Genomic DNA, 115,343 nt, shown 5'->3' with positions numbered 1-115,343 from the left:
TTATATAATGTACTTCGTAAATCTTTGAAACAATCCGGTTTGGAGAATGTATTCAAGGATATCGATTTACCTTTGATTCCGGTTTTAACTCAAATGGAGAAAGCCGGGATCTCAGTAGATTCGAAATATTTTGCAGAACTTTCCAAAGATTTTCAAAGAGAAGTAAAGGATCTGGAAAAAGGGATCTACAGAGCTGCGGGAAAAGAATTCAATATTGCTTCTACAAAAGAACTCCAAAAAATCCTATTCGATGAATTACAGCTTAGGGTTGTTAAAAAGACCCAGACAGGTTACTCCACTGACCACGAAGTTTTGGAAGAATTATTAGGAGAACATCCGATCATTGAAAAACTTTTGGATTATAGAAAATATACAAAATTGATCTCTACTTATGTGGATACACTTCCTAGTATGGCTTCTCCTAAAGACGGAAGAATTCACACCAGCTATAATATGACTATAGCTGCGACTGGAAGACTTTCTTCTACGGATCCGAACTTACAAAATATTCCGATCCGTGAGAAAGAAGGAAGATTGATACGAAAAGGTTTTATCTCAGGTCATAAGGATTTTGAGATCTTAAGTTTGGACTATTCCCAGATAGAACTTAGGATCATGGCACATATCTCAAAAGATCCTGCAATGATGGACGCCTACAAAAAAGGCATCGATATCCATAAAAGAACTGCCGCTGCCATCTACGGAGTTTCCGAAGATCTGGTTAGTCCCGAGATGAGGGATAAGGCAAAAGTAGTTAACTTTTCTGTAATATATGGAGTCACTCCTTATGGGCTTAGTCGTAATCTTAGAATTCCGAGAGACGAAGCAAAAAGTTTTATAGATAGATATCTAACCCAGTATCCTGGTGTCCAAAAGTATATGGACGATACAGTCGCCTTCTGCGAAGAGAAAGGTTATGTAGAAACCATGAAAGGAAGAAGAAGACCTGTTCCGGATATCAATTCCACGCATCGCCAGGCAAAAGAAGGAGCCAAAAGGGTAGCAATCAACACTCCTATCCAAGGAACCTGCGCCGACATGATCAAGATCGCGATGATCCAGATCCAAGACGAGATAGAAAAAAGAAAATGGAAATCCAAACTTCTACTCCAAGTACATGACGAATTGGTATTCGAAGTATATAAATCGGAGAAGGATGAGTTCCTAAAAGTTTGCAAAAGACTGATGGAAGATGCCCTTCCTCTTGATGTTCCAATCAAGGTAGAAGGAAAATTCGGACAAAACTGGGACGAGGCGCATTAAAATACTAAATATTTATATAGTTTTTCTGCTAGATTTTGCACATAAGGGTTGTCATATATCGCATAATTTAATAAAATGCGATATATGCTTCCATTCGACCCGGAAACTCCCTACGATTTGCAGAATTTGCCTCCCGTATTGGATTTTGAATCTAAGGGGTTTTTGAAGCTTATCGCAAAAGCCAGGACGGAACTAGGAGAACTAAAAGGGTTCGCCTCTGCTTTGCCGAACCCGATGTTACTACTTTCTCCTGCTATTATCAAAGAGTCGGTAGCTAGTTCGAATATTGAAAATATCAATACCACTGTATCGAATGTACTGCAGCAGTCCTTATTTCCAGAATATGAAAGAGATGATTATGACAAGGAAGTATTAAGATATAGAAGTGCGGTAGAATTAGGCTTTCATGAATTGAAACGTTTTCCGATCTCAAATAGACTGATTGAAAGAGTTCATAAAGAATTGATGTTCGGAAAGGAATCCGGATTTAGAAAGCTGCAAAATAAAATCATAAATTCGAATACAGGAGAGCCCATATATACTCCTCCGATCGCTTCCAAAATTCCCGACTTAATTTCGAATTTGGAAAAATTTCTAAACGAAGAAAATGACGGGATAGATCCCCTTCTGAAATGTGCGATTTCTCATTACCAGTTCGAAGCGATCCATCCATTTTTAGATGGGAATGGTCGGACAGGACGAATCCTAATGGTTTTGTACTTAATACAGGCAAAGATGCTCTCTCTCCCGATCCTGTATGTAAGCGGTTATATAAATAGTAATAGATCCAGATATTATGAATTACTTGCTGGTGTTTCCTCACAAGGAAATTGGGAGCCATTCTTAGAATTCATGTTAAACGCTTTCTATTTACAGGCTAAGTCTACTAAAGATTTGCTTTTTAAGATAATCGAACTCTATCAAACGTATAAAAAGGAACTCTCTATCGATCGCCCTAAACTGGCAAAAACAGGAATCGTAGAAGCGATGTTTGCTTCTCCTGTACTTTCTCCTGTTAGTTTAGGAGAACGTATAGATGTTCATTATACTACCGCTACTAGATATTTAGAAGAATTGAAGGATGCAAACTATCTAGTAGATATGAATTACGGAAAATACCATTTATTCATTAATAAAGTTTTGTTGGATCTGCTCCAGGAATAAAGCGGATCCGATTTAAGCTGTAAATGGATTTTAATACTAATTTTTGATTGAGTCTGCCCAGGATTTCCCTTTAAAATTCGGCTACTTAAGGGGATATCATGAAGCCTATCTATTCTAGGAAGAATTTCCTAAAGTTGTTAAGTGCTTCCGCTGCTACTTTGAGTCTTTCTCAAGCGGGGGTCTCTTCCTTATTCTCCCAAACGGCCGGAGCTTCTAAAATGTTAAAACGTAAGATCCCAAAAACTGGAGAAGAAATTCCTGCAATCGGTCTAGGTACTTGGCAGACTTTAGATGTGGACCCGGATCCTTCTTCTTTGGCTCCTTTAAAAGAAGTTTTGTCGGAGTTCCTACATACCGGCGGAGGTGTGATAGATTCTTCTCCCATGTATGGTCGTTCCGAGGAAATTTTCGGGATCTTGTCCAAGGATTTTTCCGACATGGAGAAAAAGAAATTTTTCTTAGCCACAAAGGTTTGGATCAGGGGAGAAGCCGCCGGAAAATCACAGATCGAGGCTTCTTTCAAAAAGATGAAAGCGGAGAAGATCGATCTATTCCAAATCCATAATTTACTAGATACTCAGACTCATCTCAAAACATTAAGAGGTCTGAAAGAAAAAGGGAAGATCCGTTATATCGGCCTGACACATTTTACTACGTCCGCATTCGCTGAAATGGAACGTATTTCCGAAAAAGAAAAACCTGATTTCTTGCAGATACCTTATTCTATCCAAACGCGTGAAGCGGAGAATAGAATTTTACCTTTTGCTCAGGAGCATGGGATCGCAGTCCTGATCAATCGTCCTTTCGAAGAAGGTGGGCTTTTTAGAAATACAAAAGGTAAAACATTGCCTGAATATTTTAAAGAATGGGATTGTAATTCTTTTGCGCAAGTCTTCTTAAAATATATTCTTTCTCATCCGGCAGTGACTTGTGCGATCCCTGCTACTTCTAAACTTTCTCATCTCAAAGATAATATGGGCGCTGGGCTGGGTAGATTTCCGGAAGGCAAAGAAAGAAAAGTTTTTCTGTCCAACCTTCTAGACGCAATGGACTGAAATTTCTTTCACATTATAGATTTTACACTTCCCATTCCGAAACCAGGAGGTACAATATTGCCTCTTCTGGAGGAATCTATGTCGGAGCCGCTTTGGAGAACCCACCCTTTGGCCTGGAAGGCATCGGGAGCTTTCTTTGAATGGAAAAAAAGAAAACTATTCTATCGGATAGGTGGAGAAGGAGAAGCGCTTCTTCTTTTACATGGATTTCCCACTTCTTCTTGGGATTGGAAGGATGTATGGGAAACCCTTACTCATCAATACAAAGTTCTGACCTTAGATTATCTGGGCTTCGGCTTTTCCGAAAAACCTAAAGACGGGCATTATTCTATTTTTCAATATGCGGACCAGGCCGAGTTCTTCCTACAAGAACAAGGGATTAAAAAAGTACATATTCTCGCTCATGATCTGGGCGATACGGTCGCACAAGAATTGGTCGCAAGATTTAGGGAAAAGTTATCAGGGCAGAGGATCGGTGGTCCCGACTTAGAGTCTGTATTCTTCCTAAATGGCGGGATCTTTCCGGAAACTCATCGACCAAGAGCAGTGCAGAAATTATTAAACGGTCCCTTGGGATTTTTATTCTCCCGTTTAGTAAACAAGACCTCTTTCCAAAAAAGTTTTTCAGAAGTATTCGGGCCGAATACAAAACCTGTTCAAGAGGAGTTGGATGGATTTTGGGAATGTGTGAACAACGGAGGAGGAAAATTGATCTATCACAAGTTGATAAGATATATGAGAGAAAGAAAAATTTTCAGAGATAGATGGGTGGGAGCCATACTAGATAGTCCGATCCCGTACGCGTTGGCGGATGGTCTGGAAGACCCGGTTAGCGGTAAACATGTAGTAGAACGACTCAGAGAGATGAGACCGGACGCGAAAGTATACGAGCTCCCAGGTATAGGACATTATCCTCAAACAGAAGCTGCAGACCAGGTTTTGAAAGCGTACTCAAACTTCAGATCTAAACTTTGATAATTCTCAGATAGTTTGGTGACCGGATTTATTTCCTTGAAAAAAGGAAATAAACCTGCCAGACTGTAAGAAAGCGAAAGATTAGATGGGTAAGGTTGCATACAATAATCCGCGTTTTTTCGATTTTGTATACGACGACTTTTTATGTGCGGCGGTGGACTCTCATGTCGCACAATCCGGAGTTCTATTCCACTCTTTGACCAAAGAAAGTGTTTGGGAACTTTTTGAGATCACCGGAGTTCTGGCAGAACTCAAAAAAAGAGGATATGATTCCTTCGAATTAGATCTTTCCGGTAGCGATGATACCTACCAAAAACTAATTCTCACACACCAAAACGAAATTTTAGTCCATCTACGTTTGAGCATCCAAGAGTATAGGATACGACTCAACGATTACTTCTTCAAAGAAAAATATTTGGTCGTGAATTGGCTCCAGACACGTCATCCGAAACAGGTCGGAAGGGATTCTGCTCGTTTATATCCAGGACAAGATGTTCCAGGCCTCGGGATTTTTACCGAGATGGCGGATCTGATCGGATTTTTGATCATCTCACTTAGATTGAATGGAGCAGTAATACGTCCTGAATATTTTCATGATGCCGTACTCTTCTCACGTAAATTCCATTTTTTAGAAGCTGACTCTAAGGCTCTTTATCAGGCGCTGAGAACAACATTTCCGAAACATTCTATCCGAGCCATCTCCACTCTTTTACAACATGGAAAGATCGTAGATGCAAAACGAGGAGTGATCGAATGGAAGCCTATAGAGATGATTTTCTTTTTGGAAAAATCTTTGAACTTCTTCGTATTCAATCGTAAGTTTGAGAAGAAGGTTTCTAAGATACTCTCTACTTACAAACTCTCTCTGATCGAAGGTGCAGAGGCAGAATTAGGACTAAATACTTAGCACTATTTTGAACGAGTGTTACGTGATTATTTTTCGTAAGAAAACCGTTTTCTTCTCCCGTCTTATCCATTTATAATATAGGTTTGGCCATTATTCTAGTATCCGGAGGGTCCTCGGATGGAGAAAAGAAAACAGGTAAGGGTAGTCCCTTTCCCTAAACAACCAGTTCAACTCCAATTGATGGGAAACGGTTTTTTAGATATTCTTGTCGCCCAGGACGTAAGTGAAGGAGGGATAGCGGTTCGTGTTCCTCATAAATTTGATGGATGCGATATTCACTCTAGCGTGGAAATTGTGGTTTCTCTTCCCGGATACAAACCATTTAAAGCATTAGGTAAAATCAAACACTTGAGCGCTTCCAAGGAAGCACAGGGGCTTTTCGGGCTCCAATTCACCCAAATCGACGTAAAAGGTAAGGGATTTCTACTCGATTATGTCAAAAAGCTGACCTCACTCCGCAGAATGGCAGGATAATCAGCCAGTCCAGTCACCGGAATTTCTTTCCAGCGTAATCCGACTGTAACCATTTAGGAGGATAGATAGAAGCATCCTAACAAGGAAAAGAAGGACGACAATGGGATCAGGAATAGTCCAAAAAAAGCAAAAATTAGAACGCAAGCTTGAAGTAAGGATCGCAGAGAACCAACTCGAGATCGAAAGAACTTTAGCTCTTCGTTATGATGTATTCAATCTAGAGTTGGGAGAAGGTTTACCTCAATCCGCAGCTACACGTAAAGACAGAGATGAATACGATTTATTTTGCGACCACCTTATCGTAGTAGATAAGAACAGAGATGATATGATCGTCGGAACTTATCGTATCTTGCGTAGAAGTGTCGCGAAGGCAAACCTAGGATTTTACTCGGACAACGAATTCGATATTACTAAAATTTACGAATTAGAAAGAGAACCTGCAGAGATCGGACGTAGCTGCGTTCATCCTGAATACAGAGACGGATCTGTAATTTCTCTTCTTTGGGGCGGACTCGCTCAATACATGAAGAAGAATAATATCGGATACCTTTTCGGTTGTGGTTCAGTTCATAGCACTGATGCTCTATCCGCAAACGAAGTTTACGCGTTTTTGAAAGATAAACAAGCTCTTGCTGGAGAAGCTTTCGATGTAAAACCGCTTCCTGGATTTGAAATGCCAGGTTTCGATCAGAATTATTCTCCTGAAGACATCAAAGAAGTTTCTAAAAGAATCCCTGCATTGATTAAGGGGTATATTAGAGCCGGATCAACAATTTGCGGAATTCCAGCATTGGACTCCGTTTTCAAGACTACCGACTTCTTTATCATCTTCGATATCAAAGACATCGAAGCAAGATACAGCAAACATTACCTAGAGTAGAACTAAGGGGGTTCCCCTTAAGTTTTTTCGTAAGGACGGGTCTCGTACGAGGCCCGTTTTTGTTTTTAAGCCCCTTTCGTGCGCCTAAATATGGGCCGATACACCTTGACCGTTTGGGCTTCTCTTTTTTTTCTATACTTAATTAATTCCAACAAGCGAAAACCCATTTGGGTGACTCATGAATCAAATCGATTTCCAACATCCCTCTTTTAAGGACCAGATCCGATTTTATGTACTGGTGTTTCTGTCCTTTTTGGTAATGAGCCTCGGTTATTATCTAGGGATCTCTTCCTACATTCTTGGCTGGCTCGCATTCTGTATCTCAGCCTTTTCTGTAGCTGGTAACGATGCTGTCCAAACTGTAGGGACATTTATAGAAAGTAAAAAGTCTGTACATTGGTTCCCTAAACTTGCTGCCTTGGGTGGACTTCTTGCTCTAGTATTCGGATACGCCTGGTGGTCCGCTAATGGAGAAGTCCATTTTCACAGATTGGATAATTTTACTCCTCCTGCAGAATATAATTTTCTACAATTGATTGCGCCTATCGTTCTAGTCATCATTACTCGGATGAAATCTCCGATCTCTACTACATTTTTGATCTTAGGTTTATTCGGCGGACAGAATATAGAGAAAATGCTGACCAAGTCCTTTTTGGGATATATGATCGCATTTATCACTGCGTTGGTAGTTTGGGGAATATTAGTAAAAGTTGATCCGAAAGAATATTATGACGATCATATGCCCGATCCAAGAACGGAGAGAAAATGGGCAATCTTACAGTGGTTCTCCACTTTATTTTTATGGGCGGCTTGGCTTGCTCAGGACGCCGCTAATATAGTTGTATATCTGCCTAGACAACTGAATTGGATGGAGCTTACTGGCGCGGTTTCTATCCTGATAGGAGCTCTTGGTATCATATTGTATACCAACGGTGGAACTATCCAAGAGATAGTTACAGAGAAGTCCGACATCCAATGGTCTAAGGCGGCTACAATCGTAGACCTAGTATATGCTAGTATTTTAATATTTTTTCAGAAGATCAGTAATATGCCCATGTCCACCACCTGGGTTTTCTTGGGCATGCTTGCAGGAAGAGAGATCGTGTTAAATTTCCTTACCTACAGGGACGCTCCTTATTTGGAGACATTCCGCAAAGTAGGTAAGGATGTACTTCTTGCGTCTATAGGAATTGCAGTAAGTATTTTTATCTTCTTACTCGCTTCTCAGTTTTATCCCGAAAAAACTTCCTTTATTCCTAAATTTCTAAAGTAATCTTTAGTTTATACTGCATTTTCTATTCTATAGATACATGCTTTTGAAATTGCCGTACTGTCGATTAGATATGCTCTACAATCTTTTGCCCAACGATTGAATTGGTCGTTTTGTTTCAGCTTAGCTACAGCTTTTTCATACAACATGCTACATAGATATCTCGAAGTAATGATCATTAGATTTTCTGCTACCCTTTCTTTAGCTTGATCGTCTTCGATTGATTTGAATTTAGCAATTGCCTCTTCGAATATTTGGGATTGTTCATTTAGATATTTAGAAGGTGATTCCACTTCTGCTTTGATCGATTCCAGATATTTTTTGAAATTTCCTTCTCCGCTCATTCCAGCTACAATCGCGCCAACTGCAATTCGAACATGGATCTGGCTTGTTCCCTCATAGATCGTATTGATCCTAGAGTCTCTATATATTCGAGCTACATCATAATCTTCAGTATAACCGGCTCCACCGTGGATTTGGATGGCAAGGCCCGCGCATTTATGTCCTTCTTCCGAACAATAGTATTTAGAGATCGGTGTAAGTACTGTAGCAAGGTTTCCCCATTTTTTTACCCTTTCGTCCTTTCGGATCTCTCTATCTTCTTTATTCGCTTTTTCCAAACGGATCTGATGGTTTTGATACATATCTACAACACGAGCAGTTTCGAATGTCAGAAGTCTAGACGCGTTCATTTCTCTTTTAATTTTATGAAGCATCTCTGCAACGGCTGGGATCTCTGCGATAGGTTTTCCGAACTGTTGTCTTTCTTCCGCGTACTTTTGGGATTCATAATATGCCCCGGCAGCACTTCCTGGACCGCAAGCTGCACTTCCTAGTCTCATGAAGTTTGTCATACCGGTAGTGTAACGAGTAAGACCTAATCCTTCTTGTCCTAAGAGTTCGCCATAACTGTTTTCATAAACGATCTCACAGGTAGGTGATGCGTGAATTCCCATTTTGGTTTCAATTCCCGCAACAGTTACATCTTCACTTTTTACTAGGAATACGGACAATCCGCGAGCTCCTCCATTTCCTGTTCGTGCAAGGGTTAATAAACTAGATGGATAAGGGCCGAGTCCACAACCTTGGGATATAAAACGTTTCGTTCCGTTTAGGCGATAATGTCCATCTTCCATTTTTGCTGCGGTGGTTCTGACATTATTTAGATCTGATCCGAAATCCGGCTCAGTAAGAGACATCGCAAAAAGAGTCTCGCCAGTTGCTGCTTTTGCAGCAAAATTCTCTATTTGTTCTTCTGTTCCGTATCTAGAAACGATTTGAGCTAGATTTAATAGGGCAACAGTCATACAAAAGGAAACATCCGCCCTTGCCATTACCATTCCGTAAAATGCACTGATAGTTCCTGGTAGTCCGAGTCCTCCGGCTTCTCTTGAAATGGAGAATGGCATGAGACCAGTATCTCGGAATTTTTCGTAGATTAATGTAGTTTCCTCCGGAAAGATCACTTTTCCATTTTCGTAGCGTAGATGTTTCTTATCCATCACGCTAGAAAGTTGAGAGACATCTTTTCCAAAAAATTCACCCAATGATTCGAGACTTGATCTGTATAATTCTACAGCTTCTTCGACGCTAGAAGGAGCCATTTCGTATCTTGGATTATTTGTTTTCTTATAAAGTTCGTGTTCGAAAAATTCTTCGCCTTCGGTTGACTTTACGATCGAAGCCCAATCGATTAAATGTTCGAAAATTAGTTTTAAATCTTCGTCGTCTGTAAAATAATTATTAGCTATCATATATTCCCTTATTTATACTTTCGCAGTAATATTCTCTTCTTTTCCAATACTGTAAGCAGCATTCAAACCTTCTAAGAACGCTCTCTCTGCATCAATTCCTTTAGAATTTTTTGCTCCCCCAATAATGAATATCTGCTTTTGAGGGTGTAAAGATTTGTAGGTTTCATAAAGAGAACTTTCTTTTTCCTGTCCAACACAAAGAACCAGTGAATCGCATGGATAAAGAACCTCTTCTCCATTTTTCAAGGTTATCTTTAAACCTTCTTTAGTGATTTCCTTATAGTTGAGTCCCTGGAAGAATTCTACACCGGATGCTTCTAGTTCTTGTTTGAGAGCCCAAAAAGTAGTAGGCCCCAAGCCGGCACCATGTTTTCCACTTCTTCTAAAAATCGCAACATCTCTTTCCGCTTTATGAGGCTGGATAACAGCATTCGTATACGAATCGATATTATATTTTTTTGAATAAGATTCTAGATTAGGATCGTTTTCTTCGGTAAGTTTATGGGCCACATCAACACCGATCCCGCCTCCTCCGATCACAGCCACTTTTTTCCCAGCTTTGAATTTTCCGGTCAGATAATCTGTATAATTTCCGGCAGGAAGATTATGAATACCAGGTAGTGTAAATTCTCTTGGTTTAACACCGGTAGCAAATATAATCGCATCTGGATCCAATTCTTCAAGTAAGTTTAGATCACAATTTGTATTTAAACGGATATCAACTCCAAGTGCCGGAAGTTCATTTTTAAAATAGCGGATCGTTTCTTTGAATTCGGATTTGCCTGGGATATTGGAAGCGAGTTGGAACTGTCCACCCAACTGGTCCGCCTTTTCTAATAATATAACTTCGTGGCCAAGAGAAGCACTTGCTCTTGCTGCCTCAAGCCCTCCTGGTCCAGATCCGATTACCACAACTTTCTGCGGTTTCACATCGGAATCTATTTTGTATTCTAATTCGTTAACTGCTTGTGGATTGACTAGACAGGAAACCGATTTATCTATAAAAGCGTGGTCCAAACAGGATTGGTTACATGCAATACAAGTATTGATCCGATTTGACATACCTGTTTGGATTTTTTTTACGATAAACGCATCTGCCAGAAATGGTCTCGCCATAGAAATTATATCAGCCTGATTCGTATCAAAAATCCTTTGTACTGTACTCGGATCGTTTACTCTGTTAGAAGCGATGATAGGAATACCTGGAGTTTTTTCTTTGATCCTTGCTGCAATGTTTGCCCAGGCTCCTCTTGGAACTAATTGGCTTATGGTTGGGATTCTTGATTCATGCCATCCGATCCCAATATTTAAAGCGGATACACCTTCTTGCTTTAGTGTTTGAGCTAGATCGCATACTTCTTTGAAAGTTGGATTTCCTGGAATAAGATCAATACCAGACATTCTGAAAATTATAGGGAAACCTTCCGGAAGATTTTTTACGACTGCTCTCAGAACTTCGACAGCCATGTTCATTCTTCTTTTAGAATCTCCTCCAAAATGATCGTCCCTATGATTTGTTACTGGAGAGAAGAACTGGTTAATAAGATAACCTTCACTTCCCATAATTTCTACTGCTCCAAATCCTGTTTCTTTTGCGAGCTTAGCTGCGATCCCGAAATCTTCTACCGTCTTCCAACATTCTTCTTCTGTGAGAGCCCTAGGAATATATCTATTGATTGGAGCGCGGAGCGCAGAAGGACCTACGCAGTTTCTATCAAACGCATAACGTCCTGCATGGAAAAGTTGAGCGCACATGGTCCCGTTTCCATTCAGAAGATCATTCATCTGCTTTAATTCGGATGCGTGCTCTTCATTTTGTATATTGAAGAAGTGTTTGGATCCTCTTCCTTCTTCGTTCACGCTGATTCCACCGGTGACTATAAGGCCGACGCCACCTTCAAAACGTTTTCCGTAGAATGCGGCCATTCTTTCCGCAGTTCCAGTTTTGCCCTCGAGTCCGAGGTGCATGGATCCCATTACAAACCTGTTTGGAAGTGTAAACTTTCCTATATTTATGGGTTCAAAGGCTTTTTCCATATACAATTCTCCGCTGAAATTCCGTATCGAGGCTATTATTTACCAATGGTAATATAAATGGTATGGGATTCAATAGATAAATTACCAATGGTAAATATATTCTTGCAAAGAATTGGAAATAATAAGAATCGTTAGTATGCCCGTAAATAAGAAACGCCGCCAGCAACAGGGTCCGGGAAGGCCGTTTAAAAATGACAAGATAACTGTCAGGGAAGATCTTATATCTGCTGGTACCGAATTATTGAAGACCACTCCTCTCGAAGAGATCTCTTTGAGAAAAGTTGCGTCTCTTGCTGGAGTGAGTCATGCGGCATCTTATCATCATTTCGAAAACAAAAACGCTTTGCTCGCCGCAATTTCTGAAAGGGGATTTCAGAAATATTTTTCCGAATACCAGAAGGAACTCGAAAGAACGGAAAACGATTTTTTAGGGCGTTTTCGCGCTCTCGGTTGGACCTATATCCAGTTTATTTTGAACAATCAACAATTTGCAAGGATCATGTTCGGCGGTATCGATATAAATTTACATCCTACGTTGTCCGCAGTTTCTAGAAGAACATATAGGCAGCTGCATGAGATTATACGCATGGGGCAAAGGCTTGGGGCGATCAAGCCAGGACAAACGCGTGAGAAAACTGTAGCCTCCTGGTCTATGATTCACGGAATCGCAATGCTCTTTTTGGAAGGTAGGATAAAACCTCAAAAGAACAAAGAGGAAATGAAAAAGTTTATTTTGTCCGTAATAGAGTGTGCTTATACCGGAATGACTCTGCCTATAGCTATGGCAGAATAACGAGTAAGATTGGGAGAATATTCTTTGTAGGTAAATTTATGAAACATATCGGAAAAACAATTTTAAGTATTAGCATTTTTTTATTTTTACATTCAGGAGAAATGAAGGCTGAAAAAACTTCCAAGGTTCCGGAATTCGGAACTTCTCAGCTTTATATACAGATAGACGGCAAAAAGATTACTTCGTCCGATGTGGAAAGCGAAATGGGTAATGAATATGAAAAAATAGTCACGGACGCAAATGATAAATTATTCAAACTTCTGGAAAAATTAGGAATTCGTAAAATGATTCAGATGGAAGCTACAGAAAAGAAAATTTCCGTCAAAGAATACACGGATCGCATCAATGATTCGATCCAAAACCCATCGGAAGCTGAATTATTGACCAAGTATCAGCAGCTAAAAGACGAGGGTAGCGAGGAACACTATGATGATCTTCGCAACTCACTTATCGTTTTTTTGATCTCAGAACGCCGAGAAAAAGCGATGAGGGAAGAGATCTCAAGATTAAAGAAAAAATATAATTATATCGCGAAACTTCATCATGTCCCGAAAGAAGTAGATCTAAAAGGAGAGCCTACTCAAGGGAATAAGGATGCCCCAATCACTATCGTAGAGTTTACAGATTTTGAATGTCCCTTTTGTCAAAGGTTCCAATCTGTAGGTAAGAGACTTAGAAAAAAATATGGAGATCGAATTAAGTGGGTGGTTAAGGATTTTCCTTTGCAGTTCCATCCAAAAGCGTTAGGAGCACATATTGCGGCAAATTGTGTTTTGAAGCAAAGCCAAGATAAATATTGGGATTATTTTGAATCTCTTTTTACTGAAAATAGAACAGAAGAAACCTTAAGCCCCGCCTGGTTAAAACAAAAGGCAAAGGACTTAAAGATAGACATGAAGGCTTTTAATGCCTGTTTGACCGATGAGTCTATTAAAAAAGAAATTGCGGAAGATGTTAACGAAGCCGTTCGTTTGGGAATGGAAGGTACACCTACTTTTTTAATCAACGGAAGAATGATTGCCGGATCATTGAATCAAGAAGCCTATGAGGAATTGATAGAATTCTTTCGTTAATTAGATAGAATTTCATATTCGGATAGATCAATCTTTCTAGTTTTATAAGAATATTCGTAAGTATGACCGGGCCAATTATTCGTGTTCTTTCCGGAAGCGTTGATATACCAATTCGTACATCCAGTATCCCAAACGAATTTATCGAATTTTTTATTTAAAGATGTATTGTAATTTTGCATACTTCGTGTTTTAGGGATCAATGCTTGGATCCCTTTTTTATTCATTTCATTCAAAGCAGATATGAGATAACGCACCTGGGATTCGATCATATATACGATAGAATTATGAGCCAGGTTCGTATTTGGTCCGTATAAAATATAAAAATTAGGGAAGCCGGCAACAGTTACACCTAGATAAGCCTCTGCACCATTTTTCCAAACCTCATTCAGATCTTGATTTTTGGTTCCTTTTACTTTCATCGGAGAAAGAAACTCCGTAGCCTTAAATCCAGTTCCAAAAACGATTGCATCAAATTTTTTGTGACCTTCTTTTGTTACGATCCCATCTGCATTTGCTTCTTGGATGGATTCAGAAAGAACTTTTGTATTCGGTTTTGCTAATGCTTCGTAATAATCATTGGAAAGAAGGATACGTTTACATCCTGCAGGATAATCAGGAGTAAGGATTTTGCGTAATTCCGGATCTTTTACGAACTTTTTCATATGAGAAAGACTCATCCATTTTACGATCTTGTTTGCATGATTATTTTTTTGGAATGCGATCATTCTGATCTCATTCCACATATAGATTTGAAGCCTATGTAATAGTCTATAGCCGGGGAGATATTTAAATAAGAACTTTTCGAAACTCCAATATCTACGATCCGGTTTAGGAACCACCCAAGGTGCAGTTCTTTGGAATACTGTCACTTCTGCTCCTTGGTTTACGATCTGTGGAATGAATTGGATTGCACTCGCGCCTGTTCCGATTGCAGCAACTTTCTTTCCTGAAAAACTATAAGAAGGATCCCAATTTGCAGAATGAAATATCCTACCTTTAAAACTTTCTAAACCCTTGATAGAAGGTAGAGCAGGGCGATTCAATTGTCCTACAGCAGAAATAAAAACATCATGTTCTAATGTTTCATTTTGAGAAGTTTTGATTTTCCAAATTCTGGAAGAATCATCCCAATCCGCAGATTTGATCTCGATCCCAAAACGAATATGAGGAAGTATCCCGTATTTTTTTGCACAATGTTCTAAATAAGAAAGTATCTCTGGCTGAGCAGAATATTTTCTAGGCCAGTTTGAATTTGGTTCAAAAGAAAAAGAATAAAGATGAGAAGGAACATCGCATGCTGCTCCGGGATAAGTATTTTCCCTCCAAGTGCCTCCTACTGAATTTGATTTTTCGTAAATTACGAAATTATGGAATCCGTTTTTCTTAAGTTGTATTGCAGCACATAAACCTCCAAAACCTGTACCAACAATTGCGATAGAGATCGATTTTTCTTTTTTATTTTGTGACTGCATGTTTTCCAGGCTCCGGATAGATTATATGAACAAATGTTCACAATGTTTTATTTTTTAAGTTTCGGCTTAAGCGCATCATTGAAATGAAAATCATTATAGCAAGTCGATTTTTGGAATTAGATTTTCTATCGAACCTTGTTAAATATCAATTCAGGTTTTTTATTTAGGGGGAAGGTAGAAAGATCCGGATCATCGCTTCTTTTGAACTAGGAAATTCTAATGTCAAAGAACCGCGGAAAATTCTCAATAATGCACTATGTATTTTTAATCCTTGGCCAGAAGAACGCATCGACATAGGATCTTTTCCTATTTCGTTTCTAATTTGGATAACAAGGCCATTCTCATATTGAATGGAGATCAAAATTTGTGATTTTAATTCTCCGGAATATTTCACCGCATTGCGTAAGGATTCTCTGAATACATAATACAAAACTTCCTGCACTTCTGGAGGATAATTTTCGGCTTGAGAATTGACTTCTGGATCTATTTCCCAAATTAAATTGGAGTCTTTTGCGTCTGAGTTTTGTAGTTTTTGAAACATCGGAACTAGGCCCAGCCTGGAAATTTCCAAACCTGTATCTGACATCTCTCTTAATAAAGAAGAGATCCTTTTATGAAGTTCCGTAAGTGAATTTGCATATTGATAATTGAGGTTTCCGGATTTATCATTTGAGATCTCTAAAATAATAGAATGGATTTCTGGAAGTATCTCATCGTGAAGGATTTGCCTGGTTTTTTGGTCGGAAAGTCTTTGTTCCTGAATTTTCTTTCTTTGTAATTCTTCTAGAATATTCCCCGTTTCTTCTAAAAATAAGGAATGAACTAACCAGGTTCCTGTGATCCTTGCGATCTCGATTTCTTCTTCTGCAAATAATCCTCCGTTTTCTTTTTGCCCTAAGATCAGGTATGCGTCACCAGAAAGGACATTTTCGATTTTTACTCGGATCACAAATCCGGAGAATTGATCTTTATCTAAATATTGAATATTTGGATTTTCCGGATTGGGATGTACTTTAGAAAAATCAAATGTTTCGGAAGGACTGCTTTCTGGATAATAGATATTCGTGTCGGAAATATAGGGGATTTTGCCTTGGAATATGAGGGCAGCTTTTTGGGTTTCCAGTACGTCGTGGCATAAATATCCGAAAGAAAGTTTGACGGAACCGGAAGATAAGATCTTTTTTAATACTTCGTTTTGGTTGGAGCTGATCAGTTTGTTTTTTCGAACCGTAAAAAATCGGGATATAAAAAAGGAATAAGAGAATACGATAAAAATTTCCGCTTTAGGGTATCCAGTTTTTGCAAAAAGAAAATATAGAACGGAAAGTGTAAAAGCTGTATAGACAGAATTTTTCCATTCTTGTTTTAAACTGATCTTAGGTAAAATCCTTCCTGTAAGTATTTCATAAGATGTTAAAGCCCAACCTAAAACTAAAATAGAAATACAAATCAGTAATTGTATACATAGAACAAAACCATAAAAGTATTTGGGTTCCTTTTCCGCTTTTATGATAAAATTTTCTATAATTCCTAATTCATCTCCAACGAAAAGAACGGAAACCAGTAAGACTACTCCAAACAGTGAAAATCCGATTCCTTTTAAAAAAGGAACTGCCTTTTGTCTTCCTAACTCGGATAGGCTATTGTCCGAAATTTTGAATAAGAATAAACAAAGTAAAGAAAGGGAAATGCATGTGAAAATATAGATTAAGTAAGCTGATTTGAAGGAGAATGGAACCAATTTCCAATATTCGAATAAACTGATATTCCATGTTCTCGCAGGATTATAGGCAAGTAGAATCGATACAGCGACTAATTGGCAAAAGGATAACATATAAAATAAAAAAAGAAAGATCCCTTTCTTTTTTAAAAAACCGAAAAACCAAACGATAACGACAAACCATCCGAACGGAATGAGTATTAATAAGATCAACCCAGGAAAAAAATATAAGATTGGATAGGAGGATACTACTAAAAACCCGTTTTGGCCTAGGATTGCAAAAAAAGAGAATAATAGAGAGGATACGATTAGGGTAAAAATACTGAAATATGCAGCAGCATTTTTCTTTTCTAAATTTGTTCCGGTTGTTGATCCTAACCAAAACAAATTTGTGGAAAGAAAGATGAAAACGGAGCAAATTATTATTTCAAGATCTATAGTCAATATTAGGCGTCCATAGGATCCTTTCTCCAGAGGAATTCCTATAAAAAATTTTTTCGTCTTCTTCCCATTCTAAAAAACGATTGGATAAAACGATGAGTGCCGCTCTTGTTCGAGCAACTTTTTCGTCGGAGTTTGTTTCGTTTAATCCCCAGGCAGAATAGATCTGTCCGTTTATCCTGCTGATCGTTCTTTTGTCTTTGAATCCGAAATGTTGTGCAATCTGTTCATTGCTAAATCCTTTGGCTAACATTTCTGCTACGGATTTTTCGTTAGGTTCTAAAACTGAAAGTGGAGAGTTTTCGTCCTTCTCCCTGACTTCAGTGACTCTGGATTCGATTTCAGGGTCTATAAAACTTTTTCCGTCATAAGCCAATCGAATGAGAGGGACCACCATTTGTGGAAGAAGATAATTCGATTTTCGAACGTAAGCATAATGACTTAAGATCCCTGAACTTCTGAAAGTCCTGAAGTATTCGTCGCTATCTTGTATAGAATAGATGACTACAGGTTTACGTGGGAATTCTTTGCGGATAGAGATAATGGTTTCGATCCCGTTTAATTTACCTGCGAGTCGTACATCCAAAAGAAGAACGTCTGTGTCTCCTTCCAAGCAGTAACGGATTGCATCTTCTCCCGAGTCGCAATCGAAAACTGATTTGATTTTTCCGGATTCTTCTAAGCCGGAGACCATCGCTTTTCTGAGTTTCAGATTATCTTCGGCAATCAGTATCTTGAGTGGCTCGACTTTCATGTGTTCTCGGAATTTTAGGATACTAAGAACTATCAGGTCAAGCACTTGAGTGCTTATATATCCGCACTCGGAAGGTGGGTTTGTTTTTGAAAATTCGATATTCTTTGGTCCATGAAACGAATTTTAGAATTTTCTTTGGCTTTGATCGCGCTCGCTGTATTTTCCCCGGTTTTACTCGGGATTTTTTTACTAATCTCTGTTTTGGATCCGGGACCGATCTTTTTCTTACAAGAAAGGATAGGTTTAGGAAAGAAGGTCTTTCGGATCTGGAAATTCAGAACCTTGAAGGATGGAATTCCTACAAAGATTGGTTCTTTTTTGAGAAGTACCGGTTTAGACGAACTTCCTCAGATTTGGAATATTATAAAAGGCGATATGAGTATCGTTGGTCCGAGGCCTCTGACCGAGCAAGACATTCGTAGATTAGGTTGGGGAGTAGAAAGTTTAGATCGAAGATGGTCGATTCGTCCTGGGATCACAGGACTATCTCAATTATATTCAGGAAGAGGATCCAAATACTCACTTTGTTTCGATCTTTCTTATCTTAAAAGAAGAAGTTTTAGTTTAGATCAGCAAATAGTGATTTTAACCTTGGTAATGAATCTTTTCGGTAAGAAAAGAATTAGAAATTTATTATGGACCCGTCTTCAAAAACGGGATCGAGGTTATTTTTGGGGAAATTGGGCCAAACATTTTAGAAAGAATGCGGATCGTCCTTATCCTATTGTCCAAGAGCAGGTTATAGGATTTATTCCCCAAAAACGTCTCCCAGTTGCTAAGTCTCTTGCGATCTTTCAGTTAGGAGAAGCTGGAGAAGGTAGGATCGCAAGAGATATAGACCACATAAATATCTACGGAGTAGATCCAAATTACAGAGAAGCCTTGAAACTTTTTGTAAAAGAAGAAGGCAGACATGCGCGCATTTTAGGGGACTGTGTTCGTGCATTAAGAGGAGAACTGATCCAATCAAACTGGACCGAAAAACTTTTTCATTTTGGCAGAAGGCTTTTAGGAACCAGGCTTAAGCTGATGGTCTTATTGGTCGCAGAAGTGATCGGGATTTGTTTTTACAAAAAGATCGCGGAGAAAATTCCATTCGGTTCCGTAAAGAACGCACTTCTTCATATCGCGGAAGATGAAGAAAAACATCTGATCTTTCATTGTACATTTTTTAAGATACGGCTTAAAAATCCGATCACTCGATTTCTTTTTAAGACCATGTGGAGATTTCTTTCTTTTGCCGCTTGCGTTTCCGTTTTGATGGACCATCGCAAAACATTCAAGGCGTTAGAAATTCCAATCAAAGACTGTTACCTGCAGTTTAAGAATATTTCCCGAAATACGGAGAGAGAAATCCTCCAGACATTTTTCGTTTGAGGATATTCTTCTATGAATATAGTTTTAGTATTTAGAAGAAAAATTCTAGGTTATGGATTCGCATGTGAAGAAGGAGAATTGAGTTATGAATCAAATCGTATCCGAGATCGTTTGGACCGATATTTGTTAGAAAATCATATTCCGAAAAGATGTATCGCTGAAAAATTTGAAAACTTCGGCAAAGTTTTCAAAGGATTTATTGGCTTTTTTGAGGAGGATATTCCTGGCTTTTCAAAAAATTTGGAAGAAGTTGAGATTGAAACCGGGAAATATTTGAAGTTCGGAAACTTGTCTAGCGAAGATGATTTAGGTGCGAGATTTTGTATTAATAAAAAAGTTCAAACTTACTTGGAAGAAAATAATATCAGAACTGATTGGATGAGATTTTCTTCCGGTAAGAATTCGTATCTTAGGATTATTAATTAGATAATTATAATATATTTTGGATTAGTAAAGCGCAACGGATCGTAGCGGAAATCCCGCGGAGCGGATTGGAGCGTAGAGCCGGGTGCTCGCCGTAACGGCGAGCATGCGCCCTTATTATTAATTCCAGCTAAAAGAGCCGGATTTGTCGAATTTGAATGGAACTGGACCTGTTCCGATTTCCGGAGCTTCGGTTGTTGCTTTTCCGTTTAATCGGAATGCCGCGGACCTTTTGGAGATTGCGTTTGCGATCCCTTGTGTGACTGTCCCGAGAGGGAAGGAGGTGCGGACGCTTAGGATGGATTCTTGTCCTTGGTTTTCGATCCTTACAGGTTGGCCAGTTAGGAATTTTTCTTTTTCCAATGTGAGTTCAAATTCAAATTCAGAAAATTGTAATCTAGATGTAGCTCTGTTTTTTAATACAATTTGGAATTCTGTATCTACTTTTAAGTCGAGTGAAGATAACCCTGCGGCGACCGCTGAACCTGGAGATTTTTTTTGAGGGCTGAGTAATGTATCTAAGAATGATGTGGCTTTTTTTGCCAGATCGTCCGTGCCTGCGGAACTTAAGATGGTGGAAGGATCCGGTTTGATAATTTTGAAATTTCGGATCTCTATATCCGGAAGAACTGCTGGGATTTTTCTTTCTTCTTCGAATGGGAAGTCGAGTGAGTCAGCACCTGCGATGGATCTATATTTCTCAGGGATCGGAAGTGAAACGACTCCTTGTACTTTTACTACTAAGTCTATTTTTCCAGGAACTTTTTTATAAAGTGCTGCGAGATCATTATAAGCGAATGTTAAATCCACTGGGACCGGTTTGTTGGAATTCCCGCCTACACTAGGGATTTTGGTTTTTGCCTTTGTGAATTGTTGTCCTTCGATCAAGATATTGATTTCCAGGTTGGTCGCAGGTAAAGCGATCGGATATGGATTTTTTACTTTCGAATCCACTCTAAGTTTGATCTCGGATAGATTGATCTCAGCAATGGAAACTTTTTCTAAGATGAAGGAAGGTTTATCCAGTTCCTCGATCTTTTCTTTTACTTTTTTTAAATCAACTTTTTGTAATTGAGCACAACCGAATAGAAGATTTGTTACTAGAGTAATTCCAATATAGACATGTAAGGAAGTTTTTTGGATCATAAACTCCTCCCTGAAAGTGAAGTCTTTATTTAGGATTTATCGTTTATTGGGAACTAAGTTTTAGAGGTTTGGAAATAAAAAATGGAGTTTTGAGACCGGGAATTGTTCATAACAAGCGTATTTTGATCCGAGAGAGCGATGTTGGAATTCCAACATCGCAAAAGGTGAGAAAATTGTTTAAAATTGGCACTGAGAATTCGGCGGATAGCTAGGATTCTTAGTGTAACACTGAGTGCTTTGGGTAGATGGGTCTATCAAAGATAATAGTTTTAAAACGCCTACAGGATAGCTTGCATTTTGGTTATAACCATTGCTCCAATCGATTTTGTAATTTCCGTAGGAATCAGCTGGTCTTATCGTTCCCTTCAAAGTTGTGTACGTTCCGGTTCCGGCTTGTTGCATGCAGGACCGGATTGTGTTTGATTGGATCTCTAACCAAGCTGTGGCATTCGGTCCTCCGTCGATACAACTTGCAACCAATACCCATTTTCCATCCAAAATTATTCGAGAATCTTTTAGATCTTCGGTTTTCTCCTTACAACCGACGAATATTAAAATTACAAAGATCCCTGTAAATATCCCTAAACGTTTCATTTATACTTAATTTTCCTTTGTTTTTCCGTTTGATTCATGAAAAAACAGAGCAATAAATTTGGCAAAATTAAGGAAAAGTCAATAAATTATTGCTTATTATAATATTAAAAAATTCTATTTTTTAATATTATATAAATTTGAATTTTAAAATAAAAAAGGGCCGTTAGGCCCTCTTTTGATGGTCACTTTTTCTTCTTCGAATTAGCCCCTTTCTTAGGCTTGGACTCCACCTCTTGTGCCCATTCGCTCAAGGAAGATTGGTTATGATTCGTGGACACTGCGGCACTTCCGGAATGACCACCACCTTCGCTGTGTATAGTAGCGGTCATATCAGGACGGAACTTGCCTTCTATCCATTCTCTGAATTTATCGATACCACCGAAAATGGAAGGGACCACGATCAATGTAACTAACGTGGATAAGATTAGACCTCCGATAATCGCTATACCCATTGCAGTCCTGGATTTTGCGGCTTCTCCGAGACCCAGCGCGATCGGAACAGTTCCCATGATCATCGCGATGGATGTCATTAAGATAGGACGTAATCTCACAAGTCCTGCTTCAAAGATCGCTTCGTCTCTTGTGATCCCTCTTTCTCTCACTGCTTGCATTGCATAGTCCACGAGAAGGATGGAGTTTTTAGCAACAAGTCCCATGAGTAGGATGAGTCCGATCATAGAGAATATATTCAACATCTCTCCCGTTAAGAACAGAGCGAAGAATGCTCCGGAAATCGCAGGCGGAATCGCAAATAAGATCGTGATCGGAGTAATGAAGGATTCATAAAGAGAAGCAAGAACCAAGTAGATGAATATCAACGCAAGGCCGAATGCTACGATGATATTCAAGAATAGTTCTTTTAAGTCTTCCGACTGACCTTGGAAATTAAAACGAACTCCCGGTGGAGGAGGGATTTCCTTGGTAATAATCTTAGTAGCTTCTTCCATTGCGGTTCCGATCGCACCACCTGGTGCAAGGTTTGCGTTTACCACAACGGCTCTTGCTCTATCAATACGATTGATTCGAGAAGGCCCTAAGTTTTCTTTTCCGGTACTGATCGCTGCCAGAGGGATCAATCTATTTGCAATATTCGGGACTTTGGTTTGGCCATAAGCAGCTCTCAAGTTCCTTTGGTCGGGCTTAAGCCTCATCCGGACCTCATACTCAATACCTTTATCGTAAAACTTACTTACTTGGTCTCCAGCAATTTGGTATCTCAATTCTGAACCAGCAACACCCGGAAGAACTCCTACTAATTGCATTCTGGAATTATCCAGAACGATTTGGTATTCAGGTTTTCCACTTCTATAATCGGAGTCGATGTCCGCGAGGTCTTTGATACCTTTTAGTCTTTCTATTACTTTTTTAGAATATGCTTCTACTTCTTCCAAGTTGTTTCCTTTAAGGACCAACTGGAATGGATACTGCACCCCGCCTCCTACTGCGGAATAATCCGAAACTGCAGGCCTTGCATAATCATAAGCTTTAAGCATTTTACGGATCTCTTCTTTAACGCTCGTAGTATCCCTGGATCTTTTTTTGGAAGAAACAAGTGCGATTGCAAGGATCGCAGTGTTTGGTTCTCCACCATCCGGTTTGCCCACAGTGATCGCGATCTTATCCATTTCAGGGAATTTTTGGAGTTCCGCCAAAACTTTATCCGCGACTTCTTTAGTTCCTTGTAAGCTAGTACCTGGAGGAAGGTCCAAGGTTACCATAAATTCACCCTGATCGTTCGCAGGTAAGAATGTCTTTTTCACAAAAGCACAACTCACGAAGGAAAGGATAAATATTAAGAAAGTGAGAAGTATGATCTTTCCAGGATGCGCCAATGCATAATGCATTGTGCTCTTATAAACTTTCTCTAACCAGTTTTGGAAACGGTCGAATGCTTCTACGGCAGCGTTCTTTTTATCGTGGGTAAGTTTTCCTGCGAAGTATGCGGATAACATAGGAGCCACAAAAAGACCATCGAAGAGTGAAATGATCATGGCGAAAACCACAGTCAATCCGAACTGTTTGAAGAACTGACCAACTATCCCTGATAAGAATCCAACGGGGAAGAATACCGCGATGACAGTTAAGGAAGTTCCAATCACCGCAAGAGCCACTTCCATGGTTCCTTTTTCTGCGGCTTCCATAACGGTTGCACCTTCTTCTAATTTACGGAAGATGTTTTCCCGGACCACGATCGCGTCGTCGACCAAAAGACCCACCGCAAGGGACAAAGCCAATAAGGTCATAACGTTTATCGTGAATCCCATGATCCACATAATGATGAATGCGCCTAACAAAGAGTTAGGCAACGCAAGACCTGTGATGATCGTAGATCTTAAGTTTCCTAAAAAGAAATAAACTGTGATTACCGCGAGTAAGATCCCGAGCACGATCGCTTCAGTAACGTCTTCTACGTTGTAGCGGATCCATCTGGAACCGTCTCGGATCAATCTGATCTTAGGTTTTCCTTCTAAAGGTTGGATATCCGCATTTAACTTATCGATCCTTTTTAAGACCTCGTCCGCAACGGATACAGTGTTCGCTCCGGATTGTTTATATACGTCGATGAATAATGCTGGCTTTAATTCTTTTTCGATTACTTCAGTTTTCTTTCCGCCGAAAACTCTTTTGACCCTTTTAGGGATTTGCGTCAACCAAGTGATAGGATGAGTCAAAAGACCTACATCTTCTTCTTCCACTTCATCACTTTTAGAAGCCCAAAGATAACCTAAGGTTTCTTCGTCTTCTGTTCCATCTCTTACGGTTCCGAGTTGCTTAATGAGTACCGAATTACCAACATCTCCTCCGAAGGAAACGATTGTATTTTCGATCTGGGAAAGAGTTTCATATCTTCCTAATGTTCTATAGGAAGTTTCTTTAGCGCCGGAATCAAATTTACCAACTGGAACGTTCAAACCTGCAGTTTTTAATCTGTTGGCGATGACCACCATAGGCATTTGATAAGAAACTAATTTATTTCTATCTAATTCGATTTGGATTTCTCTTCTTGTTCCACCGACTAACTTAACGGAACCTACACCTGCGATCTGTTCCAATTTCGCCTTAACGGTTTCTTTGGCTAAATCATACATTTTTGCCTGATTTAGATCGGCAAATACCGCCAAACGAATGATCGGTTGGTCCGCTGGGTCGAAACGAACTACTTTAGGTTCTTTGATCCCGTCCGGAAGTTTAGGACGAACCGATGCAGTCTTATCTCGAAACTGTTGTTCTGCATATTTGATATCAGTAGAAAGAGTGAATTCGCCTAAAACAACGGAAACACCTTCCTGGTTACGAGAAGTGATCTTTTTCAGACCTGCAATAGAAGAAAGTTCTTCTTCCAAAGGTTTAGAGATCAATTCCTCGATCTCTTCCGGACCTGCTCCCGGATAGATCGTAGTTACGGTCACTACTGGGATATTAACATCCGGAAAAAGATCCACTCCCATCTTGCTGAGAGAGAAGATACCGGTGATCAACATCAGGATCACAAGACTAGTGATAAATATGGGACGTTTAATAGAGAGGAGCGCGATATTCAAGTTGCCTCCGGAGTATCCTGATATTTCGAAAATCGAAAAGAAGGATCAGCTCAGAGGTCCATTGCGATTGATTCCTGAATTTTAGAAAACAAATTCGCGGACCGCGGTTCGGAAATTTGGAAAGAAAGGTTTTGGAATCGGACTAAGTTTTGGAAATTGAAAGCAAAGGAGACTAAATCAGGAGTTTTCCGGAACGAACGTCATACGGCGTCGTTCGAATGGTTCTAAAATTTCCTAGACGAGAGTCGGCCGACCCAGCTTCGCTGGCCGGGCTGTTACGGGTTCGCGTAGCCACGCTCATCCCTTCGGGACTTCGCCCTCCGCATCCCTGTCGGGAGAGAGAAAATTTCCTTAATTTAGGGTTATTAAGATTTAAAGTCGGAGGAAAAAGTAATCGCTGAACTTACTGCGAGATACAAGAGAAACGGAAAAACAATTACTCATTTTTTATCCGATAACGATCCTCTTTTCGGGAAAAGATTTACGCGTTATCTAAACCGGATCGGGATCGCACATAAGAAAACGGCAAGATTTTCTCCTTGGCAAAACGGTTATGCAGAACGATGGATCAAAACTTGCGCTCCGGCTTTGCTAAATTCAATTCCGTCTGGAAGATTCGTACTTTATTTTAGCAAGTAGCTAGCATACAAAAGCCCACCAGCTAAAAGGAGAACGAGGACACTAAGAACGGTTTTCATCTAGTGAAAATTATCCCTTACTTATCTTTGCCCCAATTATTCTCCGGACCTGGATCAGGTGGTGTGTTTAGTTCTTCTCTTTTTGCTATAGTGCAATCGTCCAGCGACGGAATCCTGAATGATCTTGTCATCATTGAATAGTCCTCAGTTTCCTTTTCTAAAGGTTTATTATTTTTAAGGCTTAACAAAAATGACATTTGAGGGTGCTTAGTATTCTTATATACACTATAATCATAAAAATAAGCGACTTTATCTTTATTACTAATTTTATATTTTCCTACTTCTACTTTCGCCCATTTCATAGATAGATCTGTCTCTTGCTTTAGATCCAAATAGCGGATTATGAGAACATCTGGCTTTTGGATTTCAATACAAACAGATTGAGATTTAAAAGGGACGCCCTCGCCCGCAAGCTGATTTACTAAAGCATTTTCACTTACAACGTAGATCCCTTCTAAGTCAAAAGAAACTTCCGATTCCTCTTTTGCCGAATTGCATTCCTTACAAGAACTCAGAAATGCTAATAATAAAAAACTGAATATAATCTTCTTCATTCGTTACCTTGTTTTAGGGTTAAAATATGTGATCTTACGGAATTTGCTAAAGTCTTTTGGGCTCAAAGGCATATCATGATAACTACCATCGTTATTATTATGGTCCATCATAATATAATTGTTCCTTGATTCATCCCAGATCACTAAGAAATAGTGCTGTCCGCTGCGATCCCAATTTGCACTAGCAGCGTCTTTTTTGTCTATCCAAACTTTGAAAGCTTTTACCCCTTCGTCCTTGAGCTTCTGCACTGTTTCGTCATACGGCGTCGTTCGAATGATTCTAAAGTATTTTAGACGAGAGTCGGTTAGATTGGCCGATCCAGCTTCGCTGGCCGGGCTGCTCCGGGTTCGCTCGCGCTCATCCTTTCAGGACTTACGCCCTACGCATCCCTATCGGTAATCCCAATGAGAAATTATATCCTAAATCAGGATAATGGAATCGGCTTTCATTTTTCTTACTTATAATTTTTTCGTTTAGCTAAAAAAAAGAAGGTCAGAAAACCTCTGAATCCAAATTCAGAAAATTATTTTCGAAAAGATTTGATGAATATCAATTCGGAATCAATTTTCTAGCATCATAAAAACAGAATGTATATTTTTCATTGACGACCACCTGCGTTTGTTAGCTTCCTCGTATGAAATAAAACAAATGGATGTATAACGTTATGCGAAAAATATTTTTCATCTTTTTATTTTTCCCTTCTATGCTACTTGGGAGTTCTCTACAAACAGAAACGGACAGTAATGGTTCTTCTATAATTTCAAGTTTTTTGAATCTATTTGGGGCAAGTTTTTCTTCCTCCAACTTTCCTTATTCTTCGGAACCCGGACCGGAATATAATGGAACAGAAGCAAATAAAAATGTGAAAAAATATTGGAACCTTAGGAATAAGCTCCGAAACAATTTTATAAAACTTTCCACTGACAAGGGTGGATGTCTTCCAATGGAAGAAGTTAAAAGTTTGCCTGAAGGACGTTATGGAAAATGGGGAGATTCTACAATTAAACTAGGCTGGTATTTAGGGCTACTCGGTTCTGAATTACATATGCTTTCTCGTCCAGACAGTTATCCAGGATATGGAGATGTGAATGATATCCAAAATACGATACGAGAACTCTTTTGTGCATTTATAGCTTTAGAACGTCTGGATCGTTTCGGAGAGCAAAGTATCTGGGAAGTGCATCCGATAAATGTAGCAAATTATCCTGGAACGGAATGGTACCAATGGCCTGATACTCCTGGTTTTTTTGTAAGAGATGATGTTCCTTTCAATGTGATGCAAGATCTAGGCTTATCTGGAGCTGAAGGAGATTACCAAACATGGATTGGAGGGCGGGCTCTCTCTACACCTCCTTATAATCGAGAAATGAGCCAAGACCAAGTGGTTCATTTATTATTGGGTTTAGCGATCGTAAAACATTTGGTTCCGTTTACATATTCTTACCAAGGAATGAATTTTCGACACCAAGCCCAAATCTATGCACGTAGACTAGTAGATTATGTATATGCAGGCCAAGACCAAACCTATGAAATTTTAGGAATTCCAGTTGGTGAAATGAATGTTTCATGGTTAATCGTAAATCCAGTCTCACCTAAAGTAAATTGGTTCGGATCTTGTCCGCTTTGTGTGGGTTGGTTCGATCCGTTTCATCCGGTCGATCCGGATCATATGGGGCAAGTGACCAGAGGAGCGGATGCTCGATTTTTTTCGGCAGGTTTTAATTTTGCAGGATATTGGATATCGGGTAAAAGTTGGAATGTCAATCCGCAGTATTTATTAGCATGGGGAGGACTATCTCAATCAGCCGTTTTTACCACACCTGACAACGCACATATGGTTATGGCTTTAGCTTCCATCGGAAATAGTTGGGGTGAACCAACACAAGACCTTCTAATCGCACAAGCAGCCCAACATGATTTCTATCTTTATCCTCTTTTACATTCCGTTTTGCATTCCGGCGGAAGTATTTCCGCATTTTTAGAGAGCAAAACCTTATCTTTTTTAAACTCAGCTCCATGGAGTGGGACAGGAACAGAGTTCGGATCGGATAGCGGCTGGGCTTCGGACAATCGATTCATTCGAAAAAAAGAGATTCATAATAGAACTTCGTTATTTCCATTAGAAAGTCATGGATTAGATTATTTACTTTTACATAATCTTTTCTTTATTGCAAAGCCGAATCAATATTACAGGGTAATTCCGAATGGGCAGCAGAATTCTGTTCCAGATTTTACTGTCCCAAATTGGCCTGTTCCACCTAGTTATAAACTTCCCCCTATCGGATATGCGGTAGCCGGAACACCTAACTACTTAAATACTTGCACTGCTTCCACTAAGGTTGATATTCCGATTACGATAGAATGGGATGATCCTCATGGAAACAGAGACTCCGTAGCCATACTACTAGATGCACAACCAAGCTCAGGCAATGGGATCGTAACTTCTACCGGAGCGAAAAATCGATTTGTTTACCATGGCAAATTCTGGAGCCAATGGTGGTGGGAAGATGTGGTTCGATTTAGACTTTTGGACGAAGACGGGAATTCTACCTTCTTAACGGTCTTAATTGGATATCCTGGGGCAGTTGCATCGCCTCCGAATATCGGAGCAGTAGGATCCCCTACAAGAGTTGTGGTCAACGGATGGTTTGGAGGAATTCCATTATATGGAACTATTGAAATGGAATTCCAGGTTTATGCGATCGATCCGAATTGCACTCCGCCGAAACCTACGGCCTGGATTATTTCCGGAATGAGAAATACGGTGGCCTATCCGATTTCTCCCCTTAGATTTAGGGCGATTGTGGGTTGGACCATTTTTACTCTCCATGGAAATGCAGGGGTTAGTCTACAGGCAGCGACAAGTGTAGGAACAACCGGAACTTATGAGGTTCCAATCAATTGGTAAAGGAAATCATAATGCGAAGTTTTATAAAAAAATCCATATTCATTAGCTTGGTATACTTCTTTCTATTAAATTGTGGAGAAAGGGATAATCAAAGGGGCGCGCGTGATGAATGTAAAGAACAAAGCGCTACTATAAATTTCGTCTATGTGTCCTGTATAGAAAAACACCCGGCAGAGGAATGTGAAACCTATCTCGCCAATGCATTGTATCAGGCTCATCTATGTAGTGGAATGAAAGTAACTGCTCCTTTTTAACTATACTGTCCGGCAAAGGGGATTATAAAATGAAACGATGTTTTTATCTCTTAATTTTTGGAGCTTTATTCGGTTTGAATTGCTCCTTATTAAAGGCTCCCAGATTTTCAAAAGAAAAATTAGATTCTTATATTTCCACTTTTCGAGAATTAAAAGAATCTAATTCTTCTTTTGGAGAGTTGATATCTAAACCAAATCCAGCATTAATTTTCACACCTCCTTCGGAGGTAGATTCAGTACAAGCAGAAACAATCGCGAAAAAAAACGGATTTAACTCTTATAGAGATTTTGCCCTTTTGCATTTTCAGATCAAAGAATTTTATGATCTTTATAATTCCGAAAAATTTATCGGAGATATGAAAGAAGCTCAGGATCAATACACCGAAAGTTTTCAAACTTTCTTAAATGATCCGAATATGTCGGATTCTGCAAAGGATCAAATCAGAGAATCTATCCGAAAGGCAAAAGAACTCCAGGAAGAAAACCTAACTCGGTCTAAAAATCAGTTCAAAACCTTACGGTCGTCCCAAGATCCTGCCTATATTTTCGTAAAAGAAAAGAATAAAGAATTAAAGGAATTGTATACGATCCCAACTCTGGAAGAAAAGAAAGGAAACGATAAGATCAGTATAAAATGAAGAACAAGGATTTTCCTGTTCGGAACTTTTACATGTTTAGATCTTAGTAAATTCTACGAATCGCTTGAGAGATCCTTTGCACATTATCCTTAGTTAAGTTAGGATAAATCGGAATACAATGTCCTCTTTGGTACAATCTTTCCCCGTTCGGGAAATCAGAATTAGAAAGTTCAAGAATATGATGGATCGGTTCCGCAACAGTTCTGCGTGTTCCAATTTGTAAAGAACGGAAGTATCTTTCTACTTGCTCGTAATTACCCGGGGCAATGATCACAAAACGATTGAAAGTTTCAGAATTCGGATCGTTAAAATGAGAGCCTACTTGGGAACCTTGGATGGATTGCAGATACACCTGAGCGATCTTTCTTTTTCTTTCTAAGATCACACCAAGGTTGGATAATTGTTCGATCCCTAAGGCAGCTTGGTAATCGATCATATCATAATCTAATCTAGGCTGGCCTTCTTTCCGTGGATAAGGATCTTTTCCTTCTTTTCTAGCTCTGATCTTTTTCGCTAAAGAATCATCATCGGTGCAGATCAAAGCCCCATTTCCGGTGGTGATCAGATATTCGATAGAAAGACCACAGATAGAAATTTTCCCTTGTTTCCCTGGAGTAAAAGTTTCAGTTCTTGCTCCAACTGTTTCTGAAAAATCTTCGATTACAGGGCGATTTTTAAAATCATATTTAGAGAAGTCCGCTAAAGATCCGAAAGTGTGATCTAAAACCACAGCTTTAACTGATTCATCTTCTAGTGCGGAGGATAATCTTTCAGGACAGATATGGAAAGAATGTTTTCCCATATCCACAACCAAAGGTTGCGCTTGCATTAAAAAAATTGCATCTAGAGCTGCAAGAGGAGCGAATGTGGAGATAACAATTTTATCTCCAGGTTGGATCTCCAATGCCAATAAAGACAGGTGGTATGCAGCAGTTAAACTGTTTGCAGAAACTACTTGTTTTGTCCTAAAAGTAGAAGAAAATGCCTTCTCAAACTTATGGGTCACAGAACCGGAAGAAAGATGGTCTTCTACCAAAGCCTCTAAAACTGTTTTCAGGTCTTCCCGAGAAAGGGTAGGCTTATGGAATTCGATATCGGTTTTTTTCCGGCTTGGTTTCTCTAAAACTTCGGTTTCCGCGCTCATCTTCCCTTCTCAGGTTCCAGTAATTTTATTATGTCGCATTGTAACCCATGTACTTGGCTCGTAAAGATTTTTTTCAAAATCTCCGAGCCCAGGACGAACTGGGACACTCAATACAAATAATCAGAATACCAGCGGAAATGTCTAGACGTTTTCGTACAAGAAAAAAAGGGGGGATCAATCTCCGAAAATTTTCTTACGGATCCCAATCCAGATTTCCGGCAAATAAGCCCCAATAATGATCAGGATGAGGCCGGTATAGGTCCATTTATTAAAATAAGACTCACCAGCGAAACGAAGTGTGGCCACATTGATGATAGTTGTCCACCATCCGAGTAAAATAAGAATAAGACCTACAAAATTCGGGAAAAGAAAACCTAGTATTTTGCCCATAAAAACCTCTGAGGATAAGCGACTGAAACGAGAGAATTATCGAGATCCGATCTTACTCATCAAGTTGTTTTTTGGGACTTTCTCCGAATTCAAAAACAGGGCAGAGATTTTTCCTTGCCCAGGGACTTTATAAAAATCAAAATTTAGAAACGAGCCATGAAAGAAGAACTAGACAAAGATATAGATCAGGAAATCGAGCCTAGGGAGATGAATCCCACAGAATACAGGCTTCTCACATTATTATTCAATTTTTTCAGATTTCCGGAAGGGATTACTTTAAGCTCCTTAAGAAAGATCATGGAAGGATTTTACGATAACGAAAACAGAGACTCAGACAGAAGAAAACTATCTAGAGATATTGAAGAGTTAGGCGCACTCGGATTTCATATCAAATATTATCCCCAAAAGAACGGAAAAGATTTTGTATACGTGCTCGTGAAAGATCCACTTTCTAAAACTCTTGAATTTAATGAGGAAGAACTGAGAGAGATTTCTGCACTTCTATTAAGGGGATATTCAGAAGCTCCAAAATACGAACTCTATACCGCCGCCAGAAAAATATTCGCTGGCGATCTGGAATACTTTCCTGAAATGACTGAAAATTCGGAGGATAATTCGGAAGAGTTAGGAGAAACCGCATTTCAAATTTTAGAAGCGCTCAAGAACCATACTCCGATCCGGATCAAATATTATAAAACTTTCCCCGAAGATTCATATTCGAAAGAAGCGGATCCTATCCGATTGATCCGAAAAGGTGGTCAGGATCATTATCTATTAGCTTACGATAGAGAAGAAAAGACCAAAAAAAGATTCGTTCTTCCAAAGATCCTATCTGTGGAACTCCTACAAGGAGATCCGCTCTATCAGGCGAGAGGAGCCAAAAAAGAAACGGAAGAAGATCTGATTATACATGCAGGATTATTCCCAGTCCACGAACCTAAAAATGTGGAGTGGGTTTGCAAAGAAGAAGGTCTCGTAAAAGCTAAACTATTCCTAACAGGGATCAAATATGCCGAAGAGAAAAATAAACTCAGTTTCCAATCCACCAACCTGGAAGGGTTATTACCATTCTTATGGAGATGGCCGGATGCAATTGAAACGGTTCTTCCCGAAGAATTGAATAACGTGTTCAGAAATTCAGTAAAACAGATCTCGGAACTCTACGAAAAAGTATAAAATTTGGCCGCCTCTTCGCTTCGCGAAGACCGGGCTGCTCCGAATTCGCTACCGCTCATCCCAAAGCGAAGCTTTGGGACTGACGTTCTGCGCATCCCTGGCGGATCCTGGTTTAGGAATTAAACCTTGACCTGGAAAAACTTTTCCAAGTCCCATTCTAGAAAGGTCAAAACTTAACGCATGAAACTAAGAAATATCCTAATTGCATTATTCTCTTTTCAGATTGTATTTACTCTCTTATTAAAATACTTTTCCTACCAAGGAGACCTTTCTCCGGAACTACATGAAAAAATTCTAAAATACTTCACGGAAGCAGATATTCAAGCAGGGATAGATTATAGTCGGAGAGGATTTTTCGTTTCAATTATTGCTTCTTTATTGGATTTTGCATTGGCTGGAGCATTCGTATTTACTCCACTATCTTCCAAACTAGAAGATTTTTTTCAAAAAAAGACGAGTGGAAATTTTTACACAGTCGTATTCTTATACTTCCTTTCCTTTTATCTCATCGAATTTTTCATCTCTTTACCTTTCAGCTATTATTTCGGATTCGTGATCGAGCATGAATTCCAGTTTTCGAATATGACATTTCTGGATTGGGTCATCTTTAAATCCAAATCATTCGGACTAGGATTATTCTTCGGAACGATCATTATGTTGGTCGTAGCCTTTGTATTAAAAAATCTCCCCAGAGCTTGGAAATACATTCTTCCTATCCTATCCTTGGGCTTTGGGCTTCTAACTTCCGTACTTTTTCCGATCATCATCACTCCTATCTTTTACGATTTTGGGCCCATTGAAGAAGGGAGTCTGAAAAATAAGATCGTAGCATTGAGCGAAAAGGCAAATATCCGGATCGAAAATATCTATGTAATCAAGGAGAGCCAATACTCCGGACATACGAATGCATACTTTACGGGCTGGGGAGAGAGTAAAAAGATTTTCTTATACGATACTCTTATCAATAACCATACGGAAGAAGAAGTGGTAAGTGTGCTCGGACACGAGATCGGGCATTGGGTGCATAACCACCAAAGTTTGGAAATCGTCTTAAATACGATCCAAACCTTTCTATTTTGTTTTCTATTAGGGTACGTATTCAAAAAAGTAAAAGAAGAGGATCTTGTTCCTCTCAAAGAATTTTACTCACCATCCACTTTACCATTCTTGTTTTTGATCTTATCTCTGGTCGGAACGATCATAGAACCTTTTTTTGCGGGATTGTCTAGGTTTTTGGAAACCCAAGCTGATAGAGAGGCCTTGATTTTAACGAATGATAAAAAATCATTCATAAATACCGAGATCAAACTTGCAAAAGATAATAAATCCAGGCTGAATCCTCATAAACTAGAAGTGATCTTTGAACATTCTCATCCAACAACGATCGAAAGGATTGAGTTTGCAGAAGGTTGGAAGTAGATTTTCTCCTACTTCTTCCAAGGATATTCCATCTGCAGTGCCACAAAAGCCGCGGTGTTTGTTCCGTATTTGGATTCAATCTCCGCCAGATTTTTATCGTAAGCAGTCATTGCCGCCATTCCATTCAGATTTTCTAAAATAGAATCTAAGTAAGCAGCATCTGCTTGCGTTTTATCTACATGTAATAATAAACCGGATTTGGTCCGGATTTGCTTTTGACCGGAAACGGAAAATACTTCCGATCTATAGGTTCTGGAAAAAGAATCTGCTTGCAGAGCTAATACAACTTCATCAATCCCATCGGAAACTTGAACTCCTAAATTCTCATAATTCCAAAAACCCAGATAGTTTTTCGCAGCAATATACATATCTTTACCGCTTAAATAAAAATCAGAACTTCTATGAGTTGGCTTCCAGTCTTTCGCTCCTAAACCGGCTGCAATTTCTAGCGCTTTGTCTTTTCCGGAAATTGCCTCGATTAAAGCCAAGGAAACGGGAATGGAGGCAGTGATCCCTGTAGTAGTGATGATCTTTCGATCCGCAATGTACCTTCTATCCTTAATCCATCTAGTCTCAGGAAACTCTTTCTCTAAATTGGAAAAAGAAAACCAATGGCCGGTTGCCATATAATCTTTTAGTACACCTGCATTTGCAAGCACCCAAACTCCATCGCATACACCTACAATCGTAGAACCTTTAGCTGATTGTTTTCGTATGAATGATAGAAGAGTAGCATCATCCGAATAATGGACGGCAGGTACGATCACATAATCCGCACCTTCCGGATATTCCGAGTTAAAAAGATCAAAGGACTTCTCCGCTTCTATTTTTAATGCCGGAAACATTTGGACTGGCCCAGTTTTAGGAAAAACAGAAATCACTTTTGCAATATTTGCGGAAGTTAAAACTCCATAAGGGATCATAAAATCCGTCAGCTCTGTCATTCGATTTTCACCGATCACTGCAATGATTGGCTGCTTTCTACCGAATCTGGATTGATAGGTTGGGATTTTGGAAACTTCTTCTTGGCTCTGGACTTTTGAAATTTCGGAAGATATTCCGTATTCTACAAATCCTAATAAAAATAAGAGAGCTAAACTCCAGCGGAAGAATTTCACAAAACGATTTGGTTGGGGGCTAAGATGTTTCATCCTTTCAGGATACGATCTTTTCCGAAAGAGGTCGTCCTTCCGTATCCGGATGGACTAAAAAAAGAAAAATCCTGAAAAAATCTGGACATCCAACTCTTTTAGGACTCTTTCATTTTATGGATACGTTTCTGGCATTTGGAGCAGGGCTTTCATTATTATTGGCCATTTCTGAATTCATTCAAAGGGAGAAGGGGGAGAAAACCCAGGACTTCAATCTCGGATCCAAAACCAAGTCCACTTTTCAAAAACCTATCGGTTTCTTTTTCCTATCCCTTTCTATAGTACAATTCCATTTGTATTTGGAATTATCCGGCCAACTAAAGGAGCAGTTATGGTTTGCAGAGATCCATATCCCTTTTCTATTTTTTACAGGGCCTTTGGCGTATTTGTATTTTAGAAGATTAGGAGGATTACCGGCAAAATTACTCAACTTGGTACATTTTGTTCCCGGCCTCGTTACCTTTTTGTTACTTCTACCCTTCGTTCTATCTGATCCGAATTCCAAATTGGAATATGTAAGTGTATTTCCTCCCAGAAATATTTATTTCCAGTTCTTGTTTGGACTTTTGATTTTAGGAACAATCTCCAATTTAGTGTATCCTCTTTTGTTGATCGGAAAGATCCGCAAATGGAAAACATTCATCCAAAAAAAAGAAGGTAGAGCATTCTCCCCTTTTCTTGCACTATTCTACGCGAGTATATTTGTGATCTTCTTGTTTGTGATCGCTCAAATTTTCTTTATGCCTTTGTTCACTGTTGCGGCCGCAGGTCTGACGCTGCTCGTATGTTGTGTTTTTTTGAGCGCTTCTATATCTCCTGAATTGATAGTTACTTTTGAAAAAACGGCTAAGGAAGCAGGGTATAACGAGACTAGACTCCATGGTCTGGATGTGGATTCGGTCATTCAGAAGATGGAAGAACTTATGAGGGATAAAAAACTTTTTCTGGACGAAGAGCTTACTCTTCCGATCCTTTCGGAAGAATTAAAGATCAAGACACATCAATTATCTGAGATATTAAATGATAAGATGAAAATTGGTTTTAGAGAGTATATAACCGGATTTCGTTTGGAAGAAGCTTCTAAAATGTTAAAAGAAGAGCCTCAAAGATCGGTACTTGCAGTGATTTATTCGGCAGGATTCAAATCCAAATCCGCGTTCCATAAATTATTCCAGGAGAAATATGGATGTTCTCCTGGAGAATATCGTTTATCTTTTTCTAAAAAATCCTAATTAATCCTACCATTCTCCAGTATTGCTCATACTTTTCCAAGGTTCTGCGATCTCTAAAGATTTTCCTTTTTGTAATAACTCAATAGAAATTAAATCAGGTGATCTAATAAAAGCCATCCTGCCATCTCTAGGCGGGCGATTGATAATCACTCCTTTTGCCTGAAGATTCGCACAGGTTTCGTAAATATTATCTACTTCGAAAGCTAGGTGACCGAAATTCCTTCCGCTTGTATAAGCGGAAGGTTGGTCCCAATTATATGTTAGCTCTATTTCAGGAGAATTTGCATCTAACTCTGATAAGAACACAAGAGTGTATCTTCCTTCCGGATGATCATGTCTTCTTGTTTCTTTTAATCCTAGCTTATTACAGAAAAAATCCAATGCTTGATCCAGATCTTTTACTCGAATCATAGCGTGTAAATATTTCATTTTGTGTCCCTTGGGAGAAATCTTCTCTAAAAAAGAAGACCATTTCCTTCTTTATGTGAAGAAACTTGTGGATTTTGCTTATGACAAGCCCAAAGCGAAGGCTGAAAAATTGAACAAATTAGAAAATTCTGTCATATTGGATTTTTCCGATTTACCCCTAAAAACACCATTTTTGCCCCTATTTTTGCTCACTAGATGGGCGAAATGCTTAGTTTATGTGCTCAAAAAATAAGCATTTTTTGAATTTCTAATAAAGAATCGGCTTGAAAAAAACACCCTTCGGGTCGATACTTGTACTATATTCAAGCAGCGGTTTGAGAAATCATCCGATTCCGCTTCTTTTTTATTCAATATGAATGAATAGAAGCTAGTTGAAACAAGGTGCTTAGAAAATTAGATAATTCTAATAAATGTAAATGTGATAAATGGTTCTTCGAGTTCGTTTAACAAAAGTTTTTAATTTTTTCTTTGTATAAATTTTTTTTTGTTCCATTCGCCTATGTAGGTAGGTCATATGGATATAAAGCGAAAACAAGAACAGAAAATATAAATAATAACTTGAGGTTTCAATTTTATGAAAATCAACAAACTCACTTCTCTTCTATTGGTAGTAGGCTTCTTAGCAGGATCTTCCGTTTTTGCAGTTTCTCAAGATACTGAAGATCGTCTTTTAGAGCAAGCTTTGGTATCCGCAGCGGTTACTAAAGAGCAAAAAGTTGCAGTAGCTACTTACTTGAAAGCAATCGCTCAACAAAAGAACGAAAGAGCTGAAGAGTTAAGAGCATTGGCTAAACGTTCTACTGGTGGAAAATTCCTCGCTAGCAACGCTCAGTCTGAGAAATTCTTAAGACAAGCAAAAGCTCTTGAAGCAGAAGCTGCAAGAACTCAAGAATTTCTAAACAATCTTTAATTAGTAGTCACAAATCCTAAAAATCCATCGACTGCAAGGCGCCGTAAGGCGCCTTTTTTTGTTACTTAGAGGTTTTCTTATCCTTAGGAAAACAACTCATACTGAAACCTTCTATCATATAACAAATAGCGTCTTTGGTTTCACATCTCAATGCGTCGTTGTAAGTAGTACTTTGTATTTCCAGGTCCATACGTTCACAGACCATTTTTTCTCTGGTAGAAGTTTGGGTGCTCGTGTCTTGGCCGAGTAAACTTCCGGCGAATAAGAAACAAATTGTGAATAATAACGCTTTTTTCATCATACTCTCCGGAGAATTCTATGATTCTATGACCCTTTCAGGTTTCCTCCCTAGAGTCAATCGATTTGGGGAGGTGTAGATCTCTGAAAAAGGATTGTGAGACGGTTTGAACCTTCTAATTTGCCCTGATGGGTTTTCTGAGCGGAAAGTTTCACTCTAAATGGACAAGGCTCACGTTTTGTTTTTTGTTCCTTCTTCCTTTATTATATCCGTTCTTATTGAAGCCTGGTGAACAATTATACTCCGATCATTTAGGTAAATTTATATTGGGGGAATCTGTAGGAAGAAACGGATTCCTTTCAGGCAACCTGGTGCTGCCTTCTCGAAGTTTGGATCCGGAAGGAAATTATTGCCCAACTGAATGTATCCGTATCGGCGAAGAATTAATCAGTCCATTTCCTGTCGCATTGGGTTATATATACGCGATATTCCTTCCTTGGAGCGGGATAGTCGGTGTATATATTGTAACTGCTATCTTAATACTTTTATCTTTTCTATTTCTTTCTATTTTATGGGATTGGGATCCGATCTATTTGGGAGTTTTGGTCCTAGCCTCTCCGTTTTTGGTGAATGGATATTTTTTCCCTGACGTAGGTATTGCTTCCTTTTTGTTTATATGGGGAAGTTTTCTATTTTTCAGGTCAGGCCATTCTTCTTCCTGGCTTAGATTTGTGAGTTCAGGTTTTATCTCTGCTTTTTCCGCTTGGTTCAGGATCGAGAGTATTGTATTTCCATTGTTCTTTATATTTTTCTTAAGCACATACAAGTTTTCTAATGTAGAAGAAAGAAGGAAAATTTTAGGATATTCGGTCGGCTTTTTTGTAGGAGTAATACTTCTACTTGGAATTCAATATCTTCTATATGGACATCCTTTGGGTCCAAGATTTTCCTTTAATCAGCCTACAATGTTTTTGCCTCCTTGGAAGAAGTGGGACATTTACACCGGGTTATTGATCGCAAACCCAAATCGGTTAGGATTTTTCGGATATACCCCGGGATTTTTGATCGTTCTATTTTTCTTTCTATATTATGTTTTATTTAAGAAGAATCCTTTAAAAAGAAATATAGCGATCGAGATCTCGAATCGAGATTTGTTCGTTTTTTCGGGCCTTGCGGCATTTATAGCGTTGGTATTATCTGCGCCGAATGATGGGATCATAGATTTTGGCTCTAGATATCTTCATTTGAGTTTGCCTGTGTTTGCGGGAATGTTTTTGATCTTGTTCGAGAATATAGGGGAGAAGTTTCGTAAGGTCGCAAAAATTGTTTTGTATTCGGTCCTTCTTTATTCTGTTTACATCAGTTATTCTTATACACAAATCCTGGGAAAATATGGAAGAAAGACCACTAAACTGAATGCCATCTATTTGGAGCAAAAGCCTGACTTGGTTGTGGTTCAGATCAGAACATACTCCCAAATTTTGGGCAAATATTTCTTCCAAACACCTTCCGTATGGCTCATGAGAGAAGCTGATATTAGAAATTTTTTCTCCAAGAATGATCCTAAACAATTTAAAAAAATATTATTCGTTCAAACAAAAGCTTCTATCTTGGAGAGTTTGAACGATGCGGATCCTTTTTTAAAAAATAAATATTATGCGAGTATTTCTCAGGCATTGGGTCCTGATTTTAAAAAAATTTGGTCGGAAAATAAGGAAGATGTTCTGATCTTTTCTATGGAAAAAGAAAAGTAAAATTTGGGCCGGCGTGATCGGCAGATTTTGCTCTACTTCCGCCGGCTAAAAGAAGCAATCGAAGTGCGCCTTGTTTAAATCTTATTCGTTCAAAAAGAAGAAGAAAAAGAATCCTGCTGCTTGCGCTCTTGGAATTCCCACTGCACTTCCGATCAAGGAACCATTTTTTCGTACGTCGCCATTGCTATCAATGCGTCCGATAAGACTTCCGTTCTTGCGTACATCTCCGCTGGAATCGATCGAACCCACTAGTGAACCGTTCATTCGAATGTCTCCATTAGAGTCGATTCTGCCGATCAGGCTACCATTTTTCCGAACATCTCCGCCGGATTCAAATCTTCCTACTAGTGATCCGTTCAACCTTACATCTCCGCTGGAGTCGATACTCCCAATAAGAGATCCGTTTTTTCTTAGATCGCCCGCTTGCAGGGAGCCCATACTCGCGCTTAAAAAGAGGACCGCAGCTATGAGTTTCAAAATAGGTTTCATTCATGTATCTCCGTTCTTATATTCATAAGTTCCGCTTTAAGGTAACAAGGATGGAAATATTTTCTTGCGTAGATTATTCCTCCCTCTACTAGCGATTCATTGATCAAAATGTATTGTTCATTTCCTTTTTCGAGGCGGAGTCATTTTGGATCGCAAAAGAAGTGCAGATTATTATTCGATATCCTCATCGGATTCTATTTCTAGTTCGCAAAATTTAGAATGGTATTTGGTTTGTATCTCTCTTCTTTCTTTTACGATACCGGAGATGGGGATATAAAATTTGGATTTAAATCCGTACAATCTTCCGTAAACTCCATCTCCTTTTTTATAAGAAACTCTGGAATCTATACGAAATTGTAAGATCCTCTTTCCTATAATCTGTGCAGCTGCTAAAAACACTTGGTCTGAATCGAATAGCTCCAGATAAAATTTAGGAAGAAGTTTAAATGTATTTTTTAAAAAAGACGTTTGGGCCATATAAGCGCATTCTATTGGAAAGACCGGACAAATAGGTATCATCCGTCTTAAAATCCCATGTTTTCGATTACGATTCTGTAAAAAGAAGGGCCCGAAAAAATCCTTCTCAAATGATACGTATTTTTGATTGTCTCGGAATTTCCCGAAAGAAAGAATGTCCGACATGAATCCAAGTACGAAAAAACTCCAAACCAAATTAGCGGTGATTCATCTTTTGCAGGAAAACAAAAGAATGAGTTTGGAGGATCTTTCCAAATATTCAGGTATTGATGATATAAAAGATCTTAAAAAAGAACTCGGAAAATTGTACATGGTGGGTTCTTATCCATATACTCCGGATCAATTTGTGGAATTGGATTATGACGGAGAGACGATCGGTATTCGTATGCCTATAAGTTTGGAGCAAGGTTTGGTCCTAAGCGTCAAAGAATGGGCCATGATCCGAAAATTATTTTTGGAAGAAGGTGAAAAAGAAACAATTCCTTCCAGAAAAAAAATACTAAAATCTATATTAGATAAGATTCATACTATTCTTCCTTCAGCAGGGATACCTAGCGAGAATGAATTAAAGAAGAATATAGAGGACTCTATTTCCGAAGGTCAATCTTTACAGATTAAATACCGTGCCCAGGGGGAGGCGGAACCGGAATCCAGAAAAGTTGATCCTTGGGCGCTATTAAGTTTCCGGGAAGAATATTTGATTGGATATTGCCATTCCAGAAAGGCACCTAGAACATTTAGATTGGATTCCATTCTGCAATTGAATAGAACTCAGGAGAATGTTGCCGAGATCCCAGATGAAGAAAGAAAGAACGCAATCTCCAAATTAAAAAATTTTCTCCAAGGAGGAGAAGGGGATTCGAATTTTGCGGAGATCTATCATACTGCTGAGGTATATTTTAATCTGCATTCTCGTTTGCATCTGGAAAGGACTTCTACTAAAAAGCAGATCGGTTACACCATATATTATCTTTCTAAAGCAAGGATCAGAAATCAGGATTGGTTTTTGTCTGTTCTGAAAGGTTTTGGTCCGAATGTAATTCTTCATAATCCACCTGTGTTAAAGGAAAGAATGACTGCGTATTGGGAGACCATTTCTTCCGGTTCGTCCAATTAGGAATCGATTGACTCTTCTCCATTTACCATTGATTCAGGATATACCTTGCTTTCTCCCGCTAAGATCAACTTAGGATTAGAGATCCCTTACAAAAGACCGGACGGATTTCATGAGATCCGCAGTGTATTCTTACGTTTGAATTGGGGAGATGATATCCAGATTGAGCCGATTACTCCCGGATCTTTCGAATTGATCTCTAATAATCAGATCATTTTAGAAAAGAGACGTTTGTACGATGAGGTTTCTGAGAAAGGAGACCTCCGTAAAAATATTCTTTTCAAAACATTCTCCAAGATCAGAGCTCATTTTAGAGAACTTCCTGGTGTGAGGATCCATCTTACTAAAAAAATTCCTCCCGCTGCAGGCCTGGGAGGAGGATCAACAAACGCTGCATCACTTTTCTCTTTTTATTTTGGCCTGAGCCCGGAGTTTAATTCGGACCATATTTTTAAACTGGCGGCTGAGATCGGAGCCGACGTTCCCTTCTTCTTATCCGAAAATCATAGTTTGGTGTCCGGAAAAGGTGAGATCTTAAGGGAAATACAAGTGCATCCTGGCCAGGGAATTCTAGCATTAACTCCTCAGGTGCTCTCGACCGCTGAAATGTACGCAGGTCTCAAAAAGCCTTTACAAGCCGACCCTCCCTCGAAAAGATGGATTTCTCTAGGCAATGACGTCGAGTTTTCTTTAAAAGAAGGAAATTGGGCGGCTTTGAGAGAAAAGCTCGTAAACGACTTCGAGCCTCTTGCCTTCCGAAAGTTTCCCCAGCTGGGGAAATTAAAGGAAAGCTTTTTGGCGAATGGAGCTAGTTACTCCTCCTTAACTGGATCAGGATCTTGTATCTATGGTTTGGTGCAGGGATTGGAGATACGGGAAGAGCTGTTAGCCAAAATGCAAACGGAATTTCCCGACCTTACGTTTGTAAGCTTTAATTATTAAAGAATGAAACTGGGCCGTCGCCAAGTGGTAAGGCAGCGGTTTTTGGTACCGCCATTTCATAGGTTCGAATCCTATCGGCCCAGCCACTGTTTGATTTCACCGGATTACTGAATGGACGCCAAAAAGGAAGCAGTCGCCGTAGTTTTAGCTGCGGGAAAGGGAACCCGCATGAAGACGGAGCTCCCAAAGGTGGCTGTTCCTTTAAATGGAAAGCCCCTTTTAAACCATGTTATTGATCACCTCAAAGAAGCAGGTATCAATGACATAGTCATAGTTGTAGGCTATAAAAAAGAAGAAGTCCAAGCACTTTGCGAAGGAATTCCAGGAATTCGTTTTGCCGAACAAAAAGAGCAATTAGGCACAGCTCACGCAGTATTAAGCGCCGAAGAATTTGTTAAGTCCCATAAAGGCCCTATCCTTGTAGCTTGTGGTGATGTTCCAATGATCACAGGGGATACCTTCGGTTCTCTCCTTTCCACACATGTCCAAAATGGATTCTCCGCTACTCTACTTTCCGCAAAGGTGGATATTCCTACCGGTTACGGAAGGATAGTTCGTAATTCTTCCGGAGAAGTAACCGCAATCGTTGAAGAAAAAGATGCAGATGCGGAACAGAAAAAAATAAACGAGATCAACACTGGAACTTATGTTTTCAGTTCCGAAATTCTTTTCGAATCTCTTAGAAAAATCGGAAATAGCAATGCTCAGGGAGAATATTATCTTCCTGATCTAGTAGAGTTGTACAAAAAAGAAGGAAAAAAGTTGGGCGCAGTAATTCTTAAAAACAGCGGAGAAAGCCAAGGTGTGAATTCTCCTGCAGACTTGGAAAACTTAGCGGCAGTTTTAAATGGAGCGGTGGCACAATGAGCGGCTCTAATATCGCAGTTTTTTCAGGATCTTCCAATCGTACGATCGCAAATGAAATTTGCCAAGAGTTAGGAATAGCTCCTGGTAAGATCAATCTTCGCAAATTTTCCGACGGAGAGATTGCGGTTAAGATAGAAGAGAACGTAAGAGGAAGAGACGTATTCATTATCCAATCTACTTCTGCGCCTGCAAACGACAACCTGATGGAACTACTTTTGATCATGGACGCGTTAAGACGCGCTTCTGCAAAAAGTATTTCGGTAGTTGTTCCTTATTACGGTTATGGACGCCAGGATAGAAAAGCGGAACCGAGAGTTCCAATCTCCGCAAGAGTTGTAGCTGATCTAATCGAAGTTTTAGGTCCTACAAGAGTGATCGTAATGGATCTTCATGCGGATCAAATCCAAGGTTTTTTCAAAGTTCCTGTCGATAATCTTCATTTTAGTCCAGTACTAGTAGAATATATTCTTAGCAAAAAGTTCGAAGATCTAGTCATCGTTTCTCCTGACTCAGGTGGAGCGGAAAGAGCAAGATCTTTCGGTAAAAAAGTAAACGCGACTTTAGCGATCATAGACAAGAGAAGACCGAAAGCAAATGTTTCCGAAGTGATGAACGTGATCGGTGAGATAGAAGGTAAGAATTGTATCCTTCTGGATGATATGATCGATACTGCGGGCACAATCTGTAAAGCTGCCGACGCTCTTTTGAAAAATGGAGCTAAGTCAGTGTATTGTGCGGCTACTCATGGAGTTCTTTCCGGAGAAGCTATCGATCGTTTGAACTCTACTCCTTTTACAGAGGTTGTATTGTCGAATACGATCGAGATCCCAGAATCCAAAAAAATCACTAAGTTAAAAACTCTCTCAGTAGCTCCGTTATTTGCTGCTGCGATCCAGAGAATATCGACCAATCAATCGGTCAGCGACCTATTTATATAAGAACAAGGGTAAAGACAATGAGCCACAAATTAGCTGTTAAAAAAAGAACTGAAACCGGCAAGAACGTAAACAATCGTCTTCGTGAAGCTGGACAAGTTCCTATTAACATTATCGGAGGCGGAAATGCCGCATCCGGTTCTGTAAACGAGAAAGAACTTGAAAAACTAGTTCATTCCGGAATCCGTCAGTCCACTCTAATCGAGTTGGAAGTAGAGGGAGAAGGGATCCAAAAAGTTTTCGTTAAAGAAGTGCAACGTTTTCCTGAAATCGACAGAATTCGCCACGTAGACTTCTACAAAGTTGAGCCTGGTAAGAAGATCGTTACTAAGATCGGAATTCGCACCGAGGGAACTGCAAAAGGTTCTAAGATGGGTGGTCAGTTCGACCATTTGATCCATGAGATCCGTGTGAAAACTGTTCCTGAGGATCTACTCGAAACTCTGGTTCTAGATGTAACCGATCTAGATGTAGGCGATTTTATCAAAGTTAGTAACTTAAAAGTTCCTGCAAGTTGGGAAATTTTAGTGAACGGAGATCCGATCGTTGCAGCAGTTCTAAAAACCAAAGCTTTACTTGCTCAAGAAAGAGCAGAAGCTAAGGAAGCAGCTGGAGCGAAGCCGGGAGCAAAAGCCGGAGCTAAAAAAGGGAAATAATTTCCCCGTCCCGAGATCTAAAAAATTGGAGTACGTTATTGTATGAAGCTAATCGTCGGACTGGGTAATCCCGGAGACAAATACAATAATAACCGAGCTAATATCGGCTTCAAAATTTTAGATGTGATCGCCAATAATATAAACGTTGAGATCAAGACTAAAAAGAAAAAGTCTTTGATCGGGCGAGGCGATTTCGAAGGAGAAGAGGTTGTATTATTAAAACCTCAGACCTTCAGTGATCTATCGGGAGAGTCCGTTCTGTACATAGCTTCCTTCCTGAAAATTCAGGTACAGGATATTCTTGTAATCCACGAAGATTTAACCTTACCCTTGGGTAAAATTGTAGTGGATAAGGGAGCTAACGGGAATGAAAATCCCGGGATCAAATCAGTGATCCAATCCTTACGTTCTCCAAACTTTATCCGCATCCGTATCGGGATCGGTAACGACCAATTTGACGGCACAAATCTGGACGGATTTTTGAAGGAAGATTTCCAACCTTTAGAAAACTTAAGTTTGATCCAGATTATCAACGACGCGGAAGCTGCAATTCGTTCCATCAGTTTGGGCGATATTGAAGACGTGATCGAAAAATACAGATTGTAAAAATCCTTTACTTTTCCGGAAAAAAAGGGACTCTGATTAATGGGGAACCTTTTCATTAGAAACGGTTTCCAAATAGTATCCGGTTTACGATTCCGGCAGGTCCAATGCCTGTTTCCTTTAGTCTAACTACGGGAATAATGTGGCTCCGAAGAGATGGCGGAGCTTGGGAGTTACACATGAATAACAATAATAAAGGTCTTAGATTACTTATACTTTTTATCTTAGTAATCTTAGGATTAGCACTTCTCGTTCCGCAGATCCAAACTGCTCTGGGCAAACCTAGAATATTACCGTTCTCTCAATTTATGAACATGGTAGAACCGGATGCTTCTTCCAAACCGAAAGGCAAACTGGTTAAGACCACAGACTCCAATTTCCCCGGCTGTGACAAGTTAGTCATGGAAGGTGATATGATCAAGGGTTGTTACGAACCATTTGAAGAAGGAGCAGCAAAAGCCCCTGTTCGTTTCGAGACCAGGATCGCTCCTATCGACAAAGAATTCCTTTCTTCTTTAAGAAAAACGAATATTGATCTGGAAGTAGTTCCTTCTGAGAACGGACACGGATTCGGAATGTTGAGTTCCTTCCTTCTGATCGCAGTAATTGGTATTTTCGTATTTTACTTTTTTATTATGCGCCAAGTTCAGTCTACCGGCAACAAGGCTTTCTCTTTCGGAAAATCTAAAGCTAAGATGACTGTGGATCCAAAGGTTAAGGTAAGTTTTGCGGACGTTGCAGGATGTGAAGAAGCCAAAACCGAATTGGTCGAAATTATAGAATTCTTAAAAGACCCTAAAAAATTCCAAGCAATGGGTGCAAGGATCCCAACCGGAGTTCTTTTAGTAGGTCCTCCGGGAACTGGTAAAACTTTACTCGCTAGAGCGGTTGCGGGAGAAGCTGGAGTACCATTCTTCAGTATCTCCGGTTCCGACTTCGTAGAGATGTTCGTGGGTGTGGGAGCTTCTCGTGTTCGCGACTTGTTCGAACAAGGTAAGAAAAATTCTCCATGTATCATCTTTATAGATGAGATCGATGCAGTGGGAAGATTGAGAGGAGCCGGATGGGGCGGTGGTCATGACGAAAGAGAGCAGACCCTGAACCAAATGCTCGTTGAGATGGATGGTTTCGAGAAGAACGAAGGTGTGATCGTAATGGCAGCTACTAACCGTGCTGACGTTTTAGATCCTGCGTTACTTAGACCGGGACGTTTCGACCGCCAAGTGATGGTAGATCTTCCTGACTTAGTAGGAAGAGAACAGATCCTAAAAGTGCATTCCAGAAAAGTTCCTTTAACAAGTGATATTTCTTTGAATTCAATCGCAAGAGGAACCCCTGGATTTACAGGTGCGGATCTTTCTAACTTGATCAATGAGGCTGCTTTACTTGCAGCACGTAAGAATAAAAAACGTGTAACTCAAGAAGAATTAGAAGAGGCACGCGACAAAGTGATGATGGGCCCTGAGCGTAGATCCTTCTTCATTTCCGAAAAGGAAAAAGAAGTGATTGCATATCACGAAGCAGGCCACGCGATCTTAGGAACACTTCTCGCTTATACAGAACCTGTTCATAAGGTAACCATCATTCCGAGAGGAAGAGCATTAGGTCTTACTCAATCTCTTCCTACAGAAGATAAACATATTCATACTAAAGCGTATTGGCTGGATCAAATTGTAGTTTGCATGGGCGGGTTCATCGCAGAAGAATTTAAGTTCAAAATGACTTCTACTGGCTCCAGCAATGATATCCAACAAGCTACCAATATCGCAAGAAGAATGGTCTGTGATTGGGGAATGTCCGAAAAACTGGGTACAATCAATTACGGAAGCGGCCATGAGAGTCCTTTCTTAGGAAGGGATATGGGCCAGAGCAATAAGGCTTATAGCGAAGAATTTGCAGCAATGATCGACAAAGAGATCAGAGGGATTGTTCAGACCTGCCTGGATAAGGGAAGGGAACTAGTCCGTAAGAACTCCACCAAGTTCGAAAATCTTGCGAAGGCTCTTCTTGCAAAAGAAACAGTTTCTCACGACGAGTTGATGGCGATCGTTCATCCTTCTCATGAAGAAACTAAAAAGAAAACTGAACGTTCTAACAAAAAGGAAAAGTCAGGAGAAATTCCTAACAAACCAGCTTATTCTGCCGGCATTGAATGAAATTCTGGCTTTTTAAAACCGAGCCTGACGTTTTTTCCATAGATACTTTGGCTTCTTCTCCCGGCAAAACAGCGCCTTGGGAGGGAGTCAGAGGTTACGGAGCGAGAAATTACCTAAGGGATGAGATCAAAAAAAAGGATCTTATCCTATTCTACCATAGCAGTTGTAAACCTCCTCATGTGGCAGGGCTTGCGGAAGTAGTCAAAGAAGGTTACCCGGATCATTTCGCTTTTGATAAGAAACATAAGTATTATGATCCAAAAAGTGATCCACAAAAACCGACCTGGTTCATGGTGGATGTGAAATTTAAGGAAAAATTTTCTCGCCCAATTTCGCTAGAAGAATTAAGATCCCACGGGCAACTAAAAGGGATGGTCCTTTTGCAGCCGGGTGGTAGACTTTCCATCCAGCCGGTTAGCGAAGAACAGTTTCATTATATTTGTAAATTGGCCGGGGCGAAAAGTCTTCCCGGTTAGGGAGATTTTTGGTGAATATTTTCCGAAAAATTCGGAATATCAGCTTCATTCTGCTGATCCTCATCCTAGGTATAGGTTCCCTATACTCTCAGGAAGATGTTCCTGTTTTTCCGATCTCCGGTTCCATGTCTGGAACTCCCATAAACAAATTTACATTTATCCGAAAGATCCGTCCTGGAGAAGTGAAAACTCCTACTGACTTAGAAATTGGTGACTGGACCAGAATGGATAAGGACAGTTTATCTTACAGTTTCACTGATGATCAGTTTTTAATAAAGTTCAAGATACAAGCTCCTCCTAAAGAAGGAACGATCTCCTGGTATTTAGTTTTGAATAACCCGGGAATGGAAAACCTTACTGTTTTTAAAAGAGTACGGGGACCCCAAGGATTAGTATGGTCTGAACTTTCCAGGGACATGAGGATGTCCTATATCCAACCTGCATTCTTAATTGAAACTCCTCCAAATAAGCAGGAAGAATTTTTAATCCACGCTTCTACCAGAAGATCCCTAGTTTTGAATTTTCAAGCCTGGGCACCTAAAGAATTCGCTGCCCATATCCAAATGGAGAATCTATTCTTGGGGATTTTTTTCGGGGCGATTGGGATCATGTTGGTGTATAACGGATTTCTTGCCTTTGTGGTGAAGGATTCCAGTTATTTCTTCTACGTTCTATACTTATTGTTCTATGGACTTTGGCAGATGGCAGTGACAGGAGTCGGCGCACAGTATCTGATCCCTGCTCCGGCTACTTCTTGGAACGATTATCTGACAGGGTTTGCTTTCTTATCCGTTGCATTTTCTCTTTTATTTACTCGCTCCTTCTTGCATATGGAAAGAGAGACCGGTTGGAAGAATTATGCTTTCTTAATATTATCGGCGATTGCTATTTTTGGATTTATTGCCTCATTATTCTCCAGCATCTACGGGCCGATGATTTGGGCAGTTTCCTGGTATCCTTTCCTGGCTGCAGTTTTAGTGATCTATTCTGCTGCGATCCGTCTGAGAAGGGGATATCGTCCTGCACGTTATTTCCTATTGGCATGGTCCGTCCTGATCCTTTTTGTTTTGATCACTGCTCTTAGGAACCTGTCCATTATTCAGGATACCGAACTCACTCATTGGTCCGCTCAATTCGGTTCTTTGGTGGAGATGACTCTACTTTCTTTTGCTTTGGCGGATAGGATCAAAACATTAGAGAAAGATTCTTTGCAGGCTCGATTGGAAAATTACGAAAGCCAATTAAAGTTAACCGAAATAGAACAAGAACTTAAGATTGCGAGAGAGCTACAAGAGTCCATTCTTCCTGATCGTTTACCTGAAGTGAAAAATCTGAAACTTTCCGTAAGGGGAGAATTTGCAAGTTCCGTGGGAGGTGACTTCTACGATTTCCAATATTTGGAATCTGGCAAGTTGGGTATCTTTTTATCCGATGTTTCAGGCCATGGTGTACCTGCTGCGATCATTTCTTCGATGGTGAAGTTGGCATTCTCGATTGAATCTAGAAAGAATGAAGATCCTGCAGAAGTTTTAAGAAGTATTAATAGATCCTTAAGCGGTAAGTACGGAAAACATTTTATCACCGCAGCTTATCTTATAATCGATCCTGCGAACGGAAAAGTGACTTATTCAAATGCGGGGCATCCTCCTATTGTTGCTATAGATAAAGAATCCGGAGAGACCAAGGAAATATTTTTACCTGGCTGGATCATGGGAATGGACCCGAATCTAAAAAACTCCGTTGTGGAGTTCCAGATGAAACCTGGAGATCGTTTGATCGTATATACCGACGGGATCACGGAAGCCAGAAGTAAAAGTGGGGAAATTTTCGGATTCCAGAGATTTTATAAATTGTTAAGCGATCATATGCAATCGCCTGGAGAGAAACTTGGTGAGGATTTGTTTGCAACCGTAAGAAATTTTACGGGAAACAGAAAACATTTCGAAGACGATTTAACATTTCTCGTCTTAGATTATTTGCCGATCCCCGATGAGAGTGGAATTAAGGAAATTACTTCGAGTTTTTCAAAAAGCTGATTAGCTCGTTAGAAACTTGGATCGGGCGTTTTCTATAGCTCTTCTTATATTCTTTTTTGTATTCTTTATGACAGTTTTTGCAGGATGATTCCAAATCTCCTGATGCAAGAGCTTGGTCAGTGATCTCTTTCCATTTTGTCTTTTGTTCGTCTAAGGCCCAGTTTGGAACCTCTTTTAAGATCTTTTCGAGAGCTGCCTTATCACCTTTCTTAGCTTTTTTAGAAGCTGGTTTAGTGTAATCTTCCATGAAATCGTGTAACGTGGTTTCTGTGGTTCCGGATTGTGCGTAGGAAGCAGAAACACCTAGTAAGAATAATAAAACGATGCAGATATTTTTAAGTTTACGGTTCATCTAAGAAAGTCCTCTTTTCCTATACTTTTAAGTCTTTATAAGTTTAGGGAAGTCCTTTCCTTTTTTAAAGAAAGAATCCTGGTTTATAAAAATCATTACTACTTTGAAATTTTGGGAACCTAAAAGAAGGTAGAAGTTCGGGATTTTTTTAATCTAAGATACGATTCCATTCTTGGTCGTAATAACGCACAAGGCTTTGGTTATCCAATCGATTCGGTTCAGTCGGTACTCTGGACATATCCTGCGGAAATTCAGAAATAGATTTGAGTTCAGTTTCATTCAGGAATTTTAATCCTGAAGGAAGATCTTTTCTGTATCCTCCTAATTTACCTATAGATCCCAAAACAAATCCCCATTCTCCGAAGGAAGGAACATATACATGTAGGGCCCTGGTATTAAAACCGGATTCCTTGAGAGTGGCTTCTACACACCAGAAAGACATTCTTGCGAATAAAGGAGAAGTGGACTGTATCTCCACGACTGAAAATTCGTTTAGCCTTCTTTTTAAACTTCTATAAAACGCAGTGCTGTATAGCTTTCCAATGGAGAAGTTGCTTGGATCCGGAAAATCTATCAGCACCACGTCGAATACTGAGTTGGATTCTTCTAACCATAAAAAAGCGTCTGCGTTTTGGACTTTTACTTTAGGGTTTTTTAAACTAGATCCGTTGATCTCCATAAGAACTGGTTGTTCCGAAAAGATACGTGTCATCTCAGGATCCAAGTCTACCAAGGTGATCGATTCTATGCTTGGATACTTTAAAATTTCTCTTACTGCTAAGCCATCTCCTCCTCCTAAAACCAAAACTCTTTTCGGGTTTGGGTGAGATAGAAGTGCAGGATGCGCCAATGTTTCATGGTATCTATACTCGTCTCTGGAACTGAATTGTAGATGCCCATTCAGAAAAAGTCTAAGTTCACTTTTATATCTTGTAACTATAATTTTTTGGAAATTTGTTTGTTTGGAGTAGATGATCTCATCCGAAAAAAGATTTTCTTCACTGTAATAGGTGATCATCTCTGAAAATGCGAATCCCAATCCGAGTAGGGTCAATACAAGAGCGGATTTTGCTCTCAATAGGTTTTTATGTTTTTCAGATAGAGGAAGAACGAATGTTCCCCATAATGCGGTTCCTGCATTGAGTAATCCGAAAAAGAAAGAAGTTCTCACCATTCCTAATTTAGGAGCGAAGAAGATCGGAAATGCCAAGGAGGCCAAAAGCGCTCCTGCGTAATCCAAACTAAGCACCTTGGAGACCATATCACGAAATCCTAATTTATTCTTTAGGATACGAAGAAGTAGAGGTATCTCCATTCCTACCAGCGTTCCAACCGCTACTACGATACTAAAGAGCGGAATTTGGAATATTCTGGTCTGTCCGAAACTTAAGAACAAGATTGCCGCGCTGAATCCACCTAATAATCCTAATGCGAGTTCTACATCTAGGAATTTAGGGATTAAATCTTCTATTAGGTAGCGGGAAAGCCAACTTCCGATTCCCATAGAGAATAGATATACTCCTATTACTAAGGAAAACTGAGTGACTGTTTCTCCGAGCAAGTAACTCGCCACAGTGCCTGCTAATAGCTCGTATACTAAACCGCAGGAAGAAAGTATTAAGACGGAGATTAATAAGGCTCTCTGCAGTTTATTTTCCCCCTGGGAAATTTCTGGTAAACCAAGCGTAATGAGAACGATAGATCCCAGGGTTTTGTCTAACAGTTTTAGGGACCTGGTTCACTTCTTCGAAATCAGTGGTGGCTCCACCTTTTCTATATTCCGAAAAAAATCCGAGGCCTAATGAGGCTGCGAACAGAGGATAAACAAGACCTTTTAAAAAATTCCACATAATAAATCCTTAAACTCTTTTGGATTCGAAAGAATAACTTCTGAAAAAAGTGTAAATCAAAGGAAGCCATAGAAAAATAGAAAATAAGAAGAATGGAGCAGGGCTCATCACATCTCTTATTACCTTCACACTGTATTCTGAACCCCAGCCCACAGGAAAATCGGATTGGCTTTCTAATCTAAGATAATATCTTCCTGGAGGGATCTCCGCCAAAGATTTAGAATCTGATTTGGAACCTTCTGACCAAGATTCTCCATCGTCCACTCCATGATAGTAGCTAGTTTCGATAGAAGTATCGTAAGCTGTATCCGTGTCTTCATTGATCAGAACAGCCGAGAAGAATAGATACTTATTGTCCAAGTTAGGAGCTTCGATCTGGATCTCCACATTCTCAGTTGATTCTCCTTTTAATTCGAATACATCCGTTACGAAAGAATTATCTCTAAAATTAGCACTCCCGATATCCGTATTGGGCACAGAGGTTTGGACGTATTTGAATTTTCCCTGATAGACTACTTGGTTTTTAGCCTTGATACATCCGTATACTTGAAATACAAAAAATACTGCGGTGAGAGCTACTGCCGTCCATAGATTTCGTTTTAATCTGTTCTTGAATGGATTCGGCTCGCATACTCCGACTATTTCAGGTTTTCTTAATTTAGAAGCCGTATCTAAAGGAATCGCAGACTTCATCGTATCAAAAGGAATAAATACCCCTTTGGACCAGAAAAGTTCCTTATCGGTTCTTTCAGAGGAGATCATATAAGGAGGAGAAATAAAATCTTCGAGCTGCGCCTTCTCCCCTGCGGAAACTTTCCAGTAGAATTCACCCAATGCGAAATCAGTATTGGCATCGGAATTAGCGAACCACTTATAAGATCTTTTCTGAAAAACACGTTTTAATCCAGGCGCCCATTTTGGAACTCCAGGAAGTGGCTCGAAATAGGTCCAGTTATCCCCATTCTCATTCAGCCAAGCGTATCCACCTTTGTATCGGAGAAGATAGTCGGTCCAGGTATAAGTCTCGTCGTCTACTTCAGTAGATTTTCTTAATACTCCGATAACTTTTGATTCGGGAAAATTAGGCAACTTGATCGGAGTTCCTAAAGGAAGAAGTACATTATCTCTGGAAACTTGATCGAACTTTGCGATGATTTTTAGATCATCACTTTCAGTATCCATTACGGAACCACAATATTCGCAGGCCAAGGATTTGGAAAAATCGGGACTAAATTGATTGAGAGAAGCTCCGCAACCTTTACATTCGATCGACTTTGCAGGGACCTGAGTTTGGTTATATGCTACTTCTTCTTGCCTGAGCCCGGTTAAGTTTAATTCTTCTAATGCGGAAAAATTTCCGGAAAATAATAGTGCAGGAGATTCCGAATAGTCCAAGGTTCCGAACATTCCATCTTCGCTTGCAAGATCTAATAAGACTGCTTCGTATCCGGTCTGGAATCCGATAGGGAGTTCACCTTCTCCACCTATACAGGTAGCTTTCATGATCTCTTTTAGGGTCCAGTTTTCTCCTAAATAAAAACTGTCTCCCGGAGTGATCCTTTCTCTTCTTCCGGAGGCGATTACGATCGGGTCTTCCTCGCCTTCTAAGGTTGGGATCTTGTCTGTTTGAACTCCAACATTTAGTTTTGTATAATAATAGGAACCTTGGGCTTCTCCTAACCAGGCAGAACTTCCATCTCCTTCCATGAGATGCCATTCGTTCCAGAAGCCTAACTCGAATTTAAGTTGGATCCTTCCGATAACTCTGAAAGGAGTACCGTTATAATTCCCTTGGGTCCCGAGTTGTATAATAGAATGATCGTCTGCGAGTTCTCCCGCGGTGCCGATCTTTTCCAAATTTACATCTTTTTTGAGAGAGAGAGTTTTACAACTGGAGCAAACCGCATAAACGGAAGCCTTATTGATGATGGGGACAGGGGCTCCGCAATTAGGACAACTTAGTTCAGACACAAAGAAAGGTGATAACTTCCGGAGGATACTCTGTCAATCCTGGTTTTAAGGGGACGAAAGAAATTTCCTGAATTTTTAGGGGATAACGGAGCGTTTCGCCATTCTTCTCGCCCGATCACTGGCCGGATCTATATCTCCCAAAGCTTTTTCCAACTCTTGAAGGCCTGGATTCTCCCAAGTGGCTTCGTATAGGTTCGGAGAATTGAAGATATGAAAATGATTATCGAAATGGATCCTATTATAATAGTCCGCCTTGGTGAACATTGCGCGGTTGATCTCATTAAAAATTTCTTCAAATTCTGTGGTTTGCAGATCCGGTTCGAAGTCGGAAAGAAATTTCAAAGAAAGAAGAATGACGTATTCTCTGGATTGTTTTAATAATTTCAGAGCCTCGTATAAGTATTGGGTTTTAATCCCAGGTAGATAAGGCCTAGTATTATCTGCGATTGTTTTTTTCTGGTTAGAGGCGCCATATTCCCTATAACCCATTTCCAAATGATGCCTTGCTTCCGCATCTTTTGTTCTTAGAGCATATTTGGATAAAAAATCCAATTCTCTTCTCACGCTAAGGGCAGAAGCTTCTACTGCCTTACCATATAATATGACCAATAATCTTTGGGTTTGGCGCATCTCATCGTAAGAGTGTGAAAGATCGAATTGTAAGTATAGGGTGAATGTCTCTATATGATGTTGTAAACATCTACGAAATAATGCTTTATCTTCTTCTGTTCCGTAATTAGAGATTGTACTGTTAATCGCTTTTAGATGGAATTCGTTTTGTTTTAACCCCCTTTCTACTCGGACTAGAGCAGTAGCTCTATTACTGTCTAAGTCAGCTTTTGTCTGTCCAAAAGGGAGGACTATAAATGCGAAAAGAAGAAGTATGTATGTTCGATATCTTTTCGATCCCATATTAGGATTTTCGGAAATAGGAGGGGTCCAAATTGAACCCCGTTATAAGATAAATTTCACTGAACGATTTTTTGTCTTATGTCCTTTCTCTTAAGTCGGAGTGCATTTAGGACCACAGAAACAGAGCTGAATGCCATCATAGCGCCTGCAATCCAAGGAGCTAAAAGTCCTGCAGCTGCGATTGGGATCCCCAGAGTGTTATAAGCAAGTGCCCAGAAAAAATTTTGTCTGATATTTCCTGTAGTGGCCTTAGCGATTAGGATGGCTTCTGCAATTTTTTCCAGATCTCCTTTTACCAAAACTACTCCTGCGGTCTCGATTGCGACTCCTGTTCCTGTGCCCATTGCAAATCCTACATCCGCCTTAGCTAATGCAGGCGAGTCATTGATACCGTCGCCGGTCATCCCTACCGTTTTTCCTTTGGATTGCTGATTGGAAAGTATCTCAGCTTTATCCTTTGGAAGAAGAGAAGCATACACATTTTTGATCCCGACTTTAGAAGAGATATTTTCTGCTACGGAAGCATGGTCCCCGGTTAAGAGTAATGTTTCAATTCCGAGAGAATCCAGTTTCTCCAATGCAGATTTTGCATTTTGGCGGATTGTATCTTCTATTGCGAAAATGATCCATGTAGGACTTTTCTCATTCTCTGATCTAGCCCAGACTATTGTTTTGCCTTCTTTCTCCCAAGAATTAGAAACTTCTAATAAATCTTTAGGTAAACTTTCCTTATCTTCAAAAAATTCCAGTTTTCCGATCTTAATTTTATTTTGGTTTACTTTAGCAGTGATTCCAAGTCCGGGAACAGTCTGTAAATTTTCTGGAGAAAGAACGGAGTGGCCTTTTAATCTTACAAAGGAAACGATTGCCTTTCCTAAAGGATGAGAGGATGCAGATTCCACGGATGCGGAAGAAGAGAGTAGATCCGATTCTTCTCCTATAAATTTGTAATCTGTTACGGAAGGATTTCCTTCGGTGATTGTTCCAGTTTTATCAAATGCAATCAGATTTAGAGAAGCAGTGGTTTCTAAAACTTCTGAGTTTCTGAATAAAATCCCAAGGCTTGCTGCTTTTCCTGTCCCGACCAAGATTGAAATTGGAGTAGCAAGTCCTAATGCACAAGGACAGGCAATCACTAAGATCGCGATTGATTTTTCAAGAGCGGAACCTAATTCTCCTGCTTCTAAAAAGAAAAACCATAACAAAAAGTTAAACAAAGATATTAGGATCACTGCAGGAACAAATACTGCGGAAATTTTATCCGCGATCTTCTGGATGGGTGCCTTGGAGCTTTGTGCTTCTTCGACGGTCTTGATAATGGATGCAAGTACCGTTTCGGAGCCGACGGAGGTTGCTTGTACAATTAGATTTCCGTTCCCGTTGACTGTTCCGCCGAATACTTGGCTGTCTTTCTTTTTGTCTAGCGGAAGACTTTCTCCTGTTAACATGGATTCATCTACGGAGCTAAAACCTTCTAAGACTAGTGCATCTACCGGAAATTTTTCTCCAGGTCTGACTTGTAAGATATCCCCTTTTTTTACGTATTCAGTGGGGATTTCAGACCAACCTTCTTCCTTTTTAATACGAGCTGTTTCAGATTTTAATTCCAGTAAGGTTTGGATTGCAGAAGAACTTTTTCCTTTCGCCTCTGCTTCCATCCATTTTCCTGCGAGTATAAAACAAAGTAATACTGCGGATGTTTCGTAGTATAAAGGTGGAAGCGAATGTATGTGCGCGCCTTCTTCCCAGAAAGATGAGAAGAACAGATCTCCTTGCTGTACACCTTGCAAAATGGAAAGTATAAAACTATATCCGAATGCTGCGGAGGTTCCTAAGGAAACCAATACGTCCATGTTTGCGCTTCCATTCTTGATCGCTCTGAATGCGCTTTTATAAAATGGAAATCCGATCCAGAACTGTACTGGAAATGCCAATACAAATTGTATCCAAGGATGCATTAAGGCTTTCGGATTCGGTAAGAATTCCAAAAAGGAAAAATGGGACACCATAGAATAGAAAAGTGGGGAAGCGAATAGAAGAGAGATAAGAAATCTAAATCTTAATTTGGATCTTTCTTTTCTATGTAGTTCTTCCGTTTCTTTATAATTATTCTCTGAATGCTCTTTTGCGGAATATCCTAGCGACTCAACTTTAGAAAATAATTCCGAAGAATTTACAGACTCGCTGAATCTTACGAATGCAGTTTCCCTTCCGAAATTGACCCTAGCTTCTTCTACGCCGGGGACTTTGTTTAATCCTATTTCTATCCTTCTTGCACAATTGGCACAGGTCATTCCGAAAAGATCTAAAGTGATCTCGGATGATTTTTCTTCAGGGGAGAAGGTTTTGGCTTCTTCTCTAATTTCCGCGTTCATTTTTTTACTCCTGGTTGATGGAAACCACTGGATAACCTTCTTCTTCCAATAGTTTGGGAAGAGAGGAGATATCCTTTTTGGTTTCGAAACGAGCAGTCTGGGAGTTTAGGTCCACCACTGGTTTAGACTCTGAATCGAAAGATTGGATTGTTTTAGATACCGTTCTCACACAATGATCGCAGGTCATTCCCGATAATTTGATCTCGTACATTTTAATTCTCCTTGATCTATAACACTATTGTCAACCTTCCAATAGTGGGAAGGTCAAGACCCAAATCCAAAAAAAAATCCTATTTTTTTAAAAAAATAAGATTTTCCAACCTTCTAATTATTAGAAGGTTATGAATTTATGAATATCGGAGAAGTTGCTAAATTATCCGGGGTAAACCCAAAATTAGTCAGGCATTACGAATCCATTGGTTTAGTCTCTAAACCAATTCGTGCAGATTCAGGATATAGACTGTATTCAGAAAAAGATATTCATACATTGAGATTTATCAAAAGAGCAAGAGGTCTTGGATTTTCATTGCCTGAGATTAAACAGTTATTGGGACTTTGGAAAAATAAATCTAGGGCAAGTGCCCAGGTCAAATCCCTTGCAATGACTCATGTAAAAGAAATGCAGGCTAAAATTTTGGAATTACAATCCATGTGTGATACTCTTACTCATTTAGCAAAACATTGTCATGGAGATCATAGACCGGATTGCCCGATCTTAGAAGAGTTAGAAGGGGAATAAGCCCCTTCTAATTTTCGGAATTTTTAAGTGAAAGACGAATAAAATAAAAAGAAACAGTTATCGAAACGAAAGCGGCAATAAGGAACATACTTTTAGGCCCCGAATAAAACCAGATCAGCCCACCAAGATTACTTGCAATCAAGGCAGCAATACTATTCAATCCTGCAAATGTTCCTATCGCAGAAGCTGCATCCGTTTTAGGGATAATATTTGTGATTAATGCTTTGGAAATCCCTTCTGTGCTAGCGGCGTAGATCCCGTACAAAAAAAATAAGGAATAGAAGTGAATTGTGTCTTCTGCAAACGCCATTCCTCCGTATACAAAAGCAAATACAAATAAGCCGAAAACCAATGAGGGCTTGAGTCCTATTTTATCCGCTAAAATTCCCGCCGGCAGTGAAAATAAAGCATACACTAAATTATAAAATATGTATATTCCAATCACTTGAGAGTCTTCTAAACCTTTTGCTTTTACCATCAAAAGAAGAAAAAGATCGGAACTATTGACTAGTCCAAAGACCAAAAGCCCTATTACTAATTTTTTATAGGAAATTGGTGCATTCTTCCAATACAGAAAATGAGATAGAAAGTTCGATTTCTCTTCTGTTACTAGTTTTTCTTTTTTCTTTTCACTTAAAAGACCTGAGATCAGAAATGCGGAGAGTCCTGGGATAGCCGATATAAAAAATAAAACGGAATAATTTTGAGGATAAAAATGTAAAAATATTAAAGCGAATGTAGGCCCGAGTACTGCTCCCAAAGTATCCATAGAACGATGGAATCCGAAAACCGTACCTTTGGTTTCCGGTGTTGCTTCATCGGAAAGTAATGCGTCTCTTGCACCTGTTCTGATCCCTTTTCCCAATCGATCCAATGTCCTGGATAAAAAGATCCAAAAAGGAAATGTGAAAAATCCCATAATAGGTTTTGAGACTGCACTTAATAAATATCCGAACTGAACGAAAGGAACTCTCTTGCCGTTTTGGTCCGAAAGTTTTCCAAAATATCCTTTGCTAAGTCCTGCGATCGCTTCTGCAAATCCTTCTAAGACTCCGATCAAAACCACAGAGAATCCAATGCTCTCTAAGTAAAGAGGCATGATTGGATACAACATCTCGCTGGATACATCAGTGAAAAGACTGATGAAAGAGAGGACCCAGACTGCGTTGGTGATTTTTTTCAGGATAGAGGCTTTTTGTCTTTGTCGAAGAACTTTTTATGGATCAAGTCTTGGATCAGATCTTTGTCTTCTTCGGAAAGGCTGATGAAGATTACGTTTGCTTTTTTTCCGGAGACTCGGATCACTTCCGATTCGAGTTCCATATTCTTGCCGTTGATATTTCCAAACAGGATAATCCTGTCTCCTTCGAAAACGGAAGTGCGGGTCTCGAGACCTGCTCCTCCAGTTCCTATATCAACGATGAATACTGGAAATCTTTGGGTTTTACCTTTGACTATAAAATCACCGTCTATGGTGATTTTGACGCGAGCGTTCTTCCTCTTCTGTTGAGAAGGGTCCCGGTATTCGTATTTATCGTCGAAAAGGGAATTAGTGCCCGCCATACGACAATCATGCAGAAGTTCGAAATTCAGTCAAAGTGAAATTGTAATCTTCTTCTGGACCCTCTTCGCAAGGCTGAGAATTCTTATAAGAGAAATAAACAGAAGATCCATCTAAAACAATTACCGTTCTGGAGACGGAATGTGCGTCCCTTCTATGCATACAAGGCGATAGAGCGCCTTGTTCCGGTAGATGAGAAGATAAGAATGACTTAGCTATGTTCGTAAAATCCGCGGCATTCGGAAGGGAAGATGGACGAAAATTATTATTGAAGGTTTCTCTTCTGGAAACCTGGGCTTTCGGGCCTTGTGTGAAGGAACTCCCGAAAACTGCAAATGTTTCCGTGTCAGTTTCGGTTTGGTAAATTTTACCGTCCCAGATAAAAATTTCGGTCTTCTCTTTGCTTACCTTAAATAATTTGAACGGATAATATTGTTCCAACTCTGAATTCGTATAAGACTCAGGAGTTCTCTCTCCTAAAAGAACGGAACGAACTAATAGTCCTCTGCTTACAGGATTGCGGAGTAATTTTAAGGTGGCTTCGTAGTAGTTTACTAAGCAGACAATTTCTCCTGCTTGGGTGACTCCGATCCAAGTGCCTCCTGCTTCTCCGTCAATCGGTGCGATTGCTTTTCCGGAATTTGATTCCAGTAATTGAGGAAAAAGAGAAGGTTTTCTTTTTATCGATTCGTCTCTATTAAACCCGACTCCAAGTATTCCTTTGCTCGGATCTCTATATATCAAAGAAGTACACATTTTATTTTCCTACGCTCAAGAAGAAATCCACTCTTTCGTTTCGGTCCACTTCATAAGCTCCGTTCCCAGGGATCAAAGGTAATGTTTCCCCATAACCCCTGTATCTATATCTTCCGAATTCATAATCTTTTCCGAATAAAGATTGGAATACCTTCTTCGCTTTCTCTTCGGAAGCTCTTAGATTATATTCGTCGTCTCCCCTATGAGAAGTATGGATTTGTAACTCGGCCTTGTATCCGGGGAATTTATTTAAGACGGATTTTAGTTTAGAAGGTAATGTCCACCATTTGTCCTCGTAAATACGATTTGGAACGGAGAATCTAAAACCTTCCTTTTCTTTTACGACTAAGATATCTGTTTTGATATCCCCTAATTCTAATTCCTCTTCTCCGCCGAATACGTCTTTGTAAGATAGAACAAATCTAAGTTCTGCAAGAGATCCTATCCTTCTTCCTTGATCGTCTAAACCGTACCAAATCAATTTGTCCGGGCCGTTCCCGGTCCCATTCCAGCTACGGACGATCCTTTCTTCTTGTTTGTCCCCATCGTAATAGGACTCCATAATATTGATCTTCCAGGACACAATCGGAAGTCCTTTGGATTTTAGACGGATTTCGACTAGATCTTTTTGCCAATCTCCATCAGGTGTAAATCCGCCTGGAGAAACATCGTAGGAGAATTTTGGCTTCTGATCCGAAAGTTGGAATTTTTTAGGAATGCTTATATACTTATCGTATCTATTATAAACCGTTAGACGATAGAAATATATTCCTGGACCTAAAGGTTTGTTTTCTTTGTTCTTCGGTTCCCAGTTCAGTTCTGTCGGAGGTTCCCCCAATGATTTTTGGGAAAAGACTATATTATCCTCTTTCGCTTCATTTTTAAAAATTTCCAATTCATAGGAATCGGATTTTAATTTAGAAGAAACGTATGAGTTAAATTTAATACGATTTAAAGGATTATTCGGGTCGGAAGGAAACAAATCTCCTTCTACATTTAGATCTACTCCGGAAGACTCGTTTTTGACCGTAAGATTTTCGATCTTATCTATGGATTCGTTCCCAGCAGGATCTCTTCCTATGAGTTTATATGTATATAAACCGGGAGGTACCATTCTGCCGTTTGAATCGGTTCCATCCCATACGAGCTGGTAAGGAACTTCTCTATTTCTCCAAGTATAAGCTTTTAAGGATCTACCTTCGAAGTCTAAAAATTCTCCGATGAACATGTCGGCGGATTCTCCGGAGGTTTTTTGTTGTATGATGACCTTAGATAAATTCCTGTCTTCGCTTAATAATAACTTGGTTTTACAATTTGCCTCTACTTTTGGAGGTCTTGCATCTAAATAGAATGTAGACTCTTCGGAGAGTATCCTTTCTTTGTTTGCGGTCAGCAAAAATAACTGATAAGTATAGTATCCGTCACCTACTGGAGTGCCGTTCTCATTCTCCCCATCCCATTCCAGGATAGAAGGAAGATATATATCTTCTGATGCGAATTCGTTTTCGTCAGAAAAAATTGTGAATCCTTTTTTGCGGATCTTTCCCGCCTCAAATTTTCGAACGGTTTCTCCTGAGGCACTTCTGATCGTTAGCTCCCAATCCTGTAATTTTGGCAAAGAAGAAGTTTGGATCTTGAATCTCAGAATATCGGAGACGCCATCCCAGTTCGGAGAGAAGGAGCCGGATTCAGTACTGATCAATGAATTTGCGGAAATCGAAGAAGAGAATAGAACTCCCAGGATACCTAAAAAAGGAAAAAATTTTCCGAACATGCTACTAGGAAATTCCTTCCGAGAAAAAATGCACTTATGTTTTATCCTCTAATTTTCTGTTACGGATCGAGCCCATATGAGTTCCCGCATTAGAAGACTCGGATTTTTCGGTATAACGTTTTAATGCGAATGTGACCGAGGCAAATGCGATCTCTTCCCAAGGTATTTCTTCGGGAGTGAATAATTTTACTTCTTCCGATTCGGGGCTTTCTGAAAAAATTCCATCGATTAAATTGGCTAAGAAGAACATATAAACTTGGCTGATATGAGGAATACTGTACACGGAATGAAGACGAACGATATCAATCTTAGCGTTTGCTTCTTCCGAGGTTTCTCTTGCGGCGCCTTCTTCCACTGTTTCTCTGTTTTCTAAAAATCCGGCGGGCAGAGTCCAGTATCCCTTTCTAGGTTCTATTGCACGTTTGCAGAGTAGTATTTTTCCTTCCCAGATAGGAATGGTGCCAACGATTACCTTCGGATTTTGGTAATGTATGGTCCCACAGTTTTCACAAACATATCTTGTGAGACTGTCTCCTTCCGGAATTTTTTGGACTACTTCAGAACCGCAAACGCTGCAAAATTTCATGCTTTAGAAAACCTTCTCCATGCCAGGATCGCTTCCAATAATAACCAAACGGTTAGAAAAATCAAAACTCCTCCAACTGTCGCGAGTAAATAGCTAGGAGATTTGGAGAATATAAAATCGTAGAAGTTAATAACCATTGCCCAGAGTGTAGCGCCTAATACGAATATCATCGGTATAAAACTAATCCAGGTCTTTTTCTTAGAATACAATAGATAGATTGTGATTACAAGTAAAGCAAGTCCAGCAAGTAGCTGATTTGTGGTCCCGAACAGTTTCCAAAGTGCTAATCCCGCTGTGGTTTTTTTGCCGTTTTGGTCGATTTGTAAGAATGCAAAAAATCCGATCGCAACACATGCGATAATACTGGAAACATAACGATTCCCTAAAGTTTTTTTGATCGTTTCCGAATTGAAACTTTCCGCGATCTCTTCTATATTATATCTTAATAATCTGGTTGCTGAATCCAAAGAAGTCAAAGCAAAACTTACTACCACAAGTGCGATAAAACCTTGAGCAAAACCTTCGTCAAAACCTAACTGAGAGATAAATCTTCCGGTTCCGTAGATATATGCTCCTACAGAAGGTGCTAAACCTTGGATGCCGGACCAGGATTTATAAAACGAAGACCATTCTCCTGCAGATGCGAATCCGATCGTACAGGCAACAACCGATGTAAGACCTAAAAGGGACTCGCCTATCATTCCACCGTATCCTATTACCCTTGCATCTATTTCCCTGTCCAATTGTTTTGCAGTGGTTCCTGAACTTACCAAAGCATGGAAACCGGAAACGGCTCCGCAGGCAATCGTGATGAACACGAATGGAATAATATCCATATCCACTTTTTCAGTGCGGATTGCTTCAGCGTTAAAGGAAGAAAATTCCCCGAAAATACTTCCTTTAACAAAACCGAAATAGATAGCAATGATCCCTAAATACAATAAGAAGGAATTGATATAGTCTCTACTTTGGAGAAGTAGCCAAACTGGAGTTACGGAAGCCAGAAAAGCATATGCAAGAAGTATAATTTTCCAGATCGGTACCCCGGGAGATTTATCTATATCATTCAGACCAGTCCAGCTGAGAATGGATTCATTCATTCCGAGTGCCATTACTATCAAAGTGAGTGCTACGGAAGCGAATGTAAGAGGTCCGAGCTTCATTCCTTTTTTATAATGAAGCCAACCTACTAAAACGGCAAACACCATGATTCCTGCAGTAGGAATTACAGCTTCCGGAAAATGGCTTCTGAGCTTAATAGGAGAAGAAGGAGTTTCGACTCTAATATCCGAAGGATGCGCATGGTCTTTTATGCTCGGAGTAGTTTGTGTTTGCTCAATTTGTGGAACAGGCGTAACGGGTGCTTGTTTTAATTTAGGATCCGCAGAGAACATTTCTGCGAGAACGATCACGAACACACCCATTGCCAATGCTACTAAGAAAAAAATGATCGCATGAAATAAACTTCTCGCTCTTGGTCCTAAAAGATCCTGAGCAACTTGTCCGATCGATTTACCTTGGTTGCGGACTGAAACTACGATTGCTCCGAAATCATGGACACAGCCTATGAAAATTCCTCCAAATACCACCCAAAGCATTGCAGGTAACCAGCCCCAGATCACTGCGACTGCAGGTCCTAAGATGGGAGCGAGTCCTGCGATGGAAGCATAATGGTGTCCGAATAAAACTGCTGGCTTTGTGGGAAGATAATCCACACCGTCATTGAACTTATGAGCCGGGGTATCACCCACAGTGTCTTTGAGTTGAAAGATGGATTTGGATAAAAATCCGGAGTAGAACTTATAACCTAAAAAATAAAGAGTGAAACAACCAAAAACCGCGAGAAGGGGTAACATGTGGGAAAAATCTCGTTTTATGCGGCCCGGATCAAATCTTTTTTCTCGGGAAAATGAATAGACAAACTCGGTTACGGGCAGAGGGTCTAAAGTATAGGTTCTTGCTTTGAACGCCCGTAGTTTCGATCAGGTCAAATCGTCCTTAGAGGACGTAATCTTTGAATTACAGTCTGGGAGTAATGATTGTGAGTGGTTTATTTCCTCCGAAAAATTGATCGAAATTTTGGAGATCCGACGAGAGGATTATTTTAAACTTCTATATACTCTCCGAGGAGAAAGAGAATATTCTTCCAAAGGTTCCCAAGGATTTACCCAGGACAACGCGGATCTTCTCATTTTATTACTGGAGAAGGTCCTAAAAATCGAAGGCCTCGCTTACGAATTCGCAAAAGGTGGAGTGTATTTCGACGACACTTATCTGGATGAATTCCGTGCTTATTTGAAAGAGATCGTTCTTTCTAAATTGGAAAGGCATGATCTGGATAAGGAACTTCTACTCTTACTCATATCTTCTACCAAAAAATTTGAAGACGCATTTGATTCCTACTTCGACGATAAATTCGATGTACAAAGATTAGTGGATAATGGGATCACCGAATTCCTGGAAAGAAAAGGTTTTTCAGGAGATTACGGAGCAGATGTATTCTTAAGAAATTATTTCTTTCAAATCCTAAATACCAAGTTATTCCCTATCCGACAAATTACCTCCGAATACAGAGATAGGGCATATTACGAAATTTTCGGAAGATTCAGAGAAGAAGAAAGAGAAAAGACTAAAAAGAAAAAATCCAATTTCCGTAAAAAATTCTCTACGAAATCGTTTTACGAGGATGAAGATGCGGAAACAAGGGAACATCGCGAATTTTTAGGACTCTCGGAAGAATATACAAAAACGGAATTAAAAAATAAATACAAAGAGATGATCAAAAAATACCATCCGGACGTAAACAAAGACGGACTGGAGATGACACAAAAGATCATCGCTTCTTATAATTTTTTAATAATGAAAAATCGTTAATTAAGGATTTGTTTGGATTAGAGGCAAAACCTTCCACTGGTTATCAGCTTTTACGATATTTCCCGGTATATCTCTTTCCCAAAAACCGTGGACCTTCTCGTTATAGTTCAGATATAATTTACCGGAGACAATTTTCCAAGCTTTAGGATCCGTTTCATAAGTTTCTCCATCTCTCATTGCATAAGCACAATATCCTCCGTATTGAGGAGCAAAACTTTCTGGAGACTTCTTAAAAGATTCCAAATTTTTTTCGGAAGAAAATCTCCAGTCTGCTCCTTTCCAACGAAAACTGAATTTAGGATCTCCTTCTTTGGGTTTGGATTCCTTAAAATAAGCGACTGGATCATAACCGTTGATTGCGACTTTTCCGTCTTGTTTGAAAACAGGATCCGCTAGTTGTCTTCCGGAACAGTCCCAGAGAAGTAAAAATACGATCGGTAAAAAATACGACTTGTTCATGTATCCTTCTTCGGATCGAATCGAAATAGGTTACATCGGAGAATATATGTCTTCTATCGGAGTAGGGCTTAGAAAAGAACATTATCCTTATTTAAGAAAGGGTGAACCTGTCAAAATTTCTTGGTTCGAAGCGATTACTGAAAATTATATGGATACCCAAGGTCGCCCCTTGGAAATGTTGGAGTTTATACGCGAAAATTTTCCGGTCGCACTACATGGAGTTTCCTTATCTATACTTGGCGGAACTTTCCCCGATAAAAAATATCTAGAACGATGGAAAGCACTGATCCAAAGAATAGATCCGTTCTTGGTTTCGGATCATCTTTGCTGGACTGAACAATCCGGAAATTATCTGCACGATCTTTTACCTTTTCCTTTTACTCAAGAATTCTTGAAATTTGCGGTGGAAAGAGCTCTACAGGTCCAGGAGGTCTTGGGCAGAAAGATCCTATTGGAGAATGTTTCGACCTATTTGAGTTTCCCTCAGAGCGAAATGACGGAGTGGGAGTTTATCTCGGAACTTTCCCAAAAAAGCGGCTGTGGGATTTTATTAGATATTAATAATATATATGTGAATTCGATCAATCATGGATTTTCCGCACACACGTATTTGGATTCCATTCCTTGGGAGAATGTGGGGCAGATCCATCTTGCCGGTCACACTGATACTGGAGAATTTTTATTCGATACTCATTCCAGGCCGGTTGCAAAAGAAGTTTGGGACCTATTCTCTTCTTTTGCCGCTAAGATCCAAGGAATTCCTATACTATTGGAATGGGACGAAGATATCCCAAGTTTTCCGGAAATGGAAGAAGAAGCACTCAAAGCAAAATCACTTCTGGAATCTGTGCCGAAATGAAACCGGAAGAATTTAGAAAAATTTTTTCGAGCGTTCTTTTAAAAAGAGAAGAAGGTCCGCTTTTGTCGGATCAGATCTTGCCCGGCGGAAAATTGGATGCTAACTCCGCGATTGCAGTCTACCAAAACGGTTATCTCGCCAGATTTACGGAAGCCTTGGGAGAAAAATACGAAACAGTTTGGAAAATCCTAGGAGACGAGGATTTTTTCGAGACCGCAAAGGCCTTTATAGAAGATCATCCATCTAATTCCTATAATATATCTAATTATGGGGTGGATTTCCCGAACTTCCTAAAGGAAAATTTTTCAGAACATCCGGTATTGGCAGAAATAGCAGAATTTGAACTTAATGTTTTTAGAATATTTCATCTATCTAAGAACTCGGAAGATCATCTGCAAAATTCACTTCCGCAAAAAGAAACAGAAGATATGAATATTATCTTTCATGAGTCAGTTCGATTTTTAGAATATTCTTATCCAGTCTACGATCTTTGGAAAACGGAAAACTCGGAAGATTTATCTCAATTTTTGGAAGAGAGAAAACAATATTTGGTCTTAGGGAAAAAAGGATCTGACCTATTCGTTTCTGAAATCGGAGAATGGGAATTTTCTTTTGGTAAATACTTAGCCCAAGGAAAAAGTATTTTGGAATCTTTGGAAATTTCCGGAAATCCCCCGAAAGGATTGGGGGCTATTTCCGAGTTCCTTTCGAGGATGACGATAAATCGTTTAATACTGAGTATTAGCTCTTAAATGTCCCTTTCTTTGATTCACATTCTTTTTTTGTGAGGGAGATCCAACCTTCTCCTTTGCAGGAGTTTTTTCCGGCACAGCTATGTCCTTTTCCGCCACAATCTCCAGTGCCTTTACAAGAATTGATTCCGTAACATTCTCCCTTCGGTTCTTCTACCTTTGCTTCTTTTTTTTCCGCAATCGCTCCGGTAGCAAATAAGCCGGTAAGAGCGGCTCCGATGATCATACTTTTAGTCAGTTCGTTCATACTTTCGTTTTTCCAGTGATTTAATAGAGATCAAATTTAAATCATTCGATCCGTTTTCATTTCGATCTTGGTGGGAGAAGGTTACGTAAAAAAAGAAGAAAGGAAAGAATATGAGAGAGGATTAGAAATATCGGGACCTTCTTTCGAAAGCCCCGATAGGAGAATATAAATTATTCTGGAAGCGCTTCGCCTTCGATACGGATAGAAACTTCTTCTCCGATTAGAAGTCCGCCTTTTTCTAAAGGTTTGTTCCAAGCGATATCAAAATCAGCTCTTTTGATTTTAGTTTCTGCTTCGAAACCTAGGTGAGTATTTCCCCACGGGTCTTTTGCAGAACCTGTGAACTTAACTTCTAAAGTAACTGGTTTAGTCACTCCTTTGATAGTTAATTCTCCTTGGATCTTAGAAACTCCGCCTTTTTTCACAGTCGCTTTTTTAGCTTTGAAAGTAAGAGAAGGATGATCGTCTACATTGAAGAAATCTTTTCCTTTCAAGTGTCCGTCTCTTTTCTCATCGTTAGTGTGAATGGAAGCAGCTTTGATAGTTACGTCTAGATCAGTAAGAGTACCGGTAGCTTCGTCATAAGCGAATTTTCCGCTGAAGTCTTTAAAACTTCCGGATACGTTAGAAATGGTAAGGTGTTTGATCTTGAAGCCAACGCCAGTGTGAGCGTTATCTAATTTAAAATTTCCAGCTTGAAGGCTGCCGAAAGTTAAAAGCACCAGAAGGCTAGGGATCAGATAAAGTTTCGTTTTCACGAGTGATTTTCTCCTTTGAGAATGTTTGGGTTTTAGACTGAATCTCCCGGTGTAATTATTGAAATTACAAGTAAAAATGTAAAATTTATTTCGAAAAACTGAAAGCTCCGTGTTTGTACCGGCAAGAATTCGTTTCATAAATTAGGGGGTGGGGGATGTTTGCCTTCGATCATGAAAACAACTGGAATTTCAAAAGGATTCTTTCTATTTAGCGCAATTTATTTCGCGATCCTAATTTTACTAAAACCTTGGGAGGCACTTTTTTCAGATCAGTTTTTGAAATACCACCAAGCCTATTCCATGTTCCAATCCGGTTTTAGCACCGAAAATTTAATCTATCCGTCCCTCGATCTGGATCCGACTTATAGTTATTTTCTTTGGAAAGCACCGATGGTTTTCCAGATCGGAGATAGAATGATCGGTCAATATCCGATCTTTCTCACACTTCTAATCGCGCCTTTTTTAGTTTTCAGTTGGGTCCCAATCGTTTCCATTTTGATGGGAATATTCAATCTTGTCTCGGCTTATATTTTGAGAAGGTTCTGGGATCTTTCCTGGTTCTGGTTAGCGTTCACTTTTTTTGGAACGTATATCTTTTTGATGGGACCTGAACTTTCGGAACATCCTCCTCTTCTTCTTTTGGAATTATTAGGACTTACCTTCTTTTATAAGACGGAAGATAAAATTTCCAATAAGTTGATCGGAGGAATTGTTCTAGGCCTTGGTGTTTGGTTAAGATTAGAAGTTTTGATCTTCTTTGTGATCTTCTGGGCTAGCGGCTGGGTCGCTTTCGGAAAGGATTGGTGGAAAAAATCTTTCTGGTTCTCCGTATCTTTTTCAGTTATTGTACTTCTACTATTCTTATTTCATACACTGGATTATCAACATCCGATCGGCCCAAGATATTTCCAAAATTTTAATACTGGAGAAGACCAAGGAACAGTTCTTTCTAGGGCATTCACAATCCTAATCGGAACCTATACCATGCCGGGGCTTTTGATCTATTTACCGATACTTATTCCTTTGCTTTATTTTTTTGGTAAAAAAGTCAAAGAAGGAAAGATCCAAACCTCCCTTTATCATTTAGGGATCAGCGCTTATGCATTTATTATACTGATCGCATTCCTTGCGCCAAACGATGGGGTTTCGAACTGGGGACCAAGATATGTTGGGCTCGCATTGATCCCATTCGTTTTGGTTTTGAAAGAAGTAACCGAGGTTTCCGAATGGAAACTGGGAAAATCCGGGAAAAACTTAGCGTTTTCCATTCTAATAATTTATTCTTTCGGAATGACCTTGGCTGGATTTGTAAATTACCAAAGAAGTTCTAAAGAGATCAAAGCGATCCGTTCTATTTACAAGGACTCCCAAGCCTCAAGTTTATTGTTCTTGGATGACGTTCTTTGCGGATCTATCGGCCCTTCTTATTTCCAGAAGAGAGTATTATGTATTCATGATGAAACTTCCGCACAAGGAATGGATACTATAGTATCATTTCTTTCTAAAAAACATCCTGGAGAGAGGGTAGGATTTATTTCTTATTCTGACGCTGTGGTGGAATACGCTGCAAAACTTCCCGAGTCGAATAATATCCTAATGCATAAATACAGAATGAAAGTATTGGCAGAAGCGGCGATCCGTCCTGTCTGGCTGGAACTATTTGGTCATGCTTGGGAAGAGAAGGAAGTGAAAACGAAAGGTCTTTGGGAATATCGAGAATACGAAATTCCCAAAGAACAGAAAGTTATATTAAGAAAATAGATTGTATCTTAGGATACAATAGATGGCTCTAAATCCGTCTTTCCAACCTATCTTTTTACCTTCTGCGTAAGTGCGTCCATAATAGGAGATCCCTACTTCGAAAATTCGAATGTCCGGGATTTTGGAAATTTTTGCAGTAATCTCAGGCTCGAACCCGAAACGATTCTCTTTAATATCGATTCCTTGGATGACTTCTCTACGGAATGCTTTATAACAAGTTTCCATATCAGTCAGGTTAATGTTCGTGAACATATTGGAAAGAGTGGTCAAGAATAGATTTCCGAGTCTATGCCAGTAGTATACGACTCTATGGGCTCTTCCTCCCATAAATCTGCTTCCGAAAACCACGTCAGCTTTCCCTTTATAGATAGGATCGATCACATCGGGAATTTCAAACGGATCATATTCCAGGTCCGCATCTTGAACGATGACTATATCACCTTTGGCAGCTTTGAATCCTGTGCGGAGTGCAGCACCTTTTCCCTGGTTTTTCTCATGAAATACGAGTTGGTCCACCAACTTCTTAAAAGGAGCGGTTTGAAGGAGTTCCCTCGTTCCGTCCGTGGAAAAATCGTCTACAAGAATGATTTCTTTATCCTTATAAGGGACTTTCTTTACGGTTTCTAAAATGTTTTTGATGGTCTGTTTTTCGTTATAACAGGGAATTACGATGGAAAGTTTCATTTAGCGTCCAGACCGACTAAGTCGCTCATCCGGAAATCCCGGATGATATTTTCGGCTTTAACGATTATTTTTTCCAATGCGATACCGAAAAGTAAATTCTTATACGCTTCCGAAGCTTTCGGATAGTCCCTATCGCTGACTTGAACGGTCATTCTGTCGCTGACCCTGTTTTTCTCCACACATTCCAGCGCGGTCTTTCTGAGTCCTGCGAGTGCGATACATACTTCTTTCAGAATGTTTTGGGAATCCCTTTCCATTGTGGATTGGTTCCCATTTGCATCTAATAATGCCTTAATATGTTCGGAGATGCGGAGAGAAGGCATTCCTCTTTTAGTAACTCCCACCCGTTCGATCATGGAGATACTATCTTGGAAGGCGGAATATTCGGGAGTTCCTCTGAATATATGAATTAAAACGGGAAGGTCGGTATCTGCAAACGCAGTCATAGCACCGTAAAAATATCTCATTTCCGGCCTGGCTAATGGATGGAAATCTACCCTTTGGTATTTGGAAAGTTTTTCCTCTTGTTCGTCCAGGATACGATTGATCGTTTCTCCCTTGGAGGCGTTCCTTCTTTCCGTAAGTTCTTTATGTTTAGTTTTGATCTTTTCCAAAAAGTCGACTTCGTCTTTCAGGAAATTGTCCAGGTTTCCCCTATGTTTTAGGGTTTGGATATAACGATCCTCGAAACCTTTGGCGTCGAAAATTTTAGGACTTTGTTTGGCCCCTTCCCGGTATTCGGTTCGGAGTTTTTCTACGATTGTTTTTATCTCTTGATCGCTAAGTGCCATGCAAAAGGTTTCTATCCTTCGCTATCGGCCCATTTTTGCAAGGAGATAAGTAGTCCGCCTATATCTTCCGAACAATATAATAAGGCGCTTCTGGCATCCTTATACATCTGTTGTTGGTTATAAGCTACTTGTTTCAGGTGGTTTTCGTTTTTAGTATTTAGGACGTTTAATGCGTTCAGGACCATTTTTTTGACTTTTCTGGTCAGATCTAATAGAAGTTCCTGCATTTCCCAACGGATCACCAATTTTAATTTTTCCTGATCCGAAGTTTTGGACTGCAATGCCTGCTTACGATGAGACTCGTACTTTGCCACATAATAGGTGACGGATCTAGGATAAGAAGTCAGCTCTTTATGATAATTTAATATCTTATCCAACTTTTGGAAGAACTCTATATCGAATTCTCTTGCCAGGTTCCCTACCATGTTTTTGTTTTCAGAAGGATCTCCGGTTGCTTCGAAAATTTTAGAATTTCGAATATTATTCAGTACGGATTCGATCCTATCCTTGATCTTCTGAAATTGTTGAACGCTATCTTCGATATATTTCGTTTCTCTGTTGGAGCCTGCTTCTATATTCTCTATAAAAACCGGAATATCTTCTTTTCCTGCGTTAGAAGAAAGCCCAGCATCCGAGATATTCAGGTCAACTTTCGAAAGATCGAATATATCGTTTTGGACCGAGCTCATTCTTGCGGATAGATCAGGTCCTTCAGAAGGAGAAATATCTAATTCTTTTTGAGAATTAGGAGTGTAAGCAGGTTTTTCCGAATTTGCAGAGCTTGGCTTAGTATGTTTTGTTTTTTCTGCCAGGTTCTCTACCCAGTCAGCACTAGGATGTTTTGTACTTTTAAGAAGATTGGATAATTTCTGTAGATCTAAAGGGTTGGATGTAGCCTTAGGATTGACTCTACCTAATTTAGGCTTATTCGCTTCCGCCTCGGAAGCTTTTTGAAGAGTGATACGAATGATCTCCGCCTTTCTACTTTCTTTATTGAAACGAACAGCGTAACGGTTCCCGTTCCTATCCAAATACTTGGTTCCCAACTGGGCCAAAGAAAGTTTATTGGGATCGATCTCATCGATCGAGTTCACAATGATATAGTCTTGTGCTTGTCTTGATATCATGCGAGGCGTCCCTGGATCTTCCAATAGGACGGATAATTAATTTCCAATCTACTGAATTAAAAAAATAAGATAAAAATAAGTGCAAGCAAAGCAAAAAATTCTTCCGGACCTTAGTTTAGGAAATTTATTTCAGATATACCTCGTTTAAGGTAGTGTCGAGTTTCGATAGCTATTGGAACTCTAACAAGGCGGCTACAAAACTAGTTACTTAAGTGCAAATAACGCAATCGTCAAATTCGAAGTCGACCTCAGTGAGGACAGTGGTCCTTCTTCTTATCCGCCGAGACTTGGGCGGATCTTTACGCGACAACGATCGCAGCGAAAATCCCGCGTAGCGGATTGAAGCGGAGAGCGTGATCGCTCGCAGAGCGAGCGAGTCGCCCATCCATTCGAACAAAAGAAGTAAAAGCGCGTTGACAGGCTGCCTGGGTACGAAAATCTGGGCTCAATCCCTTAATAGGAAGTAGAGATCCTTGGCGAATATTAAATCTTCAGAAAAAGATATCCGTAGAACGAAACGCAGAAATGCGGCGAATTCTCAAAACAGGAATCGCCTTAGGACCCAAGCTAAAAAGATCCTAAAAGCGCTCCAAGACGGAGAAAAAGACTCCTTAAAATCTTTGTTCGGACAATACTCTTCTCTTCTGGACAAAGCTGCGAAAACCAACCTGATCCACTCTAAAAATGCAGACCGCAAAAAGAGTCGGATGGCATTGCGTATCAATCAGGCTGCAACCGCATAATAACCGTTTTCATAACGGGCGATTAGCTCAGCTGGGAGAGCGCCTCCCTTACAAGGAGGATGTCGGCAGTTCGATCCTGTCATCGCCCATGTTCTCATCCCAATTTAAAAAACATTCCTCGGAATCATGGCTCTAAATCCTCAAAAACCGGTCTTCCAACACCCGGATTTGATGGTTTCAGTGTCCGGAATCCGAGGAATCATTCCCACCGGATTAAGTCCCGACGTCATTTTCCATTCACTTATGGCCTTTGGGTCCAGACTCAAAGGTAATACTGTAGTCATTGGAAGAGATTCTCGTCCAAGCGGTGCTTATATAGAAAATATCGCGATCGGTATCATGCTAGGAATGGGCAAAAATGTGATCCGTTTGGGGATTGTTCCTACTCCTACTGTTAAGGCAGTGGTGGCTCAGTCGGGAGCTGCTGGTGGGATCATGATCTCCGCTTCTCATAATCCGGTTATCTGGAATGCATTTAAGTTCATAGGCCCTGGTGGTTTTTTTACGAATGCAGAAGACTTAGAAGGTCTTTTGGATCTTGTCCGAAAAGAAGATTATAAACCTTTCCAATTTAAACCGAATACGGATGTGGAAGATGGGACCGACAGGATCCAAGCCCATATCGATTCCGTTTTGGCTCGAGTGAATATATCTGCGATCAAACGTAAAAAATTTACGGTATTTCTGGATGCAGTTAACGGTGGTGGAAGCTTCGTTTTACCGGAATTGTTAAGTCGCTTGGGTTGTAAGGTCATTCTACAGCATTGTACTCCTGATGGAACATTTCCTCGCCCGCCGGAGCCTACACCCGATGCACTTAAACAATCTTCCCGTCTGATCAAAAAATCCAAGGCAGACATTGGTTTTGCATTGGACCCGGACGCCGATAGACTTGTGGTTTTATCTCCTAAAAAGGGAGCTATTTCAGAAGAATTAACTCTTCCTCTTAGCTTTATGTCCTACCTTACTTCTAATTCTCTTCCGAAAAAGGCATCTATCACCGTGAACCTCTCCACAAGTTTTGTGAACGATTGGGTCGCAGACTCCGTTGGAATTCCGACTTATCGATCTAAGGTGGGAGAAGCAAACGTTGTGGCAGAAATGATACACCGTAAGTCGGTTTTTGGCGGAGAAGGAAACGGAGGAGTCATTGATCCGGCGATCCCTTCTTTCGGAAGAGACTCTCTTTCCGGGGTGGCCCATATACTGAATCTGCTTGCCCTAAAGGGGGAAGATGCTGAAACTGTGATAGGTAGTCTTCCTGCGGTCCATATGCGCAAGATCGCCTACAAGATCGCGGGTCAGAAGACGGAGCAGATTTATTCTAAGTTTCGCAGCGCCTTCTCCGAATATAAAGAAGATTCGAGAGACGGTTTACGTTTAGCAAACCAGGACTCTTGGATACATATTCGACCTTCGAATACCGAGCCGATCCTCCGGTTGATTGGAGAGGCCAGAACCAAAAAGGATCTGGAATCCCTTTTAAATAAAGCCGGAAAGATCATGGAGAATTCATAATATATGTGTGGAATCGTAGGATACGCTGGCGATAAGAACGTAGAATCCGTACTCATAGTAGGGCTCATCGGTTTGGAGTATCGTGGATACGATTCGGCCGGGATCGCGGTCCTGGACAGAGGAGAGATCCAAGTCCGTAAACAAAAAGGCAAAATTAAGGATCTGGAGAATTACCTAAAGGAACATCCGATTCGAGGTAATGTTGGAATTGGTCATACTCGTTGGGCAACTCACGGTGAACCAAACCAAATCAATGCTCACCCTCATACTGATTCCAAATCTACTGTAGCAGTAGTTCATAATGGAATTGTAGAAAATTATTCCGAGCTCAAGCAAGAACTCAAACAAAAAGGTTTCGTATTCCATAGTATGACGGATACGGAAGTTCTTCCCAATCTTTTGGCGGAGAGCAGAAAAAGAGGCTTATCCAATAAGGAAGCTTTTTTAGAATTATTTAATAGAGTTCATGGAAAATGGGCGATCGCAGTTGTATTCGATAACGAACCGGACAGAGTGTATTTCGCGCAAGATGGAGCACCTTTACTTTTAGGAAGAGGAAAAGAAGAATACTATCTTGCTTCCGATATTTCTCCATTAACTCGTAACTGTAGAGAAGTTTATTATATTAACTCTAAAGAATGGGGATACTTTTCAAAAACCGAATGTAAGATCTTCGGATTTGATGGCCTTGAGAAAGAATTCGAATTCAAAGCTCAGGATATCAAATTTGAGGATGTTGATAAAGGCGGTTATCCTCATTATATGATCAAGGAGATCCACGAACAACCCGGAATTTTCCGTAGGATCATCCAATCTCGTATCAGCGAAGCCGGAGAGATAGAATTTCCGGAGAGTACAATCTCTAGAGAAATGATGTCCAAGGTAAACCGTATCATCATCCAAGCAGCAGGAACCAGCTATTACGCAGGTATGCTCGGAAAACATTATCTGGAAAATTTCGCAAAAATTCAAACGGATACCGAAACTTCTTCGGAGTTCCGTTATAGAAATCCTGTGGTCGAAGGTGACACTCTTATCGTAGGAATTTCTCAGTCCGGAGAAACTGCGGATACTCTTGCTTCTCTATTGGAAGCAAAAGCGAAGTTTATCAAAGTTCTTTCTTTGGTGAATAATGTGAACTCCACAATTGCAAGAGAATCGGATTCATTTATTAGAACAGATGCCGGTCCTGAGATCGGGGTTGCGAGTACAAAGGCATTCACTGCACAAGTAATCAACCTTCTTCTTTTTTCATTATACGTTGCTCGTTTGAAATGGATCGTTTCCGACGAAGAACTTAAGACACTTTTAGAAGAGATCCGACTTCTGCCAGGTAAAATGGAAAGGATTTTGGCTCAGGCTCATATCCTGGAAACTTGGGCTGCGGATTTTACTAAGACCAAAGATTTTGTATTCTTAGGTAGGACCTACAATCATCCTGTCGCGTTAGAAGGGGCTCTGAAATTAAAAGAAGTTTCTTATATCCACGCTTCCGGTTATGCGGGTGGGGAATTCAAACATGGACCGATCGCACTTATTACAAACGAAGTGCCGGTTGTATGTATCGCGACCAAATCCGAAATTTATAGCAAAATGCTTTCCAATATCCAGGAAATCAAGGCCCGAAATGGAATCATGATCTCCATAGTGACTGAAGGAGATAAAGAGGCAAAAGAGCTTTCAGACTACTGTTTTGAAGTTCCGGAATGTCCGGAAATTTTGAGTCCGATCCTGAATGTTCTTCCTCTCCAACTTCTGGCCTATTATTCTGCCGTGGCTAGGGGTTGTCCTCCGGACCAACCTAGAAACCTAGCAAAGTCCGTCACAGTGGAGTAGTGTAGTGGGCAGAATTCAGAGAATTTGGATCGATGAGAGGGAAACTCCTCCCGGTTTGGGAGCCTTAACCAGGATTCGATCTTTCTCCGAGATTCGAGACGGGGTTTTAACTCCACTCCAACGTTTAAAAGAGCAGTATCCTGATTCTAAGATTCTGTATTCTCATTCAAATCCTGCTTTCGAGAAAACATTCTTCGAAAGAAATCCAAAGATTTCCGAATACGATGGTAAGGATGTAGACCTAATCATTCGTCCTGAGGAATTCCTACCGTGGAAATCCTTGGAGTCTGTGGGCAAAAACATAGACCAGGACTTGGAAAATCATAAGGACCTACGCAAATGGGCCCGCAAACTCAAAGTGAAGTCCGGAGATTTCCAAGTAGTCGGAAAATCCAAACACGTTCATATTCATCCTTCCGCTAAAATTTATCCTGGTGTAGTCATAGATGTAACTTCAGGACCTGTGATCATAGACAAGGATGCAAAAGTGACTTCTTTTAGCTTTTTAGAAGGTCCCCTTTACATAGGCCAGGGCACTCATGTAGACAATGCTCGTATCACCGGAAACACTTCTATAGGGAATGTATGCAGGATAGGTGGAGAAGTAGGCGATAGTATTATATTAGATTTTACGAATAAACATCACGAAGGGTTCTTAGGACATTCCGTGGTGGGAAGCTGGGTTAACCTAGGAGCATTATCCACAACCTCCGATCTAAAGAATAACTACGGTGTCGTTAAGATCAGAGAAGAACATAGCGAGATCACAACAGGTTCCATCAAATTCGGTTCTATCATTGGAGATTTTTCCAAGATAGGTATCGGAGTGATGTTGAATACAGGAACTGTGATTGATTTTGGATGTAATGTTGTTTCGTCCAAGGCGAGTGGATATCTTCCGCCATTCTTATGGGCGGATGGACAACCTTATATCTTAGATCTATTTCTTCGTGATTCACGCAAGATCATGGCAAGAAGGAACAGAGAACTTTCTCATTCCGAATCAGAACTTATTAGAATTTTATACGAAACCAAGGTCCGGAAATAAAAAAGGACCGGAGGCCCCATGGAAGTTTTGGAATCGCGTATTAGTACGTCTTCCCCTGAATATAAAGAGAATTTCAAAGACCTTTCAGAGAAGGTCGCGAATTTACGTAAACTTCTCCAAAAAGCCGGACAAGGCGGAGGAGAAAAATCCATCCAGAAACATAAGAGCAGAGGAAAACTCACCGCAAGAGAAAGGGTACAAGGACTTATCGATCCAAATACTCCTTTCTTAGAATTCTCTGCTTTAGCCGGGGAGAATGTTTATGCGGATGATGTTCCTTCTGCAGGTATCGTAACCGGGATCGGTAAAATTTCAGGAACTCCTTGTGTGATCGTTGCAAACGATGCTACTGTAAAAGGAGGGACCTATTATCCTCTCACCGTCAAAAAACATATCCGTGCCCAAGAGATTGCATTAGAGAATCGTCTTCCTTGTGTTTATCTGGTAGATTCGGGTGGAGCATTCCTTCCGATGCAGGATGATGTTTTTCCTGATAAATGGCATTTCGGTAGAATCTTTTATAACCAAGCAAATCTTTCTAGAATGGGGATCCCTCAGATCTCCGTAGTAATGGGAAGTTGTACTGCAGGCGGTGCATATATTCCTGCGATGTCAGACGAATCTGTGATCGTAAAAGGAAACGGTACTATTTTCCTAGGTGGACCTCCTCTTGTAAAAGCTGCCACTGGAGAAATTGTTACTCCGGAAGAATTAGGCGGCGCCGATGTCCATTGCAGGATCTCAGGGGTTACCGATCATTATGCGGAGAATGACCCACACGCTCTTGAGATCGCTAGACATATCGTTTCTAGTTTAGGAGCAAGAGCCAAAAAATTAGAAGAGCAAATATCATACGAAGAACCACTTTATCCTTCTGAGGAAATTTACGGGATCATTCAAAAGGATATCCGTAAACCTTATGATGTAAGAGAAGTTATCGCAAGAGTGGTGGACGGTTCCAGATTCCAAGAATTCAAAAAATATTATGGAACTACCATAGTCACGGGATTTGCGAATATTTACGGAAAGACAGTAGGTATTATCGCAAACAACGGAGTTTTATTTTCTGAAAGTTCTTTGAAGGCGGCCCATTTCATCCAACTTTGCAACCAAAGAGAGATCCCTTTACTCTTCTTACAAAACATCACCGGTTTTATGGTCGGGAAGAAGTATGAGAACTCAGGTATCGCAAAAGACGGTGCAAAAATGGTAAACGCAGTCTCCACTTCTGTAGTTCCAAAATACACTGTGGTAATCGGTGGTTCATACGGAGCCGGAAATTACGGAATGTGCGGCCGTGCATTTGGACCTAGATTCCTATGGATGTGGCCGAACGCTAGGATTTCAGTCATGGGAGGAGAACAAGCAGCAAATGTTCTACTCACAGTGAAGCAGGAACAATTGGAGAAGGAAGGAAGATCACTCTCCGACACGGAACAGGCCGCGTTTAAAAAACCTATATTAGAAGATTATGATAATCGTTCGTCTTGTATCTATTCGACCGCAAGACTTTGGGACGATGGAGTCCTAGATCCTGCTCGTACAAGGGAAGCTTTAGGTTTGGCATTGTATTCTGACCTTTCTCCGAAAGGTATTGAGCCTTCTTATGCAATCTTCCGGATGTAATTTTCTTCCGGAAGATTGATACCTAAGTATAGTTTTCACTTCTAAAATTTTATTTTTCCGACAGACCCTAAAAATCTGCCTAATAAGTACGCAAACTGCTAGGCTGGGTCTGGCAATATTTACCCTGAACTAGGGAAAAATCTGCCTCAGATAAAAAAATGGACCCTTTTTCTGAGTGAAAACCTCGTTTCAGGCCTCTATGATTCCTATTCTGTTTTTTTAATCTTTTTTTGAACTAATTTTTAACTCAGGTACTCTTCTTGCATTATTTGGATTAAACATATTTTCGAGATGAGATTTGAGAAAATGAAAATTGCCCAAAAACTTATCGCGCTCTTGATCTTAATCGCTCCAGTACTGATCTGGGGTCAAGACGCTACACCAGCACCAGCCGCGCCTGCTGCCCCTACTTTGGATAAAGGGGATACCGCATGGATGATCGTGGCTTCCACTTTCGTGTTCTTCATGATCCCAGGACTCGCGCTGTTCTACGGCGGTATCGTAAGATCTAAGAACGTTCTTTCAACAATGATGCATAGCTTTGTTGCGATTCTTGTCCTCACAATCCAGTGGACATTATTCGGATACAGCTTAGCTTTTTCCGGCGATAGTCCATTTTTCGGCGATTTTCAACTCTTCTTGTTGAATGGAATTACCGACGAAACTTTGGAAGGAACGATCCCGAAATACATTCACTTCCTTTTCCAAGGAATGTTCGCGCTTATCACTCCGGCTCTAATTTCCGGTGCGATCGCAGAAAGAGTGAAACTTTCCGGTTATATCGTATTCATTCTCGCATGGTCTACCTTGGTTTACGATCCAGTCGCACACTGGGTATGGTCCGCTAACGGTTGGCTTTTCAAAAAGACCGCTCTGGATTTCGCAGGTGGAACAGTGGTTCACTTGATCTCCGGTATCGCAGGTTTAGCTGCAGCAATCGTATTAGGAAAACGTAAAGGAGAAGGTCCTGCACTTATCGCTCCAAACAACTTGACCTACACACTTATCGGTGCGGGTTTCCTATGGTTCGGATGGTTCGGATTTAACGCAGGTTCCGGTCTTGCTACAAATGGTCAGGCTGCAAGAGCTTTCGTTGTAACTTTAATCGCTCCTGCAACTGCAGGTGCTGTTTGGTTATTGATCGAATATCTTCATACTAAAAAGGCTACTGCTCTTGGAGCAGCTTCCGGGATCGTTGCAGGTCTGGTTGTGATCACTCCTGCTGCAGGTTTTGTGGACGCTACTGGCGCGTTGATTATGGGAGTAATCGTATCTCCTGTTTGTTACGGTGCTATCCTACTGAAAGGTAAACTTGGTTATGATGACTCATTAGACGCTTTCGGAATTCATGGCGTTGGTGGAGCTATCGGAGCGATCCTTACAGGTGTATTCGCACTTGCGCAATATATTCCTGAGGGAGTTACTCGCGGAGACCAAATTATCGTTCAGGTTATCAGTGTTGTAGCTACTGGTGCTTACTCTATCGTCGTATCCTTGATCTTAGTGTTTATTATCGACAAAACGATCGGATTCAGGATTTCCGAAGAGAAAGAGATTGCTGGACTCGATTCCGAGATTCACGGAGAAAAAGGTTATATTATATAACCTTTTGAATTTATACATTAAGTAAAGGAGAGCATATGAAATTAATCGTAGCAATTATCCAGCCCCATAAACTGGAAGAGGTTAAAGCGGAGCTTACTAAGAATGAAATTTATAGACTTACCGTAAGCGACGTGCAAGGCTACGGGCAGCAAAAAGGTAAAACTGAAGTATTTCGTGGACATGAATACCAAGTAAACCTTCTAAGAAAAGTAAGATTGGAAATCGCGGTAAACGACGAGTTCGTTAAACCAACCGTTGATGCAATCTTGAAAGCTGCCAAAACCGGTGACGGAAAGATCGGAGACGGAAAAATTTTAATTCTTCCTCTCGAAGATGTGATCCGTATCCGCACTGGAGAAAGAGGAAGCTCAGCGATTTAATTCTTCCCCAATACGAGTCGAAACTAGCTTCGGGGTCGGTGATTTACCGACCCCATTTTTATTTTGGAGCTTAATATCGTTTGTTTTTTGTTAGACGATATGATTCTAAATGAGTATATCTAATCTGTGTTTCTTATGATTAGATTTCTATTATACTTCACTGTAGCATTTTGCACGACATTCTTATTTGGATGTTTTTCTAATTACCAATCCGCATACGTAAATACCGGCTCAGGACTTAGGATACGTTCCGCTCCAAAACTTTCTTCTGAAAAGATGGGGGCCGTTCCATACAAAGGAGAAGTAAAGATCTTGGAGAAGGACCAAAGATTGGCACATATTGACGGATTTGAAAATTATTGGTACAAGATCAAAAGTGAAGAAGGGGAAGGATGGGTTTTCGGAGGATATTTAAGTTTTAAACATCCGGATTTTTTACCTCCAGGTTCTAATTCATATACTGGGCTAGTTTATAATCACCCCATTCATTCATTAAAACTAATTCGAATTTATATTATAAACGAAAGTTTGTTCTTAAATTTATACCAAGCAGATCCAAAACATATTTTCGCTTTTTTAGAAAGAAAAAATAAGATTTCGGAAAGTATAACTGAATGGAGAATCCTACATGCGATTACTATGGATGTGCTTCAAAAAGACGAAGAGTTATTGAATCGTGTTACCACCCAATGTTTTACTCCTGGACTGGATGGGAAAGAGGTCATACTCGGGATTTTAAAAATACAAATGCGTAAGACTGGAGTAACTATCGGAAATCATTATGAAATGGCACTTGATAAGCTGAAGATCCGTAAAGCGTGGACTCTAAGTGAGGATGAGTTGTTTTTACAACCTGTTCTGAAAACGAAAGGGATAGAATGTACAATTTTCGATCCTGGGGGGCAGTTAAAGGCAATTTCGGAGTGAAGGTCTTGTATCCCGTCAGGAGGAAGCAGGTAAAACCGGGAGATCACCTAGCTCTCTAAAAAGAATCCTATAATATCAACCGAACAAAACTATCTCTTCCGGAAAGGTCCTTTTTCAGATCTGCCCCGGAATACCCGAGAGAAAGAGCAGTTTCTTTTAACCAGTTGGAATATCTAGGATGAGTTTCCAGATACAATCTGCCTTCCTGTTTTAGTTTTGTCTTTGCTTCAGTTAATATCTTAGTATGAAATCCTTGAAAATCAGCGACGAATAATGCAAGATGTGGTTCATAATCTGCAACATCAGGCATAATCGTCGGTTTATCCGCTTCGGGAATATAAGGGGGATTAGAGACGATCAGATCGAATTTGGTTTCGTCCGGAATAGGGGAGAGCAGGTCTCCGTGATAGAGTTCGAAACTTCTCTCTGTATTTAAGATTTCTTGAATATTCTTTTTGTTAATCTCTAATGCAGATTCGGAAGCATCCGTAAAGGACACTTTCCATTCTTTTCTGGCCTTGGCTAGGCTGATCCCTATACAACCGCTTCCTGAACAAAGATCCAATATTTCTAAACTGTTTTCTTTGTTTGGATATTCTTCTAAAACCCAGGCGACTAATTCTTCCGTTTCCGGTCTTGGGATAAGGACTGACTCGTTTACATGGAATTCTGAATCGAAAAATGCTTTCTTCCCTATGATATAAGCGGTAGGCCTGAATTTGGATCTTTGGACGATCCTTTCTCTGTATTCGTCTTTTTCAGAGGCGGAAAGAGGTCTTTCGAAATCTATATAAAGTTTAACTCTTTGGATCTTGAGTAGGTCTGCGAGTAATATCTCCGCATCCAATCTTGCGGAAGGTATGTTTTTCTTTTTTAGAAATTCTTCCGATTTTTTGAGTAGGTTCAGAACGTTGTCTTGGGAATCTGCCATGGTTTGATGGTGGCCCCGAGAGGATTCGAACCTCCGACCAAAAGTTTAGGAAACTTCTGCTCTGTCCACCTGAGCTACGGGACCTTTATCTTTAGAACGCCGGTATTCTGTTAAGAAGGTTTGCGCTTCTGAGAGACTATTCTCTGGAAGTCGTTAATATTGTGAATTACGATTTTGTCCGAGTATATCTCGATTTTACCGCTTTTAGCGAATTGGTTCACTACCTTCTGGACTTCTCCCACAGGTTGGGCACACCAATCCGCCACGTCTTCCACTGTTACGTTGAGCACGACCTCTTTGAATTCTGTGTGAGTATGCATCTTTTCATACAACATCAAGAATACGTCGGCTACTTTTCCGATGATATCATCCAGTAATAGAATGAGTAATCTTCGTTTTGCGTCGTAAATTCTGACGGAGAATATTGTGAGGATCTTGAGTGCAAGAGTCGGATTCTTGGTCATCAATAGTTCGAAGTTTGCTCTATTGAAGTTAAGTACTTTTACTTCTGAGATTGCGATTGCGGTCGCACTTCTGGGTTGTTCTTCTAAGATCGCCATCTCTCCGAAAATATCTCCTTGTTCTAAGATATCTAAGGTCTTGATGGAATTCCCCACAGTTTTAGTGATCTTTACTTTTCCAGCTTGGATCAGAAAGAAATCGTTTCCTGGTTCGTTTTCGCAGAATATGATCTGGTTCGGTTCGAAAGTTTTTCCGAACTTTGAGAACATCGACTCGAGCATTAAATCCATTTAGGCGCTGAGCTCCTTGGCTTTTTGGCGAGCCTTCTGAGAGAGACTGTCTCTTTCCGGAGGAAGTAATGCTACCTTGCCGAATAACATTCCAGCCCTTTGACGATCTCCTTGTTGTTCCGCGATCTCTGCCAAATGAAATAAAGACTCTTTTACTGATTCTCCGGATGGATGTTTTTTAATATAAGCGGAGAAGGTATTGCTTGCCGTATCCAAATTGTTCAGCTTTAGGAAACAAACACCCATTTGGAAAAGTGCATTGTCCACGAGTTTCTTCTCACTATCGTATTTGAAATCAGTACGGACCATCAGATCTTTGAAGATGCCGGCTGCTTCTTCGAATTTACCTACGTTCAAGAATGTATGAGCGCGATTATATAGAGAAGTAATCGTATTGTCTGTGCCAGCACCCAGATTCGTTTTTTCTGCAGCAGGCTTCATGATATTCTGCAGATTTTCCTGGGACATAGGCGCCCTGGTAGAAGCTGCATCGTAAACCAGTGGAGGCATATTGATCGGGTAGGGAGTTCCCTTTCTCGCAAGATCTTGTAGCTCGGTGGCTCTTCCGGCATAAGGCCCGCTAGGATAATGTTCCAAGTATTTTCCGAATCCGTAAGCTGCGTGTTCGAAGTTGTTATTCTTATAAAATACTTCGGCGACGTTCATGAGCTCGAATGCAGGGTTTCTAGCTTCTGCCTGGCCCAAGATCTCTCTTAATTTTTTGTGAACCAGTCGCAATTGGCTGGAGAATACCTTCATCATCTTTAAAATCAGATGAGTTTTTTCGGCTACGAATGTTTCGAAGTCTGAAAGTTTGAAAACTAAGACAGTTGCTCCGCCTACAACCTGAGCGGTTTCTTCCCTAGGGTATTTTCCCAATGCGGATTTGACTCCGAAAAATTCTCCCAGTCGTACGTCTTCTTTTACCTCGTAACCGGAATCGATCGCGGTGTACGTGAGAACGACTCGACCTTGTCTGAGGACATAGATATCCTCCGATCGATCTTTCTCGAAGTAAATAATAGAACCGCCTTTATAAGTTCGGATTATGGGCCCAGCCAAGACCGTTACCTTCTTCTCTAAATCTCACCCGACAGGAAAAAATGCCAAATCCTTTTTGTAACCAAGGGCCCGGGTGACCGATTCTAGCAACCCTAGGGGGTCTCCTGCAAGGTATTTATCGGTTCCGGCGATCTTAATTTCGCGCCCTGTCACGCCTGTTTCGTCAAAAAAATCTTTCAAAGAAAGGTCGCCGTAGGAAGGTTTCCCGTCCTTCACCACCAAGCGTACGGACTTGAGATCCGCAGTGCAAAGTGTTTGGTAGGCGTCTTCTTTTTCGGAAGAAAGAACTAAAAGATCCGCTTTTTTTCCGACTTCCAATTTGCCCAAATCGTTCTCTACCCGAAGAGCCTTTGCGGGATTTTCAGTGACCATCTTAAAAACAATTTTAGGATCCAATTCTTTTCCAAATTCTTTGGTAAAAAATTCCCGGGCAGATTTGATCTCTTGGAAAATATTTATAGACCCGGACATAGGAGAATCCGTACCTAAACTAACGTTGATCCCCGCTTCCAGGATCTCGCGTATAGGTGCCGTTTTGCCGAACATAAATAGATTAGATTCAGGGCACCAGACCAAGTTTGCCTTTGTTTTGGAAACCGTTTTGATATCTTCCGTATCGAAAGCGATCCCATGAACGAGTACTGTGTTTTCTCCTAAACAGCCGAGAGAATTCAATTCTTTCAGTGCGTTTTTGGATTCATCATCGAATCCTTCGGAGATATGGGTTACGAAAGGAAGATTCCCTTCTTTTGCTCTGGCATATTCTATCTGAGGACCATCTCCCCAACCAAGGGAATAAGAGCAGATACTATGAGAAAGAGTAAAACGTTCCAGGATACGGACCGGAGATTTATCCAAAAAAGGTTTTTGGACGAAGTGGGGAATATGATCCAAAACGGAAGTCACACCGCTGATCAGATTTTTATAAGAACCTAATAGATATAGTTGCTCAGGCTCGAGCTGTTGTCTTTCCGCATATACTACAGAAGATTTGAGATCATTGTCCCAAGGAAGCCAATTCAAATAAGGACGGTTTGTTCCGACTTTAGGAAGATAAGTCCCAAGTAAATGGTCATGAGCATTGATCAGTCCTGGATAAACGAAATTCCCTCTTAGATTGATACGGATAGGTAGAATATCTTTAGGGATCCCGGAGGAGATAGAAAAGATCCTTCCGTCCTTGATACGGATAGTTGCATTCTCCAATACTCCTTGAGGGGTAACGGCCTTAGAATTTACGATTTCCCATTCCATTTATGTGCAAAACCTAATATACTTAATAGCCGCGATCAGTATTTCAAAAGTGGGATCGGATCCACAGCTTTGGTGCCTTGGTTGATCTGGAAATAGAGTCCTTTACCTTCTTCCAATTCACCTAAGGAATCTCCCGCTTTTACCGTTTCGCCTTCTTTGACGGAAACGGATCTGAGATTTGCATACACGCTGGAATATCCGCCTTTATGCTCTAAAATAATATATTTCCGGTAACCGTCCATTTGGTCCAGTACAACTACTTTGCCGGACCGGATCGGATGTACATCCTTATGTCTGCTTGCCTTGAACAGAACTCCCTTATTCGGATAGTAAGAAAGATTAGAATAAGGAAGTGAAACAGGCGGAAGTACTTTTAATGGAGAATGGAACTTAGGACTTCCGGTAGAAGGCGCGTCTTCAGGTAGATTTTTTTCGATCTTAGAAGAATAGGCTAGGTTTTGAGGGATTTTCAGTTTTTCTCCCACTTTCAAACCTTCGTTTTCTTTTTTGCCATTCCACTCCAGGAGCATTCTCCAATCCAATTTGTACTTTTGGGAGATAGAAAATGCAGTCTCTTTCGGTTGGACTATATGGATCTTTAATTGAGTTCCTGCGGAATTAATTTGAGAAGTAAAAGAAATGAAAATCATTCCGAAACATATCAGACGAATGAAATGGAACTCCCGCATACTCTAAAATATCGGCAAATTTTGTTTCCCACCAAAAAGAAAAGGGAGCCGGATTGGCTCCCTTTTTTCCAAAAAGAAGGATGTTCTTGGAAGATCAATCTTCGTCTTTGGAGTTCGGTTTGTATTTTTTCATCAATTCTTCTGCTACGTTTCTTGGAACAGGAGCGTAACGAGAGAATTCCATAGAGAACTCCGCTTTTCCTTGGGTAGAAGAACGGATCACAGTAGAATATCCGAACATATCGGAAAGAGGAACTTCTGCTTCCACTTTGCAATATCCGTCTTGCTCGGTGGTGTTTAGGATCATTCCTCGTCTTTGGTTCAGGGAAGCAAGGATTGGACCTTGGAATTCCGCAGGACCGTCAACTTCTACTCTCATGATAGGCTCAAGGATCTGAGGATTTGCTTTGCTGAAACCTTGGCGGAATGCATAGCGTCCTGCGATCTGGAATGCCATATCGGAAGAGTCCACATCATGGTAAGAACCGTCGTTGATAGTCAGTTTTACTCCGATGATAGGGAATCCGATCATACTTCCACGATCCAAACAGCTCTTGAATCCTTTATCTACAGAAGAGATAAATTCGCGAGGGATTGCTCCTCCCACTACACTGTTTACGAATTCGTAATTCTTATCTTCTTCCAATGGGATAGGCTCGATGAATCCCGCAACACGACCGAACTGACCTTGACCACCCGTTTGTTTTTTATGGGTATAGTCGAAGTCCGCGCGGCTTGTGATAGTTTCACGATACGCAACTTGAGGAGCACCAGTGATCAGCTCCACTCCGTATTCCCTTTTCATCCTTTCGATATAAACTTCGAGGTGAAGTTCTCCCATCCCTTTGATGATGGTTTGTCCGGATTCTTGGTCTACGTGAGTTTGGAACGTAGGATCTTCCTTGGTAAAGCGGTTGAGAGCTTTTGCAAGGTTGTTCAAGTGTTTAGATTCTTTAGCTTCGATTGTAAGAGAGATTACCGGAGCAGGAACGAACATGGATTCCATGGAAACGTTCATTTTTCCGTCGGTAAAAGTATCCCCGGAAGCACAATCGATACCGAATAATGCGATGATATCACCAGCTTCTGCGTAGTCGATATCTTCCATCTCGTCTGAGTGCATACGACATAGACGACCAACGTTATGTTTCTTGTTGTTCGACATGTTGTAGATGGTCATACCTTTCTGGATCTTTCCTTGGTAAACACGAACATAGGTCAACTGACCGTAACGTCCGTCCTCAAGTTTGAACGCTAGGCAAACGAGTGGTTTGTCTTTATCAGAAGGTAATACTACTTTTTCGGATTCGTTTTTAACGTCCAAAGCGGAGTTAACAACGTCCACAGGAGAAGCTAGGTAATCCAAAACTCCATCCAGAAGTTTTTGAACTCCTTTGTTCTTGAAAGCAGAACCCATAAAAACTGGGGTCAGTTTCAAAGAGATCGCTCCATTGCGGATCGCAGTTTTGATTTGCTCTACTGTAGGTTCTCCTTCTAGCATAGCTTCAGTCAATTCGTCTGAGAACATAGAAGCTGCATCTAAGAGTTCTTCTCTCTTCTTATTAGCAAGTTCTTGTAATTCAGCAGGAATCTCTTTCTCAGTGATTTCCATTCCGTCTTTTCCTTCGAAATAAACGGCTTTCATAGTCACTAAGTCTACGATCCCAACTAAATCTCCTTCGAGACCGATTGGAATTTGAACTGGAACAGCGTTATGCTTTAACTTCTCGCGTAATTGATCGATCACGCGGAAAGGGTTCGCTCCAGTACGGTCTAGCTTATTAATAAAAGCAACACGAGGAACGTTATAACGGCGCATCTGTCTGTCCACAGTGATGGACTGAGATTGAACTCCGGAAACTCCGCAAAGAACTAAGATAGCGGAATCCAGAACCCGTAGGGAACGCTCTACCTCAACGGTAAAGTCCACGTGGCCCGGAGTATCAATGATATTGATAGTATAGTCTTTCCACTGGCAGTAGGTAGCTGCGGATTGGATAGTAATCCCTCTCTCGCGCTCCAATTCCATACTGTCCATTTTCGCACCGACTCCATCTTTACCACGAACTTCGTGGATCGCATGGATACGGTTAGTATAGAATAGAATCCTCTCGGTCAGGGTGGTTTTCCCTGAATCGATATGGGCGGAAATACCGATGTTCCTAGTTTTTAGGAGTTTTTCGGTGGGTTTGAAGTCCGCAACTGCAGTGCTCATTTAGTCCTCTTTAAAAGTTCCACGGAAAATCCTATTGAAGCCCTTTAGCAGAGCAGAATAAAAATTTTATATGGATACTAATCTGACTGGGTTCCCTAGGTAAAGGAACCCTAATTCTTACCAATTTTCGGAAAGGGCCGCGTTTGTAAAGATCGTTTCCAAGAATAGATTGCCGATCCGGGCTCGTATAACCTGTTCTTAGATAAAATATAGATCACAGTTTCATTCTGATTTCAGAACCCATCCATGTTTGTTTCTAAGACAAGGAAATTCATTGCCCGGGTTTGCCGGGGTCAAAATAGTTTCTGGAAGGGCAGTTTTTCCCTTCTACATGAGCCCATACAAGTTCCTAAAACGAAACGTAAACCGAATTGCCAGGGCATTTTTGCTATTATCAGTAGCAAGGATACTTTGCCTAGCATTTGCGGGAGCGATCTTGGTTGGATCTTTTATGGTCTATGCTTCTGAAGAAGGTAGGATCTCATACGCCGATTCCTTCTACCTTGCCGCTTCCTCCATCTGTGTTACAGGTTTGACCACTGTTACTATCAGTGAGCTGGCATTCTCCACCCAAGTAATCATCATGTTCTTATTCCAAATAGGTGGATTGGGAATCATAACGTTCACGGTTCTTGTTGGAATCTTGGTGGTGCGAGGACTTTCCAGAAGTACTCGGATCGCTGCATTCGTATTCGAGGCAATAGACTCTCACGAATCTGCAGACGGAAAGAGCAAGAATGCTCCTTATGTCCGAAGGATATTATTATCTATTTTGAATATATCCGTTTCGATAGAGTTACTGGGTGCATTTTTATTGTATTGGGCAATGCCGGAAGATCTAAGCGGATTGCCGGGAGACCCGAATCGAGTTTTTTTAAGTTTATTCACTTCCGTTTCTGCATTCAATAACGCAGGATTTTCCATAGTAGACGATCTTTCATTTTTATCCAAAGAGCCACTTGCTCTTTTAGTGGTAGAAAGTTTAGTAGTGATGGGAGGTATCGGCTTCCCAGTTATCCTATTCTTTGAAAAAACATTACTCGAAGCATTTAGAAACGTAATGCATCGGGTAGAAGTGGTCATGGAGACCTATCTAATGTCTAGAGCATTAGAAGAAGGTAAAGAACCTTCCTGGATCTACCTCATCCTGATCCGTATGTCTTTCTGGGCAGAGGAAAGACTCGCTCTTTATAGAAAGGCGCTTAAGGGAGAAGCAAATCGGATCCAGATGAAACTTCTACTTTATGGAACTTTAATATTGGTCCATGTGGGCGGGATAGGGGTCCTTTTAGCAGAATGGGACAATCCAGAGACCATCGGAAAATTAGGATTCGTAGATAAATTATTCAATTCCTTCTTCCTTTCTGTATCTTCTAGAACTGCTGGATTTAATACATTCGATCTTTCCGAGATGAGAAGTCCGACTTACGTTCTTCTTTGTTCTTTGATGTTCGTGGGAGGTGGTCCTCAAGGAGCCGCAGGCGGTATCAAGATCACAACCTTTGTAATTCTATTAATGTATTTACGAAACGTGATCAGTCCTCAAGCAAGAGTGACCATCATGGGAGAAGAAGTTTCTAAAAACTCGATCGCGATCTCCACTCGGATCTATTTTTTAGCAACGATATCCATCGTATTCTTTATGTTGGTGATTACGATCGCGAACGGACATAGACACGGAATAGAGGAAATATTTTTTGAAGTCATGTCTGCATTTGGTACTGTAGGATTAACAAAAGGATTAACTCCGTATATCACTGGAGTCGAAAAGTTTTTATATCCTTGTATTATGTATGTGGGAAGAGTAGGTGTATTCACTCTTCTGATTGCATTTACCGGACATTCCGGATTAGGGACCTTAGGAGCGCAAGACGATGGAGTTAAAATCCAAGTAGGATAATCTCTTCCTTAAGATAATTGGTGAGCTTCCGCCAATTTGAAATAATAGATATAACGATCCAATTTTAGATCATGAACTACTGAAATGAGTTCAAAACCTATAGCTCCTAAAGGATCGAATGCATCTTGTGTCAATGGGTCCTTGCTTTCCACGATCTTGTATGTGATTTTCCTGTTCATAATGGAAATTTGATAAGCTAACAATGAATAATCGTAAAGCTTAAAATTAAAAACTGAAGATTTCGATTTTAGTCCTTTCAGATTAGTTTTTTGTTTTTGTCTCTTCCATAATCCCTACCCTAAATTCTGAGAAATCTCCTCCTATTTTAGAGTCAAAATTCCCTTGCAAGCCTTCTATTTCAGATCAATCTGGCCCCTAAAGCGGACTGACCGGGAGAGAGAATGTTATTTTCCTATATAAAACTTTTAAGACCCCACCAATGGATTAAAAATATCATCCTATTTGCTGGGATCATATTCGGTAAAAAATTAGGAGATCTGGAATCAGTAGAAAGAGCGATTTACGCGTTCTTCCTATTTTCACTCACCGCAAGTTGCCAATATGTTCTAAACGATTTTCTGGACAGAAAAGAAGATGCACTTCATCCGGAAAAAAAGCATAGGCCTCTAGCTTCCGGGGCGATCTCACCTACTATAGCACTTCTACTTACAGCAATTTTACTTTCTGTAACCCTGGTGTTTTCATTCAAACTGCAGGCGGATTTCTTCTACTGGGTTGCCGGTTATCTGATTTTCAATATAGTTTATAGCCGTTTCTTAAAACATATGGTCATCCTAGATGTGATGAGCATTTCTTTTGGATTCGTAGTGAGAGCGATCGCAGGTTCGATCGTGGTCGGAGTGAGTTTCTCTTCTTGGCTTCTTCTTTGCACATTCATGTTAGCTCTTTATTGGGGCTTTGGAAAAAGAAGAGGAGAGCTTATCATCTTGGAAGAAGGAGCCAAGGGTCACAGAAAGATCTTGGAAGAATATTCGGTTAACTTCCTAGACTTGATGATGGGGATTGTTGCCACTATGACCTTGGTTACCTATGTTATGTATGTAACTAGCACTCATACCATCGAGAATCTAGGCACTGATAAAATGGTGTATACGATCCCGATCGTAGTATATGCGATCTTTAGATCCTTGTACATTATCTATATCAAGAACATGGGCCATAATCCTACTAAGGCGATTTTAACCGATTGGGGTGTCCTTGTGGCGGGATTTCTTTGGCTTTTACTCGTAGTTTGGATAATGTATTCGGGTTCCGGACAAAGTCTTCCTTTTCAGTTATAGTCTAGGTCTAACTAAGGCATGAACAAAAGAGTAAAGTCGGGATTTCAGTATGGAGGAGCATTGGCTCTTCTACTTTCCGCGACTTTTTTTCTAGCCTGGTTTAGAGCCTTAGATACTGAACCTGTAGTGAGTCTGGATGGAAAAGAATTCAGAACTCCTATAGGCGAAAAAGCCAATATAAAAGGTAAGACCACGGTAGTATATTTCTGGGCGACTTGGTGCGGAGTTTGTAATACGAATCTTCCTTTGGTCAAATGGTATGCATCCACACTCAAAGACGAAAATCATTATGCATTCATTAGTGTAGAAGAGGGAGAAAATTCTTCGGCTCTTAAAGATTATCTAGAAAAACAAGCTGTGGATTTTCCAGTGATCGTAGGAAACCCGATGTTACTCAGAGATTGGGGGATCAGAGGTTATCCTAGCTTTTATATTTTGGATGGAGAAGGAAAGGTAAGATTCGCAGAATCCGGAATTATGAGCCCTTTGGGCATGTTCCTAAGACTGATCTGGGCAAGAATTTTATGGTCCTGATCGTCCTAAATATTATCAGTCTTTCTTCCCACCTTTGAATTTCAACCCTCCAATTTCCGATAATCAATTCGATGGACTCGTACAAACCGAAACCACTTTTAAACAAAACGGAACTGAAACAGATCAAACGTTCCAGGACTCGGGTTCACGGCCAAAAAGTAATTACAGACGACGTTAAAAAGTTAAAATCACTTAGCGTTACGCCTGACTTACCTGAAGAAGAATTAGTAAATTATTATAAAGAACCTATTTGGATAGAATATTATATCCCAAGAGAATCCAGATTTGCCTATGAGATCAAATATCTTTACGTTTATCTTGTAAACTCTGAATCCAGACCGGCTCCAATGGATTCTATTTTAAGAGAAGCTCTGAAGAATGATCAATTTGTGGATCTTGTGGAAATTGCAATGCTCCATCCTGAAAAGGAAAAACTGATTCGAACTTCCTATACAAACTCTTGGCCATTCTTTGAGTCTATTTCCAACGGATTCAAACAATACCAACAAACCAAAGATCCTTATTATTTAAGAGTTCCACTTTACCATACTGAAAATCTAATGAAAAGGGAACCTTCTCTATCTACTTTAGAATTCACAGGAAACTTTTTTATCCATAATCTAAATTGGTTGATTCGTAGAATGAACAGAGGCGGAAAGGAATTCTCCTTAGAAGATGAGACAATTTCTATCCTGATCAAAAGAAGGAACGAATACTGGGAGAAAAAAAATCTACCTGCCGACGAGGACTTTGATCTATTTGCTGCATTATTCTACGAGCAGGCATTTCCGAATAGGGGCCTGGAAGAGATAGAAGCGGCAGAACTTCTAGACGAAGATTAATTCGTCTCCTTATCCCAAAAAAAGAATGCGATTTTCGCAGGCCTTGTAAGTCTAAGAATTACAGGGGAAGGCATTGGAAACTAGTATCTCAATTTATTCGGACGTAGTTTGTCCTTGGTGTTATATAGGTAAAAAAAGATTAGAGAAGGCAATCGAGTCTTGGGAATCTAATCACCCTGAAGACAAGATTGTCGTCGAGTGGAAACCATTCCAATTAAATCCTGATCTTCCTGAACAGGGAGAAGATAGAGAAGCACATATGGTCAGAAAATTCGGTTCTTTGGATCGAGTAAAAATGATGACCCAAAGAGTTTCCGATATCGCCAAAGAAGACGGAATACAGTTTGGTGAAATCTTACAAGGCCATCAACCGAATACATTTTTACTTCACGCTCTCATTCGTAAGGCCAGAAATTACGGAAAAGAAGGGGAACTCGCAGAAGTATTCTTCCAAAAGTTTTTTTCAGAAGGCAAAAATCTTTCCGATGATTCTATCATCCAAGAAAGTCTCACTCAAGTTGGAGTTCCAATATCCGAATTAGAAGAAGTTCGTAAAGATCCTTCTCTTCTTACCCAAATAGAAACGGAAGAAAATGAAGGTAAAATGTTGGGAGTAACCGGAGTACCTTTTTATATTTTTAATGAGAAGTATGCGGTTTCAGGTGCACAACCTGTAGATCTGTTCTTGCAAGTTTTCGATAAATTACAATCGGAAACCGGGGCTTAAGCAGAGATCTCAGTTCCTCGATTTGCTCCTTCTCCCATCCATAAAAATAAACGGCGGATCCTGTACAAATAGGCAGCTTCCGCTCTCTCTAACATTCCGTCCGGAACATTAGGAAACTCGTATTCTCTGATATTTCTGGGGCTTCCGGACCAATCGATCGCTTGGAAAAATGAATCTTTAGGAGGAGAGGCAAGGGCCAGTCTATCTCTTAAAAAAAGTAGAAGGTCCTTAGGTTCAAAAAAAGCCTTAGCGATATCTTTCAAACCGGTCGCCAAATTTTGGTACACATTTTCTTTATTAAAATCGATCAGACAAAAGCTAAGAGGAAAATACGGAGTTCCTAAAAGGCCTTTCATTTTAGGAACAAGTTCTCTAATTGAAAAAGATTCGGAATCCAATACTAGAACTCCCGGCTTGGTTTCTTTTAGTATATTAGGAAGTCCTAATATATCCTTGCACCAATGTGCATTTGATCCGCAGGCTCTAAGCAGAGATCTGTATTTGGAAAAAAGTTCCGAACTTTGGGTAAGTACTACCATCTCCGGATGTAAAGGTTTTGAAAATTTGAAGAATGGAAATTCTTCCAATGCAAATGAATTCAGATCATAGATACGAGTTGCTCCGGCTCTCACGAAAGAGTTTTTTCCTTCCGTATCAAATCTTCCGATCAAGCAAACTTCTCTGGACCAATCATGAGCGGAACGGATATCTTCGGGACTTGCATCCTTCTTCCAAACTAAAACTTCTTTAGTAGAAGAGGGGAATCCGGAACTTCTTACCCATTCAAGATGATCTATTCCTTTCCACTTTAACAAAGCGACTAGGAACTCTTGTTCATCCGAGCTAAGTCGGTGCAGAAGTAAGGCATCGGATAGTAAGTTCATCTCTTTGCAAAGGAAGGGTTTTTTCCTTGACCTTGGGGATTTTCATCCGATCCTAGAATTGGTGCATTGCGGAAAACCCGCAACTAGAAAGGGGAATCGGAAAGAAAAACAAGTTTGCAGGCTTGTCCTGAAAGCGTTGATTACGAGCAAAACCAAGAATGAAAGTTCTGAAAAGATACGCAAACAGAAGGTTGTACGATCCCGAAACCAGCAAAACGATTACTCTAGAAGATGTCGCCGAGATGATCATCGCGGGCGAAGAGATTAAAGTAATCGATAATATGAGCGGTCAGGATATCACCCCTAAAATCCTAGGCCAGACCTTTCTTAAAGTAAGTTTGGGTCAAAGAAACGAAGAATTCTCCAATTATATGCTTTCAGCCCTGATCCGAGAAACGGGCAAAGATATCAGCGCATTATTCGGCCGTTTGGTCCTGGGAGGTATAGGTCTCGCCTATCTTACCAAGGAAAAAATGGACAGGATCTTACAGAGTATGGTAGCTTTGGGAGAACTTCGACTGGAAGAGGTGAAAAGTTACCGCGAAGACCTACTCACCCATTTGGCACAAAGAGCCAGTGAAAACAGCGAACAGATCCAGGAAGACCTCAAAAAAGTGGGTCGAGAATTGGAAGAAGGCGGCGAAAAGGAATTGGCTGTCGAGGATCTATCGGAGAAAATTCGCAAGATTGCGGAAAGAGTCAAGGAATCCGAGTCCTTATAAGGGGATTTGCGGCTTCCTAAAGTTAAGATCGAACTTATTAAATCCGATAAACAACATAGGGGGAACCCATGTCGACCGTAAGAATCCTAATCCTCGGAATCATAGTATCACTAACTACTCAACTCTCTGCTAAAGAGCAGATTTATGAGAAGTTGGACCAATTGTTTTACGACCAAGTCGAAAAATTGCAGAGTGGAAACCTAGAAGAAAGGATCCAGGCTGCGGATTATCTAAAATTCGTAAGCAGCAAGCTCGCGGTTCGCCCTCTTTTGAAGGCCTTGAAGGGAAATCCGAACGTTCCTAAATCGGAAGAGAATTCCCCCACTTTAAAATTCACCATCGCCCAAGCACTGGGAGCAATGGAGTCCGATGTTGCCGGGCCAGGAATGTTGGAAGAATTTAAAAAGATCTCCGCTACCGTTCAGGAAGGGGATTATCCTGCATTCAGTTCACCAGACGGTTATAATATGGTGATCGCTACCGGAGAGATTATCCGAAATGTGGGACTTCTTCCTTATACTAAGGAAAATCAAGAAGCGATCGTAAATGCTTTAAACCATCCGAATTTTTACGTAAGAGCTTCCGCAGCGGACGGGTTGAAAAATCTGAATCGTAAGGAAACTCTCGGCCAATTAAACTCAGCGATCGATAAGGAAAAAAATCCTTTTGCGAAAGTTGCGATCTTAAACGCGATCGTATACATCAATCGTATAGCGAACCAGAAGTTCTACGATATGTGTGCTTTCTTAAAAGATGAATCTCCTTTAGTTCGGTATAGAACATCCATTGCAGTGGGAGAAGTCGACCTGAAAGCAGGAGAATATTCTCTGAGAGAAGCCCTACTCGTCGAACACGATAAAATGGTAAGAGAGCAGATCAAAAAGGACCTGGCAAGTGTAACAGGATTCAAGATGCCTGCGAATCTTCCTCTTTTCTTAAAAGACTGATCCTTTCTTATATTTCTTAAGATGCAAAAAGCCTCCGATTTCGGGGGCTTTTTTGTTTTTAACGGAAGTATTGCGGGGAAGGGAATAAAACCCTGGGAGATACTGGGATCGAACCAGTGACCTCTACCATGTCAAGGTAGCGCTCTAACCAGCTGAGCTAATCCCCCGGTAATCGCCAGTATTTAGGCTCAAAGCACAGCGTAAAGCCTTTGTTATTTCCAAAGCCTCAAGGAAGAAGTCTCCATCTTCTTTAAAAGAAAGCTTCTCCACATATTTTTTGAAAAAGAAGAAGGTCCGTTTTTGCCGGAATTTGCTTTTTCAATCGCTGATTTTTAGCAAAACAATCGTTATAAAAAGTGATTTCTGGAAGAAATCTTATTCTTTTTCTGGCTGATTTCGAAATCGGCAAGGGTTTTCCGAGATCGGCAGGCGAATCGATTTGGAAAGGTTTATAGTAAGTCTCACGAAACCCGAAAAAAACAGGGGAGATAGAAATGTCAGTGAAGGCAGAAAAAAAAGAACGGAATATTAAGCCGATCAACGGCGATTCTCCAAGCGTTCGTAAGATGGACTTCGAAGGGTTGGACCAATTATCAGATTATTACGTGGCAGGGAATTCCTTCCTGACCCATACGGTGAATGCATACCATGTGATCTTTCCGGAAGGAGAAAGATTTTTTATTAAAAGTGTAAAAGCTTTTGCGGATCAAGTGAAGGATCCTGCATTACAAAATAGTATTAAAGGTTTTATCGGACAAGAAGTTCAACACGGGAAAGAGCATGAAAAAGCTCTGGATATGTTGGCGAAACAAGGGCGTCCGGTTTCTAAGATCCTGAATTTTTATAATAAGACTGCTTACGGATTTTTCTGGCCTGTTTTAGAATTTATCTTTGGTAAAAAGTTGAAACTTGCAGTAACTGCAGGTTTAGAACATTATACCGCTTCCTTGGGAGAAGTTACTTTAAGATTCGGACTTCACGAGCAAGCAGAAGGGGAAATGAGAAATCTACTTCTTTGGCATGCGTGTGAAGAGATAGAGCATAAGTCTGTAGCGTATGATGTTCTTCAGACAGTTTCCAAAAGTTATGTTTTAAGAACGTTTGGGTTTATCGTAGCCTCTATTATGTTTTGGGGTTATGCATTTACTCTACAACATATGTTTATTTTTGCCGATCCTAAGATCGGATTCAAAAGATATTTTTCGGACCTTATTTCTGCAGGCTCTTACGCAAGATTGATCGTTATTGAAGTAGGAAAATTAGCACTCCTATACTTCAAACCCGGTTTCCATCCGAGCCAAACCGGCGGTTACGATCTGGCAAACGCTGCATTAGCAACTATTTAAGAGGAGAATACAATGAGTATCCAAACTAAGAATAAAAATTTAAAATCGATAGATGCGAATTCTCCTACAGTTCGTAAGATGAATTTCGAAGGTCTGGAAAATTTACCGGATCATTATATCGCAAATAATGCATTCATGACCCATACAGTGAATGCGTATCATATCTTATTTCCGGAAGGAGAAAGATTTTTTATCAAGAGTGTGAAAGCATTTGCAGACCAAGTGAAAGATCCTGGCCTTTCTTCCAGAGTGAAATCTTTTATCGGGCAAGAAGTCCAACATGGAAAAGAACATGAAAAGATCCTAGAGATCTTAAAAGGCCAAGGAAGACCGATTACTCTTATGGAAAAGGTTTATAAATGGACTGCTTTCAGCTTCTTCTTACCTGTATTCGAATTTTTCTTCGGTAAAAAACTGAAACTTGCGGTAACTGCGGGTCTAGAACATTATACAGCTAGTATGGCTGAAATTTCTATCCGCCATAATTTTCACGATGATGCATACGGCGAGATGAGAAGCCTACTTCTTTGGCATGCTTGCGAAGAGATTGAGCATAAGTCTGTTGCGTATGATGTTCTCCAAACTGTTTCTAAAAGTCATTTCCTAAGGATCATGGGATTCATCGTAGCATCCTTCATGTTCTGGGGATATGCTTTAAGCCTACAACATTGGTTCTTACTCACTGATAAGAAAGTAGGATTCCGTAAATATTTCCAAGACATGAAGTCTGCACGCAAGATCGGCAGGATCTTATATCCTCAACTTTTCAGCGCAGCGCTTCTATACTTTAAAAAAGATTTTCATCCGGACCAAACTGGCGGATACGAGCTTGCGAATGCGGCTCTGGTAACTATCTAGCACCCATCCAATCACTTTGCTCCCCGCTTCCCGTGCTCCGAAAGGGGTCGGGAGGCGGTTTTTTTCTTTAACCTTCTACCCAATCCTTTATGAATGTCTGGTGTTTTACCGGATGGAACTCAGTGTATTTATAATTTGCATAACCTAGTTTTGCAAACGGATCATCTTTCATTAATTCGCTGATCTTTTCTAGAGATACGGATTTTGCGATGATCATTCCGCCATTTCTAGGTTCTTTCGGTCCGGAAAGAAGAAAGGTCTCAACATCATATAAGGTTTGTAAAAACTCTCTATGAGCAGGGACCGCTTGGTCTAGTTTTTCGAGTGGTACTAAATATTCTAATTCGATCAGGAAAAATTTCATTCTGGAAATCAGACTTACTGGCTTCCCTTAAAAATCAATTCCCAATCGTTTAAAATTGAAATTTTTAAGTAGCTGCTTCTAATTCAGGCTCTGACTCATCCTCATCGTTGAATGCTTCGGAATAGGTCATCCATCTTTTAGTGTCAGGATCCATAAGTTTACATTTGGATGTGGACTCGATATAGTCTTTCCAAACGGATTTTCTTTCTACCACGTAAGCTCCATAATGTACTTTGATCTCTTCCAAAGCCTGGCCCAATTTATAGAAAGGGATTTTCATGTGAACATGATGAGGAGAATGAATGAAAATATTATGCATGAAGAAGTTCAGTATTTTAGGCACATGATAATTTACAGTTCCTCTCATTTGCCCGTAAAAAGGGGTCCAATCGTCCGCTTCTTTCCAAGGAACTTCGGGACGAATATGATGCACATATACGGTAACTCCGATAAAATAGTTCCAAGAAATAAAAGGAAGAAGCCATACCTTTAGAAAAAACCATGCTCCTAATCCTAGATCAAATCCGGTAGGAGTATTTCCTCCGAAATAGAAAACAGCACCGGCAGAACCGAATGCAAATATGAGCATAAGTAATTTATCTCTGAGAGCTTCTTTCATCGGAGCTGTAAAAAGGACCATTCCTTTTAACCAGATCTCTACCAGATAATAGATCCCTCCTCCGAGTGCGGACCAAGAAAGTCTATGGAAAGTCTTCCTGAATATTCCAAAATTTTTATATTGTTCCGGAGTTACAGGATGCCATACGAAATCACCTTTTATTTTGATTGTATGGCCGTGATGGACCCTATTATGTCCATAACCCCATTGGTTATAAGCATGCAATGAAGGAAGCATTGCGATCTGTCCTATCCAATATGCAAGCCTTTCACTTTTAAATAGTGCTCCGTGACATGCATCATGCCCGATTATAAAAAGAGAAGCAATGCTTAAACCCGCAAATACCCATAGAAATGGCAGATAATACCAAGTTTCAACATTCCAAAGTAGGAACATCGTGACCGAGAAGAAGAATAGATCCCGGATAAAATATGCGATCCCTAAATAAGTGGGATTATCGAAGCTGCTATCGGAGATAATCTCCCTTACACTTCCAAGAGTTTCTTTCAGTTCTGTATTCTTTTTCATCTTATATCCTACATTTCCTATAATAGGAGGTTTTATTTACGGATTGTTAGATGAGAGCGGATCGTTTCCGCTTTGTTGCAGAAAAAAATCAGGATTTAAAATAATTCTGCAATTCAAGATTTGAAGATTGGTACCTCTCTCTTAAAATAAGAGAAAAATAAGTCTTCAGAGGTTTCTCTGCCCGAACCTGTCTTTTTACCTAAGATAATGAGACAATCCTTAGCTCTGGAAAGTCCGACATATAGAACTCTATGCTCTTCTTCTTTGATTTGTTCGGGAGAATCTTTCCTGAGATTCCAGCCATCGGCCAAGTCCACAATCACTGTATGAAATTCTAAACCTTTAGAAGAATGAATCGTAAGTAATAACTCGGGTGGAACGCCGGCACGTAGATATTCTCTGATCCTATGATTGGAGCGGCATAATATTTTCAACTCTCCTCCACTTCGCTTATACAATTCTCCCAAATAAGTAAATAATTCCGGGATCTTATCTATTTTAATCCTAGAAACGATCGCCTTTCCTTTGCGGTGTGCGATTACCTTTTTCTCTATTTTATTCTTATTTTTAGAGATAGGTATGGAAGAAGTATCCACGATTTTTGGCAAAGATCTGTAATTCGTATTCAGGAATTTTCGGGTGCAAGGCTGGAACATTTCCGGAAAATTCAAAAAATTGAATATGTCTGCTTTTCTAAATGAATATATACCCTGGCTGTCATCTCCAACCACCAAAATTTTTGACTGTTCCGAGAGCAATTTCAGAAATCTAAGCTGTTCCGGGTCGGTGTCTTGGAATTCATCTACTAAGATCCTTTTTAAACTTTTTTTCGGAATTTCGGTCCAAGATTCTCCGTTTTCTAAAGAATCTAAGAACAAAGTGACTAAATCATCCAGATCTAGTTTTCCTTCTTTTCGTTTGAAAGTTTTGTAATCTTCTAATAAGGGACTTTTCCATGTCTGAGGAAAGTCAGAAGGTAATGTAGAATTTCCGATCAAAAGTTCGTAAGGAATTCCGCCGATGATATCCGATTCTTTACGGAACCATTCTCTAAAAAATAGATTCTTTTCGGAATTGGTTAGGATAGAAGGTCTTCTATTTTTAAAATCAGGATGCCAGTTGATCAGGGCTCTTAAGCAGAACGCATGAAATGTGTGAACTCTTACTGAATCTATATTAGTTTTCTTTTTAATTCTTTCTCTGATCTCACCTGCTGCTTTTCGGGTGAAACTTAAGACGAGTATTTCTTCTCCGCTTGTACCGTGAGAAAGTTCGTTTTGAACTACTCCTACTAAAGTACTGGTCTTTCCTGAGCCTGCAGCGGCGATTACTTGTAAAAATCTGGAACGATCTAGTATGATCTCTTGTTGGGCTTCGCTGAATTGGGAAAGGTTCATGCAGAACCGTTTCCCAAATTTTATTCAGCACGCGCAATTTTTGAAAAGAACGGACCTTCTTCCTTATTTATCTCCTGCCGGAGGAAGATCGATCGATTTAGGACCATCCGATGGAGTATTTATGATCATAGGAAGGGAATCTTTTCCAGTAGGCACAAATAAAAGTTTTGTATTAGGATTTTCGAAAGCCTTTAGCTGGATATATTGTTTTGTCAATTGTGCAGCGATCATCTTTTGTGCTTTAGCTCTTGCCTGCGCTTCGATTACAGTTGCCTGTGCAGTTCCTTCCGCTTCAATCACTGTGGATTTTGCTTTAGCTTCTGCGTGGATCACTGTGATTTCCGCGTCCTTCTTCGCTATATTGATCTCGAACTTCATCTGTTCCTGTTCTTGCTCTTTAGTAAGTTTACCTTCTATCGCAGTCAGGATGGGGCGGCTATATTCTATATCGTCTATGATCACATCGTCTATTTCTACGTGTTTTCCTCTTAACTTTTCCCCCAAGGCCTGGCGAATATCCTGAGATACCTTAGGCGTTTCCTTAGAAATTTTGATCATACTATAAGCGGATAATGCGTTACGAACGGATGTCCTGAACTGAGGACGTACCACCTTTTCGTAATAATCCGGACCTATTTCTATTTGAAGATTATAAATTTCTCCCGGGACAGGTCTAAGAATGACTGCAGCAACAACATTAATGGTCAAATCATCCCTGGTAAGTACATCTACCTTCTCCTTATAGGAAGTCCATTGGGTTTGGTATAATACTACGTCGTTCCATGGAGCGTAGAAATAAATTGCGTTCGTCAATAGGTCCTTTTGTAACCCGCTTGTCAACGGGTGATATCTGAGTCCTGCCTCTCCTGGACGAATATTCGTATAACAACCCGTTCCCGCGAGCAAGCTCAGGGAAAGAAGGGAAAACAAACTCAAACTTTTTGTTAATAATTGAAACCTGGTCATATAAATCTCCGTAGGACCTGTGTATTGTTGGACCATGTTCGGATTGGGAACGTTTCCGGATCTTTAAGAATCGGAATGGGCGACAATGAAAAACGAATGTACGAAACTGTACTTTTGATTTGAATTGGCCTAACGGATGGAAGGCATGGAAGAAGATCTCCAAAACTTGTCTAAAATCAGGACCAGATTTAGAGGGGTTGTGGAATCTATTTCGACAGATCCAAATCCGGAAAAAGCAAGGATCTTGATCAAAGACATAAAACTGCTGGTTTCAGGCAGGAAGGTGATCTACGCTCAGGACTTTTATTATTCTTTTCGTTTTAGGAAACAGAATCTGAAACAAGGTGATCCTGTAGAATTTGATGCCAGGATTAGACCCGACAAAAGAGGAGTTTCCTCCGAAAAAATCCGTTTAAATTATCCCACAAAAATTTATAAACAAGGCCCAGATCAAGCAGGTCTGTTCCCGGAAGTACACTCTAACATTTGACTTCCCCGAAGGACCCTTGAATCTGACCTTCGGAGCTTAAATTGGAAACTATCAAATATCTTTTAGACTTCTTCTTGCATCTTGAAAATCATTTGGATGCATTAATCATTGCTTATGGCACTTGGATCTATTTGATCTTATTTTTGATCATCTTTTGTGAAACCGGCCTTGTTGTAACTCCTATACTTCCTGGAGATAGCTTACTTTTTGCTTTAGGCGCATTTGCGGCCAGAGGAAGTTTGGATCTTTCTACCTTGCTTGTGCTTCTCATTATTGCTGCGATCTTAGGAGACACAGTCAATTATGCGATCGGTCATTTGGCAGGAGAGAAAATTCTCGCAAAGGAGAAAGTCCCCTTCCTGAATAAAAAACATTTAGAGAAGGCTCACCAATTCTATGAAGAATACGGTGGAAAGACTATCATCATCGCAAGATTCATCCCTATCGTCAGGACATTCGCCCCTTTCGTAGCAGGGATCGGGAGTATGACTTATACTAAATTCATTTTGTATAATATAGTTGGCGGAGTGGTTTGGATCGCTATTTTCCTATTTGGCGGTTATAAGTTCGGCAACTTGGAATTCGTTCAACGGAACTTTAAGATCGTAATTCTCGCTATCATTATCATTTCAGTAATGCCTGCTGTGATAGAATATATTAGAGAAATGAGAAAGGCTAAAGCTTCGGGAAAATAACCGATTTTATTGGCTACAATCCTTGGTCTGATTTAAATTTTTGACCAAGGGTTTGTCCTTGTAACGTTTGAACGGTGGCGGTTCCATATCTCTTGCGATATCCGAATCTCCACCTCTTCCTCCCGGACTGATCCCCACAGGTCCGAAACTAGAAGCAGGATAAAAACAAACCGGAAACTCTTTTGCATTTTCCAATTTTTTGGTCTTTTCGTCTGTTTTAAAAACTTGGTCTTTTATTCGAACGTATAGAAGATTAGAATTTTCCGACCAACGGATTCTGAACTCGGGAGTTTCTTCCCATTTAGCCAAAGGGAACTCAAAATAAGATCTATCATAAGAAGAAGATTGTCCGTTTACATCCGCTATGATTAGCACAGGGGACTCGATCTCCAGATCCGATTTCAATTTTCCTAATATAATGGCGGCCTTTCCTCCGTCCGGAGAAGGTACGAATTGAAAGATTGTTTGGTCTTCTCTCTGAAAACTTTTAGGTTCGAAGGATCGAAATCCTTTCGGGGACCAAACGGCAGGGAAACGAATGGACCCGCCGTATTCATCATTTGCGCCTTGGATCCAAAATAAACGATTCGTTGCGGAATGAAAATAAACAGATCCCGGCAATGTCCAAGAGCCTATTTCGTAAGAATATATCGGAGGATCTCCGGAATCACTTCCGGTTCCCGATATTTCATAAATTCTGAATTTAGTTCTGTAATTCTTTTTGTGAGTGGTTCCACTCAAAGGATTCCACGCATCCTTTTCTTCATAGATCACTTCTGTTTGGATTATATTTTTGCCGGTTTCGGACCATCCTCTTTCGATCGCAAGGCTTGCGGGTCTCCATTGGATTTGTGAGCAGTGGAATATTAATAAGGGGAGTAAGACGGTTAAGATTTTCATAAACGATAGCGCGCCGGTTTTTCGACGCGCTACTTTGGATTGGATTATCTCCAGCCTTCGTTTTTCAATTCACTGTGGTTCAAGTATAATCCTGAGGATCCTACGGAAGGAGCTCTCGTGTGACCTTGGAACTGAGTATAGGTTACGTTCGAGTTGAACGGCCAAATACCTTCGCTCTGAGTCAACGAAGATTGGCAAACGCTAACTCCGCCCGACTTGTTATAAGCACAGGAAGAATGGAAAGCGACTGCGTAATCGTCCTCGCCCGGAAGAATCAGTGATGCACCAGCCATACCTTTATAACCTGGTACTTGGTATACAGTGATACCTGCAGTGTTGTTGTGGTTGTAAGCTCCACGAGCAGTTCCAACGATTAGGGATTTGTCCATTGCGTTACCTCCAAATCCGAATGTAATACCATTCAGAGCAGAAGCAAGTTCGGATCCACCAGATGCAGAAGCTAAAGCAGTAACTTTAGTTACATTATAACCTTTGCTAGAAGTAGTTCCACCTAAGCTAGATAACCAATACTCAATCGCATAACAACCCGCGCTATGACATACGATCTTGCAGGAGTTAGATCCCTTGCAATATGTATTCAAGCCCGTAGTGATATTGGTCTGAGCTCTTGCCGATCCATAATTTCTTGGGTCAGAAGTTCCGTCGTATCCAACGAAAATTTTGCTTCCGGACACAGAGTTCGGTGCACTTCCCCAATAATTATTCACGTCAGTAGTTCCCACTCCGTTGTGGTTGCTGTCAGACTTTCCGTGAATGAAAACCGTATAGGTTTGCGCAGAAAGTGAGCCAACAAATAACGATGCGAAAACACATCCCAATACCATACTTTTCCAATTTTTCATCTTCTCTATTCTCCGATCTTTTGGGAAAACCAAAACCATAGCTTTTGATTTTCCCGGTCTACAAGTATGGGGTAAGCGGCTTTTTGAGTCAAGTGATTGGACTTTTTTTAATATAACGGGTAGAATGTAAAAATGAATACAAACAGATAAGCATATTATCAAATTATAATATATAGCAATCGCTACAATAGCATGCAGTGTTAGTTACAATTTATTTCCAAACAATTGTTACAAGATTTGTAAGTGGAAAATAAGAAGATTGCCAAATCAAATAATAAGACCTAAAAGAATTCGTTCTAATAAAATTAGTCCAAAAGGGTTAGCGAATTTCTTCTTTAGGGATTCTTAAAATAAAGGTTGAGAATGGTCTCGCATTTCATATATAGGTGAGCCTGTACTGGGCATTGAAAAATTAGAGATGAGTCAAAAAAAAATTTTTATCTACCTTGGCATTGCTATAGCGGCTGCCTTGGTTTTCTATCTATTAAGGGATGAAGCTGAAGAGAACGGTTGGTTTTTATCAGAAGAAGAGAAAAAAGCAAAAGCAGAATGGATGGCGAAAGGAAGTCCACCAGGTGGTAGTTCTGCATCGGAGAATCCAAATTTTTTGGAAAGTTTGGATGAGTCTATTCCTCCGGAAAAAATTTTAAAAGATTATTTAGAATGGTCGGAATATCCGCCTAACTCAAGGCCTTTGAGCAAGTTCAACGAAGATCTCACGAACCCTTATTTTATCCAACTTTCTCCTATCGCAATGGTGGATAAACCTGAGGATAAAAAACCAAACGGGTACTCCTGTAAATTACAACCTTTACAATGGGCAGCGATAGGTGTGAAGGACCCTCTTCATATCACTTTGGAATGTTTCAATACGAGCAATTTTGAAAAAGTCCCATTAAATATCCGTAATGTAAAACTTTGGAAAGAATTCGACGGAAACAAATTTGTGGCTCTTCCTCCCGACGGAAATGACAAGGGTATAGATGGGGATGCTCATGCTAAGGATAATATTTTCACATTCGAATGGAGGCCCACCTACAAGGATTGGGGAGATATGTTCCTGGAGGTAGAGTTTGAATACGCTAAGGAGAAGAAGCAGGGCAAAGTCCTATCCTCCTTCTTCTCTTCTCCTTACCAACCTGCAGAATGGAGCGGATATTTTCTAGATGTTCCAAGAGATGGCTCGTTGAGCGTAAAGACTGGAGTAAACGTATTCAAGGCTGGGACCTATCATTTAGAAGCTAATCTTGTGAATGCCGGAAATGGGGATCCAATAGCTTGGGCAAGTTTCGATGGAAAATTGAATGCAGGAAGGCAAGAAGTCGAATTTTTGTTTTTCGGCAAATTGATCCGAGAAAGTGGATACGAGGGCCCTTATGCCTTGACCCAATTGAGAGGTCATAGGGTAAATCTTGCTGTAGATCCAGATTGGTTCGGGCAAGGAGAAGAAGGAATGAGAAGGATCCTTGCAGCAAAAACTACTGAGCCTGATAAAGAGTTAGTTGGTCCTTATAATAAGGAAAACTATACTACTAAGGAGTATAATCTGAATACTTTCTCCTTGAAAGCCTATGAGTCTCCTGAGAAGGATCAGAAGGTGAAACAGTTACAGGATCTCGCGCGTTAGGCGGAACTATTTGAGTTCGTTTGAAGCAGAACCGATTTTTTGAAAGGATAGAAAGAAGGCGAATGAAGGAATGAAAAGGGTAACTGATATATATGATACGATACGAGATTGGTTTCAAAGTAAAAAAATCACTAGTGGTTTGACTGAATCCGAAGCAAGACCGGTCCGAACTACATTTTACACTCAATTGAGTATGATTGTGATCCCGACACTGCTAACAGTCTCAATCTATTTTAATGAACCTCCTGAAACCCATACTTTCTCTTTTATCCATTATTTCCTTCTTATCATTCCGGTGCTAATTGCATTTTATTTATTAAGATTACGTTATTATAATTTATCTGCGGTAATTACATTAATCGCAGTTAATTATCACCTTTTAGCACTGACAATGTCTCAAGCGGATGATCCCGCATATTTAGGGTTTTTACTTACTTCTACTTTGTCATTTCTAATGATCTCTAAGAAGTTTAATGCTGTAAGGATCATAATCTCTATTTTGCCTTTAGGGCTTTTTGTTTCTACCCAGTATTATTATAAAGTTTTAGGCGGGCATGCGATATTTGGTCCGCCGAGATGGGTAGTGCCAGCCGAGTATCTTATGCCTCCTCTGATATTGCTATGTTTTACTTTTGTTCTGGTTGTTTACCAATTTGTAAAGGCGGTAGATACGGCAGAAGCAAAGTTGACTGAAGAACATAAAAAGTCCGAGCAATTACTTCTTAATATATTACCGGAAGAAATTGCCCAAGAGTTAAAAGAGAAGGGAGTTTCCGAACCTCGACTGCATCGTAGTGCAACGGTTTGTTTTACCGACTTCAAAGGTTTTACTCAGATCGCGGAAACTCTATCTCCAACAGAACTTGTCGCAGAGCTAGACCGTTGTTTCTCTTATTTTGATAGCGTAATGGTAAGGCATAATCTAGAGAAGCTCAAGACAATCGGGGACAGCTACATGTTTGCTGGTGGTATCCCTGAATCAAATGCTACACACTCCGTCGACTGTGTGATGGCCGCTCTGGAAATCCAAGCATTCATGAATCAAATGAAAGAGATCAAAACAAATCAGGGCCTACAATATTGGGAGCTTCGACTTGGGATTCATTCAGGTGATCTAATAGCAGGCGTAATCGGCGAAAAGAAGTTCGCATATGACGTATGGAGCGACACGGTCAATACTGCGAGTCGATGTGAATCGTCCGGCATTCCTGGTCGTATTAATATTTCCGGTACTACATATGAACTAGTAAAGGATTTCTTCGATTGTGAATACAGAGGTGCCATACCAGCTAAAAACAAAGGAGAGATTGAAATGTACTTTGTAAACGGGCTTTTGCCTGATCTTCGACGATCCGGAGAAGATCGGATCCCGAACGAAGAGTTTCGGCGACGATACGAGAGGCTCTAATATTGCGCTCCGGGCTCGCAAAGGCCCGAATACCCATTAATTCCACAAATTATAGTTCTATCTTTGATTAAGAAACCGCAAAAAAAGATTGACATTTCTTTATTATATAACTAGATAATTATATAATAAACTTGATATGCAAAATCTCGACTCTACATTTGCCGCGCTTGCCGACCCAACTCGCCGCGCGATACTTATGCGTCTCGCAAAAGGTGACTCAACGGTCATGGAGCTTGCCAAACCCTTTAAAATGAGCCAGCCGGCCATTTCAAGGCATCTAAAAGTTTTGGAGGAGGCGGGCCTTATCTCGACTACAATCCGCGCCCAGGAGCGCCCTCGCAGGCTTGAAACTGCGCCGCTCAAAAAAGCGACGGATTGGATTGAGAAGTATCGCCAGATGTGGGAAAAACGTTATCTAGTACTCGATGGGCTACTCGAAGAATTGAAGACGATGCAAACAATAGGAGATGAATAGAAATGAAAGCAGATCTAAAAGAACTGAAGGTAGAGCTTCGAGGCGAAAGAGAAGTTGTCGCTACACGTTATTTTGCCGCGCCTCGTCAATTGGTATTCGACTGTTTCACGAAACCCGAGCTAATGCGCCGTTGGTTGACTGGCCCAGAGGGTTGGACTCTCGAAAAGATAGAAAACGATCTTAGAGTTGGCGGCAATTACCTGTACGTCTTTGTGGATCAAAAAGGTACCCAAATGGGCGTTTATGGAAAATTCCTGGAAGTGATTGTTCCTGAGAAATTTGCGAATAACGAAAATTATGCGACTGATATGTCCACGTTTAATCCGGAAGGCCCGACCAATCCGGATGCTACCGTAGAGTCTCGCACCTTCACAACTGAAGGCAATCTAACTCTTTTGACTCACGCGGTTAAATTCGCTTCCGCAGAAGTACGTGAGATGGAGATTGGCGCAGTCGAGGCTTGGAAAGATATCTGCATAGTGCTCGATAAACTATTGGAAGAACTCACAAGAAAGGGCTAAAATTTTAGGCACTTGCCACGTTGCATGGGCGCATGTTCGCCCATGCAAGCACGTGGCTAAGGATTCAACTATCTGTGGCCTTCTTCCAATCTAAACAAAATGATCCACTAAACAGATCCGCGTAATATTTTTTCCATGGCCTTTCCTTTAGCCAATTCATCGATCAACTTATCTAAGTAACGAATCTTCTGCATAAGTTTATCTTCTATATCTTCTACGCGAATGCCGCAAACTACTCCTTTGATCTGTGAAACATTATCATTTAAATGAGGTGCCTGATCAAAAAATTCCTGGAAGTTCACTTCATTCTTAAGTTGTTTTTGAAAACTTTTAGAATCGTATCCGGTAAGCCAATAAATGATCTTATCTACTTCTGCTTTAGTTCGTCCTTTTCGTTCTGCCTTTTGAATATACATAGGATAAACTTTTGAGAAAGACATTGCGAAAACTTTCGAATTTTCCATTTTGATCCAATACCTTTTTTGTTTTTAAACGTTTCTTTTAATCATTAAGATCTTATTTCAGTTCTTCGGCTAATGCGATGATAAAACCTTCGGGGGTTCGCAAATAACATAGAAGATAACTATCTTCGTATTGTTCCAATTTGCCGACTAGTTTTACTCCATGAGTTTCGAGACGAGCGACTGTGTCCTTGATATCTGTGACTGCAAACATTACACGAAGATAACCTAAAGTGTTGGAAGGAGAATTTTTCGGTTCCCGGCTGATTGCCTTCGGTTTTATAAACTTAGACAATTCCAATCTGCTATGCCCATCGGGTGTTTTCATCATTGCCATGTCGACTTGCATTCCTTCAAGCCCTACGACATGATCTGCCCAGGATCCCTCGATCCTCATCTGTCCTTCTAACTCTAAACCTATCTCTTGGAATATAGCAATCGTGGCTGGAAGGTCTTCCACGACGATGCCGACATTGTCCATTCGTTTCACTGCCATTTTCCGCTTCCTCCGTTAGGTCCGTAATAGCCGCCGCTATTGTCCATATGGTTGATTCATTTATCAATCTATTGGTCGGTAATTTTTCGGATATTTTACTTGACATGCAGGTGAATGCCTGCATATTATTTTTTTACAAACGTAACGAATGGATGCTGATAATGTTTTCAAGGCGCTGGGAGACCCGACACGAAGAAAGCTGTTGGATCTTCTATACGAGAAGAATGGCCAAACTTTAGGCCAACTTTGTCAGCACCTTGATATGACTCGGCAATCGACCACTCAGCATATCGGGATACTTGAGGCTGCCAATCTGATCAGCACTGTTTGGCGTGGTCGAGAGAAGTTACATTTCATCAATCCCGTGCCATTACACGAGGTGTATGAACGTTGGGTGCGAAAATTCGAACACCAGCGACTTAGTCTGTTGCATGACCTGAAGAAGGAACTTGAAGGAGAGAATAATGAGTAAAGAGAAGACTAGCTTTGTTTACGTAACCTATATACGTTCGACGCCGGAGAAAGTGTTCGAGGCAATTATGAAGCCGGAGATTACACGTCTCTATTGGGGTCATGAAAATATTTCCGACTGGAAACCTGAGTCTAGCTGGGAACATGTGCGTGCTAACGATCGTACAGTTAATATTGTAGGAAAGGTTGTCGAAGTTGTTCCTCCGACTCGTCTAGTAATTACTTGGGCAAGTCCTTCACAAGCAGCTGATCCTGAAAGTTATAGCCGAGTGACTTTTAATGTAGAAGCTTATGACGATATGGTGAGACTAACGGTTACTCATGATGAACTAGAAGCAGGTAGTGGAATGGCAAAAGGAATCCAACAAGGTTGGCCGATCGTTCTTTCCAGTCTGAAATCTTTATTGGAAACGGGGCAGGGCATCGATGTATTCGCTAAGCCAAAGTCTAGTTCTAATGGAACTCTCTCATGACTAAAGCTTATACTGGCGGATGTGCTTGCGGTGCAATCCGCTATACAACCAAACACGAACCGGTCTTTCAAAATCATTGTCAATGTCGCGACTGCCAACTTAGAAGTGGCACTGGACATGGATCTTATCTTACTTTTCCTGCAAGAGCCGAGATGGCAATTACAGGAGAGGCAACCCATTGGGAAGTTGCGGGCGACAGTGGTAATATTAAGATCCACTCCTTTTGTCCAACGTGCGGAACACCGGTTTATCTTCGCTTTGCTGCAATGCCGGACATGATTGCGGTTCATGCGGGAAGTTTAGATGAGCCTAGTCGGTTTACACCTCATGTGCTTACTTACAAAGTTCGTGGGTTAGATTGGGATCCAATCGATCCTTCATTAAAAACGTTTGAGAAGATGCCGACAGGTTAATTTTCGACGGATATGCTCATGTTCGCCCATGAGCTTATTTGCTAATATTTTTCAAATAGTCCAAAGCATAGTTTTCTGCTTTGGATAAGTTTTTTATTTCAGAATGATAAAGTACCAATCTCAATTCTTGGTATAGCTTAACTGAACTCAGTATGCTGTCCTTAATCGATTTAAAATCATAACTCGGAATTGTAGATTTTAGTTTTTCCAAATCGATTGGATCAATGATGAATTCTAATTTCCTAACCCCACGAGGAAGCGATTTGTTTTTGAGATGGAGCATAGGGCCTAAAACTATATTTCTTACGAATGACAAAAAATCAATCGTCTCGAAATACTCTCCTCTCCCTAACTTAGTTCCGGCGTAATGTACCCAAACCCAAAATCTATCTTCTATCCATTGGAAATCCGGATTCGGCCATTCTGCTTTCGTTGATTCGATGATGAATGGGATCTGTTTGTTGTTCTGATAAGTAAAAACGGGATTTTCGATTCTTTCTTTTAACTCAGAAAGTTGGATAAACTTAAAATCAACATGAAGAAATGGGTTCTCATATAGACAAATTAATAACCTTTTCTCTCCAACATGTTCACCAGTAAATGCTGATACTAAAGGTCCGAAATTTTTCGCGAAACCGATCATCTCTTTTTTCTGATATTGAATTCCATCTTTCAAAACTATGACAAAATCAATATCAGAATATTCATCAAGTTCCTTGGAAATGAATGAGCCGGCTACTGCGACGCCTTCAATTACTTCGTCATTCGAAGCAAACTCATTCACTTTGTTGATGAATAGATTTAGTTTCTCTATACCGTTTTTCATTATATCATCTTTTAGTCCGGAGCATAATGAATAAGTAGTCCTCCAGTTGTAAGAGGACGAGATTCAAGTAATTTTAGTTTTTTATTAGGAATTCCTTCCTCGAATAAACGTTTCCCCTTTCCTAAGAATGTAGGTGCAATACAAAGACGGATCTCGTCGAATAAGTCTGCTTTTAGTAAGGATCCGGATAGATTAGCGCTACCGAATACAAACATATCGCCGTCACCTTGTTGTTTTAATTTAGAAATTTCGACTGCGGCATCTCTTACGATTGTAGTGTTGTTCCAGTCGGCAGTTTTGAGTGTTGATGAGCAAACGACCTTTTGGATCTCATTCATAAATTTGGTGACTTCTCCTTCGGTCTTTTCTTCTTCCGCCTTGATCCAATATTCAGCCATACCTTTATATGTCGTCGCGCCAAACACAAGCATGTCGGCTGATTTTAATTGAGTAAGACTAAATTCCTCAAGCTCATTTCCCCAAACAAGTCCGTGAAAGCTTAAGTCCCAGTTTTTCTCGCCCTCAAAATAGCCGTCCAGGGTGACTACATTCCACATTATTAATTTTCTCATGGTATGTTGTTCCTCGCCCAATCGAATTTAAAAAACACGCAGATACAAAGGGGAGAATCAGAATGTCTCCCCTTATCATCAATGAGTCTGCAGCCAATTCACTAAATCACCTAGAACTTTTGCCTTGTCCGCCGGAAGTTCATTCATGGTTTCGTGATACAACCCATCATAAATTTTCATGG

Annotated in this window: 115 protein-coding genes, 4 tRNA genes and 1 pseudogene (2 of these 120 cut by a window edge); 63 read left to right on the top strand and 57 right to left on the bottom strand. The window is 40.3% G+C overall.

Features of this window, described 5'->3' with window-relative positions; genetic code table 11:
* The 8 genes from polA to CH377_RS01130 all read left to right on the top strand — a co-directional run.
* A protein-coding gene (gene polA, locus CH377_RS01165; RefSeq protein ID WP_100722012.1) for a DNA polymerase I crosses the window boundary here: on the top strand, positions 1-1,263 show its end. 1,500 nt of this gene lie to the left of the window's left edge; 1,263 of the gene's 2,763 nt are visible here — the last part of the coding sequence; its start codon lies off the left edge, out of view; it ends in the stop codon at positions 1,261-1,263.
* 117 nt (positions 1,264-1,380) lie between these two features.
* Positions 1,381-2,427 (top strand): Fic family protein, encoded by a 1,047-nt coding sequence (locus CH377_RS01160; protein WP_165780438.1) that lies wholly within the window; start codon positions 1,381-1,383, stop codon positions 2,425-2,427.
* Between the two features lie 98 nt (positions 2,428-2,525).
* A complete protein-coding gene (locus tag CH377_RS01155) occupies positions 2,526-3,482 on the top strand; it encodes an aldo/keto reductase (RefSeq protein WP_100722010.1) in 957 nt (318 codons plus the stop codon).
* Between the two features lie 78 nt (positions 3,483-3,560).
* Complete coding sequence (locus CH377_RS01150; protein ID WP_100722776.1) at positions 3,561-4,457, top strand: alpha/beta fold hydrolase; 897 nt, start codon at positions 3,561-3,563, stop codon at positions 4,455-4,457.
* Between the two features lie 85 nt (positions 4,458-4,542).
* Positions 4,543-5,364 carry a histone deacetylase gene (locus CH377_RS01145; protein ID WP_100722009.1) on the top strand — a complete coding sequence of 274 codons (822 nt, stop codon included), beginning with the start codon at positions 4,543-4,545 and terminating at the stop codon, positions 5,362-5,364.
* A 117-nt stretch (positions 5,365-5,481) separates the two neighbouring features.
* Positions 5,482-5,838, top strand: a complete 357-nt coding sequence (locus CH377_RS01140) for a PilZ domain-containing protein (protein WP_086447958.1) — start codon at positions 5,482-5,484, stop codon at positions 5,836-5,838.
* A 100-nt stretch (positions 5,839-5,938) separates the two neighbouring features.
* The gene (locus CH377_RS01135; RefSeq protein WP_100722008.1) at positions 5,939-6,718 is read left to right on the top strand and encodes a GNAT family N-acetyltransferase; all 780 of its coding nucleotides are present in this window, start codon (positions 5,939-5,941) and stop codon (positions 6,716-6,718) included.
* A 178-nt stretch (positions 6,719-6,896) separates the two neighbouring features.
* On the top strand, positions 6,897-7,991 hold the full coding sequence (locus CH377_RS01130) for a hypothetical protein (protein WP_100722007.1): 1,095 nt from the start codon (positions 6,897-6,899) through the stop codon (positions 7,989-7,991).
* An 8-nt stretch (positions 7,992-7,999) separates the two neighbouring features.
* Here the strand turns inward: CH377_RS01130 and CH377_RS01125 are convergent, their stop codons facing one another.
* Positions 8,000-9,742, bottom strand: a complete 1,743-nt coding sequence (locus CH377_RS01125) for an acyl-CoA dehydrogenase family protein (RefSeq protein WP_100722006.1) — start codon at positions 9,740-9,742, stop codon at positions 8,000-8,002.
* A gap of 12 nt (positions 9,743-9,754) precedes the next feature.
* Positions 9,755-11,779, bottom strand: a complete 2,025-nt coding sequence (locus CH377_RS01120) for an oxidoreductase (protein WP_100722005.1) — start codon at positions 11,777-11,779, stop codon at positions 9,755-9,757.
* A 136-nt stretch (positions 11,780-11,915) separates the two neighbouring features.
* Here CH377_RS01120 and CH377_RS01115 point away from each other — a divergent pair, with 136 nt between their 5' ends.
* Both CH377_RS01115 and CH377_RS01110 read left to right on the top strand, forming a co-directional pair.
* Entirely contained in the window at positions 11,916-12,572 is a 657-nt protein-coding gene (locus tag CH377_RS01115; RefSeq protein WP_100722004.1) for a TetR/AcrR family transcriptional regulator, read from the top strand.
* 38 nt (positions 12,573-12,610) lie between these two features.
* Positions 12,611-13,645 carry a DsbA family protein gene (locus CH377_RS01110; RefSeq protein WP_100722003.1) on the top strand — a complete coding sequence of 345 codons (1,035 nt, stop codon included), beginning with the start codon at positions 12,611-12,613 and terminating at the stop codon, positions 13,643-13,645.
* On the opposite strand, the gene CH377_RS01105 is transcribed toward CH377_RS01110, so the two are convergent.
* The 3 genes from CH377_RS01105 to CH377_RS01095 all read right to left on the bottom strand — a co-directional run bounded on the left by CH377_RS01105 (position 13,642) and on the right by CH377_RS01095 (position 18,032).
* Positions 13,642-15,117, bottom strand: coding sequence for a flavin-containing monooxygenase (locus CH377_RS01105; RefSeq protein ID WP_100722002.1), 1,476 nt, complete (start codon positions 15,115-15,117; stop codon positions 13,642-13,644). The two genes, CH377_RS01110 and CH377_RS01105, sit on opposite strands and share 4 nt — an antisense overlap.
* A gap of 163 nt (positions 15,118-15,280) precedes the next feature.
* The gene (locus CH377_RS01100) at positions 15,281-17,224 is read right to left on the bottom strand and encodes a sensor histidine kinase (RefSeq protein ID WP_243401921.1); all 1,944 of its coding nucleotides are present in this window, start codon (positions 17,222-17,224) and stop codon (positions 15,281-15,283) included.
* A gap of 40 nt (positions 17,225-17,264) precedes the next feature.
* Entirely contained in the window at positions 17,265-18,032 is a 768-nt protein-coding gene (locus CH377_RS01095; RefSeq protein ID WP_100722000.1) for a response regulator transcription factor, read from the bottom strand.
* A gap of 111 nt (positions 18,033-18,143) precedes the next feature.
* Between CH377_RS01095 and CH377_RS01090 the strand changes: the two genes are divergently transcribed.
* Complete coding sequence (locus CH377_RS01090; protein ID WP_100721999.1) at positions 18,144-19,409, top strand: sugar transferase; 1,266 nt, start codon at positions 18,144-18,146, stop codon at positions 19,407-19,409.
* A 12-nt stretch (positions 19,410-19,421) separates the two neighbouring features.
* Complete coding sequence (locus CH377_RS01085) at positions 19,422-19,835, top strand: hypothetical protein (RefSeq protein WP_100721998.1); 414 nt, start codon at positions 19,422-19,424, stop codon at positions 19,833-19,835.
* Between the two features lie 117 nt (positions 19,836-19,952).
* Here the strand turns inward: CH377_RS01085 and CH377_RS01080 are convergent, their stop codons facing one another.
* From CH377_RS01080 to CH377_RS01070, 3 genes are all read right to left on the bottom strand, one after another.
* Positions 19,953-20,978, bottom strand: a complete 1,026-nt coding sequence (locus tag CH377_RS01080) for an LEA type 2 family protein (RefSeq protein ID WP_100721997.1) — start codon at positions 20,976-20,978, stop codon at positions 19,953-19,955.
* Positions 20,979-21,155: 177 nt separating this feature from the next.
* The gene (locus CH377_RS01075) at positions 21,156-21,572 is read right to left on the bottom strand and encodes a hypothetical protein (RefSeq protein ID WP_100721996.1); all 417 of its coding nucleotides are present in this window, start codon (positions 21,570-21,572) and stop codon (positions 21,156-21,158) included.
* A 182-nt stretch (positions 21,573-21,754) separates the two neighbouring features.
* Positions 21,755-25,114, bottom strand: coding sequence for an efflux RND transporter permease subunit (locus CH377_RS01070; RefSeq protein WP_100721995.1), 3,360 nt, complete (start codon positions 25,112-25,114; stop codon positions 21,755-21,757).
* Between the two features lie 384 nt (positions 25,115-25,498).
* On the opposite strand from CH377_RS01070, the pseudogene CH377_RS19945 reads away from it, so the two are divergent.
* A pseudogene (locus CH377_RS19945) lies at positions 25,499-25,738 on the top strand (hypothetical protein); the annotation flags it as partial.
* A 91-nt stretch (positions 25,739-25,829) separates the two neighbouring features.
* On the opposite strand, the gene CH377_RS01060 reads toward CH377_RS19945, so the two are convergent.
* Both CH377_RS01060 and CH377_RS01055 read right to left on the bottom strand, forming a co-directional pair.
* The gene (locus CH377_RS01060; protein WP_100721994.1) at positions 25,830-26,366 is read right to left on the bottom strand and encodes a hypothetical protein; all 537 of its coding nucleotides are present in this window, start codon (positions 26,364-26,366) and stop codon (positions 25,830-25,832) included.
* A gap of 3 nt (positions 26,367-26,369) precedes the next feature.
* Entirely contained in the window at positions 26,370-26,615 is a 246-nt protein-coding gene (locus CH377_RS01055; RefSeq protein WP_100721993.1) for a hypothetical protein, read from the bottom strand.
* 416 nt (positions 26,616-27,031) lie between these two features.
* Here CH377_RS01055 and CH377_RS01050 point away from each other — a divergent pair, with 416 nt between their 5' ends.
* Genes CH377_RS01050 through CH377_RS01040 form a run of 3 tightly spaced genes read left to right on the top strand, consistent with a single transcriptional unit; the run spans position 27,032 to position 30,167 of the window.
* Positions 27,032-29,275: a hypothetical protein gene (locus CH377_RS01050; protein ID WP_100721992.1), complete on the top strand. Its 2,244-nt coding sequence runs from the start codon at positions 27,032-27,034 to the stop codon at positions 29,273-29,275.
* An 11-nt stretch (positions 29,276-29,286) separates the two neighbouring features.
* Positions 29,287-29,529 carry a hypothetical protein gene (locus tag CH377_RS01045; protein ID WP_100721991.1) on the top strand — a complete coding sequence of 81 codons (243 nt, stop codon included), beginning with the start codon at positions 29,287-29,289 and terminating at the stop codon, positions 29,527-29,529.
* 29 nt (positions 29,530-29,558) lie between these two features.
* Positions 29,559-30,167: a hypothetical protein gene (locus CH377_RS01040; RefSeq protein ID WP_100721990.1), complete on the top strand. Its 609-nt coding sequence runs from the start codon at positions 29,559-29,561 to the stop codon at positions 30,165-30,167.
* 43 nt (positions 30,168-30,210) lie between these two features.
* Here CH377_RS01040 and CH377_RS01035 read toward each other — a convergent pair whose 3' ends face one another.
* On the bottom strand, positions 30,211-31,311 hold the full coding sequence (locus CH377_RS01035) for a DegT/DnrJ/EryC1/StrS family aminotransferase (RefSeq protein ID WP_100721989.1): 1,101 nt from the start codon (positions 31,309-31,311) through the stop codon (positions 30,211-30,213).
* 174 nt (positions 31,312-31,485) lie between these two features.
* Complete coding sequence (locus tag CH377_RS01030) at positions 31,486-31,701, bottom strand: hypothetical protein (protein WP_100709009.1); 216 nt, start codon at positions 31,699-31,701, stop codon at positions 31,486-31,488.
* A 156-nt stretch (positions 31,702-31,857) separates the two neighbouring features.
* Here CH377_RS01030 and CH377_RS01025 point away from each other — a divergent pair, with 156 nt between their 5' ends.
* Together CH377_RS01025 and CH377_RS01020 are read left to right on the top strand one after the other, a co-directional pair.
* Complete coding sequence (locus tag CH377_RS01025) at positions 31,858-32,877, top strand: helix-turn-helix transcriptional regulator (RefSeq protein WP_100721988.1); 1,020 nt, start codon at positions 31,858-31,860, stop codon at positions 32,875-32,877.
* 180 nt (positions 32,878-33,057) lie between these two features.
* Positions 33,058-34,296 (top strand): M48 family metallopeptidase, encoded by a 1,239-nt coding sequence (locus CH377_RS01020; RefSeq protein ID WP_100721987.1) that lies wholly within the window; start codon positions 33,058-33,060, stop codon positions 34,294-34,296.
* Positions 34,297-34,304: 8 nt separating this feature from the next.
* Here the strand turns inward: CH377_RS01020 and CH377_RS01015 are convergent, their stop codons facing one another.
* Entirely contained in the window at positions 34,305-35,447 is a 1,143-nt protein-coding gene (locus CH377_RS01015; RefSeq protein WP_100721986.1) for a DJ-1/PfpI family protein, read from the bottom strand.
* A gap of 116 nt (positions 35,448-35,563) precedes the next feature.
* Between CH377_RS01015 and CH377_RS01010 the strand changes: the two genes are divergently transcribed.
* Complete coding sequence (locus tag CH377_RS01010) at positions 35,564-36,679, top strand: helix-turn-helix domain-containing protein (protein WP_207797568.1); 1,116 nt, start codon at positions 35,564-35,566, stop codon at positions 36,677-36,679.
* Between the two features lie 6 nt (positions 36,680-36,685).
* On the opposite strand, the gene CH377_RS01005 is transcribed toward CH377_RS01010, so the two are convergent.
* Positions 36,686-37,108, bottom strand: a complete 423-nt coding sequence (locus CH377_RS01005) for a VOC family protein (protein WP_100721984.1) — start codon at positions 37,106-37,108, stop codon at positions 36,686-36,688.
* 574 nt (positions 37,109-37,682) lie between these two features.
* Between CH377_RS01005 and CH377_RS00995 the strand changes: the two genes are divergently transcribed.
* Positions 37,683-38,018 carry an LIC10421/LIC12816 family protein gene (locus tag CH377_RS00995; RefSeq protein WP_008595389.1) on the top strand — a complete coding sequence of 112 codons (336 nt, stop codon included), beginning with the start codon at positions 37,683-37,685 and terminating at the stop codon, positions 38,016-38,018.
* Positions 38,019-38,079: 61 nt separating this feature from the next.
* Here the strand turns inward: CH377_RS00995 and CH377_RS00990 are convergent, their stop codons facing one another.
* Entirely contained in the window at positions 38,080-38,316 is a 237-nt protein-coding gene (locus CH377_RS00990; RefSeq protein WP_100721982.1) for a hypothetical protein, read from the bottom strand.
* Positions 38,317-38,444: 128 nt separating this feature from the next.
* On the opposite strand from CH377_RS00990, the gene CH377_RS00985 reads away from it, so the two are divergent.
* A complete protein-coding gene (locus CH377_RS00985) occupies positions 38,445-40,010 on the top strand; it encodes an LA_3751/LA_3752 family putative glycosyltransferase (RefSeq protein WP_100721981.1) in 1,566 nt (521 codons plus the stop codon).
* 81 nt (positions 40,011-40,091) lie between these two features.
* On the opposite strand, the gene CH377_RS00980 is transcribed toward CH377_RS00985, so the two are convergent.
* Complete coding sequence (locus CH377_RS00980; protein WP_100721980.1) at positions 40,092-40,499, bottom strand: 5-fold beta-flower protein; 408 nt, start codon at positions 40,497-40,499, stop codon at positions 40,092-40,094.
* A 171-nt stretch (positions 40,500-40,670) separates the two neighbouring features.
* Positions 40,671-40,976 carry a hypothetical protein gene (locus CH377_RS00975; protein WP_100721979.1) on the bottom strand — a complete coding sequence of 102 codons (306 nt, stop codon included), beginning with the start codon at positions 40,974-40,976 and terminating at the stop codon, positions 40,671-40,673.
* 163 nt (positions 40,977-41,139) lie between these two features.
* Here CH377_RS00975 and CH377_RS00965 point away from each other — a divergent pair, with 163 nt between their 5' ends.
* The 10 genes from CH377_RS00965 (at position 41,140) to CH377_RS00920 (ending at position 50,761) form a co-directional block, all read left to right on the top strand.
* The gene (locus CH377_RS00965; protein ID WP_100721978.1) at positions 41,140-42,093 is read left to right on the top strand and encodes a helix-turn-helix transcriptional regulator; all 954 of its coding nucleotides are present in this window, start codon (positions 41,140-41,142) and stop codon (positions 42,091-42,093) included.
* 45 nt (positions 42,094-42,138) lie between these two features.
* The gene (locus CH377_RS00960) at positions 42,139-43,032 is read left to right on the top strand and encodes a 4-(cytidine 5'-diphospho)-2-C-methyl-D-erythritol kinase (protein ID WP_100721977.1); all 894 of its coding nucleotides are present in this window, start codon (positions 42,139-42,141) and stop codon (positions 43,030-43,032) included.
* A gap of 10 nt (positions 43,033-43,042) precedes the next feature.
* Positions 43,043-43,118: transfer RNA gene (locus CH377_RS00955), tRNA-Gln, on the top strand.
* A 25-nt stretch (positions 43,119-43,143) separates the two neighbouring features.
* Positions 43,144-43,899 (top strand): sugar phosphate nucleotidyltransferase, encoded by a 756-nt coding sequence (locus CH377_RS00950; protein ID WP_100721976.1) that lies wholly within the window; start codon positions 43,144-43,146, stop codon positions 43,897-43,899.
* Positions 43,896-44,837: a ribose-phosphate diphosphokinase gene (locus CH377_RS00945; protein WP_100721975.1), complete on the top strand. Its 942-nt coding sequence runs from the start codon at positions 43,896-43,898 to the stop codon at positions 44,835-44,837. The genes CH377_RS00950 and CH377_RS00945 overlap by 4 nt, the downstream gene beginning before the upstream one ends.
* Positions 44,838-44,854: 17 nt before the next feature.
* The gene (locus CH377_RS00940) at positions 44,855-45,490 is read left to right on the top strand and encodes a 50S ribosomal protein L25/general stress protein Ctc (RefSeq protein ID WP_100721974.1); all 636 of its coding nucleotides are present in this window, start codon (positions 44,855-44,857) and stop codon (positions 45,488-45,490) included.
* A 42-nt stretch (positions 45,491-45,532) separates the two neighbouring features.
* On the top strand, positions 45,533-46,096 hold the full coding sequence (gene pth, locus CH377_RS00935; RefSeq protein ID WP_086447991.1) for an aminoacyl-tRNA hydrolase: 564 nt from the start codon (positions 45,533-45,535) through the stop codon (positions 46,094-46,096).
* Positions 46,097-46,272: 176 nt separating this feature from the next.
* Positions 46,273-48,249, top strand: a complete 1,977-nt coding sequence (ftsH, locus tag CH377_RS00930; RefSeq protein WP_100722775.1) for an ATP-dependent zinc metalloprotease FtsH — start codon at positions 46,273-46,275, stop codon at positions 48,247-48,249.
* The gene (locus CH377_RS00925; RefSeq protein WP_100721973.1) at positions 48,246-48,725 is read left to right on the top strand and encodes an EVE domain-containing protein; all 480 of its coding nucleotides are present in this window, start codon (positions 48,246-48,248) and stop codon (positions 48,723-48,725) included. Before ftsH ends, CH377_RS00925 begins: the two co-directional genes overlap by 4 nt.
* An 11-nt stretch (positions 48,726-48,736) precedes the next feature.
* Complete coding sequence (locus CH377_RS00920; RefSeq protein ID WP_100721972.1) at positions 48,737-50,761, top strand: PP2C family protein-serine/threonine phosphatase; 2,025 nt, start codon at positions 48,737-48,739, stop codon at positions 50,759-50,761.
* Here CH377_RS00920 and CH377_RS00915 read toward each other — a convergent pair.
* From CH377_RS00915 to CH377_RS00885, 7 genes are all read right to left on the bottom strand, one after another.
* The gene (locus CH377_RS00915) at positions 50,736-51,113 is read right to left on the bottom strand and encodes a hypothetical protein (RefSeq protein WP_100721971.1); all 378 of its coding nucleotides are present in this window, start codon (positions 51,111-51,113) and stop codon (positions 50,736-50,738) included. The two genes, CH377_RS00920 and CH377_RS00915, sit on opposite strands and share 26 nt — an antisense overlap.
* Positions 51,114-51,261: 148 nt before the next feature.
* Positions 51,262-52,761 carry a polyamine aminopropyltransferase gene (locus CH377_RS00910; protein WP_100721970.1) on the bottom strand — a complete coding sequence of 500 codons (1,500 nt, stop codon included), beginning with the start codon at positions 52,759-52,761 and terminating at the stop codon, positions 51,262-51,264.
* 1 nt (position 52,762) lies between these two features.
* The gene (locus CH377_RS00905) at positions 52,763-52,963 is read right to left on the bottom strand and encodes a hypothetical protein (protein ID WP_100721969.1); all 201 of its coding nucleotides are present in this window, start codon (positions 52,961-52,963) and stop codon (positions 52,763-52,765) included.
* A 9-nt stretch (positions 52,964-52,972) separates the two neighbouring features.
* Positions 52,973-54,934: a DUF4178 domain-containing protein gene (locus CH377_RS00900; protein WP_100721968.1), complete on the bottom strand. Its 1,962-nt coding sequence runs from the start codon at positions 54,932-54,934 to the stop codon at positions 52,973-52,975.
* Between the two features lie 75 nt (positions 54,935-55,009).
* Positions 55,010-55,846 (bottom strand): adhesin OmpL37 family surface protein, encoded by an 837-nt coding sequence (locus CH377_RS00895; protein ID WP_100721967.1) that lies wholly within the window; start codon positions 55,844-55,846, stop codon positions 55,010-55,012.
* Between the two features lie 56 nt (positions 55,847-55,902).
* On the bottom strand, positions 55,903-58,221 hold the full coding sequence (locus CH377_RS00890; RefSeq protein WP_100721966.1) for a heavy metal translocating P-type ATPase: 2,319 nt from the start codon (positions 58,219-58,221) through the stop codon (positions 55,903-55,905).
* Positions 58,222-58,225: 4 nt separating this feature from the next.
* The gene (locus tag CH377_RS00885) at positions 58,226-58,432 is read right to left on the bottom strand and encodes a heavy-metal-associated domain-containing protein (protein WP_100721965.1); all 207 of its coding nucleotides are present in this window, start codon (positions 58,430-58,432) and stop codon (positions 58,226-58,228) included.
* 138 nt (positions 58,433-58,570) lie between these two features.
* Here CH377_RS00885 and cueR point away from each other — a divergent pair, with 138 nt between their 5' ends.
* Complete coding sequence (cueR, locus tag CH377_RS00880; RefSeq protein ID WP_100721964.1) at positions 58,571-58,960, top strand: Cu(I)-responsive transcriptional regulator; 390 nt, start codon at positions 58,571-58,573, stop codon at positions 58,958-58,960.
* A 7-nt stretch (positions 58,961-58,967) separates the two neighbouring features.
* Here cueR and CH377_RS00875 read toward each other — a convergent pair whose 3' ends face one another.
* Genes CH377_RS00875 through CH377_RS00850 form a run of 6 tightly spaced genes read right to left on the bottom strand, consistent with a single transcriptional unit; the run spans position 58,968 to position 65,493 of the window.
* Positions 58,968-60,143, bottom strand: a complete 1,176-nt coding sequence (locus CH377_RS00875) for an MFS transporter (protein WP_100721963.1) — start codon at positions 60,141-60,143, stop codon at positions 58,968-58,970.
* A complete protein-coding gene (locus CH377_RS00870) occupies positions 60,140-60,523 on the bottom strand; it encodes a PilZ domain-containing protein (RefSeq protein ID WP_100721962.1) in 384 nt (127 codons plus the stop codon). The genes CH377_RS00875 and CH377_RS00870 overlap by 4 nt, the downstream gene beginning before the upstream one ends.
* A 7-nt stretch (positions 60,524-60,530) precedes the next feature.
* A complete protein-coding gene (locus tag CH377_RS00865; protein ID WP_100721961.1) occupies positions 60,531-61,277 on the bottom strand; it encodes an NRDE family protein in 747 nt (248 codons plus the stop codon).
* 1 nt (position 61,278) lies between these two features.
* Positions 61,279-63,051 (bottom strand): fibronectin-binding adhesin Lsa66, encoded by a 1,773-nt coding sequence (gene lsa66 / locus CH377_RS00860; protein ID WP_100721960.1) that lies wholly within the window; start codon positions 63,049-63,051, stop codon positions 61,279-61,281.
* A 34-nt stretch (positions 63,052-63,085) separates the two neighbouring features.
* Positions 63,086-63,637 carry an NUDIX hydrolase gene (locus CH377_RS00855; protein WP_100721959.1) on the bottom strand — a complete coding sequence of 184 codons (552 nt, stop codon included), beginning with the start codon at positions 63,635-63,637 and terminating at the stop codon, positions 63,086-63,088.
* Positions 63,634-65,493 carry a carbon starvation CstA family protein gene (locus CH377_RS00850; protein ID WP_100721958.1) on the bottom strand — a complete coding sequence of 620 codons (1,860 nt, stop codon included), beginning with the start codon at positions 65,491-65,493 and terminating at the stop codon, positions 63,634-63,636. The genes CH377_RS00855 and CH377_RS00850 overlap by 4 nt, the downstream gene beginning before the upstream one ends.
* A gap of 106 nt (positions 65,494-65,599) precedes the next feature.
* Between CH377_RS00850 and CH377_RS00845 the strand changes: the two genes are divergently transcribed.
* A complete protein-coding gene (locus tag CH377_RS00845) occupies positions 65,600-66,511 on the top strand; it encodes a DnaJ domain-containing protein (RefSeq protein ID WP_100721957.1) in 912 nt (303 codons plus the stop codon).
* On the opposite strand, the gene CH377_RS00840 is transcribed toward CH377_RS00845, so the two are convergent.
* Positions 66,512-66,970, bottom strand: coding sequence for a YHS domain-containing (seleno)protein (locus tag CH377_RS00840; protein WP_100721956.1), 459 nt, complete (start codon positions 66,968-66,970; stop codon positions 66,512-66,514).
* A gap of 46 nt (positions 66,971-67,016) precedes the next feature.
* Here CH377_RS00840 and bufB point away from each other — a divergent pair, with 46 nt between their 5' ends.
* The gene (gene bufB / locus CH377_RS00835; protein WP_100722774.1) at positions 67,017-67,829 is read left to right on the top strand and encodes an MNIO family bufferin maturase; all 813 of its coding nucleotides are present in this window, start codon (positions 67,017-67,019) and stop codon (positions 67,827-67,829) included.
* Positions 67,826-68,581 carry an HvfC/BufC N-terminal domain-containing protein gene (locus CH377_RS00830; protein ID WP_100721955.1) on the top strand — a complete coding sequence of 252 codons (756 nt, stop codon included), beginning with the start codon at positions 67,826-67,828 and terminating at the stop codon, positions 68,579-68,581. Before bufB ends, CH377_RS00830 begins: the two co-directional genes overlap by 4 nt.
* On the opposite strand, the gene bufA2 is transcribed toward CH377_RS00830, so the two are convergent.
* Both bufA2 and CH377_RS00820 read right to left on the bottom strand, forming a co-directional pair.
* Positions 68,571-68,828 (bottom strand): BufA2 family periplasmic bufferin-type metallophore, encoded by a 258-nt coding sequence (gene bufA2, locus CH377_RS00825; RefSeq protein ID WP_100721954.1) that lies wholly within the window; start codon positions 68,826-68,828, stop codon positions 68,571-68,573. The two genes, CH377_RS00830 and bufA2, sit on opposite strands and share 11 nt — an antisense overlap.
* 170 nt (positions 68,829-68,998) lie before the next feature.
* Positions 68,999-69,586 carry a YceI family protein gene (locus tag CH377_RS00820; RefSeq protein WP_100722773.1) on the bottom strand — a complete coding sequence of 196 codons (588 nt, stop codon included), beginning with the start codon at positions 69,584-69,586 and terminating at the stop codon, positions 68,999-69,001.
* Positions 69,587-69,757: 171 nt separating this feature from the next.
* On the opposite strand from CH377_RS00820, the gene CH377_RS00815 reads away from it, so the two are divergent.
* The gene (locus CH377_RS00815; protein WP_100721953.1) at positions 69,758-71,347 is read left to right on the top strand and encodes an LA_3751/LA_3752 family putative glycosyltransferase; all 1,590 of its coding nucleotides are present in this window, start codon (positions 69,758-69,760) and stop codon (positions 71,345-71,347) included.
* On the opposite strand, the gene CH377_RS00810 is transcribed toward CH377_RS00815, so the two are convergent.
* From CH377_RS00810 to CH377_RS00800, 3 genes are read right to left on the bottom strand one after another with little or no spacing between them, the layout of a single operon-like run.
* Entirely contained in the window at positions 71,336-72,031 is a 696-nt protein-coding gene (locus CH377_RS00810) for a glycosyltransferase family 2 protein (RefSeq protein ID WP_100721952.1), read from the bottom strand. The two genes, CH377_RS00815 and CH377_RS00810, sit on opposite strands and share 12 nt — an antisense overlap.
* A complete protein-coding gene (locus tag CH377_RS00805; RefSeq protein ID WP_100721951.1) occupies positions 72,028-72,822 on the bottom strand; it encodes a hypothetical protein in 795 nt (264 codons plus the stop codon). The genes CH377_RS00810 and CH377_RS00805 overlap by 4 nt, the downstream gene beginning before the upstream one ends.
* A gap of 11 nt (positions 72,823-72,833) precedes the next feature.
* The gene (locus tag CH377_RS00800; protein WP_100721950.1) at positions 72,834-73,949 is read right to left on the bottom strand and encodes an LIC_10450 family protein; all 1,116 of its coding nucleotides are present in this window, start codon (positions 73,947-73,949) and stop codon (positions 72,834-72,836) included.
* A gap of 473 nt (positions 73,950-74,422) precedes the next feature.
* Here CH377_RS00800 and rpsT point away from each other — a divergent pair, with 473 nt between their 5' ends.
* From rpsT to CH377_RS00755, 9 genes are all read left to right on the top strand, one after another.
* Positions 74,423-74,692: a 30S ribosomal protein S20 gene (rpsT, locus tag CH377_RS00790; RefSeq protein WP_086458106.1), complete on the top strand. Its 270-nt coding sequence runs from the start codon at positions 74,423-74,425 to the stop codon at positions 74,690-74,692.
* 16 nt (positions 74,693-74,708) lie between these two features.
* A tRNA-Val gene (locus CH377_RS00785) sits at positions 74,709-74,781 on the top strand.
* A 37-nt stretch (positions 74,782-74,818) separates the two neighbouring features.
* Positions 74,819-76,210 carry a phosphoglucosamine mutase gene (gene glmM / locus CH377_RS00780; protein WP_100721949.1) on the top strand — a complete coding sequence of 464 codons (1,392 nt, stop codon included), beginning with the start codon at positions 74,819-74,821 and terminating at the stop codon, positions 76,208-76,210.
* 3 nt (positions 76,211-76,213) lie between these two features.
* The gene (gene glmS, locus CH377_RS00775; RefSeq protein WP_100721948.1) at positions 76,214-78,046 is read left to right on the top strand and encodes a glutamine--fructose-6-phosphate transaminase (isomerizing); all 1,833 of its coding nucleotides are present in this window, start codon (positions 76,214-76,216) and stop codon (positions 78,044-78,046) included.
* A gap of 4 nt (positions 78,047-78,050) precedes the next feature.
* Positions 78,051-79,094, top strand: coding sequence for a GlmU family protein (locus tag CH377_RS19830; RefSeq protein WP_243401919.1), 1,044 nt, complete (start codon positions 78,051-78,053; stop codon positions 79,092-79,094).
* Positions 79,095-79,112: 18 nt separating this feature from the next.
* Entirely contained in the window at positions 79,113-80,720 is a 1,608-nt protein-coding gene (locus tag CH377_RS19825) for a carboxyl transferase domain-containing protein (protein ID WP_243401918.1), read from the top strand.
* A gap of 306 nt (positions 80,721-81,026) precedes the next feature.
* On the top strand, positions 81,027-82,325 hold the full coding sequence (locus tag CH377_RS00765; protein WP_100721947.1) for an ammonium transporter: 1,299 nt from the start codon (positions 81,027-81,029) through the stop codon (positions 82,323-82,325).
* A gap of 35 nt (positions 82,326-82,360) precedes the next feature.
* On the top strand, positions 82,361-82,705 hold the full coding sequence (locus CH377_RS00760) for a P-II family nitrogen regulator (RefSeq protein WP_008595143.1): 345 nt from the start codon (positions 82,361-82,363) through the stop codon (positions 82,703-82,705).
* Between the two features lie 135 nt (positions 82,706-82,840).
* Complete coding sequence (locus tag CH377_RS00755; RefSeq protein ID WP_100722772.1) at positions 82,841-83,632, top strand: SH3 domain-containing protein; 792 nt, start codon at positions 82,841-82,843, stop codon at positions 83,630-83,632.
* A gap of 67 nt (positions 83,633-83,699) precedes the next feature.
* Here CH377_RS00755 and prmC read toward each other — a convergent pair whose 3' ends face one another.
* The 7 genes from prmC to fusA all read right to left on the bottom strand — a co-directional run bounded on the left by prmC (position 83,700) and on the right by fusA (position 90,535).
* On the bottom strand, positions 83,700-84,563 hold the full coding sequence (gene prmC, locus CH377_RS00750) for a peptide chain release factor N(5)-glutamine methyltransferase (RefSeq protein WP_100721946.1): 864 nt from the start codon (positions 84,561-84,563) through the stop codon (positions 83,700-83,702).
* Positions 84,564-84,570: 7 nt separating this feature from the next.
* A tRNA-Arg gene (locus CH377_RS00745) sits at positions 84,571-84,647 on the bottom strand.
* Between the two features lie 26 nt (positions 84,648-84,673).
* Positions 84,674-85,315, bottom strand: a complete 642-nt coding sequence (locus tag CH377_RS00740; protein WP_008594423.1) for a Crp/Fnr family transcriptional regulator — start codon at positions 85,313-85,315, stop codon at positions 84,674-84,676.
* Positions 85,316-86,377, bottom strand: a complete 1,062-nt coding sequence (locus CH377_RS00735; protein WP_100721945.1) for a cyclic nucleotide-binding domain-containing protein — start codon at positions 86,375-86,377, stop codon at positions 85,316-85,318.
* Positions 86,378-86,401: 24 nt separating this feature from the next.
* A complete protein-coding gene (locus CH377_RS00730; RefSeq protein WP_100721944.1) occupies positions 86,402-87,631 on the bottom strand; it encodes an amidohydrolase family protein in 1,230 nt (409 codons plus the stop codon).
* Between the two features lie 35 nt (positions 87,632-87,666).
* Positions 87,667-88,320: an LIC_10271 family cell wall hydrolase gene (locus CH377_RS00725; RefSeq protein ID WP_423789899.1), complete on the bottom strand. Its 654-nt coding sequence runs from the start codon at positions 88,318-88,320 to the stop codon at positions 87,667-87,669.
* A gap of 94 nt (positions 88,321-88,414) precedes the next feature.
* Positions 88,415-90,535: an elongation factor G gene (gene fusA / locus CH377_RS00720; protein ID WP_100721942.1), complete on the bottom strand. Its 2,121-nt coding sequence runs from the start codon at positions 90,533-90,535 to the stop codon at positions 88,415-88,417.
* Between the two features lie 331 nt (positions 90,536-90,866).
* On the opposite strand from fusA, the gene CH377_RS00715 reads away from it, so the two are divergent.
* Positions 90,867-92,435: a TrkH family potassium uptake protein gene (locus CH377_RS00715; protein ID WP_100722771.1), complete on the top strand. Its 1,569-nt coding sequence runs from the start codon at positions 90,867-90,869 to the stop codon at positions 92,433-92,435.
* Between the two features lie 8 nt (positions 92,436-92,443).
* On the opposite strand, the gene CH377_RS19620 is transcribed toward CH377_RS00715, so the two are convergent.
* Entirely contained in the window at positions 92,444-92,614 is a 171-nt protein-coding gene (locus CH377_RS19620) for a hypothetical protein (protein WP_165780436.1), read from the bottom strand.
* A gap of 222 nt (positions 92,615-92,836) precedes the next feature.
* On the opposite strand from CH377_RS19620, the gene CH377_RS00705 reads away from it, so the two are divergent.
* The 4 genes from CH377_RS00705 (at position 92,837) to CH377_RS00690 (ending at position 95,839) form a co-directional block, all read left to right on the top strand.
* On the top strand, positions 92,837-93,736 hold the full coding sequence (locus CH377_RS00705; RefSeq protein WP_100721940.1) for a decaprenyl-phosphate phosphoribosyltransferase: 900 nt from the start codon (positions 92,837-92,839) through the stop codon (positions 93,734-93,736).
* An 18-nt stretch (positions 93,737-93,754) separates the two neighbouring features.
* Positions 93,755-94,270 (top strand): redoxin family protein, encoded by a 516-nt coding sequence (locus CH377_RS00700; RefSeq protein ID WP_100709061.1) that lies wholly within the window; start codon positions 93,755-93,757, stop codon positions 94,268-94,270.
* A gap of 71 nt (positions 94,271-94,341) precedes the next feature.
* A complete protein-coding gene (locus CH377_RS00695) occupies positions 94,342-95,112 on the top strand; it encodes a hypothetical protein (RefSeq protein WP_100721939.1) in 771 nt (256 codons plus the stop codon).
* A gap of 73 nt (positions 95,113-95,185) precedes the next feature.
* The gene (locus CH377_RS00690) at positions 95,186-95,839 is read left to right on the top strand and encodes a DsbA family oxidoreductase (RefSeq protein ID WP_100721938.1); all 654 of its coding nucleotides are present in this window, start codon (positions 95,186-95,188) and stop codon (positions 95,837-95,839) included.
* On the opposite strand, the gene CH377_RS00685 is transcribed toward CH377_RS00690, so the two are convergent.
* Entirely contained in the window at positions 95,836-96,723 is an 888-nt protein-coding gene (locus CH377_RS00685; RefSeq protein WP_100721937.1) for a hypothetical protein, read from the bottom strand. The genes CH377_RS00690 and CH377_RS00685 overlap by 4 nt on opposite strands.
* Positions 96,724-96,881: 158 nt before the next feature.
* Here CH377_RS00685 and CH377_RS00680 point away from each other — a divergent pair, with 158 nt between their 5' ends.
* A complete protein-coding gene (locus CH377_RS00680; RefSeq protein ID WP_100721936.1) occupies positions 96,882-97,445 on the top strand; it encodes a polyhydroxyalkanoate synthesis regulator DNA-binding domain-containing protein in 564 nt (187 codons plus the stop codon).
* 68 nt (positions 97,446-97,513) lie between these two features.
* Positions 97,514-98,392 carry a HEAT repeat domain-containing protein gene (locus tag CH377_RS00675; RefSeq protein ID WP_100721935.1) on the top strand — a complete coding sequence of 293 codons (879 nt, stop codon included), beginning with the start codon at positions 97,514-97,516 and terminating at the stop codon, positions 98,390-98,392.
* A 93-nt stretch (positions 98,393-98,485) separates the two neighbouring features.
* Here CH377_RS00675 and CH377_RS00670 read toward each other — a convergent pair.
* Positions 98,486-98,559: transfer RNA gene (locus CH377_RS00670), tRNA-Val, on the bottom strand.
* A 327-nt stretch (positions 98,560-98,886) separates the two neighbouring features.
* Between CH377_RS00670 and CH377_RS00665 the strand changes: the two genes are divergently transcribed.
* Together CH377_RS00665 and CH377_RS00660 are read left to right on the top strand one after the other, a co-directional pair.
* Positions 98,887-99,738: a metal-dependent hydrolase gene (locus CH377_RS00665; protein ID WP_100721934.1), complete on the top strand. Its 852-nt coding sequence runs from the start codon at positions 98,887-98,889 to the stop codon at positions 99,736-99,738.
* 12 nt (positions 99,739-99,750) lie between these two features.
* Positions 99,751-100,596, top strand: coding sequence for a metal-dependent hydrolase (locus CH377_RS00660; protein ID WP_100721933.1), 846 nt, complete (start codon positions 99,751-99,753; stop codon positions 100,594-100,596).
* A 67-nt stretch (positions 100,597-100,663) separates the two neighbouring features.
* Here the strand turns inward: CH377_RS00660 and CH377_RS00655 are convergent, their stop codons facing one another.
* From CH377_RS00655 to CH377_RS00640, 4 genes are all read right to left on the bottom strand, one after another.
* Entirely contained in the window at positions 100,664-100,960 is a 297-nt protein-coding gene (locus CH377_RS00655; protein WP_100721932.1) for a YciI family protein, read from the bottom strand.
* A gap of 64 nt (positions 100,961-101,024) precedes the next feature.
* Positions 101,025-102,107 carry a fatty acid desaturase gene (locus CH377_RS00650; RefSeq protein WP_100721931.1) on the bottom strand — a complete coding sequence of 361 codons (1,083 nt, stop codon included), beginning with the start codon at positions 102,105-102,107 and terminating at the stop codon, positions 101,025-101,027.
* 113 nt (positions 102,108-102,220) lie between these two features.
* Entirely contained in the window at positions 102,221-103,504 is a 1,284-nt protein-coding gene (locus CH377_RS00645; protein WP_100721930.1) for a UvrD-helicase domain-containing protein, read from the bottom strand.
* 63 nt (positions 103,505-103,567) lie between these two features.
* Positions 103,568-104,470: a prohibitin family protein gene (locus CH377_RS00640; protein ID WP_100722770.1), complete on the bottom strand. Its 903-nt coding sequence runs from the start codon at positions 104,468-104,470 to the stop codon at positions 103,568-103,570.
* A gap of 145 nt (positions 104,471-104,615) precedes the next feature.
* Between CH377_RS00640 and CH377_RS00635 the strand changes: the two genes are divergently transcribed.
* Entirely contained in the window at positions 104,616-104,960 is a 345-nt protein-coding gene (locus CH377_RS00635) for a hypothetical protein (protein WP_100722769.1), read from the top strand.
* Between the two features lie 41 nt (positions 104,961-105,001).
* The gene (locus CH377_RS00630) at positions 105,002-105,655 is read left to right on the top strand and encodes a DedA family protein (RefSeq protein WP_100721929.1); all 654 of its coding nucleotides are present in this window, start codon (positions 105,002-105,004) and stop codon (positions 105,653-105,655) included.
* A gap of 6 nt (positions 105,656-105,661) precedes the next feature.
* Here the strand turns inward: CH377_RS00630 and CH377_RS00625 are convergent, their stop codons facing one another.
* On the bottom strand, positions 105,662-106,555 hold the full coding sequence (locus CH377_RS00625) for a hypothetical protein (RefSeq protein WP_100721928.1): 894 nt from the start codon (positions 106,553-106,555) through the stop codon (positions 105,662-105,664).
* A gap of 44 nt (positions 106,556-106,599) precedes the next feature.
* A complete protein-coding gene (locus CH377_RS00620) occupies positions 106,600-107,418 on the bottom strand; it encodes a hypothetical protein (protein WP_100722768.1) in 819 nt (272 codons plus the stop codon).
* A 418-nt stretch (positions 107,419-107,836) separates the two neighbouring features.
* Between CH377_RS00620 and CH377_RS00615 the strand changes: the two genes are divergently transcribed.
* From CH377_RS00615 to CH377_RS00600, 4 genes are all read left to right on the top strand, one after another.
* The gene (locus CH377_RS00615) at positions 107,837-109,045 is read left to right on the top strand and encodes a DUF4785 family immunoglobulin-like domain-containing protein (protein ID WP_100721927.1); all 1,209 of its coding nucleotides are present in this window, start codon (positions 107,837-107,839) and stop codon (positions 109,043-109,045) included.
* 70 nt (positions 109,046-109,115) lie between these two features.
* Positions 109,116-110,453 carry an adenylate/guanylate cyclase domain-containing protein gene (locus CH377_RS00610; protein WP_100721926.1) on the top strand — a complete coding sequence of 446 codons (1,338 nt, stop codon included), beginning with the start codon at positions 109,116-109,118 and terminating at the stop codon, positions 110,451-110,453.
* A 136-nt stretch (positions 110,454-110,589) separates the two neighbouring features.
* Positions 110,590-110,928, top strand: coding sequence for an ArsR/SmtB family transcription factor (locus CH377_RS00605; RefSeq protein ID WP_100721925.1), 339 nt, complete (start codon positions 110,590-110,592; stop codon positions 110,926-110,928).
* Positions 110,929-110,930: 2 nt separating this feature from the next.
* Positions 110,931-111,449, top strand: coding sequence for an SRPBCC domain-containing protein (locus tag CH377_RS00600; protein WP_100721924.1), 519 nt, complete (start codon positions 110,931-110,933; stop codon positions 111,447-111,449).
* Between the two features lie 107 nt (positions 111,450-111,556).
* Here CH377_RS00600 and CH377_RS00595 read toward each other — a convergent pair whose 3' ends face one another.
* Together CH377_RS00595 and CH377_RS00590 are read right to left on the bottom strand one after the other, a co-directional pair.
* On the bottom strand, positions 111,557-111,913 hold the full coding sequence (locus CH377_RS00595) for a DUF2200 domain-containing protein (protein WP_100721923.1): 357 nt from the start codon (positions 111,911-111,913) through the stop codon (positions 111,557-111,559).
* A gap of 52 nt (positions 111,914-111,965) precedes the next feature.
* Positions 111,966-112,406 (bottom strand): VOC family protein, encoded by a 441-nt coding sequence (locus tag CH377_RS00590; protein WP_100721922.1) that lies wholly within the window; start codon positions 112,404-112,406, stop codon positions 111,966-111,968.
* Positions 112,407-112,554: 148 nt separating this feature from the next.
* Here CH377_RS00590 and CH377_RS00585 point away from each other — a divergent pair, with 148 nt between their 5' ends.
* From CH377_RS00585 to CH377_RS00575, 3 genes are read left to right on the top strand one after another with little or no spacing between them, the layout of a single operon-like run.
* A complete protein-coding gene (locus tag CH377_RS00585; protein ID WP_100721921.1) occupies positions 112,555-112,878 on the top strand; it encodes an ArsR/SmtB family transcription factor in 324 nt (107 codons plus the stop codon).
* Entirely contained in the window at positions 112,871-113,350 is a 480-nt protein-coding gene (locus CH377_RS00580; RefSeq protein WP_100721920.1) for an SRPBCC family protein, read from the top strand. Before CH377_RS00585 ends, CH377_RS00580 begins: the two co-directional genes overlap by 8 nt.
* Entirely contained in the window at positions 113,347-113,763 is a 417-nt protein-coding gene (locus CH377_RS00575; RefSeq protein WP_100721919.1) for a GFA family protein, read from the top strand. Before CH377_RS00580 ends, CH377_RS00575 begins: the two co-directional genes overlap by 4 nt.
* Positions 113,764-113,797: 34 nt before the next feature.
* Here CH377_RS00575 and CH377_RS00570 read toward each other — a convergent pair whose 3' ends face one another.
* The 3 genes from CH377_RS00570 to CH377_RS00560 all read right to left on the bottom strand — a co-directional run.
* Complete coding sequence (locus CH377_RS00570; RefSeq protein ID WP_100721918.1) at positions 113,798-114,589, bottom strand: aminoglycoside 6-adenylyltransferase; 792 nt, start codon at positions 114,587-114,589, stop codon at positions 113,798-113,800.
* A gap of 11 nt (positions 114,590-114,600) precedes the next feature.
* A complete protein-coding gene (locus CH377_RS00565) occupies positions 114,601-115,161 on the bottom strand; it encodes a dihydrofolate reductase family protein (RefSeq protein ID WP_100721917.1) in 561 nt (186 codons plus the stop codon).
* Positions 115,162-115,239: 78 nt separating this feature from the next.
* Positions 115,240-115,343 carry the end of an alpha/beta hydrolase gene (locus tag CH377_RS00560; protein ID WP_100721916.1) on the bottom strand. 763 nt of this gene lie beyond the right edge of the window, so 104 of the gene's 867 nt are visible here — the last part of the coding sequence; its start codon lies beyond the right edge, outside the window; it ends in the stop codon at positions 115,240-115,242.

It is taken from the genome of Leptospira haakeii, assembly GCF_002812045.1.
GTDB lineage: Bacteria > Spirochaetota > Leptospiria > Leptospirales > Leptospiraceae > Leptospira_B > Leptospira_B haakeii.
Note: the sequence above shows the minus strand (reverse complement) of the source record. Positions and strands in the feature narration are given on the sequence as shown.

What these genes read in the sequence shown, in the direction of transcription:
- CH377_RS01155 (WP_100722010.1), top strand. Translation starts at nt 2,526, where the DNA reads ATGAAGCCTATCTATTCTAGGAAGAATTTCCTAAAGTTGTTAAGTGCT.
- CH377_RS01150 (WP_100722776.1), top strand. Translation starts at nt 3,561, where the DNA reads ATGTCGGAGCCGCTTTGGAGAACCCACCCTTTGGCCTGGAAGGCATCG.
- CH377_RS01145 (WP_100722009.1), top strand. Translation starts at nt 4,543, where the DNA reads ATGGGTAAGGTTGCATACAATAATCCGCGTTTTTTCGATTTTGTATAC.
- CH377_RS01140 (WP_086447958.1), top strand. Translation starts at nt 5,482, where the DNA reads ATGGAGAAAAGAAAACAGGTAAGGGTAGTCCCTTTCCCTAAACAACCA.
- CH377_RS01135 (WP_100722008.1), top strand. Translation starts at nt 5,939, where the DNA reads ATGGGATCAGGAATAGTCCAAAAAAAGCAAAAATTAGAACGCAAGCTT.
- CH377_RS01130 (WP_100722007.1), top strand. Translation starts at nt 6,897, where the DNA reads ATGAATCAAATCGATTTCCAACATCCCTCTTTTAAGGACCAGATCCGA.
- CH377_RS01125 (WP_100722006.1), bottom strand. Translation starts at nt 9,742, where the DNA reads ATGATAGCTAATAATTATTTTACAGACGACGAAGATTTAAAACTAATT.
- CH377_RS01120 (WP_100722005.1), bottom strand. Translation starts at nt 11,779, where the DNA reads ATGGAAAAAGCCTTTGAACCCATAAATATAGGAAAGTTTACACTTCCA.
- CH377_RS01115 (WP_100722004.1), top strand. Translation starts at nt 11,916, where the DNA reads ATGCCCGTAAATAAGAAACGCCGCCAGCAACAGGGTCCGGGAAGGCCG.
- CH377_RS01110 (WP_100722003.1), top strand. Translation starts at nt 12,611, where the DNA reads ATGAAACATATCGGAAAAACAATTTTAAGTATTAGCATTTTTTTATTT.
- CH377_RS01105 (WP_100722002.1), bottom strand. Translation starts at nt 15,117, where the DNA reads ATGCAGTCACAAAATAAAAAAGAAAAATCGATCTCTATCGCAATTGTT.
- CH377_RS01095 (WP_100722000.1), bottom strand. Translation starts at nt 18,032, where the DNA reads ATGAAAGTCGAGCCACTCAAGATACTGATTGCCGAAGATAATCTGAAA.
- CH377_RS01090 (WP_100721999.1), top strand. Translation starts at nt 18,144, where the DNA reads ATGAAACGAATTTTAGAATTTTCTTTGGCTTTGATCGCGCTCGCTGTA.
- CH377_RS01085 (WP_100721998.1), top strand. Translation starts at nt 19,422, where the DNA reads ATGAATATAGTTTTAGTATTTAGAAGAAAAATTCTAGGTTATGGATTC.
- CH377_RS01080 (WP_100721997.1), bottom strand. Translation starts at nt 20,978, where the DNA reads ATGATCCAAAAAACTTCCTTACATGTCTATATTGGAATTACTCTAGTA.
- CH377_RS01075 (WP_100721996.1), bottom strand. Translation starts at nt 21,572, where the DNA reads ATGAAACGTTTAGGGATATTTACAGGGATCTTTGTAATTTTAATATTC.
- CH377_RS01060 (WP_100721994.1), bottom strand. Translation starts at nt 26,366, where the DNA reads ATGAAGAAGATTATATTCAGTTTTTTATTATTAGCATTTCTGAGTTCT.
- CH377_RS01050 (WP_100721992.1), top strand. Translation starts at nt 27,032, where the DNA reads ATGCGAAAAATATTTTTCATCTTTTTATTTTTCCCTTCTATGCTACTT.
- CH377_RS01045 (WP_100721991.1), top strand. Translation starts at nt 29,287, where the DNA reads ATGCGAAGTTTTATAAAAAAATCCATATTCATTAGCTTGGTATACTTC.
- CH377_RS01040 (WP_100721990.1), top strand. Translation starts at nt 29,559, where the DNA reads ATGAAACGATGTTTTTATCTCTTAATTTTTGGAGCTTTATTCGGTTTG.
- CH377_RS01035 (WP_100721989.1), bottom strand. Translation starts at nt 31,311, where the DNA reads ATGAGCGCGGAAACCGAAGTTTTAGAGAAACCAAGCCGGAAAAAAACC.
- CH377_RS01030 (WP_100709009.1), bottom strand. Translation starts at nt 31,701, where the DNA reads ATGGGCAAAATACTAGGTTTTCTTTTCCCGAATTTTGTAGGTCTTATT.
- CH377_RS01025 (WP_100721988.1), top strand. Translation starts at nt 31,858, where the DNA reads ATGAAAGAAGAACTAGACAAAGATATAGATCAGGAAATCGAGCCTAGG.
- CH377_RS01020 (WP_100721987.1), top strand. Translation starts at nt 33,058, where the DNA reads ATGAAACTAAGAAATATCCTAATTGCATTATTCTCTTTTCAGATTGTA.
- CH377_RS01015 (WP_100721986.1), bottom strand. Translation starts at nt 35,447, where the DNA reads ATGAAACATCTTAGCCCCCAACCAAATCGTTTTGTGAAATTCTTCCGC.
- CH377_RS01010 (WP_207797568.1), top strand. Translation starts at nt 35,564, where the DNA reads ATGGATACGTTTCTGGCATTTGGAGCAGGGCTTTCATTATTATTGGCC.
- CH377_RS01005 (WP_100721984.1), bottom strand. Translation starts at nt 37,108, where the DNA reads ATGAAATATTTACACGCTATGATTCGAGTAAAAGATCTGGATCAAGCA.
- CH377_RS00995 (WP_008595389.1), top strand. Translation starts at nt 37,683, where the DNA reads ATGAAAATCAACAAACTCACTTCTCTTCTATTGGTAGTAGGCTTCTTA.
- CH377_RS00990 (WP_100721982.1), bottom strand. Translation starts at nt 38,316, where the DNA reads ATGAAAAAAGCGTTATTATTCACAATTTGTTTCTTATTCGCCGGAAGT.
- CH377_RS00985 (WP_100721981.1), top strand. Translation starts at nt 38,445, where the DNA reads ATGGGTTTTCTGAGCGGAAAGTTTCACTCTAAATGGACAAGGCTCACG.
- CH377_RS00980 (WP_100721980.1), bottom strand. Translation starts at nt 40,499, where the DNA reads ATGAAACCTATTTTGAAACTCATAGCTGCGGTCCTCTTTTTAAGCGCG.
- CH377_RS00975 (WP_100721979.1), bottom strand. Translation starts at nt 40,976, where the DNA reads ATGGCCCAAACGTCTTTTTTAAAAAATACATTTAAACTTCTTCCTAAA.
- CH377_RS00965 (WP_100721978.1), top strand. Translation starts at nt 41,140, where the DNA reads ATGAATCCAAGTACGAAAAAACTCCAAACCAAATTAGCGGTGATTCAT.
- CH377_RS00950 (WP_100721976.1), top strand. Translation starts at nt 43,144, where the DNA reads ATGGACGCCAAAAAGGAAGCAGTCGCCGTAGTTTTAGCTGCGGGAAAG.
- CH377_RS00945 (WP_100721975.1), top strand. Translation starts at nt 43,896, where the DNA reads ATGAGCGGCTCTAATATCGCAGTTTTTTCAGGATCTTCCAATCGTACG.
- CH377_RS00940 (WP_100721974.1), top strand. Translation starts at nt 44,855, where the DNA reads ATGAGCCACAAATTAGCTGTTAAAAAAAGAACTGAAACCGGCAAGAAC.
- pth (WP_086447991.1), top strand. Translation starts at nt 45,533, where the DNA reads ATGAAGCTAATCGTCGGACTGGGTAATCCCGGAGACAAATACAATAAT.
- ftsH (WP_100722775.1), top strand. Translation starts at nt 46,273, where the DNA reads ATGAATAACAATAATAAAGGTCTTAGATTACTTATACTTTTTATCTTA.
- CH377_RS00925 (WP_100721973.1), top strand. Translation starts at nt 48,246, where the DNA reads ATGAAATTCTGGCTTTTTAAAACCGAGCCTGACGTTTTTTCCATAGAT.
- CH377_RS00915 (WP_100721971.1), bottom strand. Translation starts at nt 51,113, where the DNA reads ATGAACCGTAAACTTAAAAATATCTGCATCGTTTTATTATTCTTACTA.
- CH377_RS00905 (WP_100721969.1), bottom strand. Translation starts at nt 52,963, where the DNA reads ATGTGGAATTTTTTAAAAGGTCTTGTTTATCCTCTGTTCGCAGCCTCA.
- CH377_RS00895 (WP_100721967.1), bottom strand. Translation starts at nt 55,846, where the DNA reads ATGGGATCGAAAAGATATCGAACATACATACTTCTTCTTTTCGCATTT.
- CH377_RS00890 (WP_100721966.1), bottom strand. Translation starts at nt 58,221, where the DNA reads ATGAACGCGGAAATTAGAGAAGAAGCCAAAACCTTCTCCCCTGAAGAA.
- CH377_RS00885 (WP_100721965.1), bottom strand. Translation starts at nt 58,432, where the DNA reads ATGTACGAGATCAAATTATCGGGAATGACCTGCGATCATTGTGTGAGA.
- cueR (WP_100721964.1), top strand. Translation starts at nt 58,571, where the DNA reads ATGAATATCGGAGAAGTTGCTAAATTATCCGGGGTAAACCCAAAATTA.
- CH377_RS00870 (WP_100721962.1), bottom strand. Translation starts at nt 60,523, where the DNA reads ATGGCGGGCACTAATTCCCTTTTCGACGATAAATACGAATACCGGGAC.
- CH377_RS00865 (WP_100721961.1), bottom strand. Translation starts at nt 61,277, where the DNA reads ATGTGTACTTCTTTGATATATAGAGATCCGAGCAAAGGAATACTTGGA.
- lsa66 (WP_100721960.1), bottom strand. Translation starts at nt 63,051, where the DNA reads ATGTTCGGAAAATTTTTTCCTTTTTTAGGTATCCTGGGAGTTCTATTC.
- CH377_RS00855 (WP_100721959.1), bottom strand. Translation starts at nt 63,637, where the DNA reads ATGAAATTTTGCAGCGTTTGCGGTTCTGAAGTAGTCCAAAAAATTCCG.
- CH377_RS00850 (WP_100721958.1), bottom strand. Translation starts at nt 65,493, where the DNA reads ATGTTACCCCTTCTCGCGGTTTTTGGTTGTTTCACTCTTTATTTTTTA.
- CH377_RS00840 (WP_100721956.1), bottom strand. Translation starts at nt 66,970, where the DNA reads ATGAACAAGTCGTATTTTTTACCGATCGTATTTTTACTTCTCTGGGAC.
- bufB (WP_100722774.1), top strand. Translation starts at nt 67,017, where the DNA reads ATGTCTTCTATCGGAGTAGGGCTTAGAAAAGAACATTATCCTTATTTA.
- CH377_RS00830 (WP_100721955.1), top strand. Translation starts at nt 67,826, where the DNA reads ATGAAACCGGAAGAATTTAGAAAAATTTTTTCGAGCGTTCTTTTAAAA.
- bufA2 (WP_100721954.1), bottom strand. Translation starts at nt 68,828, where the DNA reads ATGAACGAACTGACTAAAAGTATGATCATCGGAGCCGCTCTTACCGGC.
- CH377_RS00815 (WP_100721953.1), top strand. Translation starts at nt 69,758, where the DNA reads ATGAAAACAACTGGAATTTCAAAAGGATTCTTTCTATTTAGCGCAATT.
- CH377_RS00810 (WP_100721952.1), bottom strand. Translation starts at nt 72,031, where the DNA reads ATGAAACTTTCCATCGTAATTCCCTGTTATAACGAAAAACAGACCATC.
- CH377_RS00805 (WP_100721951.1), bottom strand. Translation starts at nt 72,822, where the DNA reads ATGGCACTTAGCGATCAAGAGATAAAAACAATCGTAGAAAAACTCCGA.
- CH377_RS00800 (WP_100721950.1), bottom strand. Translation starts at nt 73,949, where the DNA reads ATGATATCAAGACAAGCACAAGACTATATCATTGTGAACTCGATCGAT.
- glmM (WP_100721949.1), top strand. Translation starts at nt 74,819, where the DNA reads ATGGCTCTAAATCCTCAAAAACCGGTCTTCCAACACCCGGATTTGATG.
- glmS (WP_100721948.1), top strand. Translation starts at nt 76,214, where the DNA reads ATGTGTGGAATCGTAGGATACGCTGGCGATAAGAACGTAGAATCCGTA.
- CH377_RS19825 (WP_243401918.1), top strand. Translation starts at nt 79,113, where the DNA reads ATGGAAGTTTTGGAATCGCGTATTAGTACGTCTTCCCCTGAATATAAA.
- CH377_RS00765 (WP_100721947.1), top strand. Translation starts at nt 81,027, where the DNA reads ATGAAAATTGCCCAAAAACTTATCGCGCTCTTGATCTTAATCGCTCCA.
- CH377_RS00760 (WP_008595143.1), top strand. Translation starts at nt 82,361, where the DNA reads ATGAAATTAATCGTAGCAATTATCCAGCCCCATAAACTGGAAGAGGTT.
- CH377_RS00755 (WP_100722772.1), top strand. Translation starts at nt 82,841, where the DNA reads ATGATTAGATTTCTATTATACTTCACTGTAGCATTTTGCACGACATTC.
- prmC (WP_100721946.1), bottom strand. Translation starts at nt 84,563, where the DNA reads ATGGCAGATTCCCAAGACAACGTTCTGAACCTACTCAAAAAATCGGAA.
- CH377_RS00740 (WP_008594423.1), bottom strand. Translation starts at nt 85,315, where the DNA reads ATGGATTTAATGCTCGAGTCGATGTTCTCAAAGTTCGGAAAAACTTTC.
- CH377_RS00730 (WP_100721944.1), bottom strand. Translation starts at nt 87,631, where the DNA reads ATGGAATGGGAAATCGTAAATTCTAAGGCCGTTACCCCTCAAGGAGTA.
- CH377_RS00725 (WP_423789899.1), bottom strand. Translation starts at nt 88,320, where the DNA reads ATGCGGGAGTTCCATTTCATTCGTCTGATATGTTTCGGAATGATTTTC.
- fusA (WP_100721942.1), bottom strand. Translation starts at nt 90,535, where the DNA reads ATGAGCACTGCAGTTGCGGACTTCAAACCCACCGAAAAACTCCTAAAA.
- CH377_RS00715 (WP_100722771.1), top strand. Translation starts at nt 90,867, where the DNA reads ATGAGCCCATACAAGTTCCTAAAACGAAACGTAAACCGAATTGCCAGG.
- CH377_RS19620 (WP_165780436.1), bottom strand. Translation starts at nt 92,614, where the DNA reads ATGAACAGGAAAATCACATACAAGATCGTGGAAAGCAAGGACCCATTG.
- CH377_RS00705 (WP_100721940.1), top strand. Translation starts at nt 92,837, where the DNA reads ATGTTATTTTCCTATATAAAACTTTTAAGACCCCACCAATGGATTAAA.
- CH377_RS00700 (WP_100709061.1), top strand. Translation starts at nt 93,755, where the DNA reads ATGAACAAAAGAGTAAAGTCGGGATTTCAGTATGGAGGAGCATTGGCT.
- CH377_RS00695 (WP_100721939.1), top strand. Translation starts at nt 94,342, where the DNA reads ATGGACTCGTACAAACCGAAACCACTTTTAAACAAAACGGAACTGAAA.
- CH377_RS00685 (WP_100721937.1), bottom strand. Translation starts at nt 96,723, where the DNA reads ATGAACTTACTATCCGATGCCTTACTTCTGCACCGACTTAGCTCGGAT.
- CH377_RS00680 (WP_100721936.1), top strand. Translation starts at nt 96,882, where the DNA reads ATGAAAGTTCTGAAAAGATACGCAAACAGAAGGTTGTACGATCCCGAA.
- CH377_RS00675 (WP_100721935.1), top strand. Translation starts at nt 97,514, where the DNA reads ATGTCGACCGTAAGAATCCTAATCCTCGGAATCATAGTATCACTAACT.
- CH377_RS00665 (WP_100721934.1), top strand. Translation starts at nt 98,887, where the DNA reads ATGTCAGTGAAGGCAGAAAAAAAAGAACGGAATATTAAGCCGATCAAC.
- CH377_RS00660 (WP_100721933.1), top strand. Translation starts at nt 99,751, where the DNA reads ATGAGTATCCAAACTAAGAATAAAAATTTAAAATCGATAGATGCGAAT.
- CH377_RS00655 (WP_100721932.1), bottom strand. Translation starts at nt 100,960, where the DNA reads ATGAAATTTTTCCTGATCGAATTAGAATATTTAGTACCACTCGAAAAA.
- CH377_RS00650 (WP_100721931.1), bottom strand. Translation starts at nt 102,107, where the DNA reads ATGAAAAAGAATACAGAACTGAAAGAAACTCTTGGAAGTGTAAGGGAG.
- CH377_RS00645 (WP_100721930.1), bottom strand. Translation starts at nt 103,504, where the DNA reads ATGAACCTTTCCCAATTCAGCGAAGCCCAACAAGAGATCATACTAGAT.
- CH377_RS00640 (WP_100722770.1), bottom strand. Translation starts at nt 104,470, where the DNA reads ATGACCAGGTTTCAATTATTAACAAAAAGTTTGAGTTTGTTTTCCCTT.
- CH377_RS00635 (WP_100722769.1), top strand. Translation starts at nt 104,616, where the DNA reads ATGGAAGAAGATCTCCAAAACTTGTCTAAAATCAGGACCAGATTTAGA.
- CH377_RS00625 (WP_100721928.1), bottom strand. Translation starts at nt 106,555, where the DNA reads ATGAAAATCTTAACCGTCTTACTCCCCTTATTAATATTCCACTGCTCA.
- CH377_RS00620 (WP_100722768.1), bottom strand. Translation starts at nt 107,418, where the DNA reads ATGAAAAATTGGAAAAGTATGGTATTGGGATGTGTTTTCGCATCGTTA.
- CH377_RS00615 (WP_100721927.1), top strand. Translation starts at nt 107,837, where the DNA reads ATGAGTCAAAAAAAAATTTTTATCTACCTTGGCATTGCTATAGCGGCT.
- CH377_RS00610 (WP_100721926.1), top strand. Translation starts at nt 109,116, where the DNA reads ATGAAAAGGGTAACTGATATATATGATACGATACGAGATTGGTTTCAA.
- CH377_RS00605 (WP_100721925.1), top strand. Translation starts at nt 110,590, where the DNA reads ATGCAAAATCTCGACTCTACATTTGCCGCGCTTGCCGACCCAACTCGC.
- CH377_RS00600 (WP_100721924.1), top strand. Translation starts at nt 110,931, where the DNA reads ATGAAAGCAGATCTAAAAGAACTGAAGGTAGAGCTTCGAGGCGAAAGA.
- CH377_RS00595 (WP_100721923.1), bottom strand. Translation starts at nt 111,913, where the DNA reads ATGGAAAATTCGAAAGTTTTCGCAATGTCTTTCTCAAAAGTTTATCCT.
- CH377_RS00590 (WP_100721922.1), bottom strand. Translation starts at nt 112,406, where the DNA reads ATGGCAGTGAAACGAATGGACAATGTCGGCATCGTCGTGGAAGACCTT.
- CH377_RS00585 (WP_100721921.1), top strand. Translation starts at nt 112,555, where the DNA reads ATGGATGCTGATAATGTTTTCAAGGCGCTGGGAGACCCGACACGAAGA.
- CH377_RS00580 (WP_100721920.1), top strand. Translation starts at nt 112,871, where the DNA reads ATGAGTAAAGAGAAGACTAGCTTTGTTTACGTAACCTATATACGTTCG.
- CH377_RS00575 (WP_100721919.1), top strand. Translation starts at nt 113,347, where the DNA reads ATGACTAAAGCTTATACTGGCGGATGTGCTTGCGGTGCAATCCGCTAT.
- CH377_RS00570 (WP_100721918.1), bottom strand. Translation starts at nt 114,589, where the DNA reads ATGAAAAACGGTATAGAGAAACTAAATCTATTCATCAACAAAGTGAAT.
- CH377_RS00565 (WP_100721917.1), bottom strand. Translation starts at nt 115,161, where the DNA reads ATGAGAAAATTAATAATGTGGAATGTAGTCACCCTGGACGGCTATTTT.